This window comes from Arthrobacter dokdonellae (genome assembly GCF_003268655.1).
Taxonomy (GTDB): Bacteria; Actinomycetota; Actinomycetes; order Actinomycetales; family Micrococcaceae; genus Specibacter; species Specibacter dokdonellae.
The window spans coordinates 3438961-3554303 of sequence record NZ_CP029642.1 but is presented as its reverse complement, the minus strand read 5'-3'; the positions used below and the strand labels follow the sequence as shown (position 1 = coordinate 3554303).

Below are 115343 nucleotides of genomic sequence, written 5' to 3'. Positions count from 1 at the left end.
GGATGAAATCCACATCGTGTCCACCCGCTTCCAGTCGATGGTCGTGCAGGTGCCGCAGGTTGTCAGGCTTCTGCCGCTTGAAGTGGTTGAAGAGCAGGCGACGAGCGAGTCCGATCTCCTTCCGCTGTACGAATTCGAGCCCGAACCGGCACAGGTGCTTGACACACTGCTTCCGCGGTACATCGAATCACGTATCTTCAACGCACTCCTCCAGGCCGCCGCAAGTGAACTTGCGGCACGCCAACGGGCCATGAAGTCCGCGGGGGACAACGCCACGGACTTGATCAAGAAGTACACGCGACTGCGCAACACGGCCCGCCAGGCCGAGATCACCCAGGAACTGTCCGAGATCGTGGCCGGCGCCGACGCGCTGAGCGCGTCCTAGGCCACAGCCAAGGCGCCGGCCCCGGCCGGCACCGTTCCTGACACCGATAGACTTAACCCCACGCCATCTACTGATTGAAGTGAGAGAGATGACTGCCACTACTACAGAGCAGGTAGCCGCCAAGGCTGGTGCCGTTGGACGCATTGCCCGCGTCATTGGCCCCGTCGTTGACGTAGAATTCCCCGCGGGCTCCATCCCCGGCATCTACAACGCGCTCGAAGCCGAGCTCACGCTCGCCGGCGAGACGCGCACCATTACGTTTGAAACCGCGTTGCACCTCGGTGACAACCTGGTCCGTGCCATCTCCCTGCAGGCCACCGACGGACTTGTCCGCGGCACGTCAGTGCGGGACACCGGCGCCCCGATCTCCGTCCCTGTTGGCGACGGCGTCAAGGGGCACATCTTCAACGTTCTGGGCCAGCCCCTGGACATTGAAGAGTCGGAGCTGACCACCACGGAACGCTGGCCGATCCACCGCAAGGCCCCCGCCTTCGCCACCCTCGAGGGCTCCACGCAAATGCTCGAGACCGGCATCAAGGTCATCGACCTTCTCACCCCTTACATCCAGGGTGGAAAGATCGGCCTGTTCGGCGGCGCCGGCGTTGGCAAGACCGTGCTGATCCAGGAAATGATCACCCGCGTTGCCCGCAACTTCGGCGGCACCTCCGTGTTCGCCGGTGTTGGCGAGCGCACCCGTGAAGGCAACGACCTCTGGGTTGAAATGGAAGAAGCCGGTGTCCTGAAGGACACTGCCTTGGTGTTCGGCCAGATGGACGAGCCGCCGGGAACGCGCCTTCGCGTAGCACTGTCCGCGCTGACCATGGCGGAGTACTTCCGCGATGTCCAGAACCAGGACGTGCTGCTCTTCATCGACAACATCTTCCGCTTCACCCAGGCCGGTTCCGAAGTTTCCACGCTGCTGGGCCGCATGCCCTCCGCCGTGGGCTACCAGCCCAACCTTGCCGACGAGATGGGCCTCCTGCAGGAGCGCATCACCTCGACCAAGGGCCACTCGATCACGTCCATGCAGGCCATCTACGTCCCTGCTGACGACTACACCGACCCGGCCCCGGCAACGACGTTCGCCCACCTGGATGCCACCACCGAGCTGTCCCGTGAAATTGCCTCCCGTGGCCTGTACCCGGCCGTCGATCCGCTGTCGTCCACGTCGCGCATCCTCGACCCGCAGTACATCGGCCAGGCGCACTATGACACCGCAGTGCGCGTGAAGCAGATCCTGCAGAAGAACAAGGAACTCCAGGACATCATCGCCATCCTTGGTGTTGACGAGCTCTCCGAAGAGGACAAGATCGTGGTGGCACGCGCCCGCCGCATCCAGCAGTTCCTCTCGCAGAACACCTACACCGCCAAGCAGTTCACCGGCGTCGAAGGCTCCACGGTTTCCATCAAGGACACCATTGAGGGCTTCACGGCGATCTGCGACGGGGACGTCGACCACATTGCCGAGCAGGCGTTCTTCAACGTCGGTGACATGACCGACGTCGAACGCCAGTGGGCCAGCATCCAGGCGTCCACCGGATCGACCAAGTAACCATGGCCGAACTGGAAGTTGAAATCGTCGCGGCGGACCACCACGTGTGGGCCGGCGCGGCGAAGATGGTCAAGGCGCGCACGTCCGACGGCGAGATCGGCATCCTTCCGGGCCATTCGCCCCTGCTGGCAATTTTGGCAGAGGGCGAGCTGGCCATTGAGCCCGTCAACGGCGCCCGCCTGGCGGTATCCGTGGACGGCGGCTTCTTCTCGGTTGACAAGGACCGGGTGGTGATCGTTGCAGACAACGCGCAGTTGCAAGACGGCGCGGCGTCAGACGCAGGGATCCGATAGCAAGCAATTGATGAACGAACCCGGCATCCCGTTCATCGTCCTGGCAGCGATATTCCTGCTGGTCGTTATTACACTGTGCCTGTTTGGGGTGCGCCGCTTTCAACTGCGGCGCGCCCTGGGCACGGTGGACGCCTCCATCTGCGTCAGCGGGAACCGCTGGCAGATGGGGGTTTGCCGTTATCAGGAGTCGGACCTTGAGTGGTTCCGGCTCCTTTCGTTAAGCCCGCTTCCGCACCGGAAGATGGTGCGCAGCTCGATCGAGTTGGTGGGCCGCCGCCAGCCCACCGAGGCCGAACGGACCCGGGTGCCGCCCGACGTCGTCATTGTCAAGCTGTCCTACAAGGGCGAGGAAGTGCTGCTGGCGATGAAGTTCGGCGCCTACGCCGGGTTGTCCTCGTGGCTTGAAGCCGGGCCCGTGGTGGGCATCGGAACGTGGAGATAAGCTTCAGCACACTCCCAGCATTTGACGCTAACATCACCATTGTTGCCCGAACGAATAGGCGGGACTGGCGGAAGAGGGCAAGCGGTGCATGTTTCGGCGTGGTTTTACGGGTTGAGCCTGGCTTCGGGGTTCCTTCCCGCGGCGGCCCTGGGGCTGGGCGCGGCGGCACTGACGTTCCTCCTGATCCGGCGTTCCCGCCGCTGGTGGGTGTTCTGCGCGTCAGCCGGGGCGGCCTCGGCGGCCTTGGCCATGCTGGCCGGCTGGGCCGTCATCCACGTCTGGTACTGGTGGCCTGAGGACCTTCCCCCCACCGTCATTGCCTGCGTCGGCTTCGGCATTTGGGGACTTGTCCTGGGACTGGCGACGGCGTTCCTTGGCTTGGGCGGCCTCCTTCGCCGCGGCTCCGCGCGGGGGCAGCGGCGCCACGGGGTGCGCCCGGGGACGGGGCGCACTAGTGTCCCCCGGGCGATGCTCGCGGTGGCCGCCGCCGTCGTCGTCGTGGCCGTCAGCGCGCTGCAGGTCAATGTCTATTTTGGCGAATACCCGACGGTCGGCAGCCTCATCCACGGTGACCCGGCCCTAGCCCAGGGCATTCCGCACTTCCTGCAAAAGAAGGCCACGGACCGTTTCCGGCTCCTGCCCGTCAAGGACGGTTGGGTCGCGCCGAAGCGGATGCCGGGCGCCGGCGAATTCCGCCAGGTCAGCATCCCCGGCAAGGTGTCGGGCTTCCACGCGAGGCCTGCCGTGGTGTACCTCCCGCCGGCCTACTTCACCCCGCACCCCCCGGTCCTGCCGGTGGTGGTGCTGGTCACCGGCCAGCCCGGATCCCCGCAAAACTGGCTCGTGTCCGGCCACCTCGGCCAGACCATGGCGGCCTACGCCAAGGCCCACCACGGTTTGGCGCCGGTGGTGGTCATGCCGGATGCCAACGGCAGCCAGGAAGCCAACACCATGTGCATGAACTCCGCGCTGGGCCGGGTGGACACCTACATGGCCGTCGACGTGCCGCGGTGGATCACCGGGACCCTTAACGTGGACATCAACCACGAACACTGGGCAGTGGCAGGGTTCTCCTATGGCGGGACCTGCGCCATGCAGATGGTCACCCGGCACCCGAACGTTTACAGGACCTTTGCGTCCATCTCCGCCGAAGAGGAGCCTGCGCTGACGGCCAGCCGCACAGTGACCATCCAACGTGCCTTTCACGGCAATGCGGCCGCATTTGACGCCGTGCTGCCGATGACCCTGCTGGCGCGGCGCAGCTACCCGGACATTCACGGGTGGTTTGCCTCGGGCGCCCAGGACGCTGTCTACACGCACAATGCGAAGATGCTGGAGGCCGCCGGCCGCAAGGCAGGCATGAAAGTGGTGCGCACCACGTTTCCGGGCGGCCACTCCTGGATCATGGTGACAGAGGCCCTGCCGTCAGCCTTCAGCTTCATGGGTGCCCGGCTGGGCCTGCAATGACCTCAGCGCTCACGGACTGGGTGCGGCGCACGCCGTTCACCCTGGCCGTCATGGTGGTGACCGTGGTGGTGATGTTTGCCACGCGGGACTTCCGGCACCCGCTCCCGCGAGGTGCGGCGGGATCGGCCGGGCTGCAGTCAACGGACCTGGTTACCGGTCAATGGTGGTCCTTTGCCACGACCGTGTTTCTGACGCCCGGCGTGCTGGGACTCCTGGCCGCCCTTGCCGTGCTGGCAGGTGTCCTGGGGCTGGCGGAGATAACAGTCGGCACGGCGCGGACGGCCGCATTGTTCGTCTCCTGCCAGCTGGCCGCGGCCGTGGTGTTCACCGGTGTCGTGCAGTTCGGTGGGGCTCTCGGCGTCGAGTGGCTGGCCGGAATGCGCGAGGCGACGCTCATGGGGCCGTTCGCGGCGGCGGCCGGGACTTTGATGGCCGCCAGCCGGCTGGTCAGCGTGATGTGGCGGCGCCGGATGCGCTCCCTCACGCTGGCCATTGCCCTGATGCTCACCCTCTATGTGGGGCATGCCCAAAACCTGTTCATCCTGATCGGCGCGGTGGTTGGACTGCTGCTGGGCGCCGCCGTCTTCCCGGCGCGGGTCCCGTCCTACGTGGCACGCCCCACCAGCCGTGAAACTCGGACCATCCTCGCCATCGTGGTGGCCGTCTTTGCCGTGGGGCCCCTGATGGCCGCCATTGCCCACATCCCGGTCGGGCCGCTGTCCGGGCTGCGGAACCTGGTGGTCAACCCCGTGCCCAGCATCGGCCAGCTGCAGGCGGCCTGCCCTCCGCTGGAGGAGGCCTGCCGGGGGCTGGGCCGCGGCATGGGCCTGTGGGGTCCCGGCGGGCACCTTCTGGCGCTGGCGCCGATGCTGCTGCTCCTGGCATGTGCCGAGGGGTTGCGCCGGGGCAACCGGCTGGCGCTTTGGATGGCCGTCTACCTGCATTTGGTGATCGGCGTCATGAGCGGCTTCTACCTTCAGGTGTTTGCCGGCTTCGGGCTGCCGCTGCTGCGCGGGCGGCGCGTCCTGAGCATCAATGGCTCCATGTGGGAGATCCTTCCGGTGGTATTGGTGCCGTTTGTCATTGCCGCCGTGCTGGTCTCGCGGCGCCGCCATTTCCACATCGACCCCAACCCCGTGCTGCGGCGGAGGGCGATTGTGCTGCTGCCGCTGATGCTGGGCGTCTTTGTGGTGCTGTATTCGGCGGCCTGGTACGCCGAGGGCAACGAATACGGGGAGTACGGGGTCATCGGGCTGCTTGCCAGCCTGCCGCGCGTGCTGCTGCCCTATCCTTTCCCGTTTAGCTACGGGGCCGCGGTTTATCCGCACGGGTTCTTTACGACGCTGCTGTTCAGCATGGGCGGGGCCGTGCTGTGGACTGCCAGCGTGGTTTTGGTGCTGGGATTGTTCCTGAGCCGGCGCGTGACTTCCGGTCCTGCCGGCGCCGGCAGGGCTGCCGCGGCGGCACTGGTGCGCCGGGGCGGGGACTCGTTGTCCTGGATGGCCCTGTGGCCCGGAAACGAGTACTGGTTCACCCCCTCCGGGACGGCGGGGGTCGCCTATCAAGTGCACTTTGGCGTGGCGGTGACGGTGGGCGGGCCCCTGGGGGAGCCGGACGACCATGCGGCCGCCGTCGACGGCTTCATCGACTATTGCGCCGAGCAGTCCTTGACGCCGTGCTTTTATTCGCTCACGAATGAATGCTGGGAAACGTTGCGGCGCCGCGGCTTCCGCCGTGCCGCGGTGGCCACTGAAACCCTGCTGGACGTCCGCGTCATGGAATTCAAGGGCAAGGAATGGCAAAACGTGCGCACGGCCCTGAACAAGGCTGCCAAGCTTCAGGTGACCGCCACATGGCACAGGTACTCCACGCTGAGCAACGGGCTGCGGACCCAAATCCATGAAATTTCCGAGGACTGGGTGTCCGGCCAGGCGCTGCCGGAACTGGGTTTCACGCTGGGCGGGGTGGAGGAGCTCAAGGACGACAACGTCCAGATCTGCCTGGCCGTCGACGCCACCGGCCGCGTCCACGGCGTCACCAGCTGGCTGCCGGTCTTCGCGCACGGCGAGGTGGTCAGTTGGACGCTGGACTTCATGCGCCGCAATGACGATGCCTTCAAGGGCGTGATGGAGTTCCTGATCGCGGAGGCCGTGCTGCACTTCCGTGACCAGGTGGAATACATCTCCCTGTCCGGTTCACCCCTTTCCATCAGCGCGCCGGAGGTTCCGGCGGCCGCGGCCGTCCGCGAGGCCGGATCCTCCCGCGAGGGCGGGGGGGCGCAGGGCGGCGCGGCGGTGCGCGGTGCCGCGGACGGTGCGGCTTATGGTGGGCCGCTGGACGGTGCCAAAGCCGCGGACGGTGCGGCGCGGGAAGACGGGGCCGCGCTGGACGCTGCGGGAGCCGCGGGCGGGGCCGCGCGGGAACGCGGGGCGGCGGCGGGCGGCCCAGCGGAAGCGGAAGCGGCGTTCGTGCATCCCCTGGTGGCGCTGGAAGGGACGTCCATGGAGAGGATTCTGGCGCTGCTGGCCCGCACGCTGGAGCCGGTGTACGGCTTCGCGTCTCTGGCAAACTTCAAGAAGCGCTTCCAGCCGCGGCACCGCACGCTCTACATGGCCTATCAGGATCCGCTGTCCCTGCCGGCCATCGGCCGGGCCGTGGGGGAGGCCTACATGCCCAATGTGTCGGTCCGCGGGCTGGCCCGGCTGCTGCGGAGGACGTAGGGGCCGATGACGGCGTGCGGGACCCGTGGAGGGTCCAGCGGATCGGAAAGCGCCCATGGAGCGCCCGGGCGGGCCCTTCGATCGTGCGGCACGTGGGGCGGGCATGGAAAGGGCCCCGGCAACCTTGCCGGGGCCCTTTCGACGCAGCGGGCTGCTACAGCGTGTTCACGCCGGTGGCTTGCGGCCCCTTGGTGCCTTGTCCGATTTCAAATTCGACGCGTGCATTTTCTTCGAGCGTTTTGAATCCGCCGCCTTGGATTTCCGAATAGTGGACGAACACGTCCCCTTCGGCATTGTCCGGGGTGATAAAGCCGAAGCCCTTTTCAGCGTTGAACCACTTGACGGTTCCCTGTGCCATTGTTTCTCCTCATAAATGAATTGCTCCATGCAAGACAGCACTTAGCATGGCATGCATCACAATTGAGGTCAACGGAATGCGGCATTCATGACCCGAAAAGTAATTAGTTGAGCCACACGCCGGCCCGCATGACGCGCTGCAGTTCCAGGCCGCCGTCCACCACCAGTGCATCGGCGCGCAGGCCCCGGCGCAGCGATCCGACCTCATCCGTCAGTCCCAGCACCTCGGCTGGGACCGCCGTGGCCGAGCGCAGCGCGTCGGTGAGCTTGACGCCGGCGGCCACCGTGCGCCGCACTACGTCGAGGAGGGTTGCCGTGCCCCCGGCAATCGATCCGGTGGTGTCCAGGGTGGCCACGCCGTCCGTCACCGTGACGGGCGACGGACCGAGCGTGTACTGCCCGTCCGCCAGGCCGGCGGCCGCCATGGAGTCGGTGACCAGCAGGATGTTGGGGGCGCCCACCAGCGCGAACACCATGCTGACAGTTTCCGGGTCCAGGTGGGTGTTGTCGGCCACGAGCTCGACGGCGGCGTCGCCCGCCTTGGCCGCCTTCAGGCAGGCGGCCACGGGGCCGGGCGACCGGTGATGCATGGGAGGCATCCCGTTGAAAAGGTGGGTGACAGTGGGACGTCCGGAAACGCCGTCGAACCCGGCGGAATCAAGGCCCTCCCGGGCCTGGGCCAGGGACTCGGCGGCCGTGGCGGTGTCGCAGTCGGTGTGGCCCACCGACGGGGTGACGCCATAGGAAGTCAGGAGGTCCACCAGGTCGGCCGCGCCGGGCAGCTCCGGGGCGTAGGTCATGGTCGCGATGGCGCCCAAGCCAGCCTCGATCAGCGCGGCCGCCAGCTCCAGATCCGGGTCGAGCAGGAACTCGGGGTTCTGGGCGCCGCAGCGGGCGTGGGAGAGGAAAGGACCCTCCAAGTGGATGCCTGCCAGCAGCCCTTCGGCGGTCATTTTGGCGTAAACGCCGATCCCCTTCAGGAGGTCCGCCGGTGCCGCGGTGACCATGCTGGCCAGAAGGGTGGTGGTTCCGGCGCGGTGGAGGAACTCCACGGCCGTGCGGGCCGAGGCCTCGTCGCCGCTGGGAAAGTCGCCGCCGTTGCCGCCGTGGTTGTGGAGGTCCACCAGGCCGGGGATGATGCGGTGGCCTGCCGGGAGTGTGATGATGTTGGCCGGGTCCAGCGACCCAAAGCCGGGTTCGTCAAAGTGGTCGGCGCGCCCGGCATAGGCGATGCGTTCCCCGTCAACCGCGAGCAGCCCGTGCTCCACGAGGCCGCGGTCGGTGACGACGGGGCCGTAGATCAAGGTCTTTGCGGGCTCGGGGGCTGCGGTGTCTTGGCTCATGCGTTCCAGTCTATCCAGCCGCGCATTTGCCGGGCACCGTACGTCAGACAATGTCAGGAGGGGTCCAAAGAGTGGCGCGGAAAGGCGGCGCTGAGGAGCGGCGTTTAAAACAGCCTCGAGGCGCTGTCGTCCACGCCGCGCATTGCGTCGTAGTCCAGGGTGAGGCACTCAATGCCCCGGTCGGCGGCGAGGACGCGGGCCTGCGGCTTGATCTGCTGCGCGGCGAAGATGCCGCGCACGGGAGCCAGCAGGGGGTCCCGGTTGAGCAGTTCCAGGTAGCGGGTCAGCTGCTCGACCCCGTCGATGTCCCCGCGGCGCTTGAGCTCAATGGCCACGGCCGCGCCGTCGGCGTCCCGGGCCAGGATGTCCACCGGCCCGATCGCCGTGAAGTATTCCCGCCGGACCAGGGTGAATCCGCTGCCCAGCAGCTCGATCTGGTCCGCCAGAAGCCGCTGCAGGTCCGCCTCCACCCCGTCCTTGATCAGGCCGGGATCGGTGCCGAGGTGATGGTTGGACTCGTGGATGTGCTCGTAGATGTTAATGATGAGCTTGTCGTCCTGCTTGGTGGACTGCACCACCCACTGCTCCACCACGCCCTCCTCCAGCGCGGAGTCCGCGGCCGCCACGGTGCGCAGGGTGGCAGGCGGGCTCATCCAGTTCAGGGGCTTGTAGGAGCCGCCGTCGGAGTGGACCAGCACGGAGCCGTCGGCCTTGACCAGCAGCAGCCGCACGGCCAGGGGAAGATGGGCTTTGAGGCGTCCGACGTAGTCGACGGAGCACTTGGCAATCACTAAACGCACGCCCTCCACAATAGCCGCATCCGTGTGGGGCGGCCTCCCGGGCGCCTGCCGGTGGCGGCCAAACCGGCCGCCCGGGCGCCTGCCGGTTTGGCCGCCACCGGGACTGGTGCGGCACAATGGTGGCATGCCCCGTTCAAACCATCCGCGCCGCCGTCGTCCGTCCTTTTCAGGCGGAACGGCGGGCGGCAGGGACGGTGCAGGCGGCGGGGAGGACGGCCTGGACCGGGCCCGGCTGGGCATCCCGGAGCGGGAATCGGCCCCGGACGGGGAATGGGCCGTGCGCACCATCACGGCGCGGAACGCACAAAAGGTGTACACCTGCCCGGGCTGCAACCACCCTGTCCAGCCCGGCGTGGCCCACCTGGTGGTGTGGCAGGAGGACGCCCTGTTCGGCTCCGAGGCTGGCCTGCGGGAACGCCGCCACTGGCACACCAACTGCTGGCGCGGGCGCAGCTACCGCTACAGATAAGCTGGTGGGCATGGCAATCGACCCGGCAACCCTTGAATTTTCCGATCCTGGCGTCCGTTTTACGGTCCGCGCCGCCACCGTGCTGCCCGCCCTGCGCGAGAACATTGAGCTGACGACGGCGGACGGGCTGACTTTGGTGGGCGAGCTGGCGCTTCCGGCCGACGGCGTGGTCCGGGCCACGCTCATCACCCTCCACCCGCTGCCCACCCACGGCGGCTTCATGGATTCGCACGTGTACAGGAAGGCGTCTTACCGCCTGCCCGCGCTGGCGGGAATTGCCGTGCTGCGGTTCAACACGCGCGGCACTTCCTCGCCGCGGGGCACCAGCGGCGGGGCCTTCGACGACGGCGTGGGGGAGCGCCTTGACCTTGAGGCGGCCGTCCGGTTCGCCGTGGAGCGCGGGCTGCCGAACCGGTGGCTGGTGGGCTGGTCCTTCGGCACGGAGCTGGTGCTTAAGTACGGGGCACTGGAGCCGACGGCTTCCCAATTGGAGGGTGCCGTGCTGCTCTCGCCGCCGCTGCACCGTGCCGGCGACGTCGACCTCGCCGCATGGGCCGCGGACGGCAAGCCGCTGGCCGTGCTGGTGCCGGAGTTTGACGACTATCTTCGGCCGGAGGCCGCCCGCGAACGCTTTTCGCTGGTCCCTCAGGCACGGCTGGTGTCCGTTTCCGGGGCGAAGCACCTGTGGGTCGGAGAGAAATACGTCATGCGGGCCCTGAGCGAGATCGCCTCGACGGTGTTGGGGCAGCCGGTCCGGCTGCCCGACGAGTGGCAGGGCCCGGTGGCCGCCGCGCCCGTGGCATAGCCGCCGCGCCTCCCGGTCGTGCCGGCCGACGGCCCGACCGTTGCACCGCCTCCCCGGTGGGCGAGACCGCCGAGACCCGGGACGGCGGGACGGAGATGTGTGGCTGGTATATCGGGATTCACCCTCCGTTGCGACCCCAGTGGGCCGTGCAAATCGCCGAGAGTACAGCTCTGGTGGCCCGGGGCCGCCCGACAGGGGCGCCGAGAGTACAGCTCTGGTGGCCCGGCGGCCGCCCCACCCGCCGTTGCTGTGCTTTCGGCGCGGGGCGGGCATGGACGCCTCGCCAGACCTGTACGTTCGGTCCCTCAGGACGCTACATCTTGTCCTGGCGCGCAATGAACACTTCCTTGACCAGCAGCATCACGGCCGCGGCGGTCGGAATGGCGATGAGCGCGCCGAGAACGCCGAGCAGGCTGCCGCCGGCAATGACGGAAATGACGGCAATGGCGCCCGGGACGGCTACGGCCTTCTGCATGATGCGGGGGGAGATGAAGTAGGCCTCAAACTGCAGGTAGGCAAAGTGGCAGATGGCGTAGATGATGGCCGTCTGCCACCCCAGTGTCAGGCTGACGGCCGTGACCACCACGGCCGCCAGCATGCCGCCCACCAGCGGGATGAAGGCAAGGAGGGCCACCACAAAGGCCAGCAGAACACTGAACGGCACGTGCAGGATGCTCATCACGATGAACGCAAAGGCGGCATTGAGGATCGCCACACAGGCCTGGCCGATCACGTAGTTGCCCACGCCGCGGGTGATTTCCTCGCTCAGCTCTTCCACGCGCGCGCGCCGGGATCGCGGCGCCAGGCGATAGCCCCACTTCTTGATGGACGGCATCGACGCCAGGAAGTACAGGCTCAGGACCAGCACAATCAACGTGCCGAACAGGCCGTTCGCGATGGTGGTGCCCACCCCCACCACGCCGCCGAACACGCCCCCGACCGTCTGGGCGTTTTGGAAGAATTTGGCCACCTGTTGGTTGATGGTGTCCACCACGTGGTACTGCACGTCCAGCTGATGGAACAGGTCGGAGCTGAGGAAGTCGTTGATCCAACCGGGCGCCTTCTGGACAAGCTGCGTGGTCTGGTCGACGATCGTGGGGATGAGGGTGGCGAAGAAGATGGCCACTGCGCCCAACAGGACCACAAGGGTCAGCACAATGCCCAGCGGCCGCGGCACCTTCCGTGTCTCCAGCCACCGCACGACGGGGTCCAGGCCGAGCGCGATGAACAGGGCCGTGACTATCCACAGCAGCAGCTGGGACGTGTTCGCCACGATGTAATTCAGGAAAATGGCGATGCCGACGCCAACGGTGCCCATGAAACCGAAATAGATCGGGTGGCGGAACATGCCGCCGGACGCCGGAATGTTGCCAGCAGGTGTTGCGACGGCATCCTCGAGCGATTCGGACGGCAAAGCGAAGCGCACGCGAGGCTGGGCGCCCGGCAGCGGCTGGCGGACCTTTTGCGCCAGCCAGGAGCGCCACCCCGCCGCGGTCTGCCGCCCCGCAGGGAAGGTCGACGCCGGACGTGGCGCGGCTGCCCCGCCATGCCCTCCCGCCGGGGTTTCGTCCGCAGCCGTTGGCGGCCCGGTTTGTCCCGACCCTTCACTTTCAGACGCGGCCGCGCCGGGCGCCGGGGGCGGCACCCGGGTGCCGGGCACGTGGGGTCCGGCGCCGGCGTGGTCCTTTGTTTCCGGGTTGTGGTCCGCGGGATCCGGCTCGGGTGCGTCAGTGTCACGGGTAGAACTCAAGGAAGGCTGCCTTAATGTTCGGGAGCGGGAGACCTGCCCACACCCCAGTTGTTCATGGTGAGTCGACATTATCAGCGGAGCCCGCCCGCCAGCGCTCATTTCGGGCTTGCCCAGAGGCCGCGCCCGGACGTTCCGGGTCCGGACCGCACCGCTTTCCCGGGTGAGAGTTTCCTCGCAAAACGGGGCCAAAGGTAACGTTTCGGTTACCCTTGAAGGATCGACCAAAGTAGTTTTCCGCCGATGATAGGTATGTTGTTGCGTTCCAAGATTGCAATTGTCCTGGCCATTTTGGGCCTGGTGGTCCTCGGGCTGGGGATTGGCCAGCGCACCATCTGGCTTCCGCCCGCCACCGTCACAGCTGGCGTCCAGGGCAGTGTCACGCCGTCTCCCTTGACAGTCATTGGGCCCGACGTACTAAAGGCCAAGGATGGAAACTTCACCATGACCATCAAGGCCAAGGGACCCATCCAGCTTGCCGTTGCGCAGCAGCGTGACATCACCGGCTGGGTGGGCGATGCCGCGCACACCGACATTACGGGCGTGAACAGTGACTTCACCGCCCTGACCGCCAAGAGCATTGCCGGTGCGGCGAAGGTACCCAACCCTGCAGGCTCGGACATGTGGGTCAGCGAGGAAAAGGGCACGGGCGAACTCAGCTACACGTGGCAGGCCCCCGGCCATGGCGACTGGGCGCTTCTGGTGTCCTCGGACGGCACGGCGCCTGCCCCCACCGACATTACGCTGACCACTGACAACGCCGCGGGAACCCCGTGGGCTGTTCCGTTGATGGTCATCGGCTCGGCACTGCTGGCACTCGCCGCGCTGCTGCTCTTCATTGCACCGCGCAAGCCCCAGGCGGCCGTGGCCGGCCGTCGCGCCGCGGGTCGGGCGCCTTCGGATCCCGCCATGGGAGCGGTGGAAGTGGAAAAGCTCGTGGCCGACAGGGAAAGGGCGGCCCGGGACCGAATTCCCAAACCGGCCACGATCGCGGATGCGCGCCGCGCCGCACGCAGGACCGAGGCCGCGGCGGTGGCCCGCACAGGTGGTGCAGCTTCAGGTGGTGTGGGTGCGGGCATTGCCGGTGGCCACGGCAACGGGCCGGACCACGCCTCAGCCCTTCCCGGGACGCTGGGTTCCAGCGGGCCCGGCGCGGCTGAAACCTCGGCGATGCCGGTTCCCGGTACGGGCGCAGACGCAGACGCAGCCACTGGGGCGGGCATGGGCTCAGACGCAGACACAGATGCAGGCGGGGGCGCGCGCTCCTCGGAGGATGTGCCAGGCTCCGGCAGGACCGAGGACGGCCAGGACTTGGGTCAGGTCGCGGGTACGGAGGCCGCCGGGCGCCAGGGCAGTGGCAATGACACGACGGCGTCGAAAGGCTCCGCCAGCACCTTGGGCAACGACGCAGGGGCCGCGGGTATCTCCAGCGCCGCCGGCATCTCCGGTGCCGCGGGCACCGCGGGCGCAAAAAACTCCACCGGCACCGATACCGGCACCGCGGGCACTGCTGGCACCGATGCTGGCGCCTCCGGCACCTCCGACGCCGGCAAGTGGCATGTCGGCAGGGACGACCCCTCAGGGCAGGGTGACTCTGCAAAGCGCGGAGGCGAATCCGGGAGCGGCCGCGAGAGCGATGGCGACGGTGGCGGCTCCGGTACGTCCGGTGAGGGCTCCGGTACGTCCGTTGGCGGGCAGTCGCCGGCCGTTGCCGGGGAAACCCCGGGGGGCAAAGGCAGGATGAAACCCAAGCGCTCTTTCAAGAGGGGTGCCAAAAACAAGCCGGCAGAGGGGAAGAGCGACCGTACCGTCAGGCCCCCCGCCGACGCTTGGGCCCGGCTCGTCCGCGGCGTGCCGCGGAAGGCCCGTTGGGCGGCCGCCCTCGTGGCGGTCCTGGTCGCGGGGACGATGGGGCCGGCCGTGGCCGCAGACCCCACGACGCCGGCTTCCGGTCCCACGGCGTCGTCCACGCCGAGCCCGTCCGCGGGCAGCACCGCCGGAGCAACTGCTGCGCCCACTGCGGGCCTGCCGGTGCTTCTGGACAGCCAGGTGCAAAAGATTGCAGCGGCCGTTTCCACGGTGGTCGCCTCGGGCGACAACGCCAAAAACGCCAAGGAGCTTGAGCCACGGGTAGCCGGCTTGGCATTGCAAATTCGCGCGGCAAACTACAAGATCCGCTCCAAGGTCTCCAAGCAGGCGGCGGTGGACCCGGTCAACAGCACCAAGCTGCTCGCCCGGGTGGTCACCACCGACTCCACGTGGCCGCGCTCGGCCATGATCGTCACGCAGGGAGAAGGCAACGCCCTTCCCCAGCTGCTGACGCTCGTCCAGGCCAGCGCCCGCGAGAACTACAAGCTCATCAATGCCACCCCGCTGCTGCCGGGCCAGACGTTCCCCACGGTCGACAAGGAAGGCGCTGCGAGCGTTCCGCTGAATTCCGCCACGGGGCTCCAGATGAGCCCGAAGGACGCGATCGCGGCCTTGAGTGACAGGCTGACCAAGGCCGACAGCAAGTGGAAGTCGACGTTCAAGGACAGCGTGTATATCCCCAGCGTCCTCAACACGCAGGCCCAGGTGCTCAAGGAGGCCAAGGACGCCACGTACGTGTTCAGCCACACGCCGGACATGAAGACGGCCCTGGCCATGCGCACCGCCGATGGCGGCGCCATGGTGGTGGCCGGCTACACCTTCGGCATCGACGCCACGTCGAAGGCTGAGGCAACCTTGACCATCGGCGCCGACGCCGCCGTGTTCGCGGGCGGGACGGAAACCACCAAGGGCTTCGTGCTCAGCTACGCCGAACCGATAGTCATGTATATCCCGCCGGCCTCGGCCAAAGGCCAGATCAGCATCGTCTCGGCCAACCGCAACTTGATCGGGGCGAAGTTCAAGTAGCCGGCCCCCACCGTCAGTTTCGCCCGCGGCGTGATTCCCCAACGCGGCGGGCACGGCACAGTTAGAGTGAATCCATGAGCCAAAACAGTTCCATGCCCGCCGTCCCGCCGTCCGGACCCAACCTGCGCGGCGCCGTCGACCTTTCAGCATTAAAGAGCCGTGCCACGGCACCGGCGGCCGCTGCCGGTGGCGGATCGCCCTACGCCGTGGACGTCAACGAGCAAAGTTTCCAGGAGTTCGTGGGCCTGTCCCAGAAGGTGCCCGTGGTGGTTTCGCTGGGTTCTGGCCGCTCCAATCAATCGGCCGTCCTCAACGGCGTGCTCGAAAAGCTCATGAACGATTACGCCGGCAGGATTGCCCTGGGCCGTGTCGATGCCGACACGAGTCCGGGGATCGCGCAGGCATTCGGCGTCGCCGCCATTCCCACCGTGGTGGCACTGGTCAACGGCCAGCCCGTGCCCCTTTTTGAGGGTGACCTGCCGGAAGAGCAGATCAAGTCCTTCCTCGACGAACTTCTCAAGGTGGCCGCCACCAACGGGGTCACCGGAAACCTCGGCGGCGCCCCGGACACTGCGGCGGCCGAGGCGCCCCCGCTGCCGCCCCTGCACCAGGCCGCCTTTGACGCCATCGAAGCCGGCGACTTTGCCACCGCGCAGGCCTCCTACGAAAAGGCCCTCGCCGAGAAGCCGAACGACGTCGATGCAAAGGTCGGGCTGGCACAGGTCCACCTCATGCGCCGGACAGCCGAGCTGGATTCGACACAGGCCGCAGCCGTGCGCACGCGTGCCGCCGGGGACCCGGACGATGCCGAGGCCCAGCTGGCGGTGGCCGACCTGGATGTCACGGGCGGCCATGTCGAGGATGCCTTCGCCCGGCTGGTGAAGTTCATCTCCCTGCACTTTGGTCCCGAACGGGAAACAGCCCGGCTGCGCCTGCTGGAACTGTACGAGGTTGTCGGCACCTCCGACCCCCGCGTCTCGGCGTCACGACAGGCTCTGGCCCGCGCCCTGTTCTAGCGGCAGCACGGCGGGGTTCGAGCGCCTTTCCCAGCGGGTCCCGGCGGCCGCTCCCGCCTGCAGCAGCCCGGCGGAAGTCATCCTTTCGGATGGTGAACTCCCTCCCGGCGGATTGTTAGGGTGGCGCTATGACTGAGAACTCGCCACCAATGACCGGGCCGCCGGCGGCCGGGCTGCGGCCCCCGGCCCTGGCCATCCGGGGCCTCGCCAAACGTTTCGTCCCAAAGATCGCCGTCAACTCCATCAATCTGGACGTTCCCGCGGGCTCGTTTTACGGTCTGGTCGGGCCCAACGGTGCAGGCAAGACCACCTCCCTGTCCATGGCCACCGGCCTCCTGCGCCCGGACGCCGGCAGCGTGTGGGTCGACGGCGTCGACGTTTGGGGGAGTCCGCTGGAGGCGAAGCGGCTCATGGGCCTGCTGCCGGACGGCGTCCGGCGTCTTGGGCGCGGTGCTGGTGGGCCTGGTGGCGCTGGGAACCCAGGGCCCCGAGGCGGTCGGCACGGTCATCGTCCCTGGGCTGGCTGGTCATCCCGGTAGTGGCCTCCGGGCTGGACATGACTTTGGATCCGGCCCGGTTCACCACCTATGCGATTCCCCTGAAGTCGCTGCTGGTCGGGCTGGCATTGTCCAGCTTCATCGGCATTCCGGGGGCCATCACCCTGCTGGCGCGCGTCGGCACGGCCGCGGCCTGGTGGCTGCATCCGCTGGCGGCGGTGGCAGCCGTCCTGTGCGGCGCGCTTGCGGCCCTGACCTGCATCGCCGCATCCCGTGCCATGACCGCAGCCAGCGCAAGCTTGGCCTCCTCCCGGCGGTTCAGGGACCTCAGCGGCGTGATCCTGCTGGTCCCGCTGTTGTTTGTGGGTCCCATCATCACGGGCGTCACGGCCGGCGTCCGGGACCTCCAGGACTACCTGCCCTCGCTCGCCGCCGCCCTGTCCTGGACGCCGCTTGGCGCCATTTGGGCCGTGCCCGCAGACGTGGCCCGCGGCCACTGGGGACCGGCCGGCGCCAAGCTGGTCATCGCCGTGGCCGCCCTTGCGGCCCTGGCCTGGATCTGGAAGGCCTGCCTGTCCAAGGCCCTGGTCACGCCGCCTACTCGGGTGGCTCCAGCCGCAGCGCCGGAAACATGGGTTTCTTCAGGATCCTTCCGGCAACCCCGACGGGCGCCGTGGCCGCGCGTAGCATGACGTACTGGCTTCGGGACCCGCGCTACAGCGCCGGATTGATCATCGCCCCGCTCCTGCCCCTGGTGCTCGTCTTTGCCGGCTCCCAGGCCATGGGCATTGGCGCGCTGGGCACCACCCTCGGGCTGGGAGGAGTGCTGGCCGCCTTCCTGGTGGTGTGGAGCATCTCCTCCGACATCTCCTACGACAACACCGCCCTCGCGCTCCACCTTGCCTCTGGCGTAGCCGGCGCGGCCGATCGAGCCGGCCGCGCCCTTGCCGCCGGCAGCCTGGCCCTGCTGCTCGGCGTCGTGTACGCCGTGGTTGGCAGCGGCATCTCCGGGGCGTGGGATCTCCTCCCGGCCGTCCTGGGACTCACCGTCGGGGTGGTCGGCAGTGCGCTGGGACTGGCAAGCGTCTTTTCGGCCCGATTCACCATCAATGCACCGCTCCCGGGGGACAGCCCGCTGAAGTCCAAGGCCGGTAACAACCTCTCCACGAGGCTGGTTCAATTGGCGGGATTTGCCGGCGCCGGGCCCCTGATCGTACCGGAAATTGTGCTGTCCACCATGGCGATGGCCACGAACCAGCCGGTGTTTGGCTGGATATCGCTGACCGCTGGCCTCGTCCTGGGCTCCGGATTCCTGCTCGCCGGTGTCCGCCTGGGCGCGTGGCTTTTCGACAGCCGGGCGCCGGAACTGTTGCTGGCCGTTTCGGCAGACCGCTGACACTCGATAGGGTTGGGTTCAGCGAACAGTTTTGTCCGGCAATGACGCCCTGTCCGTCCTGCGCCACAGCGGAGGACGGACGGGGCGTCCCTGCTGGGCAAAGGTGCATCCCCCACCCACCCCCGCAGCACCGGCACGCCATCTGCCGTGAAAGGATCGTGTTTCATGGAGGTCATCATCCTCCCCAGCAGCAAGGAAGTCGGCGCGCTCGCCGCAGACGCCATCGAGGCCCTGGTCCACGAACTGCCCCATGCCGTCCTTGGCCTGGCCACGGGATCCTCCCCGCTGCCCATCTACGACGAACTGGCCCGCCGCCACGACGAAGCCGGCCTGAGCTTCACCCGTGCCCAGGGCTTTGCCCTGGACGAATACGTGGGGCTGCCCGCGGGCCATCCTGAGTCGTACCGCGAGGTCATCCGGCGGGAGTTCACCAACCGCGTCGACATTGCGCCGGAAAACGTGCACGGGCCGGACGGCAGCGCCGCGGACATCGCCGCGGCCTGCCTCGCCTACGAGCAAGCCATCAAGGCAGCCGGCGGGGTGGACCTGCAGATCCTCGGCGTCGGGACCAACGGGCACATTGGCTTCAACGAGCCGGGGTCCTCGCTGGCCTCCCGCACGCGCATCAAGACGCTCGCGGACCAGACGCGCCAGGACAATGCCCGCTTCTTTGACAACATCGACCAGGTTCCCCACCACGTGGTGACCCAAGGCCTGGGCACCATCATGGATGCCCGCCACGTTGTCCTGGTGGCCTGCGGCGCCGGCAAGGCGCAGGCCGTCCGCGACTTCGTTGAGGGCCCTGTTTCCGCCGCCTGCCCGGCGTCCGTGCTGCAGTTCCACCCGCACGCCACCATCCTCGTGGACGAGGCGGCAGCCGCCAAGCTGGCCCGCGCCGCGTCCTATCGCCATGCTTACGACAACAAGCCCGCCTGGCAGGGGCTTTAGTCCAGAAAGGCCAGTTCCGCGAGTCGCGTGCCTGGAGCGGTTGGATGGGCCCACAACCGCGAGGGACCCGCTGCGGGGGCGCGGGCCCGGGTGAGTCGGGCGGGCGGAGAGGCTAGAATGGTTTCCATGAGCTTGCCACCAGATCCCTTCGAAAACGATCCCATGCACAGCCCCGGCCACACCGGCGGGTCAACGGCTGTCATTGAACGCGAGGAACTGCGCCAGCAGGTCGAGCCCGGCGACAGCGAACGGTTCTCGCACTACGTGCGCAAGGAAAAGATCATGGAATCTGCCATGTCCGGCGAGCCCGTGGTGGCGCTCTGCGGCAAGGTGTGGACGCCGGGCCGCGACCCCCACAAGTTCCCTGTCTGCCCTGAATGCAAGGCCATCTACGAGGGCATGAACCCCTCCGGCGGCAAGGGCAAGGGCCCGAAGAATCCCAAGCAGTAAACGCAGCAACGGCAGTTTCAAGGGTGCGGTTCCGTGCCGTTATTTGGCGTGCCCGGAAGACGGCGGCGCCCAGGGAAGAAGTGATTTGATGGCGGGGAATTCGTGACGGAAACATTGTTTGGTGGCCCGTCGCTGCCTCCCGCCTACCCGGAGCGGGCGGCCTGGGGCACGGCCCAAAAGCTGCGCGCCTGGCAGACCGAGGCGATGGAAAAATACTTCGCCGAAGCGCCCCGGGACTTTTTGGCCGTGGCCACGCCGGGTGCCGGCAAGACCACCTTCGCCCTGCACGTCGCCACCGAGCTGATCGCGCGCGGCACCATCAACAGGGTCACGATCGTCACGCCCACCGACCACCTTAAGCGCCAGTGGGCGGACGCGGCGGCACGGGTCGGCATCTCGATCGACCCGAATTTCAAGAATGCGGACGGGCGCCACGGCAGGGGCTTCATCGGCGTCGCCGTCACGTACGCTCAGGTGGCCAGCAAGCCGCTGCTCCACCGGGCCAAGACGGAAGCGGCCCGCACCCTGGTCATCATGGACGAGATCCACCACGGCGGAGACGCGCTGTCCTGGGGCGACGGCATCCGGGAGGCCTTTGACCCGGCGGCCCGCCGCCTGGCGCTGACCGGCACACCGTTCCGCTCCGACACGGCCGCCATCCCGTTTGTGGAATATGCGGAGGACCGCGACGGCATCCGCCGCTCCAAGGCCGACTACACGTACGGCTACGGCGAGGCCCTGAAGGACCACGTGGTCCGCCCCGTAATGTTCATGGCCTACTCCGGCCAGATGCGCTGGCGCACCAGCGCGGGCGAGGAAATGGCCGCGACCCTGGGCGCGCCGGTGACAAAGGACATCACCTCGCAGGCCTGGCGCACCGCGCTGAACCCGGCCGGAGAATGGATTCCGGCCGTCCTGGCGGCCGCGGACAAGCGCCTCACCGAGGTCCGCCGTGCCGTGCCCGACGCCGGGGGCCTGGTCATCGCCACGGACCATGACGACGCGCGGGCCTACGCCGGGCAGCTGAAGAAGATCACGGGGGAGTCGCCCACGGTGATCCTCTCCGACGATGCCAAGGCCTCGGACAAGATCGATTCGTTTTCCGCCAGTGAAAAGCGCTGGATGGTGGCTGTGCGCATGGTGTCCGAGGGCGTGGACGTGCCGCGCCTTGCCGTGGGCGTGTATGCCACCTCCACCGCGACGCCGCTGTTCTTCGCGCAGGCAATCGGCCGCTTCGTGCGCGCCCGGAAGCGGGGGGAGACGGCGTCGGTGTTCCTGCCGTCGGTGCCGAACCTGATGGAACTGGCCAACCAGCTGGAACTGGAGCGCGACCACGCCCTGGACCGGCCGGACAAGGACCCGGACGGCTTCATTGATGATTCCGAGATGGAGGAGGCCAACCGCGAGGAGAAGGCCTCCGACACGCTGGAGAAATTCAAGTTTGAGGCCCTGGAGTCCCAGGCGTCCTTCGACAAGGTGTTGTTCGACGGCGGCGAATTCGGCGCGGGTGGCGAGATCGGCTCGGACGACGAGCTTGACTTCCTCGGCATCCCCGGACTGCTCGACGCCGACCAGGTGGGGGTGCTGCTGCGCCAGCGCCAGGCCGATCAGCAGACGCGCCGCCGCGGCAGGGCCTCCGCGGCCCCGGAACCTGAGGCTCCCGCCGTGGTGGACCACCGCATGCTGATGGACTTGCGCCACGAACTGGCTAAAAACGTCTCTGCCTGGAGTGCCCGCTCCGGCATGCCGCACGGCATGGTGCACAGCGAGCTGCGGCGGATCTGCGGCGGTCCCGCCGTCGCGCAGGCCAACGAGCCGCAGCTGCAGCAGCGCCTGAAAAAGCTTCAGGACTGGTTCCTCGGCCGCAAATAGCAGCCGGTGGTCGAGCAGCGAGCTCTGGTGTCCGGTGGTCGAGCAGCGAGCTCTGCGAGCGCGTCGAGACCTAGGAGCGTCGGGTCCTATGGCTCACCTGTCCTTCGGCAGCATGGCAATTCGGGCCTGTTATCCACAATTATGATTTTGGCCCCGAAGATGCGCCGTCCGGCGACGACAATGTGTCCATGCCACATGGGGATTTGGAACGCCGTCTTGCCCGACACAACGCTGGCGAGGGGGCGGCGTACACACGGCGCCGGAGGCCCGTTGCCCTTGTCTGGGCACAGGAACATGAGCGGGTCGCCTCAGCCTTTGCGTTGGAAAAGCAGATACAAGGCTGGAGCCGGGCCAAGAGAGAGGCCCTCATCGAGGCACGGTTGAAGGCCCTGCCGGGCCTATCCGAGGCCAAGTCTCGGCAGATGGGTCCATGACTGCTTCGGCTTGAAGGACTAGGTCTCGACGCGCTCGCGGGGCTCGCTGCTCGACCACCGGGTCTCGGCCACCGGCGCTATTTGACCTCCACGCCCGCGTCCGCGAGTTCGTCGAGGGCTTCTTCGCTGGCGTCGTCGTCCACGCCGGCGACGTAGTCGCGCAGCACGGTCGTGTTGTAGCCGGCGTTGACGGCGTCCAGGGCGGTGGCACGGACGCAGAAGTCCGTGGCAATGCCCACCACCACCACGTCGTCCACGTCGTTCTCGCGCAGCCAGTCGTCGAGACTCACGGCCGCCGTCGTGTCGTCCGGGTCGGCGTCCTCGTGGGCCTCCCGCTCACCGACCATGACCTCGTCCTCCGGGGCCAGCAGGCCGTCAAAGCCGGAATAGGCGGCGTCGTACTTGCCCTTGCGGAAGTAGGCGTCAATGTCCTCGGTGTCGAGGTTGCGGTGGAGCGCGGCACCCCGGGAGCCGGCAACGCAGTGCACGGGCCAGCTGGTGGCGAAGTCCGGGGTCTCGGAGAAGTGGCTGCCCGGGTCGATGTGCCAGTCCTGCGTGGCCACGATGAAGTCATAGCCGGGTGTCTCGGAGATGAGCTCGCTGATCTCGGAGGCCAGGGCGGCCCCGCCCTCCACGGCGAGGGAGCCGCCTTCGCAGAAATCGTTCTGCACGTCCACAATGATGAGTGCCTTGGCCATGCGTCTCTCCTTTAGTTCCGTACGGTTGACGGCTGGATGTATTCGGTCGGGATGACGGGGTCCCCGCGCTGCAGCCGGCGGGCCGCACCGGGCAGTTCCGCCATGGAGGCGGCGTGGCGCTCGGTGGCCCGGCGCACACCCTCCGGTCCGGTCCACCCCGGCGCCAGCACGCCGTCGTGCATGAACTCCTGGACCAGAGGGCGGTCGTTGCCGTCGTTCTCCGGCATGGTGCCGATGCCCACCACCTCGGCAGTGGCCAGCCCGCGGTCGTTCAGGCGGCGCAGGGCGAACTTCTTCCCGCCCACGCTGGCCTTGTTCTTCGCCGTCTTGGCCACCGGGACGAACTCGCCGGCATTGCCTTCGCGGGAGACCAGCTTGTAGACCATGGAGGCGGTGGGCGCCCCGGAGCCGGTGACGAGGGAGGTCCCCACGCCGTAGGAATCCACGGGTGCCGCGGCCAGTGCGGCGATGGCAAACTCGTCAAGGTCGGAGGTGACGGTGATCCGGGTGTTGACGTTGCCCAGCGAATCCAGCAAGGCGCGGACGTCGTGCGCCTGGGCCAGGAGGTCGCCGGAGTCCAGCCGCACGCCGCCCAGGGCCGGCCCCGCAATGGCGACGGCCCTGCGGACTGCGGCCTCGACGTCGTACGTGTCCACGAGGAGGGTGGTGCCGGCCCCCATCGACTGGACCTGGGCGCGGAACGCCTCCTCCTCGGAATCGTGGAGCAGCGTGAAGGAATGGGCAGCGGTGCCCTGGGTCAGGACGCCGTAGCGCAGCCCGCATTCGAGGTTGGAGGTGCTGTGGAAACCGGCGAGCACGGCCGCGCGGGAGGCTGCCACGGCGGATTCCTCGTGCGTGCGCCGCGATCCCATTTCGATGCAGGGGCGCGAGCCGGCCGCCGTGATCATGCGGGACGCGGCGGATGCGATGGCGGAATCGTGGTTGAGCACGGAAAGCACGTACGTCTCCAGGATGCAGGCCTCGGCGAAGGTGGATTCGATGGTCAGGATCGGGGAATTCGGGAAGTACAGTTCGCCCTCTGCGTAACCGTAAATGTTCCCGGAGAACTTGAAATCGGCCAGCCAGGCGAGGGTTTCACCATTCACCACGGTGTTTGCGGCCAAATAGTCCAGCTCCCGGGCGCCAAAACGGAACTCCGCAAGCCCTTCCAGCAGCCGGCCCGTGCCGCCCACCACGCCGTAGCGGCGCCCGTCCGGGAGCCGGCGCGCGAACGCCTCGAACACGCTGCGCCGGTGCGCGGCCCCGGAATGCAGGGCCGCCTGGAGCATGGTCAGCTCGTAGTGGTCCGTGAAAAGGGAGGTGCGGGGTGGTCCCCAGCCCGATGCAGTAGTCACGGAATTCACTTTAGTGGGGCAACACTAGAATGGACACATGAGTGTCAGCACAGCCCCGGAAACCGACCGGGACCAATCCACGCACGAACTCTCATCGCCGGACATCCCCTGGGAGCTGATTGTCTGGAACGACCCCGTGAATTTGATGAGCTATGTCAGCTACGTTTTTCAAAGCTATTTTGGTTATTCCGAAGCGAAGGCCGCCGAATTGATGATGCAGGTGCACGTCGAGGGAAAATCGGCCGTGGCGCACGGTGCCAAGGAAAAGATGGAGGCACACGCGGTGGCCATGCACGGATTCGGCCTGTGGGCCACGGTCCAGAAAGGCGGCGGACGTGGCTAAGGCCTTCAACCCGGGCCGCCGCGGCATCACCGGCTTCCTTGAACCGGCCGAACGCGACCTCCTGCGCAAGCTCTTCGCCGACATCATCACCATGCTCGAACCCTCCCGGCCCGCCCATGAGGACCCGCTCGCGGCGCTGATCGGGCTGGACATGGACGTCGCCGTCCCCACCGACCCCGCACTCCTGCGCCTGCTGCCGGACGCCGTGAAGGACGACGGCGCGGCAGCCCTGGAGTTCCGACAGCTCACCGAACGCTCCCTGCGGGAATCGAAGATTGGCGCCCTGCGCGCGGCCACCCTGGACCTGGACAAGGACAAGCTGGTCCTGGACGCCGAGGCCTCCGGGTTGTGGGCCCGGGCCCTGAACGACGTCCGGCTGGTCCTGGCCCAGCGGCTCGAGATTCAGGACGAGGACGACGCCGAGCGGGTCCACCGGGTGCAGGACTGGGGTGAGGCGGACGACGTCGACAGCTACCTGTCCTTGGTCTACAACTTTGTCTCGTGGCTGCAGGAAAGCCTGGTCCAGGCCATGCTGGCCGGCCTGAAGGGCAGCAAATAGGCATTGGAGCCCGGGGCGGTCCGGGGCCCTGTGATAAAACAGACGCGGCCAAATGTACCCGGCGCTGCGGCTTTGCATCTATTCTGAAACGATCATGAGCACACTGCCCGGGGGATCCCCAGCCACAGCCCAGCCTGATGCCGCGCACCCCATGGCAGACCGCGCCATCGGCATCTTTGACTCGGGTGTGGGCGGGCTGACCGTGGCGCGCGCCGTCATCGACCAGCTGCCCAACGAGTCCATCCTGTACGTGGGCGACACCGCCAACGGGCCCTACGGACCGCTGCCCATCGCCGAGGTCCGTGCCAACGCCTTGGGCGTCATGGACGAGCTGGTGGACGCCGGCGTGAAGCTGCTGGTCATCGCCTGCAACTCCGCCTCCGCGGCCGTGCTGCGCGACGCGCGGGAACGCTACACCGCCCGGTACGGCATCCCCGTCATTGAGGTCATCCAGCCGGCGGTCCGCCGCGCGGTCGCCGCCACGCGAACCGGCAGGGTGGGGGTCATCGGCACCGTCGCCACGGTGGGCTCGCGCGCCTACGAGGACACCTTTGCCGCCGCACCGGACCTGCACATCACGTCCGTGGCCTGCCCTGACTTTGTGCGCTTTGTGGAATCCGGGGTCACTGCCGGGCCGGAGCTGCTCTCCACCGCGGAGGCCTATTTGGCCCCGCTGCGGCGGGCCCAGGTGGACACGCTGGTGCTGGGATGCACGCACTACCCGCTGCTCACAGGGGTGATCTCCTACGTCATGGGCGACGCCGTGACCCTCGTCTCCAGCGCCGAGGAAACGGCCAAGGACGTCTACAAGGCGCTGGTGGGCCACGACCTGGAACGGCTTTCCGAGGAGCCCCCGACGCACACCTTCCTGTCCACGGGCGACGCCGGACAGTTCGGCGTGTTGGCCCGGCGCTTCCTGGGCCCGGAGGTCCGGGGCGTGGAGCAGGCAAGCCACGTGTCCGCGCACTATCCGACCGGGTCCATGGCCCGCATCACCCCGGACATGATCGCCGCCGCGCGCGCCGCGGGATCCGGCGCTTCCGCGGGCTCCAGGATCTCGAATTTCGTCTTGCAGGAGGCGGCCGGCAGGCCGGGCGCTTCGTGGCCCGCGGGGGAGCGGGCATGAAACTGACGATCGTGGGGTGCAGCGGGTCCTTCCCGGGGCCGTCGTCGTCCGCGTCCTGCTACCTGCTGACCGCCCACGACGGCACCCGGCCGTGGCGGGTGCTGCTGGACCTGGGCAGCGGCGCGCTCGGAGACGTCCAAAAGTACATGGACCTGGAGGACATCGACGCGATCTTCCTCTCGCACCTGCACCCGGACCACTGCATGGACCTGTGCGGGCTGCACGTGGCGGTGCGCTGGAACCCGCACGGCTGGAACCGCGGGCGCATCCGCGTCTGGGGGCCGGAGGCGACGGCGGACCGGCTCGCCACGGCCTATGGCCTCGAACTCGACCCGGGCATGCGCGAGGAGTTCGACTTCCAGCCGTGGCAGGCAATGGAACCCGTCACGGTGGGGCCGTTCAAGGTCACGCCCTACCCGGTGAACCACCCCGTGCCCGAGGCCTACGCACTGCGCGTGGAAACCACGGAATTTGACGGCACCGGCGTGGACCGCACCGTCGCCCTGACGTACTCCGGGGACACGGACGCCTGCCCCGAGTTGGAGGACGCCGCCCGCGATTCACACTTGTTCCTGTGCGAGGCCGCATTCGAGGAAGGCCGCGACGACCACATCAAGGACGTCCACCTGACGGGCAAGCGGGCCGGCGAAGCCGCCGAACGGGCCGGCGCACGCAGGCTCCTGCTGACCCACATCCCCGTGTGGACGGACCCCAACACCGTCGTGGACGAGGCCCGCGCCGTTTATTCGGGCGACGTGGCCGCCGCCGTCGCCGGCGTCCACTACTCGATCTAGCCCTCCTTCCATGGCGCGCGCCGGGAGGTCAGCTCCGGCTGCGCGCTTTCGAGGCAGAATCATCCGAAATGATCATGAATCCTCGCGTGGGGTCGGATAGGGTCGGAACTACCGATGCACAAGACTTGGGGGTGTCTGGCGGTTGCTTGTGAGGACCGGCGGGGCCGCCGAGCCGTTCCCAGTAAAGGACAAGACCATGAGCAACATGCCGATGCCCAGCTACAATCCGGAGTGGTCGCAGCAGCCAAGCGTTGCCGCACCCGTGAAACCCAAGCAGGTGGGCTGGGCATTCCAGCTGATCTTGGCCGCGGCGGTGCTGCAGGTCATAGCCGCCATCTTCGGCGTGGTGTACGCCTCCTCCGACAAGTTCCGCCAGACGGCCGCCGAGGCGATCGCGAAGCAGAACCTTCCCGCCAACACCAACGCCCAGGACCTGGTCCAGGTCACGGTCACCACGGCCATCGGCTTCACCGTGGTCTCGGCCGTCGTGGCGGTGGCCCTGTACATCGTCATCGGCATGTTCATCAACAAGGGAGCCAACTGGGCGCGCATCACCGGCCTGGTCCTGGCGGTCATCTCGCTGTCCCGGTTCGTCGGCCTCACCTTTCCCGCGGGAATCTTTACCATCCTGCAGGTGCTGGCCGGCGTCGCGGCGATCATCCTGTGCTTCATCCAGCCGGGTGCGCAGTACTTCACCGACACGAAGAACTTCAAGCGCGCCAATAAGTTCCGCTGACGTGGCGCATGACGGGACGCCACCCCGCGGCCAGTAGCGCCTCCTGCCCTCCCCAACCTCGCTGCGCTCGGCCGGGGCCCCGCGGCCAGTAGCGCCTCCTGCCCTCCCCAACCTCGCTGCGCTCGGCCGGGGCCCCGCGGCCAGTAGCGCCTCCTGCCCTCCCCAACCTCGCTGCGCTCGGCCGGGGCCCCGCGGCCAGTAGGCTGGTCCCATGACGAATAGCGAGACTTCACAGCTGCGCGCCGACGGCCGCACCCCCGACCAGCTCCGCGACATCTCCATCACCCGCGGCTGGTCCAAGCAGGCCGAAGGGTCGGCCCTGATCGAGTTTGGCAACACCCGCGTGCTCTGCACCGCCTCGCTGACCGCGGGCGTGCCGCGTTGGCTCAAGGGCGAAGGGACCGGCTGGGTCACGGCCGAATATGCCATGCTGCCGCGCGCCACGAACACCCGCAACTCGCGCGAGTCCGTCAAGGGCAGGATCGGTGGCCGGACGCACGAGATTTCCCGCCTGATCGGCCGCTCGCTGCGCTCCATCATCGACACGAAGGCCCTCGGCGAGAACACGATCGTCCTCGACTGTGACGTCCTGCAGGCCGACGGCGGCACCCGCACCGCGGCCATCACCGGCGCCTACGTGGCCCTCGCCGATGCCGTGGCGTACGCCAAGGAAAACAAGCTGATCGCCAAGGCCGCGCAGCCGCTCATCGACACCGTTTCGGCCATCTCCGTGGGCATCATCGACGGCGTACCCATGCTGGACCTGCCCTACGTGGAGGACGTGCGCGCCGAAACCGACATGAACGTGGTGGTCACCGGCTCCGGCAAGTTCGTGGAGGTCCAGGGCACCGCCGAAGGCGCGCCGTTCGACCGCGACGAGCTCAACCAGCTCCTTGACCTGGCCCTGATCGGCACCACCCAGCTGGCCCAGATCCAGCGCGAGACGCTCGGCGCGAAGTGACCGGTACCAGGCTGGTCCTGGCCACCCACAACCAGGGCAAGCTGCGCGAACTGCGCGAACTGCTGCGCGGCCAGGTGCCCGGTCTCGACGTCGATGTGGACGTGGTCGACGCCGGAGCCCTGCACGCGCCCGACGTCAAGGAAACCGGGGTCACGTTCGCCGAGAATTCGCGGCTGAAGGCCTCGGCGGTGGCTGCCTTCACCGGCGTCCTTGCCATTGCCGACGATTCCGGCCTGGCCGTAGACGTGCTGGGCGGGGCGCCCGGGATCTTTTCCGCCCGGTGGGCCGGCGCGCATGGCGACGACGCCGCGAACCTGGACCTGCTCCTGGCCCAGCTGGCCGACATTGACGGTAAGCACCGCGGCGCGCGCTTTGTCTGCGCCGCGGCCCTGGCAAGCCCGGACGGGACCCTGGACGTCGTGGAGGAGGGGACCCTGGAAGGCACCCTGCTCACCGCGCCGCGCGGCGACGGCGGGTTCGGCTATGATCCCATCCTCCAACCGCTGGGCCTGGAGAAGTCCTGCGCCGAGCTGACGGCGGGGGAAAAGAACGCCATCAGCCACCGCGGCCAGGCCTTCCGCGCCCTGCTCCCGCACATCGTCAAGGCGCTCCGGCGCGGATGAGGGTGTAGCGGCCGGCGGCGAGTTCGGGGGCGGCACGGCAACCGGCACGATGCCGGTTGCCCACCGCGTCGCCGGCGTGATATTTTTGCGGTGATCGTGATCAATCGGCAGGAGGTGAGACCCATGAACGCACCATCCATAATGGGCGCTCCCCTGCAGTCCACGATCGCGCGACTGACGTAGTCGCCACCGGGAGCGCCCAACAAGGCACATCGCGAAGGGCGACTCCCATGAACACAACACCTTTTTCCACCCTGCACGTAACTCCGGCGACGGCCTCCGGCCCGCAGAGGTCCGGCCGGGATCAGCCGCAAGACGACGCCACGAAGCCGGTGCGCGCCCCGGGCGGACGGGCGCTTGTCCTCGGGGGCGGCGGATCGACAGGCAATGCGTGGCTGGTCGGCCTCCTGGCCGGCCTCTTGGAGGCCGGGCTGGATGTGACGACAGCCGACCTGACTGTCGGGACGTCGGCCGGCTCGACGGCCGCGGCCCAGATCGCTGGCGCGACCCCGACCGAACTCCTTGCCGCCATCCTTGCCACGGCCCCCCAGCGAGGGACCGGTCCGGCCGGATCCGACCGGGGCCGCGCTCCGGCCAGGCGGGTGACGGACCACATGGACAGGACGAGCAAAATCATCGCCGCCGCTCACGATCCGGCCGACATGCGCCGCAGAATGGGCGCGGCGGCACTCGACCTGGACGCCGCGTCGGACGGCTCCTGGCAAACACAGTGGCGCGCGACCGTCGCCTCCCGGCTGCCCAGCCAGCACTGGCCGCAACGAACGGTGCTCATCACGGCGGTCGATGCCCGTGCCGGTGAACCGGTCGTGTTCGATCGCCACAGCGGCGTCGACCTGGCTGACGCCGTCGCCGCCAGCTGCGCCGGTGGACTTCCCTACCGGATCGGGGAAAACTCATACATTGACGGCGGCTACCGACGGTCCAGCGAGAATGCCGACCTGGCCGCCGGATACGGGCGGGTCCTGGTGCTGTCGCCCCTCGGCGGCAGAACACGGCACCCGCTGGACTGGGGCATGCAGCTCGCCGCGCAGGTCGACGAACTCCGTGCACGCGGGAGCAGGGTCGAGGCGATCTTCCCGGACCGCCACTCCGAGCACATGTTCGGCGCCAACGCGATGGATCTGTCGCTGCGCCCGCCGGCAGCCCGGGCCGGCTACGAGCAGGGCCGGGCCCTTGCCGGGCCGCTCACCGACTTCTGGCGCTGACGCACTCGACATCGGTCCACTGGCGACGGCGATGAAACCAGAAGGGTGCACGACGTGACGGCGGTCCGGCGTGTACGCCGGGCCGCCGTCGTGCCCTGCTGGCAGGCACGGCACGCCACAGGGACCTTCGCCTCCGCCGTCCCCGCACAGCGCCACGAACACGTCAAGATCAACGGCCACATCATCGGCAGCCCCTCGGACATCGTTGAGTCGATTCCCAGCACGGTCCTGGTGGTGCTGGCGCCGCAAGCGCCGGTTCGAGGATGTGACCGGCGAGCCGATCGCCGTGGCCAGCACGCACTGAGCCAACCCAAAGGCTGCCGCGCACGACGGCGGCCCCCGGGCTGGGTGCCGGGGGCCGCCGTCGTACGTGGCAGGTGGGTTTCGGGAAGGGCGGGTTGCGGGGGAGGGCTAGGCCTTGTTCGCCTTGCGGTTGGCCAGGAAGGCCTTGGTGAACTCGACGATGATGGGGATCACCGAGAGCAGGACGATGACTATGAAAATGATGTCCAGGTTCTGCTGGACCCAGGGGAAGCGGTCGCCCAGGATGAAGCCGAGCAGCGTCACGCCGCCGGCCCACAGCACGGCACCGATGGCATTGAAAATCACGAAGTGGCGCATGTTCATCCGTGCCACGCCCACGATGACCGGCACAAAGGTGCGCACGATCGGCACGAAGCGGGCCAGGACCAGAGCCTTGCCGCCGTGCTTTTCAAAGAAGGCGTGCGCGTGCTCCACGTGTTCCTTCCTAAACAGGCGGGAATCGGGCTTGTTGAAGATGGCGGGGCCGGCCTTGGCGCCGATCACGTAGCCCACCTGGTTGCCGATGAACGCGCACACGATCAGCAGGATGAGCAGGACGCCGATGTTCACCGGCAGCTTGCCCGTGCTGGTCAGCAGGCCCGCGGTGAAGAGCAGGGAGTCGCCGGGCAGGAAGAACCCGACCAGCAGGCCCGTCTCGGCAAAGATGATGGCGCAGGCAATGACCACCACCCAGAAGCCGAGGGCCGGGTTGTCGAGGATGTGGACGGGGTCAAGCCACGGCGGCAGGAAGCCCATCGGGGCAGGGCCATGGCCCACCAGGGCGGGCAGGGCGAAGTCACTGAGGGCTGAAATCATCACCACCCTAGATTACGGCACCCTGTGCGTCCGGGCCCCGGCCGCAGGCCGAACGCATCTGGGCGTAGGCAGGCGGGCAGCTCCTGAGCCGGCAGGTCCCGGAAAACTCCTTGACACGGCAGCCGCCACGGCCTAGGTTGCCTGCCCTGCTCGGTCTCGGCTCCTACCTCACGCTGCGCCGGGCCACGCCGTAAGGAGCACCGCCGCCGGGACACATGAAAAGACGTCCGGGGCCGTGCGCTGGGAGCGGTAGCCTTGAAGGGTGCCTGTGGACTTTACTGCAATTGACTTCGAAACCGCCAACGGATTCAGGGGATCGCCCTGTTCAGTGGGCCTGACGAAGGTCCGCGACGGCGTGGTGGTCGACGAAGGGTACTGGCTGATGCGCCCGCCCGCCGGCCACGACCACTTCGACTCGCGCAACATCTCCATCCACGGCATCACGCCCGACGACGTCCAGTCCGCCCCGCGCTTCAAAGACGTCTTCGGCGAGGTGCGCGGCTTCATTGGCGGGGACCCCCTGGTGGCGCACAACGCCGCCTTCGACCTCGGCGTCATCCGCTCGGCGGCCGAGGTCTCGGGGATGCCCGCCCCCGCGTTCGACTATGCCTGCACCGTGGTGCTCTCGCGGAAGAACTACTCGCTGCCGTCGTATTCGCTGCCGTTCGTGGCGGAAGCTGCCGGCGTCCCGCTCATGAACCACCACGACGCCGTCGAGGACGCCCGCGCCTGCGCCGGGATCATGGTGGACATCGCGGGCAGGCATGCCGCATCCTCCGTGGCCGGGGTCTTCGCCGCCATGAAGCTGTCCATGCCGCGTGCCGCTGCCTGGGACCCCGCCACCGACGACGTCTCCAAGGCGACGCGGTCGGCCCTGGAGAAGCTGGCGGACGGCGCCCCGGCGGCAGGCTCCGGTGGCAGGTCCGGCCGGAACGGCTGGTCCACCGAGGGCCCGAACCCGCTGCCGAACGTTGGAGCGGATCCGGCGCACCCGCTGTACGGGCAGACGGTGGTGTTCACAGGGAACCTTGGCCTGCCGCGGCCGGATGCGAAGGTGCGGGCGGCGCACTGCGGGGCACAGTGTGCCAGCAGCGTGACCCGGAAGACCACCGTCCTGGTGGTGGGAAGCGGCTTCACCGCGGCCGATCTGCGCAGCGGCCGCGTGACATCCAAGGCTGCACGGGTGCTGGAACTGCAGCGCCGCGGACAGGGCATCGAGGTGCTCTCCGAGGGCGAATTCATGCAGATGGTGGGCTGACGCCGGCGCACGCGCCCGGTACGCTGGCTTATTCTGGCGACAGCTTATTGTGGCGACAGCACATCGTTGGCATTGTGAGCATGGCTGCCGAAGTCCGTAAAAAGGAGCGAAACCATGGGCGCACAGCCAACGTTCGTGATCGTTGGGGCCGGTCTCGCCGGTGCAAAGGCGGCGGAATCGTTGCGGTCCGACGGGTTCAAGGGCCGCATCCTGCTGTTAGGTGAGGAACCCGAGCGGCCCGCTGTGGGATCCGGCATCGGGCAGCTCACGCGGTGAGGCGCCCGTGGCCGGCAACAGCTTGTCGTACGTGAACCGTTCTCCGCCGGCCAACTGTACTTGCCGCTCGGGGCGGTCGATGGCCGCGACCCCGGTGTTGGTGCGAAGTTCAATGTCGCGGTCCGCGTACTACTGCCTCGAATGGACGTAGATCTTGGCCCTAAGACGACGCCCAGCCCATTGAACAGATGAGCTACAAGTTGGCCATGCTTGCCTACGACATGAACGACAAACCGCTCTCGTTCGGCCACGGCGCACCACTTCGTCTGCGCAACGAGACCCAGCTTGGATTCAAACTCGTCAAATGGATCAAGGGCATCGAATTCGTCGAGGACTTCGCCGACGTCGGCGGCGGTCTGGGCGGCTACAACAACGATCACGAATTTTTCGGGTACCGCCAATCCATCTAGTTCGACGTCGGGGGCCGGGCCCGGTGCGAGGACCGGTGGAGGCGGGTCAGGCACCGGTGGTGAGCTTGACCAGCTCCCCACCGAGGTGGCGGATGAGCTGGGGCGCCTCGGCCAGTTGCAGCCAGGCGCCGGGAAGCGCAGCCTCGCCGTACAGCGCGCCCAGGATGTTCCCGGCGATGGACCCGGTGGAGTCGCTGTCGCCGTCGTGGTTGACGGCCAGGCGCATGGCCGCCAGGAAGTGCTCCACCGGGGAAACGGCGCCGGGGGCCGTCGCGAGCACCGCGTAAAGCCCCACGGCGAGTGCCTCCTCCGCCACCCAACCCAGCCCCAGCGCGTCGGTGAGCAGCCCTCCGGAGAGGGCTCCGCCGTCGTGCGCGGCAAGGGCTTCCGGGCTGGAAAGCGTGAGGGCGGCGTCCAGGCGGGCCAGCAGGTCCGGGTCGGCGGACGGTTCGGCATGGGCGCGGAGGCGCGCCGATTCAACGGCCGCGCGCAGCTCCATCCCGCCCACCGCCAGTGCGTGGATCAGCCAGCTGAACGCGCCGGAACTTTGCCGGGCGGACGGGTGCCCGTGAGTCAGCGACGCGGCGTCCGAGCTCATCTTGTAGACGGCCTCCGAGGGAACGTTGGGGATCAGGCCGTACGGCGCGGACCGCATCACGGTCCCGCAGCCCTTGGAATCCGGGTTCACCGGGCGGAAGACGGTGCCCATGTGGCCGCCCGCCAGTCCGGAGACGCAGGCGTTGCCCGGGTGGCGCTGGTGGTGGAGCACGCTCTGGGCGTCGATCCAGCGCGGCTGCGGCTCAGGTGCGGAACCGGTGGGGCGGATGCCCTGGGTTTTCAGCCACCGAAGGCAGGCGAGCCATTGGCACGCGTTGATGTCGGCGCCCACCCCGTCGTTGGCCCACTCCAGCACCTCCAGGAGCCCGTCCAGGGTGTAGAGGGTCATCTGGGTGTCGTCGGAAAAATGGACGGGCCCGTCGGCCTGGGAGAGGTCGACCAGTCCGGCCGGACCATAGGTGGCCCTGATGTCCGCCAGCGAATCAAACTCCACCAGGTATCCCAGCGCGTCGCCCAGCGACCCGCCCAGCAGCGTGCCGTGGACACGGCTGGCAAAATCGGCGGGCGGGGCGTTGACGGTTTCCGGCTGGCTGCTCATGGTTCCAATTTACCGCTGCGGGGACTCGCCGCCCTGCGGCCCAGCGTGTCAACGTGCGCCGGTAGAATCGCAGCACACCGCAAAAACAAGGAGACACATGCGCGAGCCCGCTTGGCGACGGACTGGAAAGACCCCCGACTACAGGTTTTCACTGGCCAATGAGCGCACCTTTCTGGCGTGGGTCCGCACGGCGCTGGCACTGCTGGCCGGTGCCGTTGGCATCGACCAGCTGGCACCCGAGATCGCGCCCACGGCCGTGCGGATTGTCCTGTGCATGGTGCTGGCCCTGATCGGCGCCTCGCTGGCCGTTGTCAGCTACAAGCGCTGGGCCCACCAGGAACAGGCCATGCGGAACAACCAGGAACTGCCCCATTCCTGGCTCATGCTCGGGATGACGGTGGTGGTGGCCGCGGCCGCCCTGGTGTTCGCCGTCTTGATCCTGACCCGGCCCTGAGCGCGGTGGAGCCCCCGCAACGTGACGGCCGCGACCCCGGGCTGCAGCCCGAGCGCACCGCCCTGTCCTGGCGTCGGACCATCCTGAGCGCCATCGCCGCGGACATCTTCATCTGGCGCGGCTGGCTGCACGCGCTCAACCACGAAAACAGCCGGCCCGGCGCGCTGTTCGCCTCCGGTCCTTCGGTCCACGTCATCGGGCTGGGCGTGTGCGCCATGGTGGCCTGCCTGACCACGCTGGTGGTGGTGGGCCTGGCGGTGTGCCGGATCAAGGTGCTGCATGCCGGCGTCGAAGACCTGGACCATGCAGCGGGCATTGCCGCGTCGGCACTTACTGTACGCACAGCATCGGCCGCTATAGTGGCTCTGGCGGTCGCGGCAGTCTGCGCCATTGCCCTGGGGATGTGATTGCGGGCGAGCAGTCATCGGCGCGGGGCTGCGCAGCCGCAACCGTTGTTTCCCACCGATTTCCCCCACCGAAGGATTTTCTTCACCATGAGCACTTCCGGAACGGCCCCCGCACCCGTGCAGCGACACCCGCTGGGCACCCACATTTTCATTGAGGCTCTGGGCAGCTTCTTCATTGTCTTTGTGGGTCTGGCCACTGCGCTGTTCAGCGCCTCGACGTCGGCGGTGGCGTTCGGCTACGGGCTGGCCATGGTGGCGGCCCTGATTTCCTTCGGCAACGTCTCCAACGGCTATTTCAACCCGGCCTTCTCCCTCGCCATGGCGGTGGCCGGCCGGATCAAGTGGCTGTCCATGGTCCTTTACGTGGTGGCGCAGACCATCGGCGCCATGCTGGCGGCGGGCGTGATTTACGGGCTCGTGACGGTCATTCCCGCCTCGGGCGGCATTTCGAAGGTCTTTGGCACCCTGGCCAGCGGCTTTGACACGCACTCCCCGCTGAAGGTGCCCATGGTGGGTGTCATGATCGTGGAAATTGTTACCGCCGCCGTCCTCGTCGCCGTTGTCCTGGGCGCAACCCACGCCCGGAACACGAAAACCTTTGCGCCCTTCGGCATCGGCCTGGCGATGGCCGTCTCCATCACCATCGCCCTGCCCGTGGGCAACAGCTCGCTGAACCCGGCCGCGTCCACCGCCGTGGTCTTCTTCACCGACTCCTGGGCAGCCGGCCAGCTGTGGCTGTTCTGGCTCGCGCCGCTCTTCGGCGCGGCGCTGGCGGCCGCGATTTTCCGCACCTTTGTCCCACCGGCCGCCCTTGACTCGGACGACGACGGCGCCGGCGCGCGTGCCGCGGACGTCGCGCCGTCTCCTGCCGAGACGTTGGCGGCCGATGCCTTGGACGCGCTGCCGACGCCGGTTTCCGCCGCCGATGCCAGCGCCGGGTCGAACCCTGTGAAAGCTCCTGCCCCAGCAGCAGCGGCAGCGATGCGCAGCGACGCCCAGGACTTCTTCGACGCCACGGGCAAGTAGCCCGGCCTGGGCCGGCTAAAACTGACCCGCAGTACATGTCGAAAATTCGTCCCGAGCGGCGACTTTTCGACATGTACTGCGGGTCAGTTGCCGCATGGGGGGATGGGCGGACGGGAATGTCAGTGGCGTCGGATAGCTTTGAACCATGAAGCTCCTGCACACCTCAGACTGGCATTTGGGCCGCTCGTTCCACGGCGTCGGCACGCTGGCCGCCCAGCGCCGCTTCGCCGACCAGCTCCTGGCCACCGTCGCGGAAGAGGAAGTGGATGTGGTCCTGCTGGCCGGCGACGTCTATGACCGCGCGTTGCCCAATGTGGACGTGGTTAACCTCTTCGACGACATCCTGGCCCGGCTGAACGCCGCCGGCGTGCCCATCGTCATCACCAGCGGCAACCACGACTCCGCCACACGCCTGGGCTTCGGCGGACGCATCATGGAGCGGGCGGGCGTGCACCTGCGCACCCGCATCGCCGACCTGGACACCCCTGTGCTCTTCCCGCTCGACGCCGACCGCCCCGACGGACCGCAGCTGGCCGTCTACGGCATTCCGTATCTGGAGCCGCGACTCGTTGCCGGTTCGCTGGACGCCGAACCCGCCTCCCATTTCAGTGTCACCGAGGCCGCCGTGAAACTGATCCGTGCCGACCTGGCCGGACGGGCGGAAGGGACGGCCGCCGTCGTGCTGGCCCACACCTTCGCCAGTGGCGGGATCACATCCGCCAGCGAACGGGACCTGGCCATCGGCGGCGTGGGTGCGGTGCCGCTGGACCTCTTTGACGGGTTCACCTACACCGCGCTTGGCCACCTGCACGGCCGCCAAAGGCTGGGTGAAGCCGTCCGCTACTCCGGGTCCCCGCTGCCCTATTCATTCTCCGAGGCCGCCCACACCAAGGGTGCGTGGCTCGTGGAGATCACGGAGGACGGCCTGAAGGAGGTCCGCCGGGTCGACTGGCCGGTGGAGCGTCCGCTGTCCGTGCTGCGCGGCAAGCTCCCGGAACTGCTGGCGGACCCGCAATGGGCGGCCAAGGAGGCGCACTACTGCCAGGTGACGCTGACGGACGACGACCGGCCCGCCAACGCCATGGAACAGCTGCGCACGCGCTTCCCCCACACGCTGGTGCTCATGTTTGAGCCGGAAAACGCGCGCGATGCGGACGCGAAGACCTACAGCCAGCGCGTGTCCGCGGCCGTGGACGAGCTCGACCTGTGCTGCGGATTCCTGGACCACGTACGGCACCGGCCCGCGGACGACGGCGAACAAGGGGTCCTGCGCGAGGCGCTGGCGTCCGTCCGGGCCGGGGAGGCGGCGCTGTGAGGATCCACCGCTTGGAAATGCAGGCGTTCGGCCCCTTTGCCGGGAACGAAACAGTCGACTTTGACGCCCTGGGCGCCCAGGGGCTGTTTCTCCTCAACGGCCCCACCGGGGCGGGCAAGACCAGCGTGCTGGACGCGGTCGCCTATGCCCTGTACGGCAGGATCCCCGGCGCCCGGAACGAAGCGATCAAGAGCCTGCGCAGCCATCATGCCGCCGACGGCGTGGGCCCGGAAGTGCTGTGCGAATTCAGCGCCGGCGGCCGCCGGCTGGAGGTGCGGCGGAGCCCGGAGTGGATGCGTCCTGCCAAGCGCGGCACCGGCACCACCCGCGAGCAGGCCAGCACCCAGCTGCGTGAAATGGTCGACGGCGAATGGGTCCCGCTCTCCCAGCGCAACGACGAGGCCGCGACCGAGATCCAACGCCTCCTAGGCATGAACATGGAGCAGTTCACCAAGGTGATCCTGCTGGCCCAGGGTGAATTTGCCGCGTTCCTGCGCGCCAACGCCAAGGACCGCGAGGAACTGCTGGAGAAGCTGTTCGGCACCGAGCTCTACCAGAACCTTGAAACACGGCTCGCCGCCGAGGCCCGGGAAGCCGCCGCCCAGGTGGCGTCCGGGCTGGCACAGCTGGAAGGGCTGGAGCGGCTGGCCCGCAGCCAGGCCTCTGCTGCGCTCGAACAAGCCGGTCCGCCGGCGCAGCCGGCCGGCGACGTCGACGGAAGTGGTTCCGGCGCGGGCGGCTCGGACGGCGACGCCGAGGTGGAGAGCTGGTGCGGTGCGGAGGACACGGACGCTGGGTCTGTTGGCGGCGTGGCGGAAAATCCGGACGGGGTGGATGCCGGCGACGGCGGGGCGGAGGAACCGGGGGAGGGAGGCGGCCTGGAATCCTCCGGAGCCGAGCTTTTCGCCTGGCTGACCACGTCGCTGGACGAAGCCGTCCGGCAGGCATCCTGCGAAGCCGCCGCCACTGCCGATGCGGCACGGGACGCCGCGGAGGCGGTCGTGGAGGAGGAGGGACGCCGGTCCCGGCACGCGCTGCGTGACGCCGCGGTGGCCGAACAGGCGCGCCTGGCCGGGCTGGCCGCCGACGCCGGCCGGTGGCGCGAGTCGCTGACGCGCCACCATGAGGCAGAGGTTCTTGCCGCCGTGGTTGCGGCCGCCGCCAACGCGGCCCGCGGCCGCGCGGAGGCGGAGGCCGCCGCGGAGCAGGCACACCGCGCTTTTGCGGCCAACGCGCTGGCAACCGGCGTGGCCGAATCATTGGGCGGCACCGGCACGGGCGACAACGGGACCGCCACGGCGCCGGGCCTGCCGCTGCTGGCACGCGTGGACAAGGCGCTCGCGGAACAGCTCGGTTCCCTCACGGCCGCCCTGCCGGGGGAAAAGCGACTGGTCCGCGCAGCCGGGGAACTTGCCGCCGGAGAAAGGGCGCTGGTTGCCGTGACGGCGGAGGTCGCCGAACAGCGCGACACCGAAGCCACGGGAAGGGCGCGGCTGGCGGACGTGAAGGCCGAACTTGCCCGGCTGCGCCTGACCGCGGTCTCCGTCGAGCAGGCCACGGAGCGGCACCAGGCCGCTGAACGGCTGGTGGCCGGCATCGCCCAGCATGCGGGGCAGCTGGCCGGGGTGGAACGCCTCGCCGCGCGCGATCTGCTGGTGCGCGAGGAGGCCGTGGACGCCAAGCAGGCGTGGCTGGAAGCCGTCGAACGCCGGCATTCCCTGGCCGCAGGGGAGCTGGCCGCGCTCCTGGTGGACGGGGACCCCTGCCAGGTGTGCGGCAGCACCGTGCATCCCGCACCGTCGGAACTGGCCGGCTCGGGGACGGGGGCGGTGCAGGCGGAGAAGGCTGCCAAACTTGCCAGTGACAAGGCGGAGAAGCGGGCTGCGGAGTCCCAGGCCGAACTGGTGCAGGCCCGGCAGGCGCTCGCCGTCCTGGCAGGACGCGGCGGCGACGCCGAGGCAGGGGAGGCGGATGCCGCCGTCGTTCGTGCCAAGGACGAGTTGGAGGCGGCCGTGGCGGAAGCGGCCCGACACACCGCACTCGCCAAGGAGGCGGACACGCTGGAGGCCGCCGTGGCCCGGGCCCAGGCGGCGCTGCTGTCCGGCAGCCAGCAGATGGCCTCGCTCACCGCCGGCAACGCCGCGCTGGCCCAGGAAGTGGAGCAGCTGAAGGCCGGGCTGGCCGCGGCCAGGGAAGGATACGAATCGCTCGCGGCACGGCAACGGGCCATCGTTGGCGCGCAGGGGGCCACAGGAGCGCTGGTGGAAGCGCTTCGGCGGCGGAATTCCACGGTGGAGGCGGCCGCGGAGGCGGCTGGCGCGCTGGAGGATGCGCTCGCTGACAGCACCTTTGCCGACGCGGCGCAGGTTCGCGGGGCGCTGCTGGCGAAGGCGGAGGCGGCTGCCAGGCAGGAACAGCTGGCAGCCCATGAACGCGACGTGACCCTCAACATGGCGCAGCTGGAGCGGGCGGAGGTGGCCGAGGCCGCACTGGAGGCCGCGAAGGGCGTTGGGGCCGCGTCTGCCGGGGAACTGGCGCTGCGTCAGGAGGAGGCGCGGCGCCGGGCCACTGCCGCCGAGCAGTCCGCCGTGCGGTTGGGCCTGGCGCGGCAGGCCAGCGGGCAGGTGGCGGAAACCGCCGCCGCCTTCCAAGCCCGGGAAGCGCTCGTTGCGCCCCTGCGGGAGCGGGCCGCGCTGGTGGCCGGGCTGGCGGACGCCGTCCGCGGCGCGGGGGACAACCAGCTGAAGATGACGTTGACCAGCTACGTCCTGGCGGCCCGGCTGGAGCAGGTGGCCATGGCGGCGTCGGTGCGGCTGTCCACCATGAGCGGGCAGCGCTACACCCTCAGCCACACGGACGCGAAGGCCGGGGGGAACAGGAAGTCGGGGCTGGGGCTGGCGGTGGTGGACGAATGGACGCAGCGCAGCCGCGACACGTCCACGCTGTCCGGCGGGGAATCGTTCATGGCTTCGTTGTCACTGGCGCTGGGGCTGGCGGATGTGGTGCAGCAGGAATCCGGCGGCCTGGACATCGAAACGTTGTTCGTGGACGAGGGCTTTGGCAGCTTGGACGAGGAGTCCCTGGACCAGGTCATGGATGCGCTCGAAGGGCTGCGCGACGGCGGCCGGGTGGTGGGGCTGGTCAGCCACGTGGCGGAAATGAAGACCCGCATTCCGGTTCATCTGCAGGTCACCAAGGGCCGCAACGGATCAACACTGGCGCTGGACATGGTGTGAGCCGGCGCGGGAGCGGGGGATCGTTGCCAGCCCGGTAGACTGGGAGGCGTATTTGGGTCGGGTGCACCGGGTGGCGGGGACGGTGCACGCCCTTTTGTTGACCGGATAAATGATGACCACCCCCCATTCCACGTCCGCCGGATCCACCGCCGAACCGTTCGCGGGACAGGCCCCCGGGCAGCCGCCGGCGAAAAAAGTCGGCCGCTACGGCATGCTGCCGCGGCTGGCCGGAAACTCCTACATCCCGCTGGGCCTCTTTGCCCGCGTACCCCTCGCCATGCTCACCATCGGCGTGCTTACCCTGGTCACGGCCATCAGCGAGTCTTATGCCATCGGCGGTTTTGCGGCCGGATCCGTGGGGGTGGGCGCCGCCATCGGCGCCCCGCTGGTCGGCTACCTGGCGGACAGGCTCGGCCAGAAGCCGGTCCTGATTGTCGCGGCGGTGGCCAATGCCCTGATCGTGGGCGCCGTCGTCGTGCTGGTGTACGCCACGGACACGTTCACGCCCGCCGCCACGTGGGCCGTCCTGGGAACCACGCTGCTGGCCGGGGCCACCTCGCCGCAGGTGGGGCCGCTGTCCCGCGTGCGGTGGATGGCGCTGAGCCGGAAGCTGCCCAAGGAGCAGCGCGCGGCCGTGGTCGACACGGCGCTGTCGCTGGAAGGCACGGCGGACGAGGTCACGTTCGTCCTGGGGCCGGCCCTCGTCGGCCTGCTGGCCTCGCTCGTCGCGCCGTGGCTGCCGCTGATCCTGGCCGCCGCCATGACACTGACCCTCGTGACGCTCTTTGCCATCCACCCCACCCACGCCGCCGCCGGCACCCGCAGGTCCGCCTCGGGCAACGCCGGATACGTCCCACAGGAGTCGGTCAACTGGTTCAAGGTCGCCGTCCCGGTGGCGGGCATGCTGTGCATGGGAACATTTTTCGGCTCCTCCCAAACCGCGCTGACGGCGTTTACCGGTGTCTACGGTTCGGTGGACCAGGCCGGGCTCATGTACGCCGTCATGGGCGCCAGCTCCGCCGTCGCCGCGCTGTCCGTGGCCTACTGGCCCGCCGCTTTCACGCACGCCTGGCGGTGGGTGCTGGCCGCGGCGCTCATGAGCGCCGGCGCGGCGGCATTCTTCCTGCCTGGCAGCCTGGGAACCATGATCGTGGTCCTGCTGCTGGTGGGCATCCCGGTGGGGCCCACCATGGTCACCATCTTCAGCGTGGGAAGCGTCATCGCCCCGCCCCAGTGGATGGGCACGGTCATGACGGCCCTGGCCAGCGGCATTGTCGCCGGGACCGCGGTGGGCTCCTCCATTGCCGGCGCGCTGGCGCAGTCCTCGGGCTACCAGGCGGCGTTCGTTGTGCCGGTCGCCGCGGCCGGGACGCTGCTGCTGCTGGGCCTGGTGACCGCGGTGGTGTTGCGCCGGACCACGGACTAGCAAATGGGCGGCTTCGCCGCGCCAGTGGGTGCCGAAAATGTGTGCGCTTCCGTGGCGCCGTGTGTGCGCTTCCGTGGCGCCGTGTGCCCTTGCCCGGCGGTGTTGCCGGGGTGATGATGGTGGTGTCTGTGATCGTCGACGCCGGTGCGACTATGATGCCTTGAGCTTGTGGACTAGCTTGGCGCGGAGGGCTTCCATGGGCACCGTGGATTGTTGCTTCGAGCACGCGTATCAGTTTCCTTAGTTTTATCCCGCCCTCCCCTTCACGGGCACGCACCCCGTGCCGGGGCGCAGCATGTCTGTACCGTTGGAGGGATTGTGATGGGAACCAAGGATCCGAATGATGTGGTGTACCGCCGTGTGGCGGGCATGGATGTGTCCAAGAGTGATGTGAAGGTTTGCGTGAGGGTGCCCTCGACCCAGCGCAACCGGTACCATTCCGAGGTCACGACCTGGGGTGCGACGGTGCCGGAGATCATGAAGCTGAAGGCGTTCCTGGAAGAAGCGCAGCTGGAGTTGGTCGTGATGGAGTCCACCAGCGATTATTGGAAGCCGTACTTCTACCTGCTCGAGGACACCGTCCCGGTGCAGCTGGTCAACGCCCGCCAGGCACGGAACCTGCCAGGGCGCAAGACGGACGTTTCCGATGCCCACTGGCTGGCGAAGACCGCCTCGTGGGGGATGCTCGCACCTTCGTTCGTGCCACCCCCGCCAATCCGGGTGTTGCGGGATTTGACCCGGGCCCGCAGCACGATCACCTTCGGGCGCGCCAGTGAACTGCAGCGGCTGGAGAAGTACCTGGAAAGCACCGGAAGCAAGCTCTCCTCCGTGGTCTCGGACCTGGACGGGGTGACCTCCACGCTGATCCTGCGCGCCCTGGCCGGCGGTGAACGCGACCCGAAGGCGCTGGCCGCCCTGGCCAAGGGCCGGCTGAAGAACAAGACCGACGAGCTGGAGCAGGCCCTCACCGGGATCCGCTTCACCGCACACGACGCGTTCATGGTCGCCTTCCACCTGGACGAGCTGAACGCCCAGCAGGCACGCCTGGCCGCCCTCGATGCGCAGATCACCGAGGCGTTTGCGCCCTTTCGCACCGACATCGAACTGCTCTCCACGATCCCGGGCGTGAAGACCACCATCGCCCAAGTCATCATCGCCGAAACAGGCGGGAACATGGCCGCGTTTCCCACCTCGGCCCAACTCGCTTCCTGGGCCGGCGTCGCGCCCGGCAACAACGAATCCGCCGGCCGCCACAAGCCCGCCGCGACCAGCAAGGGCGACAAGTACCTCAAGGCCGCCCTCGGGCAGGCCGCGCTGAACATCGCCAAGCAAAAGGGCGGCTTCCTGCCCACACGCTACAAAAGAATCGCCAACCGCCGCGGCAAGCCCCGCGCCATCGTCGCCACCGGACACACACTCATCACGGACATCTGGAACATGCTCGCCAACGGCGTCGCCTACGAAGAACCACACCCGCGCCGATACGACCAGGCCAACAACGACAGGACCCGCCAACACGCCCTCAGGGCACTCAAGCAGCTTGGATACGAGGTGACACTCACCCAGGCGGCCTAACCCACCCTATTTTCGTATCAGTAGTGCCTGCTGCGGTGTCTGATGGCATTCTGCCGGTGGGGGAGCCGCCCGGGCGGCGCGGTTCAGGACGCCCGGTCGTAGTCGGCGCGGTTCAGGACGCCCGGTCGTAGTCGGCGCGGTTCAGGACGCCCGGTCGTAGTCGGCGCGGTTCAGGACGCCCGGTCGTAGTCGGCGCGGTCGGCGATGGCGTGCGGACGGACGGCCACGGCAATGGCGGCCATGAATTCGGCCTTGATGTCCCACTCCTTGACCAGATGGCCGTAGCAGGCGTTGCAGGCTGAGCAGAAATACGTGACATCCAGGTGTTCCGGCGGGGCCCAGTGTCGGCGGCGGGCGGACTCGATGAAGATGAACGCGTCCGTGCCACAGTGGTCGCACCAAATGGGGTACGCCGTGGGGTCCTGGATCATGGCGTCAAGCGTCGGACGGTCATTGTTTCCGTGTTTTCCTGGCATTGTTTATCACCGGTCCCTGGCACGCGTAGGCATTTTTTGTGCTGCCTATTTTAGTCTTCGTCGCGTGCCGCGTCCATCGGACGACGAGACTTAGATCTTTGATTGTGGACCCTGACGGCAGCCTGGCTGCTCGAGCGCACGTACGGCCCCGATGAAGTCGCGGATGAGCCGTGCGTCCTTGACGCCGCGGCTGGATTCAACGCCGCTGGAGACGTCCACGCCCGACGGCCGCGCCGCGCTGGCCAGCTGTCCCACGTTCTCCGCGGTGAGCCCGCCGGCCAACAGCCAAAAGCCCGGCGGCGTCCCAGCCTCCAGCGTCCCCGGGTCAAAGGCCACGCCGGCGCCGGGTTCGACGGCGTCCAGCAGGATCCGCTCCGACTCCCACGCCAGCCTTGCCTCTACGTCCAAGGCGCTGTACGCGGCCGCGGAGAACGCCCGCAGGGTGCGGAATCCTTCCAGGCGGAGCCGCGCGATGTCCGCGAAAGACTCGTCCCCGTGCAGCTGGACGGTGGTCAGCCGCGCGCGGTGTGCCGTCGCCAGGACTTCTCCGATGGGCTGGTTGCGGAACACGCCCACGGTCTCCACGCCTGGTGGCACCCCGCGCCCCAACGCTGCGGCGGCGTCGGCGGTGATGGTCCGCGGGCTTCCCGGCGCGAACACGAACCCAACGGCATCGGCCCCGGCCTCGGCGGCCGCCGCAATTGTCTCAACGGTCCGCAACCCGCAAATCTTGACATACATTCCAGCCATGGGCCCGGTGCTCTCCGATGATGTAGGTGGGGGGTGTCCGGAGGATCCGGCCGTCATGCCATGTTAGCGCTTCGGGGTCCCGGACCTGTCGGACGGCGGCTCGTAACCGTCCAGCCGTGCCAGGACCTCGGCGTCGCCCACCTGCCCGAAGTTCAGGTACGCTTCGCTGACGGCGCGGAGGTTGGGCCACGGCTGCAGGCAGACCACGCGGTCCGCGACGGCGGCGAGCTCGGCGCAGATGGGCTGGGGTCCGGCCGGCACGCAGGCCAGCACGGTGGCCGCACCGGCCTCCCGCACGACGGACACCGCGGCGTGCATCGTGGCGCCGGTGGCGAGTCCGTCGTCGCACAACAGCACGGTCCGGCCGGCAACTGCCTGTTGTGGCGTGCGGACGTACAGCGCCTGGCGCCGCGCCAGTTCGGCCCGTTCCTCGCGTTCCACCCCGTCCAGCTCCTCAACGCCATAGCCGTGCCGGCGCAGCTCCTGCACGGTCCGCTCCAGGTGGACGGCCGCGGTCCTGCCCGCGTAGCTCGCCACGGCGCCGAAGGCCACCTCCGGTGAGCCGGGGACGCCCAGTTTCCGGACCACCAGCACGCCAAGCGGCAGACCCAGCGCCCGCGCCGCCCCGGCGGCCACAGGGACGCCGCCGCGGGCCAGTCCCAGCACCAGGGCAGTCGCGGTCGGGGCGAAGCGCTGCCCGGCGACGTCGTCGTGGACATGGTCCTGGCTGCGGCTCCCGTGGCGGCCGATGCCCGGGCCGCGACCGTTCCACGGCCGGCGGTCCCGCGGCATGGCCGCGTCGAGCGGGCGGCGCAGCGCCAGCCCCAGCCGGGACCCGGCGTCGTCCCTGTCCAGGAACGGCTGCCAGGGCCGCGGTTCCGCGGTGTACGCCATGGCTTCGGTTGCTTCCGCTAGCTCAAGAAGGCGATGGCCGCGTCCTTGAATTCCCGCGACGTCACGGTGTTTTCGTGGGTCCGTCCGGCAATGACGCGTTGTTCGGCGCGCCCGCTGAGTTCGGCCAGCCGGGTCATCGACCTGGCGCGTTCGTCCTGGTCGCCGGCCACCAGCAGGATCGGCATTTTGGGGACGGCGTCGGTGGGGTCGAATGGCTCCAGCTTGATGGCCTGGACCATTGCCAGCAGGGCAAAGATGTCGTTCGACGGGACCAGCTGGGCCATGTTCAGCAGCCAGGCGGTGGATGCGTCGGCGATGGGTGTGCCGTCGTTGAGGAAATTCTGGGCGGCGGCCAGGTCGAAGTCGGCCAGGGGATCGTGCGGGTTTGGACCGCCGAGCACCATCCGGCGCACCAGCTCCGGCTGCGTGGCGCCAAACTCCCAGGCCAGACGGGAACCCAGCGAATAGCCGATCAGGTCCACACCGGACGTCGGGTCCCCGTCGCGCAGCGGTCGCACCCCCTCATCGATGAGCACCTGCAGCAGGTCGGCGCGGATCTTTCCCGGCGTGTAGGAATCCAGGTCGACAGGAGCGGCGCTCTGCCCGTGCCCGGGCAGGTCCACCGAGAGCACGCGGCGCCCGGCGCGGTTAAGGGCCGCCACCCAGCCGCTCTTGACCCAGTTCAGGTCAATGGAGGAGGCAAAGCCGTGGATCAGGAAGATCGGGGGCAGCGCTGCGGGGGAGTCCGGGTTGAACGCGGCGACATTGAGGCCGGCGCTGGCACCTTCAATGGTGTGCACGGGCGCGGCGGCCTGGTGCTTGCCAAGGGCGGACATGGTGACCTTTCCCGCGGTGGCGCGTGCCGCCGTCGTACATCCACAGTAGCGAAATCATGGGCCAACGTGGAACGGCATGCGCGCCGTTGAGCACACCGTCCACCTGAGACGCTAGTCACATTCCAGGGCGGAAGCAATTCGCTACGCCTTCTGGCGCGCCTTGCCTTCCTGGCGGCGCTGGGCCAGCCAGCAGACGACGGCGATTCCCGCCACCAGCGCGAACGTTCCGATGAGCTGCGCGCGGCTTTGCTCGCCGAAGAACCCGACGGCGAAGATTGCGGCGAGCAGGGCCAGGCCGATCCCGGTCAGGGCCGGGAAGCCCGCCATGCGGAGCGGGAGCCGGGTGCCGTCGCGGTCGGCCCGGCGGCGCAGGACCAGCTGGGACACCAGGGCGGTGCCCCACACCATCAGGCAGGTGGAGCCAACCAGGTTGAGCAACGCGTCCAGGACCCTGCCGGGGAAGAGCAGTTCCAGGACCACCGCCACGAACCCAAACGTCACCGAGACGGCGACGGCGGCCCGCGGCACCTGGCGCGGGCTGGTGCGCCCAAAGATGGCCGGAGCCTCGCCACGCTCCGCCAGGGAATACACCATGCGGGAGGCGCCATACAGGTTAGCGTTCAGGGCGGAGAGCAGGGCCGCGACGGCGACCAGCGTGATGGCGGTCCCGGCCCAGGCGATGCCGGCGGAATTCAGCACGCCCGCAAACGGGGAGTCGAGGTCCGGGGAGTTCCAGGGCAATATGGCCGCGATGACAAAGATCGATCCGACGTAAAACACCAGTATCCGCCAGACCACGGTGCGCACGGCGATGGCCACGCTGCGGGCGGGGTTGGCCGTCTCCGCAGCGGCGACCGCCACGATTTCCGTGCCGCCAAAGGCAAAAACCACCACGAACAGTCCCGTGGCAATGCCGGTGAGGCCGTTCGGCGCAAAGCCGCCGTGGTTGGTGAAGTTGCCCAGGCCCGGCGACGCGGCGCCCGGGATCCAGCCGAGCAGCAGAGCGGCGCCGAACGCCAGGAACAGCACAATGACCGCAACCTTCAGCAGCGCGAACCAGAACTCAAATTCGCCGTAGTTTTTCACGCTGGTCAGGTTGACTGCCGTAAACACCACCATGAAGACCAGCGTCAACACCCAGACCGGCAGGACGGGCCAAATGCCCACCAGCAGCGAGGCCGCCCCCAGGGCCTCGGCAGCGATCACCACCACCAGCTGCAGCCACCACAGCCAGCCCACCGTGGACCCGGCCACGCTGCCCAGTGCCTTTTGAGCGTAGACCGAAAATGCCCCGGAGTTGGGATTGGCCGCAGCCATTTCCCCCAGCGCCCACATGACCAGGATGATGAGGGTGCCGGCGGCCAGATAGGAGACCAGCACGGCCGGGCCGGCTGCCTCGATGCCCTTGCCCGAGCCCAGGAACAACCCGGCGCCGATGGCGCTGCCCAGCCCCATCATGGTCAGCTGCCGCTGTTTCAGGGAGTGTCCCAGGCCCGAGGTGGCAGGCGCGGTCCGGTTGTCGACGGTCGGCTCGGTGCTCATGGAGGAGATGGCCTTCTTCGGTGGTACGGGTGCGGGACGGCATCGGGGGCGCCGGTCCTGGTTCGGAGGGCGGCGCGGTGCCGGGGCTTCGGGTGGCGGTGCCGGGGCGTGGCCGCAATGTGGCCCGCCCCACGGGAGATTATTCCCCACGGCGCCTGTGTGCCCAAGTCCGCAGGCTCCTGCCCCTGCGGCAGTCGTTGCCGGCGATGCCGATACAGGGCACTGGGGCCATGGACTATGACCGCAGCATGGATCCAGCGACCGGCCCGGACCTCCCACGCCGGGCGAGGTGGCGGCCGCCTTTCCCGTATCCCTGCTGACGTTCGCTGACCGGCCCGCTGCCGGGCTGGCTCGTGCAGTGGCGGTCCCGGATGGGCTACCGCTGCTGTGGGATGCCGTGCGGACCACGTGGACAAGCGGCGCCGGGCCCCGGCGCGCGGCGTCGCGTTCATGGTCGACGGCGATTCCGTCCCGGGCGCGCGCCGTGACTCCAACCTGCACGTGCTGGGACTGGGCGTCGACCTGGGGGACAGGTCCTCACCGCCGCCGTTCCCCGGGAGTGGCTGCCGCTGCTGCGGTTGGAATTCGCCACCCGGAAGCCGGGCAGGAACTGACGGCAGCACCCCGGGCGGCGTGATTAACCGGCGGGTTCCCCGACGGGTGTCCGCGACTTTTTCCTCAAAAGATTTGTTTCAGCCGCGCCGTCGCCGTAGAATCAGTTCTAGTCAAAATTACCTTAACTAGTGAATCGGGGTGGGAGTCATGGACCGGGAGCCTTTTGCCAGCGCGGCCAATGTCAGCGAGCGCCTGGCGCAGCCGCCGGCATTGGCCATATCCACCGTCATTTTCGCCCTGCGCCCCAGCGAGGCGAGCGGACGGCCCACCCTGTGGCTGCCGCTGGTGCGCCGCATCCGCGAGCCGTTCAAGAACCTGTGGGCGCTGCCCGGCGGGCCGCTGACCCAGGCGGACTCGCTGCAGGACGCGGCGGCCCGCAACCTGGCGGACACCACGGGGCTGGCGCCGAGCTACCTTGAGCAGCTGTATGCCTTTGGCGGCCTGCACCGCTCCCCGAGCCAGCGCGTCGTTTCGATCGTGTACTGGGCCATGGTGCAGCCCACCGAGGCGGACATGGCGCAGGAATCGGAAAACGTGAAGTGGTTCCGCGCCGACCGCCTGGGCACGCTCGCCTTCGACCACAACCAGATTGTGGACTATGCCCTCTGGCGGCTCCGGAACAAGATGGCCTACGGCTCCATCGCGTACCACCTGCTCGGGGAGACGTTCACCCTGGCCCAGGTGCGCGAGGTGTACGAGGCCGTCCTGGACCGCACCGTCGATCCGGCCAACTTCCGGCGCCAGCTCAAGCAGACGGCGCACATTGAAGCCACCGACGAATACCTGCAGGGCGGCAAGCACCGCCCGCCCCGTCTGTACCGCTACACCGGGACCACCTCGGAACGTTCCCCGGCCACCGACCCTCCTGCAGATCATGGGTAATTTTCACAAGCCCTCCCGCAGATAATGGGTAATTTTCCCAAGCCCTCCCGCAGCCCTGTCACCGTCACACCCCCTGGAGCACACCATGTCATCCGTGAACACCACCATCCAGCTCATCACCCGCGAGCAGGCCGAACAGCGGGACGCGACGCTGATCGGCACACCGGGCCGGCCACAGGAAAGCTGCGACGACGCACTGGCCAAGGGTCCCTGGGAGTTTGATCTGGCCGAGGCACTTGCCGAAACGCCCGGCTACGGCCCCGGCGCCTCCAACGCGGACGTCGCCCCGGCCGCCACGCCGCGCCAAGGCCAGCTGCCCCAGGAATACAAGGACGCGTCCGACGACGACCTCACCGCCCGCATCCTCGCCGCCAAGGAGGAACTTGGCGACCGCGTCGTCGTTCTCGGCCACTTCTATCAGCGCGACGAGGTGGTCAGGTTTGCCGACTTCCTGGGCGACTCCTTCCAGCTGGCCAATGCGGCCAAGGCACGGGCCGACGCCGAGGCCATCGTGTTTTGCGGTGTCCACTTCATGGCCGAAACGGCCGACATGCTCTCCGGCGCGCACCAGTCGGTGATCCTGCCGAACCTGGCCGCCGGCTGTTCCATGGCCGACATGGCCGATGTGCCGTCCGTGGAAGCCTGCTGGGCCGAACTCGAGGCGTACTACGGCACCGAGCCGGACGCCGACGGGCGCGTGCCCGTCATCCCCGTGACCTATATGAATTCCTCCGCGGCCCTGAAGGCGTTCTGCGGCGAGCGCGGCGGGATCGTGTGCACGTCCTCGAATGCCGCCACGGTGCTGGAATGGGCCTACGAGCGCGGCCAGCGGGTGCTGTTCTTCCCCGACCAGCACCTGGGCCGCAACACGGCCAAGGCCATGGGCATCCCCCTGGAGCAGATGCCGCTCTGGAACCCGCGCCAACCTCTGGGCGGCAACAGCCCTGAGGTCATGGACCAGGCGAAGGTGGTCCTGTGGCAGGGATTCTGCTCGGTCCACAAACGCTTCACCACGGCGCAGATCGACCAGGCCCGGGCGGACTTCCCCGGAGTGCGCGTGATCGTCCACCCCGAATGCCCCATGGAGGTGGTGGACGCCGCGGACGAGTCCGGCTCCACCGACTACATCCTCAAGGCCGTCCAAGCCGCCCCGGACGGCAGCACCTTCGCCATCGGCACGGAGATCAACATGGTGAACCGGCTGGCCGGGCAGTACCCGCAGCACACCATCTTCTGCCTGGACCCGGTGATCTGCCCGTGTTCCACCATGTACCGCATCCACCCCGGCTACCTGGCCTGGGTGCTTGAGGGCCTGGTGCGCGGGGAAGTCCTGAACCAGATCACCGTTCCGGAGGCAACGGCCGTCCACGCACGGGTGGCACTTGAGCGCATGCTGGCCGCGAAGCCGCGAGCCGTGCAGGAACGCTCCGCACGCCAGGCCGCGGCCACGTCACGGACGCAGCCTGCACGGACGCAGCCTGGCAGTGCTCCGGCGCCGGCCTCCGTCGGCGCTCCGGAGCAGGCCTCCGCCGGCGCCCGGGACGGAGCCGCCCAGGGGACTCCGGTCGCATGACTGCGCGCAACTCGCACCTCATTGTGGTCGGCAGTGGAATCGCCGGGCTGTTCAGCAGCCTGCTGGCCGCCGAGGCAGGGCTGCGCGTCACGCTCGTGACCAAGGGGGCGCTGGCGCAGAGCAACACCCGCTTCGCCCAGGGCGGCATCTGCGCCGTGCTGGGGCCGGACGACGCCGCCCCAGGCGACACGGTGGAGGCGCATGTTGCCGATACGCTGGCGGCCGGTGCCGGCCAGTGCAACCCCGAGGCCGTGCGCATCCTGTGCAGGGAGGCGTGCGGCGACATCACCGCCCTGGAACGCTTCGGGGTCGCCTTCGACCGTGACGGCGCCACGGGCCGGCGCCTGCTCGGGCTCGAGGGCGCACATTCGGCCGCCCGCATCCTCCATGCCGGCGGCGACGCCACCGGCGCGGCGATTGCCGATGGCCTGATCCGCGCCGTGCGCGCAGCCGTGGACCTGGGCACCGTCCGGCTCATGGAGCACGCGTTTGTGAGAGACCTGGTGGTCGACGCCGGACGCGTCACCGGCGTTTCCCTGCTCACCCCCAGCGGTGCCCACCTGACCATGAGTGCCGACGCCGTCCTGCTCGCCACCGGGGGAGCCGGGCAGCTGTTCGACTTCACCACCAACCCGGCGGTTGCCACGGCCGACGGGCTAGCCGCCGCGTGGCGGGCCGGGGCAACCGTCACGGACCTCGAATACTTCCAGTTTCATCCCACGGCGCTTGCCGTAGGCGAGAACTTCCTGGTGTCCGAGGCAGTCCGCGGGGCCGGGGCCGTCCTCCGCGACAGCACCGGAACCGCCTTCATGGGGCGGTACCACCCCGACGCCGACCTCGCCCCGCGCGACGTCGTGTCCCGCAGCATCGTCGCGCACCTCGCCCGGGCCGGGTCCACCGCAGGCGAAACCGTCGTCCTGGACGCCACCGGCGTGGAGGCGGCCCACGGCGCCGGCTATCTGGCGCGGCGTTTCCCCACGATCGATGCCCGGACGCGCGAGCTGGGCTTCGACTGGACGCGCGAATGGCTGCCCGTCACGCCGGCCGCGCACTACTGGATGGGCGGGGTGGCCACCAACCTGCGGGGGCAGACGTCGCTTCCGGGCCTGTACGCCGCCGGCGAGGTGGCCTGCACCGGCGTCCACGGCGCCAACCGCCTTGCTTCCAACTCCCTTCTCGAGGGCCTCGTGTTCGGCCGCCGCGCCGTGGAGTCTTTTCTGGAATCCACAACTACCCGCCCCGGGGCCCCACGCGGCGGTGCCGGCCACGAAGCCGCGGGCGGCTGGCCAGCCGGGGACGAGCAGGTGGGCGCGGGGCCTGCCGCCGGATGGCCAGCCCACCTGCTGGCGCTGTCCTCCGCCCGCTCAATCGACGCCCGCTCAATCGACGCGGTACCGGATCTGGACGGACCGGCCGTGCAGGACTACGCCGGTGTCGCTTTTATAGGCCCATCCGGTGGCGCCGCATTGACGCGGCACCAACTCCAGCGCCTCATGGGGGCCCATGCCGGTGTGGTCCGAACAGCGGACGGGCTCAGGGCGGCGGCCCAGCAGCTGGCCGCCTGGCGGCAGGAGCCACGTACTGTCGCGCCGCCCGCCGCTCAGGCCGCCTGGCGGAAGGAGCCAGGGACGGTCGCGCCGCCCGCCGCCCGCACTGCCGTGACTCCAACGCAGGCTCCAGTGGCACCCGCGGTGGGATCAGCCCCGCCGCCCGCCGCCCAAGCGGAGGCGGAGCTGGAAAACCTCCGGCTCGTGGCCGAACTGCTGGTCCACGCGGCCCTGGCCCGCGAGAATTCCGCGGGCGCGCACTTCCGCGGCGACTTCCCCGAAGAACCGGCACCCGGGCGGAGCCCGCACACCTGGGTACATGCCACGGCCGGCCGATCCGCCCACCTTCCCACCAGCCTTCCCGTTCTTGAAAGCGAAACAGTATGAACGCCGTCGAACTTGCCAGCGCCAGCCAAAACAGCGCCACCCAAAACAGCGCCAGCCAAAACAGCGCCACCCAAAACACCGCCACCCAAAACAGCGCCGAATCCCCCGCCGTCCAACTGCCCCCAGTCCACGCCATGGCGGCCCCGCTGCCAACCCTCCCCGCCGCGATTGTTGACAACATCCTGCGGGCAGCATTTGTGGAGGACGCACCGTACGGCGACATCACCTCGGCCACGCTGCTGCCCGCACGGGCGAAGGCCACAGCCTGGCTCGTGGCCCGGGAACCGGGAATCTTTTCCGGCGGGGACGTCTTCACCGCCGCCATGAAGATGCAGGACCAGGCCGCCGAGGTGGAGCAGTTCGTCGCCGACGGCCAGCCCTTTGCCGCAGGGGAACGGATCATGGGCGTCACGGGCCTGGCGCGCAGCGTGCTGACCGCCGAGCGCGTGGCGCTGAATCTCACGCAGCGCATGAGCGCGATCGCCACCCAGACCGCCGAGTACGCAAGGCTCATCGAGGGCACCGCGGCCCGCGTCACGGACACCCGCAAGACCACCCCGGGCCTGCGCGCCCTGGAACGCTACGCGGTGCGCTGCGGCGGCGGGCACAACCACCGCTTTTCGCTCTCGGATGCCGTGCTGGCCAAGGACAACCACCTGGCCGTGCTCACCGGCGGAGACCCCGCCAAGCTGACAGCCGCGCTCGCAGGGGTCCGCGCCCAGCTCCCGCACACCGTCCACTTCGAGGTCGAGGTGGATCACATCGGGCAGATCGAACCCGTGCTCGCGGCGGGCGTGGACACCATCATGCTGGACAACTTCACCAACGAAGAACTCGTCGAGGGGGTGGCGCTGGTCAACGGCCGAGCCCTGGTCGAAGCCAGCGGCAACGTCAACCTGGCCACCATCGCAGGCATTGCCCTCACGGGGGTGGACATCATCTCCGTCGGTGCGCTGACCCACAGCGTGCGTGCGCTGGACCTGGGCCTGGACATCGCCATTGAGGCCTGACCATGATCTTCCTGGACGCCGCCGCCACCACCCCGGTCCGCCGCGAGGTGATCGAGGCCATGTTCCCGTTTTTGACCAACCAGTTCGGCAACCCGTCCAGCCACCACGAGCTGGGCGGCACCGCGACTAACGCCCTGGCGGTCGCCCGGGAGCAGGCGGCCGCCGCACTCGGCTGCCACGCGGAGGAGCTCACGTTCACCTCCGGCGGCACCGAGGCGGACAACTTGGCGCTGAAGGGCATTGCGCTGGCCCGCCGTGCCGCCGACCCCCGCCGCAACCGGGTGGTCATCAGCGCCGTGGAGCATCCCGCCGTCGCCGAGTCCGCCGACTACCTCCGGCGCGTCCACGGCTTCACGGTGGACGTGGTGCCCGTGGGGCCCGACGCCGTGGTGGATCCGGCGGAGTTTGCGCGAGTGCTGGCAGGCGGCGCCTTCCGTCAGGACGCGCACGACGCCGGACCCCGGGTTGGCGCCGCGGCCGCCGGCTGGGTGCCGGGCCACGACGTCGCGGTGGCCTCCGTCCTGTACGCCAACAACGAGGTGGGCACGGTGCAGGACATCCGGACCCTGGCTGCCGAGGCCCGGGACCTTGGCGTGCCCTTTCATACGGACGCCGTGCAGGCGGCCGGCTGGCTCAACTTGGACGTGCAGGGACTCGGCGTGGACGCGCTGAGCCTCTCCGGGCACAAGATTGGCGCGCCGAAGGGCGTAGGCCTGCTGTTCCTGCGCGGCGGCGTGCCGTGCGAGCCGCTGGTCCACGGCGGCGGGCAGGAGCGCGGCACCCGCTCGGGCACGGAAAATGTGGCGTTTGCCGTGGCGCTGGGCACGGCGCTGCGGCTCTCGGAGGCAGGCCGGGAGGCCGCCGTCGAACAGGTGGCGGCCTTGCGGGACCGCTTCATCGACCAGGTCCTGGAGAGGGTCCCGTCGGCACGGTTGACGGGGCACCGCACGCGGCGGCTGCCTTCCGTGGCGTCGTTCTGCTTCCCGGGGACCAGCGGGGAATCCGTGCTGCTGGAGCTCGAACGGCACTCGGTCATCTGTTCCTCGGGCTCGGCGTGCGCGGCGGGCTCGGACGAGCCCTCCGAGGTGCTGACGGCCATGGGCGTGGAACGCGAAGTGGCCCAGACGGCGCTGCGCTTCAGTTTCGGCGCCGTCGTCACCTCCGGGCAGCTGGACACGGCGGCCGATGAACTGGTGGCCGCCGTCGAACGCCTGGGAAACTATGCGGGCGCCGGCACCGGCCTGCGCAGCCTGCGGAAGATCCAATAGCGCAGCAGCACGAAGCGCATCACGGCCGAGGCCACGTTGCCCAGCGTGATGACAACGAGCTCGGAGACGATGGACGCCTTCGGGGATACCTCGTGGAGCAGCCACAGGCTGCCGCTGGTCATGGCCAGTGCCAGCAGCATGACCCACAGGCCGCGACGCTGGTCGCGCCACCACAGGTGCATACCGTGCACGCCAAAGCTGATGCGGCGGTTCAGCTCCGTGTTGAGCACCGAACACAGGACCAGCGAAATGGCGTTGGCCCACTGTGTCCCCATGGGGTGGCGCAGCGCGGCGAAGATCAGCATGGAGACCGCGGTGCAAATGACCGCCACCACGCCAAAGCCCCGCAGCTGCGAGTACAAAAGGGGATGGCGCTGCCAGAAGCGCGACAAGGCCGCGCGCATTGTCCCGCCGTTCGCTGTGGCGGGCACTGGTTCAAGGGCCGCAGGTTCAGCCGGAGTTGTAGTTGCCATCGGTAACCAATACTGCCACCCGCAGTTGTGGCCAGCCAAAACGTTGGTTGTGTGTTTTCTGTGAGTGAGCGGTCGCTACTCGCCCTCTTCGACGGGGTTTGCCAGTTCACCAATGCCGCCAATCCGGCACGCCACCGTATCCCCTGGGTTGATCCTGCGGCATTCGCCGGGAGCGCCGGTCAGGATGACGTCCCCGGGCTGCAGCGTCATGAAGCTGCTGAGGTAGACGAGGATCTCGTCCACGCCCCAGCCGAGGTCGTCGCTTGAGGCGGGGGACAGCTCGGTGCCGTTGTGCACAATGCTGATGGGAGCGCCGCGGTCCTTCAGGCCCGCCACAATCCAGGGGCCAAGCGGCGTGAACGTGTCGGGGCTTTTGGCACTGAGCCACAGTTCGTCGCTCTTTTGGGCGTCGCGGTCCGAGACGTCGTTGCCGATGGTGAAGCCCAGGACGGCGTCGCGTGCGGTCTCCAGTGTCAGGTTCCTGGCCGGCTTCCCGACGACGACGGTCAGCTCGGCTTCAGGGTCCACGTACCCCGCGCCGCGGCTGAGCTTGATGGCGTCGCCTGGCCCCACTACGGAGCTGGCGGCCTTGTGGAACGCCTGGGGTGGCAGCGCCCGGCCTGGCGCGCCGGTGTTGTGGGCCATGCCGAAGACGTTGGCGGGAGCGCACGGTGCCAGAAACGTGAACAGGTCCTCGTTGACCGTCGCGCCCGGGCTCCAGCCGGCGCGCGCGGCGCTGTTTTGATTGGCGGGGGAGGTGGGGAACGGGGAGTCGACGACGGTCCACACGGCGCCCGCCGGGCTGGCGAAGTCCGCCGCGTCGTTGCGGACAAAAAACTGCTCCGGCAGCGGTCCGGCAACGGAGTCGAGCGGACGGACACGGGCAAGGCGGTATGGGGCAGCTGTCATGAGGACATCCTACCTCCGAAGTGGGCGGGGCGGGGGTCCGGTCCCGCCCGTGCCAGAGCCGGAGGCAGTGGCCTAGACTTTGGCCATGAAACGCGCGAGCGCAAAGTTCCTCAACCGTGCCGTGGCGGCCGCGCTGGCGGCGGGCGCCGCTGGTACGGCCGCCGTCATGGGCGCACGCGCCCTCCGCGCCGGGGCCGACGGCGCGGGACAGGCACGTGGGGACGGGGACCCGGCGGGCCGAGCGCCGGGCCACGCGCCGGAAGGAGCGCCGGGCCACGCGCCGGTCGGAGCGCCGGGCCATGCGGTGTGCCCCGCGCCGGCCGGCCAGGCGGCGGCTCAAGCCCCGTCCGGGGGCCGAGACTCCGCCACCCGCCCGGCACCTACCGGCGCCGAATTCGCCCAGCCGGCCGCCGACCGCCTCACCGAGCTGGTCCGCTTCCGCACTGTCTTTTCGCCGCGGCGCGATGAAATTGAGCTCGAGGAATTCACCGGATTCATTGCGGCGCTGGAACGGTTGTATCCCGCGGTCCACGAAGCCCTGGAACGTGAGTTTGTCAATGGACACGCACTCCTGTTCAAGTGGCAGGGCACCGCGCCCGATGCCGCAGCCCGGCCGGTGGTGCTGATGGCGCACTACGACGTGGTGCCCGTGGACCCGCGTGACAATTGGACGTGGCCGGGCTTCTCCGGCCGCCAGGAAGGCGGGTACGTATGGGGGAGGGGAACGCTGGATGACAAGGGCGCGGTCGTCGTCATGCTGGGCGCCGTGGAATTCCTGCTGGACAGGGGATGGACGCCTGCCCAAGACATCTACCTCTCCTTTGGCAACAACGAGGAGACGGCCGGGGACAGCGCTGCGGCGGCGGCCGCCCTGCTCCACGAACGGGGCGTGGAGCCATGGATGGTCCTGGACGAGGGCGGCGCCGTGGCCGAAAACGCCTTCCCCGGCCTGCGCCCGCCGGCGGCCGTCATTGGCGTGGCCGAGAAGGGGATCCTGAACCTTGAACTGCTGACCCGCAGTCCCGGCGGCCACGCGTCGACGCCGCCCAAAATGGGGGCCACGGCACGGCTCGCGAGGGCCATCATGGCGCTGGAGGCGCAGCCCTTTCCGCAATCGATGCCGGGTCCGGTCGTGGAAATGCTGCGCCGCATCGGGGAGCGCAGCGGTTTCGGCCTGCGCCTGGTGACGTCCAACATGTGGGCCTTCAGGGGGCTGCTGACGCGCTTGTTTGACCTGCTGGGAGATGAAACCCGGGCCATGATCCGCACCACCGTGGCCGTCACCGAACTCGAGGGCAGCAAGGGTGCCAACGTCCTGGCCTCCACAGCGCGCGCCAATGCCAACATCCGCATCGCCGTCGGCGAGGACGTGGAGGGAACGCTGCGCCGGGTGCGGCGCATCATAGACGACCGGTCCATCGAGCTGCGCGTGCTCGAAGCACACGGGCCGTCGCCGATTTCAGCGTTCGACAACGAGCAGTTTGACCTGCTCTCGCGGTGCGTGGGTGTTTCCCATCCCGGCGCGGTGGTGACCCCCTACGTACAGACCGGCGCCACCGATTCGCGCCACTTCACCGGCACCTGCCCCGCCGTGTACCGGTTCTCGCCCCTGCTCATGGACGCGGAGGATCGTGCCAGCATCCACGCCGTCAACGAGAAGGTCCGCATATCCGCACTGGGCGCGGGCGTGGTGTTTTATCGCGAGCTGCTGCAGGGGCTCGGGTAGGGTGTGATTGTCGAGATTCGACCCAAGGAGTCGCCATGCACGCACCGCGCAGAACCGGCCGCCCGGTCGTTCGCAAGACAGCACTGGTGGCCACCGCGGCAGCCGTCGCGGCACTGTCCCTGACGGCCTGCGGGGTTTCGATCAGCCCGGCCTCCCCCTCCGCCCAGTCCGGAACCGCCCAGGTGAGCACCACCCAGGCCGGCCCGGCGCCGTCGTCCATGGGAACGGCAGGCGCCACAGGCACGGCATCGGCGGGCCCCACCGCCGAGCCCACCGCGGCACAGTGGAAGACGTACACGGACCCGGACCGGAATATCAGCTTCGAACTGCCCGCGGACTGGATCACGCAGCTGGTCCCGGGCAAGGCCGGCAAAAGCCTGCGCGTGGACGTGCGTGACACCTCCGGCGACGTCGTGGCCACCCTGCAAACGCACATCTCGGGGCTCGGCGGGGCCTGCCGGCCCAAGACGGCGCGCCCGTACACCGTCCTCGCCAGCATCCCGCTGCAGATCCCATCGAACAACAAGAGCGCGGCCGCCGTGGCCCCGCGCTTCGTCTACCGCGTGATCCAAGGCGGCACGCAGTTCTACGCCTCGTACGGCATCACCGACCAGGCGGCCGGCGCGGACGGCAAGGCGTGCCTGGTCTACAACACGGTCCAGTCGGACAAGCTGGGCATCTACATGTTTGGCGACGTCCTACAGTTCACCAGCGCACTGGACGGGTCGGCGGGGCTGCGTGCCTTTGCCACCATCGCCGACGCGCAGGCCTACATGCGGACCAGCGGCTACCTGAACATCCAGCATATGGTCACTTCGCTCAGGGCGCTGGGCTGACCGTTCCGCTGCCGGGCGCCACGTTGCCGGGTGCGGCGTTGCCCGGTGCCACGTTGCCGGGCGCCGGCGCGTGCATCGGGCGGCCGCTCCGGGCCGCCACGGCGGTCCGCAACTTGCCCGTCAGCTCCAGCAGCGTCTGCATCTCGGCCTCGTTCAGCCCCTCGTCCATGACCTGCATGATGTTCTGCACATGCGCCCGGCCTACTTCTTTCTGCAGGGCCACGCCCGCCTCGGTGAGCCCGATCAACACGCCCCGCCGGTCGTCGTCGGGTGTCCGGCGTTGCACCAGGCCGCGCGCCTCCAGCCGCTCCACCAGGCGAGAGATGCTCGGCTGGGTCAGCAGGACGTTGTCGTTGAGCTCGTTCAGGCGCAGCCAGCCGGTGGGGCAGCGCGACAGGTTGAACAGGACGTCGTACTCCCGGCTGCCGACCTTCTTGAAAATGGGCTCCTTGTGGAGTTCGCGCATCACGGCCACCTGCGAACGCAGCAGTGATTCCCAGGCTTCCGTGGCCAGGCGGCGGTGTGCCGCGGCGGGCATCATGCGCCAGTCCCGCCGGTCATGTCGGCGGTCTGTGCGACGCCGGCCGCCGCCTTGGCTTCCTTGGCCGCCTTGCGCGCGGCAAAGGTGGGGGCATCCGGAATGGTGGACGGGCGGTTGGCCGCAAACTCCTTGCGCAGCGTGGGCAGCACGTCCGAGCCGAACAGGTCCAGCTGCTCCAGCACGGTCTTCAGCGGCAGCCCGGCATGGTCCACGAGGAACAGCTGGCGCTGGTAGTCGCCGAAATAGTCGCGGAAGGCCAGGGTCTTTTCGATCATTTCCGCGGGGCTGCCCACCGTCAACGGGGTCTGGGCGGTGAAGTCCTCCATGGACGGGCCGTGGCCGTAGACCGGGGCGTTGTCGAAGTACGGGCGGAATTCGTTGACGGCGTCCTGCGAGTTCTTCCGGATGAAGAACTGCCCGCCCAGGCCCACGATGGCCTGCTCCGGGGTGCCGTGGCCGTAGTGGGCGTAGCGTTGGCGGTACAGGTTGATCAGCTGGATGTAGTGTTCCTTGGGCCAGAAGATGTTGTTGGCAAAGAACCCGTCGCCGTAGTAGGCCGCGATCTCGGCGACCTGGGGCGTGCGGATGGCGCCGTGCCACACGAAGGGGGCCACGCCGTCGAGCGGGCGGGGTGTGGCGGTGAAGCCGCGCAGCGGAGTGCGGAACTTGCCTTCCCAGTTCACCACGTCCTCGTCCCAGAGGCGGCGCAGCAGGGCGTAGTTCTCCACGGTCAGCTCCACGGAATCCTGGTTGTTCTTCCCGAACCAGGGGTAGACGGCGCCCATGTTCCCCCGGCCCAGGACGATGTCCGTACGGCCTTCGGCCAGGTGCTGCAGGGTGGCGAAGTCCTCGGCGATTTTTACGGGGTCGTTGGTGGTGATCAGCGTCGTGCTCGTGCAGAGGATGATGTTTTCCGTCTGTGCCGCGATGTAGCCCAGGATGGTGGTGGGCGAACTCGGGTAGAACGGCGGGTTGTGGTGCTCGCCCGTGGCAAACACGTCCATGCCGACGTCCTCGGCGTGCTTGGCGATGGTGGTGATTGCCTTGAGCCGTTCATGCTCGGTGGGGGTGCGGCCCGTGGTGGGGTCCATGGTGATGTCGCCAACACTGAATATTCCGAACTGCATGGTGTGTTCCTCCATCTCCCGGCGACGGCCGGAGATATATACGTTTGCATCTATTATACTGTCCAACCAGCGCGGGTGCCACTATGTTCCCAGCCGCCGCCGACGCGGATTACCGGCGGATACTAGGATGCTCATCAAGCGACATCGTCAGTGCCACCACCAGGCCGGGAGGCTCCCCGTGGAACCAGGTCAAGTCCGTCCGGCCCCGCCGGGGCTGCAGGCGGGGCCGACGGCGGCCGCCGTCGTCGGATTCCTGGTGCTGGTGGAGCTGACCAGCGGCGTCCTGCAAGGCTATTACACGCCGCTGCTGACGGACATTGCCCGTTTTCTGGGCATCCACGACGCCGACGTCAACTGGTTTGAGGCCGCGCAGCTGATGGTCAGCGCCCTGGTGGTCCCGGTGCTCGCCAAGCTGGGCGACATGGTCGGCCACCGCCGGGTGCTGCTGGCTTCCACCGCGGTGACGGCCGCCGCCTCCTGGGGCGTGGCGTTCGCGCCGAACTTTTGGCTGTTCCTCGCGGCCTGGGCGCTGCAGGGCGTCTATGTGGTGTGGCTGCCGCTGGAAATCGCCCTGATCTACAGCCGCTCGCACGCCCGGCCGGACGGCGCCGCCCTGACGCGCAAGGCTGCCGGGATCCTCGTGGCGGGGCTGGAATTTGGCGTCATCGCCGGTGCCCTGGCCGGCGGCTTCATCGGCGCAGCGCTGCCGGGCCGGCTGTGGCTGACGCTCATGGTGCCGGCCATCGCCGTGACGCTCTGCTTCTTCGTCATCCTCCTGGGGGTGCCCGAATCCGCCAACCGCACGGGCGGGCGGATCGACACCCTGGGGCTGGTCCTGCTCTCGCTGGCCCTGCTGCTCATCACCGCCGGGCTGACCTTCATGCGCATCAACGGCCCGGGCACCTGGTGGGCGTGGGCCGCCGTCGTCCTCGGAATTGCCGCCCTGGTGCCCTACACGCGGCACGAACTCGGCCACCACGACCCCATGGTGGACATCCGCCTTCTGCGGCAGGCCAGCATGTGGCCCGTCCAGCTGACGGCGTTCCTGTTCGGCGTCTCCGTGCTCGGGGCGCAGGCCCCGCTGTCCACGTTTGCGCGGACCGATCCCGCCACGGTGGGCTACGGCCTCGGTGCCAGTTCCGGGCTGGTCTCGATCCTGATCGGCGTGTACGTCCTGGGGCTGCTGGTGGGAGCGCTGCTGTATCCGGTGGTCACGAGATGGACCACCCCGCGCCTCACGCTGATGGCCGCAGCGCTGCTCGTGGCGGTGGGCTACCTGCTGTTCCTGCCCTTCCACGGCTCCATGGCCGAGGTGCTCGTCAACATGGTCATTGCGGGGATTGGCAGCGGCGCCCTGGTGGCAGCACTGCCGTCGGCAGCGGCCGCAGCGGCGCCGCTGACCCAGACCGGCATGGCAACGGGCCTGACCAACGCAACGAAGACCGTCGGCGGCGCCTTCGCCTCCTGCATTTTCGGGATCGCACTGGCCGGCTCGGCGCTGGGATCCCTGACGGCCGGCACGGGCGGCGCGGCGGCTCCCCTGGCCGGCTACATGGCGGTGTGGGCCATCTGTGGCGTCACGGCCCTCGTGGCCGCCGTGTCGCTGTGGTTCGTCCCCAAGCTGGCCTTCGGCGCCGCCCTCCCCGCCTGACTGCCGCCAGCCCACGCGTCCAATCGAGTGCGCAGTTGTTGGACCGGCCCGTCGATAACGCAGAAATTGGACCAAATTCAGCCTTTTGGGGCGTTTTCGGTCGAAGTGCTGTGTTATTGATCGCCGCTCGGTCGCCAGCCGCGATCATAAAGGGCGTTGCGGATCTTGCTAACGGCTTCCTCGGCGTCATTGGCCATGTGGCTCTTCATGATGCGCACCTCTTTCCAGCCGCCTCTCGCAAAATCCTCCTCCCGGGTGACATCCTTGACCACTTGGGCGGGATCGGCATGCGTTGCGCCGTCGTATTCGACGGCGACCTTGTAGTCCGGATAGGACTGGTCGGGTGTTCGCTCCAACCCGGGGGCCAGCTGGACAGCAACATTGAATCGCGGTTCAGGAAGACCTGCACGCACGACGGCCAGGCGGAGGCGTGTCTCCGGAGGGGAATCGCAACCGACCCTCGCCAGCCGGAGTGCCTGGCGGGCTTTTACAAGTCCACGCATTCCGTGGTGGCTGTCAAGAAGCGCGGTTAGAGCCGGGACGGTGGCGTACGGGGTGTCGCGGCCCTCGTACTGCGGCCGCGGAATCCGCAACAGGTGGTCTGCTGCGATGACAAGTTCGTCCAAGGACATGGCGTGGGCACAATCCAGCCACGTTCGGCTTCGGGTGGTGATCCAAAGGCCATTGAGGCTTGTCACCTCATCACTGAATAGGCGGGTGCGGTGTCCACTGACGCCCTCGCGGCGCATGGAAGCGTGTGGGAACTGACGGGATATGTGGATCGTGGGAGCCGTTGCACCGGGGAGAAAGCCCGGGAATTGCCAAATCGTGAATGCGGTCGCATGGGATGCCGCGGCATAGCCGGTGACCTGCGTGTAGGGGCGCGTCAGCAGTGCGAGCGGCACATCGGCGCAATTCTTTAGCGACTTGATGCCGCGGCTGAGTGTCACTACGTCACGGTGGCAAAGCTGGCCGTAACTGCTGCCGGCCGCTCGTGCCTCATCGAGGGTGAAGGGTGCGGTTCGGAAGAATTCGGGAAGACGGTCAAGCGCTGCCATGCCCCCAGCATGGCAACTTTTGGGATGCCGGGTTTAAGTTATCCACACCCAGCTCATGGCCCGGAATCCATAACGCAGTCGTTGCACCGAAAAGCGACTTTGCGGCGGTTTTTCGTCCAACTACTGCGATATCGAACGGATCAATCGATGTGCTGCGATATCGATTGCTGACAGCGCGGGGCAGGTCAGTCGGCAGCGCGGCGGCCGCGGACCTTGGGGATGGCGCCCGTGGTCCAGTCCTGGAACTCAGGCCCCGCCGGTGAACCGGCGCCGCCCGATGCCGGCCGGTGCACCACCTTGAGCGCCTTCATGAGCTCGCGCCGTTCCTTGCGGCCCTCCACCAGCCGGTACAGCACGGGCACCAGGACCAGCGTCAGCAGGGTGGAGGAGACCAGCCCGCCCACCACCACGATGGCCAGCGGCTGCGAGATGAACCCGCCGCCGCCCGTCACGCCCAGCGCCATCGGCGTCAGGGCGAAAATGGTAGCCAGCGCCGTCATCAGGATCGGGCGAAGGCGCTGCCGGGCGCCGTGTTCAATGGCGTCCGCCACGTTCATGGCGGGCCGGTCGCCGGAGGGGCGCCGGTACTGGTTGATCAGGTCAATGAGCACAATGGCGTTCGTGACCACGATGCCCACCAGCATCAACATGCCAATCAGCGACGCCAGCCCCAGCGGCACGCGCGTGATGAGCAGCAGCGCGATGGCGCCCGTCGCCGCAAACGGGATGGAGACCAGCAGGATCAGCGGCTGGATGAGCGACTTGAACGTGGCCACCATGATCACGTACACAATGGCGATGGCCGCCAGCATGGCCAGGCCCAGCTGCCGGAACGAATCCGACTGCTGCGTTGCCGCCCCGCCGATCGTGGCAACGGCGCCGGGCGGGAGCTTCACGGAATCGATCTTCTTTTGCACCTCGGCGCTCAGCGAGCCCAGCGAGTTGGCATCCGGCGTGACGGACACGGTGGCCGTCCGCTGCCCGTTGGAGGAGGTGATGGTCAAGGGCGTGTCCACCTGCTTCACCGTGGCGAAGGCGCTCAGCGGCACGGGCCCGGCCGGGGTGGGAACCTGGGCCGCGGCGAGGGCGGCGACCGAGTCGAACGTCCGCCCGACACCCACCTGGACCTTGTAGTCGGTGGTGTCGATGCGCACGGTCCCGCCCGGCAGGGGGCTGACGGTGGCCGCGAGCAGGCCGGTGACCTGCGATTCGTCGAGCCCCGCCGCGACGGCCTTGGCCCGGTCCACACTGACCTGCACCACGGGCTGCGCCCCGGAGAGGTTGCTCGCCACCGACTGCGCCCCGGGCAGGCCGGTCAGGGCCTTCACCAGGGCGTCGGACGCATCCTGAAGCGCGACGCCGGTGCCCGCCTTCACCGTGACGTCCACGGAGTTTGAGGTGCCAAAGCCGCCGCCGGATGACCCCAGGGCAATGGTTCCGGCGTTCTTGACCTGGACCACCGCGTCGCGGACGGTGTCCTGCAGCGCCACCTGGTCTGCGTTGGGATCGGTGATGACCTGGAACGTGGCGCTGGACGCGCCGGAGGACAGCAGCGCGGAGAAGCCGCCGGAGCTGTTTCCCACGGTGACCTGCACGTCTTGGATCCCGTCAATGCGGGCCAGCACGGCCTCCACCTTTTTTGCTGCCGCATCCGTGGCGTCCAGGCTGGTGCCCGCGGGCATCTTCTGGGTGACGGTCAGGCTGTTTTGTCCGGTGTCGCCCAGCAGGTTGGTGGGCAGCAGCGGCGTCATGGCCAGCGTGGCGCCAAGGATGATGACGCCCGCCACCAGCGTGTACACGGGGTGCTTTTGCGTCTTGGCCAGGACGGGCAGATAACCGCGCTGCAACCAGGAGCCGCGCTCTTTCTCTTCCACGGCGCGCAGGAGCGCCTTGCCGCTCAAGGCCGTGCCGGCGTCGTCCGCGGCGCCTGACGGAGTGCCGGCAAGGGCGGGGGACTTCAGGAACCAATACGCGAGCACCGGCACAATGGTCAGTGACACCAGCAGCGAGGCCAGCAGCGCAAAGGTCACGGTGAGGGCGAACGGCCGGAACAGCTCCCCGGCCAGGCTGCCCACGAAGGCGATCGGCAGGAACACGGCCACCGTGGTCAGCGTGGACGCGGTCACGGCCCCGGCCACCTCGCGGATGGCGGAGAGGATGGCGGCCTTTTTGTCCTCGCCGTAGCTCATGTGCCGCTTGATGTTTTCAATGACGACAATGGAGTCGTCCACCACCCGCCCGATGGCGATGGTCAGCGCGCCCAACGTCAGGATGTTCAGCGAATACCCCGTGGCCCACAGCCCGATGAAAGTCACCAGCAGGGACAGCGGGATGGAGATGGCCGTGACCAGGGTGGAGCGGACCGAAAGCAGGAAGACCAGGATCACGACGACGGCGAAGCCAAGTCCTAGCAGGCCCTCCTGCGTGAGGTCGTGGATGGACTTTTCAATGAACGGGGCCTGGTCCAGGACGGTGGTGAACCGGGTGTTGTGGCCCAGGGAGGCCTGGATCTGCGGCAGCGCGGCGCTGATCGCGTGGGACAGCGTCACCGTGTCCGCGGCGGGTGTCTTGGTGATGGAGAGCGCCAACGTGGGTTTGCCGTCGGTGCGCGTGATGGACGTGGTGGGATCGTCCGCCAGGGCAACGCTGGCGACCGAGCCGATGGTCGGCGCGGGATGGTCCTTGCTGCCGGACAGCGGCAGGCCCTTGATCGCGTCAAGCGAGTCAACTGGGCTGCCGGCCTGGATGGGCAGCGTCAGCCCGTTGTCGCTGAGCGAGCCCACGGGCACCAGCGAGCCGTTGTTCTTGAGCGCATTTGTGATGGCGCCGGCATTGACGCCGGCGGCAGCCATCTTCGCCGCGTCCGGCAAAATGGCGATGTGCTGGGAGTTGGCGCCCGTGACGTCGGCGCTGCGGACGCCGTCGATCTTCAGCAGCGCCGGCACCGCGGTCCCCTGCAGGCTGGTGTGCAGCGCGGACAGGCCCTGGTCAGAAGAAACAGCCAGGAAGACGATGGGGAAATCGGCGATGCTGCCGGCAATGGGCTGCGGCTGGACACCGTCGGGCAGGCTCGGGGCGACGTTGGAAATGGCCCGGTCAATCTGGTTCCGGGCGCGGTCAAGGTTGGTGCCGTAGGCGAAGGACAGGTTGATCGTGGAGACGCCGCTGCGCGAGGTGGACGTGCTCGTCTCAAGGCCTTCGACGCCGTTGAGCGCGGCTTCCAGCGGGGCGCCGACCTGTTTGTCCACCACCTCCGGCGAGGCGCCGGGCATGGAGGAGACCACCGTGATCTGCGGGAACTCGATGGAGGGGATCAGCTCCTGCTTGAGCGAGCCGAGCGTGATGACGCCGAACACCACCCCGAAGATGGTGATCAACGCGATCAACGCCCGGTTGCCCAGGGACATCCGTGCCAAACGAAACATCAATACACTCCCACTGCGTCACGCCGGTTCCGTCTGGCCCTGCTGGTCGTGCCCGTCCTGCCCGTCCTGCCCGAGGGGAACCCTAGGCCGGATCGGTCTGCAACTGCAGCGACGCCGCCGTCGAGGCCAGGCTCTTGTCAAACAGTTCCGGGTTCTCGTTGAGCTTGGTGCCGTAGGTGGGCATCATGCCGCGCAGCGAATCCTGCCATTCCAGCTTGAACTTGCGCGGGAAGCAGCGCTGGAGCAGCTGCAGCATGATCGGCACGGCCGTGGACGCGCCGGGGGAGGCGCCGAGCAGGGCGGAGATGGTGCCGTCGGCCGAGGTGATGACCTCGGTGCCGAACTGCAGGATGCCGCCCTTTTTGGCGTCCTTCTTAATGATCTGGACCCGCTGCCCGGCCGTGATCAGTTCCCAGTCCTTGCCGTCGGCGCCGGGGAAGTACTCGTGGAGCGCCTCCACCTTGCCCGCGTGGGACTTGGTGACCTCGCTGACCAGGTACTTCACCAGGTCGAGGTTGTCCTTGCCGACCGCGAGCATCGGGATGATATTTCCGGGCCGGATGGAGCCGGGCAGGTCAAGGTAGCTGCCGGTCTTCAGGTACTTCGTGGAGAAGCCGCCGTACGGGCCGAAGAGGAGGGACCGCTTGCCGCCCACGTAGCGGGTGTCCAGGTGCGGGACGGACATGGGGGGTGCGCCCACGGATGCCTGGCCGTAGACCTTGGCGCTGTGCCGGGACGCGATTTTTTCATCCGTGCAGCGGAAGAACTGGCCGGAAACGGGGAAGCCGCCAAAACCGTTGCCCTCGGGAATGCCCGACTTTTGGAGCAGGTGCAGGGCGCCGCCGCCGCTGCCAATGAAGACGAACTTCGCCTTGATCCGCCCGTGTTCGCCGGAGGACCGGTACTTGGTCGAAACGTCCCACCGGCCGTCGGCGGTGCGTTCGACGTCGGTGACGGAGGTGTTGTAGTTGACCTCGACGCCGTGGCTGTCCATGTACCCGATGAGCTCGCGGGTCAGGGCGCCAAAGTCGACGTCGGTGCCCTCGGCGGCGCGCGTGGCGGTCACCTTTTCCTGGGGGTCGCGTCCCTTCATGACCAGGGGCGCCCACTTGGCAATCTGGGCGGGGTCCTCGGAGTACTCCATGGAGGCGAACAGCGGGTTGCTGCTCAGCGCGGCGTGCCGGGCCTTGAGGAACTTGCGGTGCGCTTCGCCAATCACAAAGCTCATGTGCGGGACGGTGTTGATGAAACCCTTGGGGGAGCCGACCAGGCCGTTGTCCACCATGTGTGCCCAGAACTGGCGGGAGAGCTGGAACTGTTCGTTGATGTTCAGCGCCTTTGCCGGATCAACGGTGCCGTCCTTGGCCTGTGGCGAATAGTTGAGTTCGCAGAGCGCGGAGTGGCCGGTGCCGGCGTTGTTCCACGGGCTGGAGGATTCAAGGCCCGGCTGCCCCAGCTGTTCAAACAGCACAATGTTCCAGGTCGGTTCGAGTTGCTTGAGCATTGCACCCAAAGTGGCGCTCATGATGCCGCCTCCGATGAGAACGACGTCAGCGTCTTTGGTGGTCGAGATGAAGGTCACAGTCAACTCCGAATAGAGGCTCTTCCTAGCTGTAGAAGCGTATCGCGGCAGGTGCTTGTAGCGTAAATCAGGGGAGCTGGGTCACACGCCCGCGGGGCACCCGGGACGACGGCGCGGCGGGTCACCCGGGCCGGGCACCCGGCGTCGTCCGTCACCGCGTGGCACGCACGTCCCCGCGCCGCCTAGTTTCCGGCGGCCAGCGTGACGTGGTTGAAGACCTCGTTGAGGACCGGGCTGAGCGGGTAGCTGGCCACTTTGTCGGAGAGGGCGATCGCGGAGATGGGGAACGCGATGGGCACCGCCGGGACACTGGTGGCGATCAGCTTGTTGATGGCGTCGTAGGCGGCGGTCCGCGCGGGGCCGTTGGGGATGCTGCGCGCCCGCGTGATCTTGGAGACGAGCTGGGGGTCCTGCAGGCCAAGTTCGCCGTTGGGGGCGCCGAAGAGCGGGCCCACGAAGTTGTCCGGGTCGGCGTAGCCGCCGTTCCAGCCCATGAGGCTCAGTGCGTGGTCGCCGGGGCTCGTGACGGCCTGGACGTAGCCGTCGTTCCAGGCGATCGGCACGGGCTTGATGTTGAAGCCGACGGCCGTCAGCTCGCGTGCAATCTCGGCATACACCTTCTCGGGCGTGGGCAGGTAGGTGCGGGTCACGTTGGTGGGGTAGTAGAACTTGATTTCCTGGCCCTTGTAGCCGGAGGACTTCAGCAGCTCCTTGGCCTTGACGGGGTCGTAGGCGATGCCGGGCACGGCGTTGTTGAAGCCGCTGAGCTTGGGCGGAATGAACTGCGCCGTGGTGGCCGTGCCGGCGATGAAGAAGTCGTTGACGAGCGTGGTCTTGTCGATGCCGGCGGCGATGGCCTCGCGGACCTTCGCGTCCTTCATGACGGGGACGGCCTGGTTGATTCCGACGTACACGACGGAGAACGGGTCGCGCTGGAGCACCTGCCTGCCTGCCTTGACCAGCTTGTCAAAGTTGGACGGCGTCACCGGGTCAAAGCCGTCCAAGGTGCCGTCCGCCAGGGCGGCCAGCCGCGTTTCGGGCTCGTCGTAGGTGGTGAAGATGAGCGTGTGGATCTGGCCCTTTGGTCCCCAATACTTCGGGTACGCGGTCATGGTCACCGTTCCGGGGGCGGACGAGGTGAACATGAACGGGCCCGTGCCCACCGGATGGAGCGCGTATTTGGAGACCTTGTTGCCGTGGAACGTCTGGTTGAGGGTGTTGGCGGTTCCCTTTTCCAGCGCGGCGGGGGAGGAGATGGCAAAGGCCGGCAGGGTCAGGGCCTGCAGGAAGCCGGTCAGCCGCATCTTCAGGTGCAGGGTCACCTCCAGCGGTCCGTCCACGGTGCAGCCGCCGTAGAGCGAATCCTTGGGATGGTCCGAAAATTCGCCGAACACCTGCTTGAACATGGTCCCGGCGCCGTCCCCGCGCGTGGCCTTGGGCAGCTTGTACCAGCGCTCGAAGTTGGTGCACACGGCCTGCGCGTCAAAGGCCGTGCCGTCCTGGAACGTGACGCCGCGGCGCAGCTTGAACTGGTACGCCAGCCCGTCGCCGAGCTCCTTCCAGGACGTCGCCAGGCTCGGGGCCGGCGCGCCGGTGACGGGATCGATCGTGACAAGCCCCTCCAGGACCTGCCGCGTCACCCGGTACGACTCCGTGTCCGCCACCAGCGCCGGATCAAGGCCCGCCGGGTCCGCTCCGGTGCCAAAGTTAAAGGTGACCGGCGCGGCCTGCCGGGTGGCCGGCGTCGTGCTTGACGGGTCGGGTCCCGGCGCCCCGGTGCAGGCGGTGGCCCCCAGAAGGACGACGGCGGCCATCGCGGCCGCGCGCAGCCGCGCCTTGCGCCGTGGGCGGGCCAGTGTGGGCACGGGGGTTTCTCCTTACGGCTGCGGATTCCATCAGCCATTCATCCTAACGGCTGTTGCTTGGCGCCGGCCGTCCGCGGTCCGGCACCGCCGCTGCGGTGAACTGTGCCGGTCACTGCGGAGGTCGGATGCCGGGTAGTATGGTGGACGTCTTTTGTTGTTGCCGGCGCGAGTGGTGGAATTGGTAGACACGCAGGTTTTAGGTACCTGTGCCTTCGGGCGTAGGGGTTCAAGTCCCCTCTTGCGCACATATTGCTGATCCGGTGGTCGGGCAGCCCGGTGGTCGGGCCGCGAGTTCTTCGAGCGCGTCGAGACCCAGGGGATCGGGACAGGCTACTGGTCGATCTTCAAATCCCGGCGCAGCTTGGCCACATGCCCGGTGGCGCGGACGTTGTACTGGGCCACGGCCACCTTTCCGTCGCGGTCCACCACGATCGTGGAGCGGATCAGGCCTTGATAGGTCTTGCCGTAGTTCTTCTTTTCGCCCCAGGCTGCGTAGGCGTCGGCGACGGCGTGGTCCTCGTCGGACAGCAGCGGGAACGTCAGCTCTTCCTGGGCAGCGAACTTGGCAAGCTTCGCCACGGGGTCGGGGGAGATGCCCACCACCTGGTAGCCGGCCGACGTCAGCGAGGCCAGGCTGTCCCGAAAGTCGCAGGCTTGCTTGGTGCAGCCGGGCGTCGACGCTGCCGGGTAAAAGTAGACCACCACGTCGTGGCCCGCGAAGTCCTCCAATGCCGTGGTTCCGCCGTCGGCATTGGGCAGGCTGAAGGGCGGGGCGGTGTCGCCGGGGACGAGGCGTTCGGACATGGAGTCTCCTTCTTGGGTGGTGCTGTGCGTCTGATGGCGCTGTTGACGGGTGTCGCTGTAGGAGGGCGACGCCGGGCAGTCGGCGGCTGGGCGTTCACATCAGCCTAGGCCAGTTGCTGGGGGCCGCTAAATTGACGATTCGTCGGGATGGGTGGCGGCGGCACCGGTGGCGCGCTCCCGGCGGCAGGGGTGGCCATCCCACCCAGTCATGTGGCGGAAAGCAAAACGGCCTCCGGTCCGCCTAAGCGGACCGGAGGCCGTTCTTCAACTGTGCACCCCTCGGGACTTGAACCCGAAACCCATTGATTAAGAGTCAATTGCTCTGCCAATTGAGCTAGAGGTGCATCTTTGCGCTGCAGTGGATCACTTCGGCTTGTGTCCGTTGTGTTCCCCGCAACGACATGAAACACTACATGGTTTTTGGGCGCGTGTGAAATCTGAAATGTGGTTTGCGGTGCAGATCACACGTCGGCAGTCCGACGGGCCTGTCCTGTCGCGGTTTTTCGGTGCCGGAGGGGTGAAGCATGGGGCCCGCACGCCGCCCTCGGCACGCCTGCAGCGATTCCCCCTCGAGACGATAAATCCCGCCATGTGACCGGAACCAGAAATACGCTGGCCGGGCCGGACGAGCCGTCATAGACTGCGCACATGAGCGTGGAGACCAATTCAGCAGATGACGTTGTCCGGACCGCAGACGGCAAGCCGGACATCAAGCCCCGCAGCCGCGTTGTCACCGACGGGATCCACGCCTCCCCGGCGCGCGGCATGTTCCGCGCCGTGGGCATGGGCGACGACGACTTCCGCAAGCCGCAGATCGGCATCGCCAGTTCCTGGAATGAAATCACGCCCTGCAACCTGTCCCTGAACCGGCTGGCCCAGGGAGCCAAGGAAGGCGTGTTCGCCGCGGACGGCTTCCCCATGCAGTTTGGCACCATCTCCGTTTCCGACGGCATCTCCATGGGCCATGAAGGCATGCACTTTTCCCTAGTCTCCCGCGAAGTCATCGCCGATTCCGTGGAAACCGTCATGATGGCCGAGCGCCTGGACGGTTCCGTGCTGCTGGCCGGCTGCGACAAGTCCCTGCCCGGCATGCTCATGGCCGCTGCCCGCCTGAACCTGGCCAGCGTCTTCCTGTATGCCGGCTCCATCATGCCCGGCTTCGCGAAGTTGGAAGACGGCACGGAGAAGGAAGTCACCCTGATCGACGCCTTCGAGGCCGTGGGGGCCTGTGCCGCCGGGAAGATGAGCATGAAGGACCTGGACAGCATTGAGCGCGCCATCTGTCCCGGGGAGGGCGCCTGCGGCGGCATGTACACGGCCAACACCATGGCGTGCATCGGCGAGGCCCTCGGCATGTCACTGCCCGGCTCAGCCGCCCCGCCCAGCGCCGACCGCCGTCGCGACATGTACGCCCGCAAGTCAGGCGCGGCCGTGGTCCACCTGCTCGAAAAAGGCATCCGCGCCCGCGACATCATGACCAAGAAGGCCTTTGAAAACGCCATCGCCGTCACCATGGCGTTCGGCGGCTCCACGAACGCCGTCCTCCATCTCCTGGCCATTGCCCGCGAGGCACACGTGGACCTGACGCTCAAGGACTTCAACCGCATTGGCGACAGGATCCCTCACCTGGGCGACCTGAAGCCCTTCGGCCGCTACGTGATGTTCGACGTCGACAAGATCGGCGGCGTGCCCGTCATCATGAAGGCCCTGCTCGACGCCGGACTCATCCACGGCGACTGCCTCACCGTCACCGGCCGGACGGTTGCGGAGAACCTCGCCGAGATCAACCCCCCGGACCCCGACGGCAAGGTGCTGCGCGCATTGGACAACCCGATTCACAAGACCGGCGGCATCACCATCCTGCACGGCTCGCTGGCGCCGGAGGGCGCCGTCGTCAAGAGCGCAGGCTTCGACCTGGACGTCTTTGAAGGCACAGCCCGCGTGTTTGAGCGCGAGCAGGGCGCGCTCGACGCCCTGGACAAGGGGCAGATCCACGCCGGCGACGTCGTCGTCATCCGCTACGAAGGCCCCAAGGGCGGCCCCGGCATGCGCGAAATGCTCGCCATCACCGGCGCCATCAAGGGCGCCGGGCTCGGCAGGGACGTGCTGCTGCTGACGGACGGCCGCTTTTCCGGCGGCACCACCGGCCTGTGCATCGGCCACGTGGCCCCGGAAGCGGTCGACGGCGGGCCCATCGCCTTTGTGCGCGACGGCGACAGGATCCGCGTGGACATCGCCGCCCGGTCCTTCGATCTCCTGGTGGACGCCGCCGAGCTGGAGGCCCGCAAGGCCGGATGGGAGCCGCTGCCGGCGAAGTTCACCTCCGGCGTGCTGGCCAAGTATGCGAAATTGGTCAACAGCGCCTCGACGGGAGCCTTCTGCGGATAGGCAATAGCGTTCCAACCCGCAGTTGATGGGGTAGCTGGGCTCGAGGAGACCGAAACACACCGAGGGGGAATGGTTTGCGGGCGAAATCTGCAAGGGTGAGACGCCATATGAGATGGGCCGTGCCGCTCGTCGCAGCACCCGCGATTTACGTTGTCGCCACGCTCGGAATCTGGTGGATCCATCAGGGTTTGGAGAACCAAAGCCTGCGGCCATGGTGGTCCCTGCTGGCGATCGTGCTTCTGCTGCTCGCCCTCGTTGGTCCCTTGGCTGCACTGGTTTATGCCGCCGTCGGTGGGTTCAGGGCCTTTCGTCACTGGCGGCGTGCCCAGGGTCATTCCACAAAGATGGACGCCGGCGTTGCGCAACGGGAGAGCAGCTCGGCCAGGGCATGGGAACAAGCTCGCAGCCTGCAATCAAGCCTTTTGCGGCGCGAAGTCCCGGGGACCATCCACATTTGGGATGTCGTGCCCAACGCCAACGAGGTTTTCTTCATGGATGTTCCCGCGGACTATGCGCGCCATTACGGCATGGATGTGACCTACTCGCAAAGCTCGGGCTTCTATTTTGGCAGGCCCGCCTTCGTGTTGGCGGGCTTGGGCATCAACGCCATATCAAATGCTGCCCGGCGAAACGCTGCTGCTAACCAGGCCGCCGCCCAATGGCGCGAGCGTCAGCCATGCCGCTTGGTGGTGAGCAATCAGCGGCTCCTGTGCCAGGTGGGCGGCCGGTGGCTGAGCTTTTACTTCTCAGCGGTCTCGGCTGTCTATCCAGAAATTGAGGACTGGTCGCTCATCACCCAGTACGACTCAGCCCATCCCTTGCTGTTGAGCGGTGTGCACGTACCGGCTGCGGCACTGTTTACGGTGTTGGCCACCCACGGTTCCGAATCGGTTGGCGCGCACCCGAGCCTGCAGAAGTTGCGCAGCTCAAATGTTGTGGGACGGGCCTGAGGGGGCCCCGGAGCCGCCGACCGCCCGGTCCGAGCGCTGTACCGGGCCGCCCGGGCGGACCATGCCCACAGTGTGGACTCCGCATCCACATAATGAGATGGGCGTCCATGGCGTTTGACACCTCCGGCGGCGAAAGGAAAGACTACAGACATGCACATAAAGCTCGTAGTCGTCATTAGCTAGCGCGTGACGCAAAGTGGCCACACCACCGGCCATGACCCTCTGACAAACCAGTGAAGAGAACGTCGCAACACGTGCAAACCCCTCTATGAGAGCCTCGCGGCCGAGGGGTTTTTTTGTTACCACCGTAAGGCGGGCCGTTACACCGAATGGCCCGCCGCACACTGCGCACCCATGGAAGTATCAAAAGCAAGAGTTCCGCAAAGGAAGAACCGATGAGTAAAGGAAAGCCCGCCAGCCCTGCGCTGATGGCCGCCAAGTCCCATGGGCACGGCGGCACCGCAGTCAGCAGCCCCGGTGCAGTCAGCCCCGCAGGCCCGGCCACCGCCGTCGTAGGCCCCAACCGCATTGTGGCGCCTGTACAAATGACCGGCTCCGAGGCACTTGTCCGTTCACTGGAAGAGCTGGGCGTCAAGGACGTCTTCGGGCTTCCCGGCGGGGCGATCCTGCCCACCTACGATCCCCTCATGGCCTCCTCCCTCAACCACGTGCTGGTCCGCCACGAGCAGGGTGCCGGGCATGCCGCGCAGGGCTATGCCATGGTCACGGGTGAGGTCGGCGTGTGCATCGCGACCTCCGGACCCGGCGCCACCAACCTGGTCACGCCCATCATGGACGCCCACATGGACTCCGTGCCGATGGTTGCCATCACCGGCCAGGTCTCCAGCGCGGTCATCGGCACCGACGCGTTCCAGGAAGCGGACATCGTGGGTATCACGATGCCCGTGACCAAGCACTCCTACCTCGTCACCGACCCCCAGGACGTCCCCCGCGTCATGGCGGAGGCCTTCCACCTCGCCTCCACCGGCCGCCCCGGTCCCGTGCTGGTTGACGTGTCCAAGGACGCCCAGCAGGGCCAGATGACGTTCTCCTGGCCGCCGGTCATCGACCTCCCCGGCTACCGGCCCGTGTTCCGCGGCCACTCCAAGCAGCTGCGCGAAGCCGCCAAGCTGATCCGCGAGGCCAGGAAGCCGGTCCTGTACGTGGGCGGCGGCGTCATCAAGGCCCACGCCTCCAAGGAGCTCATGGAGCTGGCCGAACTGACGGGCGCGCCCGTCGTCACCACGCTAATGGCCCGCGGCGCGTTCCCGGATTCACACCGGCTGCATGTGGGCATGCCCGGCATGCACGGCACCGTCTCCGCCGTCACGGCCCTGCAGCAGTCGGACCTGCTGATCACCCTGGGAGCGCGCTTCGACGACCGCGTCACCGGCGTGCTCGGCAGCTTCGCCCCGCACGCCAAGGTCATCCACGCGGACATCGACCCGGCGGAAATATCCAAGAACCGCACGGCGGATGTCCCGATCGTGGGCTCCGTCAAGGAGATCATCCCGGACCTGACGGCCGCCGTGAAGGTGGAGTTCGAGGCCCACGGGGCGCCGGACCTCGGCGACTGGTGGGCGTTCCTGGGGAACCTGCGCGACACCTACCCGCTGGGCTGGACCGAGCCGGAGGACGGGCTCATGTCCCCTCAGCGGGTCATCTCCCGCATCGGCGCCCTGACCGGCCCGGAGGGCGTGTACGTGGCGGGCGTGGGGCAGCACCAGATGTGGGCCGCGCAGTTCATCAAGTATGAGCGTCCCCATTCCTGGCTGAACTCCGGCGGCGCCGGCACCATGGGGTACTCGGTGCCCGCGGCCATGGGCGCCAAGGTGGGCGAGCCGGACCGCGTGGTCTGGGCCATCGACGGCGACGGCTGCTTCCAGATGACCAACCAGGAACTGGCCACCTGTCGGATCAACAACATCCCGATCAAGGTCGCGATCATCAACAACTCCTCGCTCGGCATGGTGCGCCAGTGGCAGACGCTGTTCTACAACAGCCGCTATTCCAACACCGACCTGAATACGGGCCACGACACCATGCGGATCCCGGACTTCGTCAAGCTCGCCGACGCCTACGGGTGCGTGGGCCTGCGCTGCGACCGCGTCGAGGACCTTGACGCGACCATCGAAAAGGCGCTTTCCATCAACGACCGCCCCGTAGTCATCGACTTCGTGGTCAGCCCCGACTCCATGGTGTGGCCGATGGTCCCCTCCGGCGTCAGCAACGACCAGATCCAAGTGGCACGGAACCTGACCCCCGTGTGGGAAGAAGAGGACTAGAGATGACACGCCATACCCTTTCCGTCCTGGTCGAGGACAAGCCCGGCGTCCTGACTCGCGTGGCCAGCATGTTTGCCCGCCGCGCCTTCAACATCAACTCCCTGGCGGTGGGCCCCACCGAGGTCTCCGGCGTGTCCCGCATGACCGTGGTGGTCGACGCCGGCGGGGAGCTGATTGAACAAGTCACCAAACAGCTGAATAAACTGGTCAACGTCATCAAGATTGTTGAACTGGTTTCAGAGAACTCCGTGCAGCGGGACCACATCCTGGTCAAGGTACGCGCGGATGCCGCCACGAGGCTGCAGGTCACCCAAGCCGCAGACCTCTTCCGCGCCTCGGTCGTCGACGTGTCCACCGACTCGCTGACCATCGAGGCCACCGGCCACCCGGACAAGCTCACAGCACTGCTCAATGTGCTCGAGCCCTTCGGCATCCGCGAGATCGTGCAGTCGGGCACCCTGGCCATCGGGCGGGGATCCCGCTCCATGAGCGACCGGGCCCTCCGCGCTTCTTAGCGCAGCGCTTCCCAAGGCAGCGGCCGGCGTGCGCGCCGGCGGCAAAAACCGTAACGAAAACACAGCAACACCCCTCAAATATTCAAGGAGCAACACAGTGACCGACATGTTCTACGACGACGACGCAGACCTCTCCATCATCCAGGGTCGCAAGGTTGCCGTCATCGGCTACGGCAGCCAGGGCCACGCACACGCACTGAGCCTGCGCGATTCCGGCGTCGACGTCCGCGTCGGCCTCAAGGAAGGCTCCAAGTCCCGCGCCAAGGCCGAGGCCGAGGGCCTGCGCGTCCTCAGCGTCGCCGACGCCGTCAAGGAAGCCGACCTGATCATGGTCCTCACCCCCGACCAGGTCCAGCGCTTCGTGTACGCGGAAGACATCGCCCCGAACCTGAACGCCGGCGACGCCCTCTTCTTCGGCCACGGCTTCAACATCCGCTACGGCTACATCCAGCCGCCGGCCGACGTCGACGTCGCCCTCGTCGCCCCCAAGGGCCCGGGCCACATCGTGCGGCGCGAGTTCGAAGCCGGCCGCGGCGTGCCGGACCTGATCGCCGTCGAACAGAACCCCTCCGGCAAGGCCCGTGAACTGGCGCTGTCCTACGCCAAGGGCATCGGCGGAACCCGCGCCGGCGTCATCGAGACCACCTTCACCGAGGAGACCGAAACCGACCTGTTCGGCGAGCAGGCAGTGCTGTGCGGCGGCGCCTCCCAGCTGGTGCAATACGGCTTCGAGACCCTGACCGAGGCCGGATACAAGCCAGAGGTCGCCTACTTCGAGGTGCTGCACGAGCTCAAGCTGATCGTCGACCTCATGGTTGAAGGCGGCATCGCCAAGCAGCGCTGGAGCGTCTCCGACACCGCCGAATACGGCGACTATGTCTCCGGCCCGCGCGTCATCACCCCCGACGTGAAGGAGAACATGAAGGCCGTCCTCGCCGACATCCAGGACGGCACCTTCGCCAAGCGCTTCATCGACGACCAGGACGCCGGCGGCCCCGAGTTCGCCGCGCTGCGCAAGAAGGGCGAGGACCACCCGATCGAGGCCACCGGGCGCGAACTGCGCAAGCTGTTCTCCTGGATCAAGTCCGACGACGACTACACCGAAGGCTCCGTCGCCCGGTAGCGTTCCGACGCATGTGACGTGCGTCGCTTGCGTCGCCGCCACCGCTGATTGTTACGGCAAGGAAGCCGGGCTCCCATAAACTGGAGTCCGGCTTTTTTGTCGTCCAAACAACAGCCGAACCCTTCACCAAAATCCCCACAAGAACATCCCCGAGAGCTAAAGAGGTCATAGGTGAGCGCCACCAAGCCAGTCGTACTCCTCGCAGAGGAACTTTCACCCGCCACGGTCGAGGCGCTGGGCCCGGACTTTGAGATCCGCCAGACGGACGGGTCCGACCGCTCCGCGCTGCTCTCCGCCATCGTGGACGTGGACGCGATCCTGGTCCGCTCCGCCACTCAGGTCGATGCCGAGGCCATCGCCGCGGCGAAGAACCTGAAGGTCATCGCCCGTGCCGGCGTGGGGCTGGACAACGTGGACATCAAGGCGGCCACGCAGGCCGGCGTCATGGTGGTGAACGCGCCGACGTCGAACATCGTCTCCGCCGCCGAACTGACCATCGGCCACATCCTCTCCCTGGCCCGCCACATCCCTGCCGCCAGCACCGCGCTGAAGAACGGCGAGTGGAAGCGCTCGAAGTACACCGGCACGGAACTGCTGGAAAAGAAGCTCGGCATCATCGGCCTGGGACGGATCGGCGCCCTCATCACCGAGCGCGCCAAGGCCTTCGGCATGGAAGTCATCGCCTACGACCCCTACGTCACCTCGGCCCGCGCCGCCAGCCTGGGCGTGCAGCTGCTGACGCTGGATGAGCTGCTGGAACAGTCGGACTTCGTCACCATCCACATGCCCCGCACGCCCGAGACCCTGGGCATGATCGGCACCGCGGCATTCAAGAAGATGAAAAAAACCGCCTACGTCATCAACGTTGCCCGCGGCGGCCTGGTGGACGAGGCTGCGCTGAACATTGCCCTGCGCGACGGCGACATCGCCGGCGCCGGCATCGACGTGTTCGTCAAGGAGCCCGCCTCCGACGTCGACTTCCTGGGACTGGACAACGTCATCGTCACCCCGCACCTGGGCGCCTCCACCGACGAAGCCCAGGAAAAGGCCGGTGTCTCGGTGGCCAAGTCGGTCCGCCTGGCCCTGGCCGGCGAGCTGGTCCCGGACGCGGTCAATGTCGCCGGCGGCGTCATCGCCGCCGACGTCCGTCCCGGCATCCCGCTGATTGAGAAGCTGGGCCGGATCTTCACCGCCCTGACGCACGCCTCGGTGACGCAGATCGACGTCGAGGTGGCGGGCGAGATCGCCGCGCTGGACGTCAAGGCATTGGAGCTGTCCGCGCTCAAGGGCGTGTTCAAGGACGTCGTCTCCGAGCAGGTCTCCTACGTCAACGCGCCCGTCCTGGCCGAGCAGCGCGGCATCAACACCCGCCTGATCACCACGCTGGAGTCGGCCGACTACCGCAACGTCCTCACCATCCGCGGCGCGCTCTCCGACGACTCCCAGATCTCCGTGTCCGGCACGCTGACAGGCCCGAAGCAGATCCAGAAGATCGTCGGCGTCAACGGCTACGAGCTGGAAATCCCGATGAGCGACCACCTCCTGGTCATCTCCTACGCGGACCGTCCCGGCGTGGTCGGCACCCTGGGGCGACTGCTGGGCGAGAACGGCGTGAACATCGCCGGCATGCAGGTGGCCCGCCACAGCGAGGGCGGCCAGGCGCTGGCGCTCATCACGGTCGACAGCTCCGTCCCGCAGGGCGTGCTGGAAGCCATCAGGACCGAGATCGGCGCCACCGTGACCCGCGAGGTCGACCTGGAGGACTGAGCGGGAACCCGCACTCCCCTCCCAACTGGCCCGCAGTAGATGTCGAAAAATCGCCAAATCCGCCCGATTTCCGACATCTACTGCGGGCCAGTTGTGGTTGGGAGTGCCCGTGTGTGGATGACGGGCGTGACGAAGCGGTGATTTGGGGCGGTTCACGGTAAATTCGTAGGGTGACATCTACCGAGCCGGCCAAGACGCCCTACTATCTGACCACCGCCATCACGTACCCGAACGGCGTTCCGCACATCGGGCACGCCTACGAGTACATCGCCGCCGACGCCATGGCACGCTTCAAGCGCCTGGACGGGTTCGACGTGATGTTCCTGACGGGCACGGATGAGCATGGAATGAAGATTGCGCAGGCGGCCGAGAAGGAAGGCATCGCGCCCAAGGAGCTGGTGGACCGCAACGCCGCCGTGTACCAGGCTGCCCACGCCGCGCTCGGCATCAGCTACGACCGTTTCATCCGGACCACCGACGCGGACCACTACGCGGCGTCGCAGGCCATCTGGAAGAAGATGGAGGACGCCGGGGACATCTACCTGGGCAAGTACGAGGGCTGGTACTCCGTCCGCGACGAAGCCTACTACGGCGAGGACGAGACCGAACTGCGCGAGGACGGCAAGCGCTACTCCAAGGTCACCGACACCGAACTGACGTGGACCGAGGAGGAAAGCTACTTCTTCCGCCTCTCCAACTACCAGGACCGGCTGCTGGCCCTGTATGCGGACCAGCCGGAATTCGGCGCCCCGCGGACGCGCTTCAACGAGGTCGTCAGCTTCGTCAAGGGCGGCCTGGAGGACCTCTCCGTCAGCCGCACCACCTTCGACTGGGGCGTCCCTGTCCCGGGCAATGACAAGCACGTCATGTACGTGTGGGTCGACGCGCTCACCAACTACCTCACCGGCGTGGGCTACCCGGACGTTTCCTCGGAGGCTTTCCAGAAGTTCTGGCCGGCGGACGTGCACATCATCGGCAAGGACATCTCCCGATTCCACGCCGTGTACTGGCCGGCGTTCCTCATGTCCGCCGGAATCGAACTGCCCAAGCGCGTCATGATCCACGGCTTCCTGCACAACAACGGCGTGAAGATGTCCAAGTCCCTCGGCAACGTGGTGGCTCCGGCGGACTGGGTGGCGCAGTACGGCCTGGACCAGGTCCGCTTCTTCCTGCTCCGCGAGGTGCCGTTCGGCGCGGACGGTTCCTACAACCACGACGCCGTGGCGGGCCGCATGAACCACGACCTCGCCAACAACCTCGGCAACCTGGCACAACGCTCCCTGTCCATGGTGGCGAAGAACTGCTCCGGTGTGGTCCCGGTTCCGGGCGCGTTCACGGCTGCCGACTCGTCGATTCTGGCGGACGCCGGCGCCCTGCTGGAACACGCCCGCTCTGCCTACCAGGTCCAGGACTTCCACGGATCGCTGGAGAAGATCTGGCACGTCCTGGGCGACACCAACGCCTATTTTGCCGACCAGGCCCCGTGGGTGCTGCGCAAGACGGACGTGGCGCGCATGGAAACCGTGCTGTACGTGACCCTCGAGGTGCTGCGGATCGTCTCCATCCTGATCCAGCCGGTCATGCCGGACGCCGCCGCGAAATTGCTCAATGTGCTGGGCCAGGGCGCGTCCCCGGACGACGCCGTCCGCCGGTTCGCCGCCATCGCCTCACCCCTGGTGGCCGGCACGGTCCTGCCCGCCCCGTCTCCGATCTTCCCGAAATATGAGGAGCCCGCGGAGGCGTAGCCGCCGGCCGGGGCGTCATTATTGCGGGAGTCCGGCCTGAACCAGCAGCCGGACAAACCGCTCCCGGCTCATCATGTCCGCCCACGTCCACCGGACAAATCCGACGCCGTGGGCACGGATCTCGTCCTCCCGTGCCTTGTCCGCAACGACCCGGTCTTGAATTGTCTTGCCCTTGTCCCAGTCGGCGCGGAGATATTTCCCTTTGCCGTCGAATTCGCCGACGAGTCGACGTTCCTCAAACCAAAAGTCGACCTTTGCCTCCCGGCCGTCCCGCAGGATAAACGGCTGCTGGAGCGCCGCCGCGTAGGGGAATGCCAATTCGCCGCTCCCGCATTTTGCCGCGAGTAGACCTGCGGCAAAGTGCGGGAGCGGCGGCAATTTTACTGGGGAGCGGCCGCGCGAACGCCCGGACTGGCTCAGTCCACGGCCAGGCCCTCCACGGGGGACAGCCGGGCCGCGCGGCGTGCCGGAACCACCGATGCCAGCAGTCCTGCGGCGGCGGCAATCGCCACCACCAGCAGCACCTGCCCCCACGGGACCACGGCCACCACCGTGGTGAAGCTGCCCAGCGCCGACTGCGCCCCCAGCCAGCCGTACACTACGCCGAGCACCGAGCCGATGACGGCGGCCACCCCGGCGATGAGCACGGCCTCGAGCGCCAGCATCCCGCGGAGCTGGCCACGGGTCAGGCCCAATGCCCGCAGCAGGGAGTTTTCGCGCGTGCGTTCGAGCACCGACAGCGACAGCGTGTTGGCCACGCCGATGAGCGCGATGACGATCGCCACGGCCAGCAGGCCCGTCACCACCAGCAGCAGGGTGTTGATGACCTGGTTGAACATGGCCTTTTCCAGCACGGCGCCGTCCACCTGGTTCTCGTCAACGTGCAAGGCCTCGGCCAGGTCCGTGCGCAGCGACGCCAGGGCGGTGCCGTCCAGCGACGGGTCCACCTTGATCCACACCTGGTCCGCCGCGCCGGCGAGGACCGGGTTGCCTGCCTCAGCTGCGGGGAAGGTGTCGAGTGGGACCAGTGCGGAGGTGCCGCGTGCCGTGGAATCCCGCACTCCCAGCCGCGTGGTCCGGCCGCCATCCACGAGCGACGCCGTTGCCGCCGTGGTGCCCTTGGGCAGCACCACGGTGCCGGCGGTGGGGCGGTTCTGCGGATTGCCGAGCAGCCGTTCCGCGTCCGTTGACGAGATGCCATAGGCGGGGAATTCCTGCCCGCCGGCCGTCACCGTGCCCACCACCTTCAGCCGGGCCACCGCGTCGACGCCGGGCAGCGCGGCCGCCTTGGCCAGTTCGGCGCTGGTGAACGACGGCGTGCCCGGCACCGCCGCCGCGGCCAGATCCACGGGGAAGTGGTCTGCCAGCTGCGACTCGAAGGCCTGCCGGGCCGTCGCTGCGCCGGTCATCATCATGGTCACCAGGGTCACCCCGATCAGCAGCGCCGAGGCGGTGGCGGTGGTCCGCCGGGGATTCCGCACGGCGTTGGCGGAGGCCATGGTGCCGGGGACGCCCGCCGGCCGGGCCAGCCGCCCGGCCAGCGCCACCAGCCGCGGGACGAAGAGCGACGCCGCCAGAATGATCCCGATGAACGACGCCGCGCCTGCCGGCATGGCCAGCAAAAGGTTCGAACCGAGCCCTCCAGCCACCAGCCCGGCGCCGCCGACCAGGATGAGCGTGATACCGATCCCCAGGCGCACCCGGCCGGCGGCGTTGTGGACGGAGGCGTCGTCGGCCGGGCGCAGCGCCGCCAACGGCGCCACCCGGGTCGCCGAGCGTGCCGGAACGAGCGCTGCCACCACCGTCAGCAGCGTGCCCACCGTCAGGCCGGCAAGGATGGACGACGCCGGCACCCCCAGGGTGGCGAACGCGTAGTCGGGGTTGCGGCGCAGCAAGGCGATGACGGCGGCCATGGTTCCCACGGCGGCCAACACCCCGAGCACGGACGCCGCGACGCCCACCACGAGGGCTTCGAGGACCACCGAGGACCTGATCTGTGTGCGGCTGGCGCCGAGGCAGCGCAAGAGGGCCAGTTCACGCGTGCGCTGGGCGACCAGGACGGAGAAGGTGTTGGACACGACCAGGCCCGAGACCAGCAGGGCCACGGCGGCAAAGGCGAGCAGCACGATGGTGAGGTGGTCCGAGCCTCCGGTGAAGGACTTGACGGTGGCCGAGGTCAGCTGCTGCGGTGTCACCACCTGGCCGGCGGGCAGCTTCAGCGCGGATTCCAGCGCGGTGGCGGCAGCGGCCGTGTTGGTACCCGGCGCCAGCTCGACGGCGATGGTGGCGTAGTGGGCGTCCGGGCCGGCCACGGCGTCAAGGGTGGCTTCCGTGCCGGCAAGCTGGGCCAGGCCCGAGAGCTGCGGATCGGCGGAGGCCGCCATGATCCCGGTGACGGTGGCCTTGACGGCAGGCTGCACGGCGACGGCTGCATCGGGAGTGCCCGACGCCGCCGGACCGGATTCTGCCTTGGGCCGGCCGTCGTGGCCGCCTGCCGCGACGCCGCCGCCGAGTGTGACCGTGCTGCCCACAGACAGGTGGCGGGCAGCGGCGGTCTTGGCGTCGACGGTGACCTGGCCGGCCGACGTCGGCCATGAACCGTTCACCAGCGCCAGGGGCTCCAGCTGCGGGGAAGCGGGGAGGTTGCGCAGCACGCCGGCCAGGGTGGCGGTTCCTGCCGCGACGGGGACCATCTCCTGCCGGAGGGGGTAGCTGGCGGCAACGCCCGGGGTGCGTGCGGCGGCGGCGGCCGAGGCGGCGGTCAGCGGCACGGCGGCGGTGGGCGAAGCGACCAAGTCCGCTTTGGCGTACGACTGCCCGAGACTGGCGGTCAACGAGGCCGTGGCGGAGGCGTTGACCATGAGCGTGGCGGAAAGGAAGGCGACGGCGAGCAGCACGGCCAGGGTGATGGCGATGAACCGCCGCGAATGGGTCTTGAGCTGGCTGAAGGCCACCTGCAGCATGGCCTATGCCCCCAGGGATGCCAGCGAGGCCAGCACCGTCTCGGCGGTGGGGTGGTCCAGCTCGCCCACCAGTACGCCGTCGTTCATCAACACGACGCGGTCCGCGTAGGAGGCGGCGACGGGATCGTGCGTGACCATGATGATGCTCTGGCCCATCTCGCGGGAGGAGCGCCGGAGCATGCCCAGCACCTCGGCGCCGGAGCGTGAATCCAGGTTGCCGGTGGGCTCGTCGCCAAAGATGACGTCGGGCCGGGTGAGGAGGGCGCGGGCGACGGCGACACGCTGCTGTTGGCCGCCGGAAAGCTCGTGCGGCTTGTGCTTGAGCCGGTCGGTCAGGCCCAGCGTTGTGGTGACGGACGCGAACCATTCCGCGTCGACCTTGCCGCCGGCCAAGGCCACGGGCAGCGTGATGTTGGCTTCCGCGGTGAGCGTGGGAACAAGGTTGAACGCCTGGAACACGAAGCCGATCCGGTCACGGCGCAGCTGCGTAAGCGCCTTGTCGTTGAGCGCGGTCAGCTCCGTCTCGCCGAGGTGGATGGTGCCGGCCGTGACGGAATCCAGCCCGGCCAGGCAGTGCATCAACGTGGATTTTCCGGAGCCCGAGGGGCCCATGATGGCCGTGAACCGGCCTGCCGGGAAGTCCAGGTCCACGCCCCTCAGCGCCGCCACCTCCGTCTCGCCCCTGCCGTACGTCTTGCGCAGGCCGCGGGCCTGGACCGCGACGGTGCGCTTGTTTTGCTCAGTAATGGTCGTCATGGCTTGAGCCTATTGCCGGGTCCGCGCCGGGCGGATCGGAGCGCGGGTGGATATCGCCGCACTGTGCGACGCCGTCCCCTCCTACCAGGGGATGACGCACCGGCGCTCATCGTGGGGGCGGCAGTGGTGGAGTGGTTGTGAGTGTGGTTGTGTCTGGATCAGTTGGGGGAGACGATTCCGGTCTCGTAGGCGATGACCACCACCTGGACGCGATCGCGGGCATTAAGCTTCGCCAGGATGTGGCCCACATGGGTCTTGACAGTGGCCTCGGAGACGAAAAGCTGCCCGGCGATCTCCGGGTTGGACAGGCCGGTGGCGATCAGCACAAACACCTCGTGCTCCCGCGCAGTCAGCCCCGCCACGGCGGCGGAGCGGGCGTCGTTGGCCGGGCTCGGTGCCGCCAGCAGAGGCGCCACGTGGTCCAGCAGCCGCCGGGTGGTGGACGGGGCGATCACGGCGTCGCCGCGGTAGACGGTGCGGATGGCGCCGAGCAGTTCCTCTGGCGGGGCGTCCTTGAGCAGGAAGCCGCTGGCCCCGGCCTGGATGGCGGCCAGCGCGTATTCGTCCAGGTCAAAGGTGGTCAGCACCACGATCTTCAGCGCGGAAAGCCACGATCCGGCCGGCGCGGCCCTGACCCGCTCCATGAGGCGGCGCGTGGTCTCGATCCCGTCCATGCCGGGCATCCGCACGTCCATGAGGACCACGTCGGCGGCCGTCGCGGACAGGGCGGCAAGGGCCTCGATCCCGTTGCCGGCCTCCACCACGGCGGAGAGGTCGGGCTGGGAGTTGATCAGCATGCCGAAACCGGAACGGACCAGCAGCTGGTCGTCAACCAGGGCAACGCGGATGGACGGGTTGGTCATTTAGGTCTCCGAATAGGGGATGAAGGCGGCAATGCCGAAGCCGCCGCCGGCCAGCGGTTTTGCATGGAGGGTGCCGTCGTACAGTTTCACGCGTTCGCCCATGCCGCGAAGTCCGTTGCCGGCCAGGGGCGGCTGGGAGCCGCGCGGCGGGGAAAGGGAAGGCCCGGCGTCGTGCGCGGGGAGGGGAGCGGTGTCCGCGAACGACGCCGAGGCCCCCCTCCCGTCGTCCCGCACCGACACTTCCAGGCCACGGGCGGTCCAGTGCAGGTGCACGGCGGCGGTGACGTTGGGACCGGCATGCTTCATGACATTGGTCAGGCCCTCCTGGACGACCCGGTAAGCGGTGAGTTCGGCGCCGGGAGGGAGCGTGCGGCGGGCGGAGCCGGTGGTTTCGCAGGAAACGGGGAGCCCGGCGGCGCGGATGCCGAGCAGGAGCCCGTCGAGATCGGCCAGTCCTGGAAGGGGCCGCATGGAGGCGTCGGCGCCGCCGCGCAGCACGCCCAGCAGCCGGCGCATCTCCTGCAGCGAGGAGCGGCCGGTCTCGGCAATGGTGGCCAGCGTGGCGGGGGCGACGTCGGGATCGGCCGCGGCGGCGTACCGGGCGCCGTCGGCCTGGGTGATGATGACGGAGAGGGAATGGGCCACGATGTCGTGCATTTCGCGGGCGATGTGGGCGCGTTCGTCGCTGGCGGCGAGCTCGCGTTCGTGCTGGGCCTCGATCTCCAGCCGGTGCGCGCGGTCCTCCAGGGCCTGTTCGCGCAGCCGCTTGGTCCGGGTCAGGTCCCCGGCCGTCCAGCTGAACAGGACCAGCACCCAGATGGTCAGGATCAGGACGGCGCCGTAGGGCATCGAGGCCAGGGACGTGGAGGTGAGATTGAAAAAGAAGCGGGTCACCAGCATGACGGCGCCCAGCATCGCCAGGGCCAGCCCGCACAGGCTGGCCCAGCGTGGGGCAAACGCCGCCAGGGCGTACAACACCAGCGGCACCGCAACGTCCGCCGGCATGGGCTGCACGGCCAGCGCCCATTGCAGGACGGCCGCGGCGGCGATGATGGCGCCGGCCATGACCGTACGGGTGCGCCGCCAGGCCAGGGGGATCACCAGCGCCGTCGCGAAGACGAAGGTGCCCACCAGGTGGCCGGAACCGGAGCCTGCATTGACCAGGCCCAGCGGCACGGCCACGAACCACAGCACCGCCATGACTACGAGGTCCACGGCGAACCGGTGCCGGCGGAACCAGTCGTAGAGGGAATGCATGATCACGCCTTCAACTCTAGGCGGGCCGCGCCGCCGGGGCGTCGTGCCACGGGTGGAGCCGGGCAGGGAGTTGGCCGGTCGCCGGAGCCGGTCGCCGGAGCCGGTCGCCGGGGCCGTCCGTCCGTGCCGCCGGTCAGGGTCGGGCGGCGGCCGCCGTGATGCGGTTGGCCATGCCCTTGAAGATGATCCCGTGGAAGGGCAGCACGGCCAGCCAGTACAGGCGGCCGGACAGGCCCCGCGGGAAGAAGATGGCGCGCTGGCGAAAGACGCTGCCGCCTTCCGGGGAGCCGCCGTCGGCCGGCTCCACCGGGGAAACCTCAAATTCCAGCCAGGCCCGGCCCGGGACGATCATTTCCGCCCGCAGCCGCAGCAGCCGCCCCGGTTCCAGGGTCTCCACCCGCCACCAGTCCACGGCGTCGTTGAGCTGGAGGTGCTGGTTGCTCCGCCGTCCCCGCGAGAGCCCCACCCCGCCGGCCGCCTTGTCCATCCACCCGCGCACGGCCCAGGCGAAGGGCAGCGAGTAGTAGCCGTTGTCGCCGCCGATGCCTTCCACGACGGCCCACACCCGGGCCGCGGGGGCATCCGTGGTCTTGCTGCGCTCGTCGGTGAAGACGGTGAGCCCGGCCCACTCGGGGTCGCTGGGCAGCGGCTCTGCGGGGGCGCTGAGCGCGTGCGCGGTGGCCCAGGTGGTCTCCACGGTGTCGGCTTCGATCTTGTGCAGCGCCAGTTGCACGGCCCGCCCGTAGGGGGTCAGGCCGCCGTCGGGTTCCGGAATGTGGGCGGCAATGTCCTGCTCTCGCGCCACGCAGTCGTGCTGCAGGGATTCCACGAGCGGCACCGCAAGGCTCCGGGGGACCGGCGTCACCAGGTTCACCCATTGCGCGGCCAGCCACGGCGTGAGGACGGGCAGGGGGACGACGAGCGGACGGCGGAGCCCGGCGGCGTCGGCATAGCGGCGCATCATCTCCGCGTAGCTGAGCACCTCCGGGCCTCCGATGTCGAAGGTCCGGTTGGTCTCCGGTGGCAGCCCCGCTGCCCCGAGGAGGTAGTGCAGCGCGTCGCGGATGGCAATCGGCTGGACCTTGTTCAGGACCCACCGCGGCGCCGGCATGACGGGCAGGACGTCGGTGAGGTGCCTGACCATCTCAAAGCTGGCCGATCCGGAGCCGATCACCAGCCCTGCCTGCAGCACGGCCGTGGGCGTGCCGGACGCCAGGAGGATTTCCCCCACCTCGGTGCGGGAGGCCAGGTGCCGGCTCAGTTCGCCCTGGGGGTGCAGGCCCGAGAGGTAGATGAGGCGCTTGACGCCAGCGTGACGGGAGGCGCGGCTCAGGTTGAGCGCGCACCGGCGTTCCACCTTCTCAAAGGCACCCGCGGACTGCCGGTCCCCGGACATGGAATGGACCAGGTAGTAAACCGTCTCGGCGCCCTCACAGAGCGCCCGGGCCGTGTCGGCATCCTCCATCGACCCCTCAACGATCTCCACCTGGCCCCGCCACGGCACGTCGCGCAGCTTGTCCCGGTGGCGGGTCAGCACGCGAACCTCCGCGCCGGCGTCGAGCAGCAGGGGGACCAGCCGCCCACCGATGTATCCGGTGGCACCTGCTACGGCGATGATGGCCACGGCGTCCAACTTCCCACTCGACAAAACTATCTTTCTCCATCATTATGTAGTTAGATTTTCTTATTATCAATAGAACAGGCACACATGATGGATGATGGCGGCACGTGGCGTCCCCCGGGGCCGATGCACAGGGCCTCGGTGCTCATTCGCGAGATCCTTGTGCTGAACGAGGTCATGGAGTTCATCATGCGGCGCCAGATGGACCTCAACGAGACCGACTTCCAGGCCATGCAGCACCTGCTCAAGCAGCGGAGCATGTCGCCGGGGGAGCTGGCCCAGGCGCTGCACCTGACGCCCGCCGCCGCGACCACTGTCATCGACCGGCTGGTGGCCAAGGGGCACGCCAGGCGCACGCCGCACCCCACCGACAGGCGCCGCTGGCTGATCAGTCCCAGCGAGGACTCGATCCGCCGGACCATGGAAAAGATCATGCCCATGATCCTGGAGGTCGACTCCAAGGTGCGCAGCTACGACGACGACGGCCAACGGGTGATCGTCGATTTCCTGGACAGCGTGGTCAACTCCATGAACCTGCGGGTTGCCGCGCTGGAACAGGAAAGCAGACAACCGCCAACCCACACGAGCGACAGCTGAGGGAGCACAGCCATGCCAGTCACTGATCACAGCCAGACCGCCCGCCGCGGTGCCACGCTGTACGCGCCCAGGGACGGGAGCCCGGACGACGCCGCCGGGGTCACCCGCACGCCCCTGGCCTGGGACAATTTCCAAGGGCAGGTCAAGGCCCTGCTGGCCCAGGACTTTGCCGCGCAGGGCCGCCGGGCCGCCGCGTATTCCCCCGCCTTCAGCGTCCTCTGGGAACGCATGGCCGGCACCGTCGCGGGCGGGAAGTTCATGCGCCCCAGGCTGGTCTACACCAGCTACGAGTCCTTCGGCGGGCGGGACTGGACGGCCTGCGCCGAACTGGCTGCGGCCTTCGAGATGCTCCACGCGGCGCTGCTGGTGCACGACGACGTCATCGACCGCGACTTCGTGCGCCGCGGTTCCGACAACCTGGGAGCCGTCTACCGCGACGCGGCCCTGGCCCAGGGACACGCCGCCTCCGACGCCGACCATGCCGGCTACTCGGCCGCGATCATCGCCGGGGACCTGCTGCTGACCGGCGCGGTGCGCCTGGCCACGCGGGCCGGCGCGGGCCGCCCGCACGCCGACGCCATCCTGGCGACCATCCACGAGGCCTTCTTTGCCGCCGCCGCCGGCGAGCTCGACGACCTGCTGTTCTCCCTGCGCAGCGCCTCGCCCGGGCTGCCGCAGGTGCTGAACATGGAACGCCTGAAGACCGCCGTCTACTCCTTTGAAATGCCCCTGCGGGCCGGGGCCCTGCTGGCGGGGCAGCCGCCCGGCACGGCCGACGCCCTCGCCGACGTCGGACGCGGCATCGGGGTGGCCTACCAACTCATCGACGACGTGCTGGGCACCTTCGGCCAGCCGGAGGTGACCGGCAAGTCGGTCGAGTCGGACCTGAGGGAAGGCAAGCGGACCATCCTGACCACGTTCGCGGAAGGATCGGACGCGTTCGCGGCGGTGCTGGCGGACTTCCGCGGCGGGGTCAGGGACATCACGGAGGTCCGGGACGTGCTGCGGGACCTCGGCGCGGAGAGCTACGCCGTCGACCTCGCGGAGTCGCTCGTGGCCCGGTCGCTGGGGAGGGCCGAGGAACTGCGGCTGCCGGCGTCCCTGAGGAAGGAACTGCGGCGGATTTGCGACTACGTGCTGACCAGAAGGAGCTGACCATGGGAATCGACCCCCTCACCCGCTACTCCGAAACCGCCTCGCGCAGCGCCGGGGTGGTGATCGGAAGCTATTCGACGTCGTTTGGACTGGCCTGCAGGCTGCTCGGCCCGCGGCCCCGCCGGGACATCGAGAACATCTACGCGCTGGTCCGGGTTGCCGATGAACTGGTCGACGGCGCCGCCCGCGCGGCGGGCCTTGACCCGGCCGCCGTCTGTGCGCAGCTTGACCGGCTGGAGCGCGAAACCGAGCAGGCGATGGCCACCGGCTACAGCACCAACATGGTGGTGCACGCCTTTGCCGCGACGGCCCGGCGGGCCGCCATCGACACCTCGCTGACCAGGCCGTTCTTCGCGTCCATGCGCACAGACCTGGACGTGGGCTCCCATTCCCCCGACACCCTGGCCGAGTACATCTACGGCTCCGCCGAAGTGGTGGGGCTGATGTGCCTGCAGGTCTTCCGGGCCATGGACGGCGCCTCCGCCGGCCACGACGAGGAACTGGTGCGCGCGGCCCGCAGCCTGGGCGCCGCCTTCCAGAAGGTCAACTTCCTGCGGGACCTGGGGGCGGACAGCGCGGACCTGGGACGCAGCTACCTTCCCGGCGTGGGCCCGGAGGGGCTCACCGAGCCGGACAAGCGGGAGCTGCTGGCGGACATCCGCCGCGACCTGGCCGTCGCCAAGGCGGGCATGGGCTACCTGGCGCCGCCGGCCCGGCGGGCCGTGCGCCTGGCCCACGACCTCTTCCTGGCCCTCGCGGCGAGACTGGAACACGTTCCGGCCGCCGAACTCTCCCGCCGGCGCGTCAGGGTCCCGGCCGTCCAGAAGGCCTGCATCGCGCTGGCCGTGTGGGCCGGCGGCCGCCGCACCCGCGTGCACGGCGGCGTGCAGGGGGGCGCCCCGGGCGCCCGTCCGGCCGGCGCGGCGGTGTCCCGATGAACCGGCGCCTGCGACTGCTCCGGCGCGCTCTGCCCTACGCCGGCCTGACGGCCCGCAAGGCGGCGAAGGCCAGGCCGTGGCATCAGCCGGACGCCACCGCGTGCGTGGTCATCGGGGGCGGCATCTCCGGGCTGGCCACCGCCGGCCTGCTTGCCCGGGACGGCCACGACGTGACGGTGCTGGAGAAGCAGGCCGGCCTGGGCGGGAGGGCCGGCCGCTGGGAACACGGCGGCTTCACGTTCGACACCGGCCCGTCCTGGTACCTCATGCCGGAGGTGATCGACCACTGGTTCGCGATGATGGGCACCAGCGCCGCCGCCGAGCTCGAGCTGACCCGCCTGGACCCCGCCTACCGGCTCTGGGGCCAGGGGGAGGCGCCCCCGGTCGACGTACGCACGGGACGCGCGGCGGCCCGGGACCTGTTCGACTCCCTGGAACCGGGATCGGGGGAGCGGCTGGACGGCTACCTCGACTCCGCCAAACTGGCCTACACGCTGGCCAAAAGGCATTTCCTGTACGACCCGTTCGGGACGCTGCGCGGACTGGCCGCGCCGGCGGTCCTGCGCCATGCGCCCCGCCTGGCGCAGCTGCTGACCCGGTCCCTGCATGCCTTCGTGGCCGCCCGGTTCAAGAACCCGCTGCAGCAAAAGATCCTGGGCTACCCCGCCGTATTCCTGGGGACCAGCCCCTACAAGGCGCCGGCGCTCTACCACCTGATGAGCCACCTGGACCTCCAGGACGGCGTGCTGTACCCGCAGGGCGGTTTTGCCGCCGTCGTCGATGCCATGGAACGGGTGGTCCGCAGGGCGGGGGCCAGCATCACCACCGGGGCCGCCGCCACGCGCATCGTGACCGGCCCGGCCGGCAAGCGCGCCCGCTGCGAGGCCGTCGCCTGGGTGGACGCGGCGGGGGTTGAACAGCGCACGCCGGCCCGCATCGTGGTGGGGGCGGCGGACCTCCACCACGTGGAAACGGCCCTGCTGCCGGAGGCCCTCCGCACGCAGCCGGCGAAGACGTGGCGGCGGGCGGACCCCGGCATCAGCGCGGTCCTGCTTTGCCTGGGCGTCCGGGGCGGGCTGCCGCGGCTGGCCCACCACAACCTGCTGTTCACCGAGGACTGGCAGGACAATTTCGCCCGGATCGTGAACGGCGGGGACCTGGCGGAGAGCACCTCGATCTACGTCTGCCGCCCCAGCGCCACGGACGCCACGGTGGCCCCGGCCGGCAGCGAGAACCTGTTCCTGCTGATCCCCGCCCCCGCGCTCCCGCCCTGGGGCAAGGGCGGGCCCGACGGCGGCGGCTCGCCCATGGTGGAAAGGGTCGCCGACGCGGCCATCGCCCAGCTGGCTGCCTGGACCGGCACGCCGGACCTTCCCGACCGCATCACCGTGCGGCGCAGCTACGGCCCGGCCGATTTCCAGGACGACGTCAACGCGTGGCGCGGCAGCGCACTGGGCCTGGCGCACACGCTGCGGCAGAGCGCCTTCCTGCGCCCGGGCAACAGCAATGCCAAGGTGGAGGGGCTGTTTTATGCGGGCAGTTCAGTGCGGCCCGGCATCGGCGTGCCGCTGTGCATGATCAGTGCCGAAATCGTGCTCAAGGCGGTACGCGGCGACCGCTCGGCGGGGCCGCTGCCCGAGCCCGGCGTGACCGCGTCCACGGCCGCCGCCGCGGCAGGGGCGTCATGAGCTATCTGCTGATCCTGCTGATCCTTCTCGTGTGCATGGCCCTATTGGATGCCCGCTGGAAGCTGTTCCTGTTTGCCCGGCCCGGGCCGGCGGTGGCCGTGCTGCTCCTTGGCACCGCGTTCTTTCTGTCCTGGGACGTCTCCGCCCTGGCGGCCGGCATCTTCCTGCACCGTGAGACGCCGCTCATGACCGGCGTCATGCTGGCCCCGGGGCTGCCCCTGGAGGAGGGCTTCTTCCTGCTGTTCCTGTGCTACCAGACCATGGTCCTGTTCACCGGCGCGCTGCGACTGCTCCAGCTCCGGCAACGGCTGCCCGCAGGGCGGAGCCGGCAATGAACTACGCCCATCTCAACGCCCTGTTCCTGATCCCGGCGCTCGCCGTGCTGGTGGCGGCACTGGCCCGGGCCGGCGGCAAGCCTTGGCGCGGCAGCTCGCGGCCGGTGGCCGCCGTCGCCGCCACCCTGGTGGTGCTGGTGGTCCTGACGGGCGTTTTCGACAACCTCATGATCGGCTCGGGGCTCTTCGGCTACGCCGGGGACGCGCTTGCCGGCGCCCATGTGGGTCTGGCGCCCGTCGAGGACTTCGCGTACCCGGCCGCGGCTGCCCTGCTGCTTCCGGGCCTATGGCTGCTGTTCACCCGCGAAAGGCCCAAATGAAGAACCTGCTGGCGACCTCCCGGCCTGTCTCCTGGGTCAACACGGCCTACCCGTTCGCGGCGGCCTACTTTCTGGCGACGGGTCGGATCGACTGGCTGTGGGCCCTGGGAACGTTCTTCTTCCTGGTCCCCTACAACCTGGCCATGTACGGCATCAACGATGTCTTTGACTACGAGTCCGACCTGCTCAATGCGCGCAAGGGCGGGGTGGAGGGCGCGGTGCTGGACCGCCGGCACCACCGCACCATCCTGTGGGCCGCCGCGATCTCCACCATCCCCTTCATCGTGGTGCTCGCCACGCAGGGCGGCGCCGTGGCGAACCTGGTCCTGGCGGTCTCGCTTCTGGCCGTGGTCGCCTACAGCGCGCCGCGGCTGCGGTTCAAGGAGCGCCCGTTCCTGGACTCGCTGACCTCCAGCACGCACTTCGTCTCGCCCGCCGTCTACGGCCTGGCGCTCGCCCACGCCCCGTTCACGGCGGGCATCTGGGCGTTCCTGGGCGCCTTCTTCCTCTGGGGGATGGCCAGCCACGCTTTTGGCGCGGTGCAGGACATCGTGCCGGACCGCGACGGCGGGCTGGCCTCCATCGGGACGGTGCTGGGCGCCCGGTTCACGGCCTGGTTTGCGTTCACCGCCTATGCCGGCGCGGGGGTGCTGATGCTCGGGACGGCGGCGCCGTTCGCGGCCGTCCTGGCCGTGCCCTACCTGGCCAACGTCGCCCCGTGCCTTGGGGTCACCGACGCGACGTCGGCCGGGGCCAACGCCGCCTGGAAACGCTTCCTGTGGCTGAACTACCTGACCGGCTTCCTCGCCACCCTGACGCTGATCTGGCTCGCCACCCGCCCCTGACCGCCCCGCGCCTGACCGCCCCGCGCCTGACCGCCCCGCCCCTGAGGGCCCAGCATGAAACCACCGGCGCCACCCCACTGTTCCCACCGAAAGGCCCACCCATGAAAGCTTCCCTCGTCTGGTTTCGGGACGACCTGCGCACGGCGGACAACCCCGCACTGCTGGCCGCCGCAGGGGACGGCGCCGCGGCGGCGCTGTACGTGCTGGATGAGGAATCCGCCGGCATCCGGCCGCTGGGCGGTGCGGCGAAATGGTGGCTGCACCGCGCCCTGGAGGACCTGCGGGACGAACTGGCGGCCCTGGGCATTCCGCTGATCCTGCGCCGCGGCGCAGGCGCCGGAGTGGTCGCCGCGGTGGCGGGGGAGCTGGGGGCCGGTGCCGTCTATTGGAACCGGCGCTATGGCGGGCCGGAACGCGCCGTGGACTCGGCCGTGAAGGAGTGGGCCGCCGCTGCCGGACTCCATGCGGAAAGCTTCCAGGCCTCCCTCCTGCACGAACCCTGGACCGTCCGCACCGGTGCCGGAAAGCCGTACCAGGTGTTCACGCCGTTTTGGCGTGCCCTGGCGGACCGTGACTTTCGGGCTCCACTGGGCGGGCCCGACGCCGGCAACGGCTTCGGCGGATCCCCGGCCGACAGCGACCGGCTGGACGCATGGTCCCTGCGTCCCGCCGCGCCGGACTGGGCCGGGGGCCTGCGGCGGGCGTGGGTCCCCACGGCGGCCGCCGGCCACGGCATCCTGGCGGAATTCCTTGACGGCCCGGTCGCCGACTACTCCGAGGCACGTGACCGGCCGGACAGGCCCGGCACCAGCCGTCTGTCCCCCTACCTGAGGTGGGGCCAGCTCAGCCCGTTCCAGGTCTGGGCGGCGCTTGCGGCGCGGCGCGGCCAGCTGCCGGGATCCCCGGGCCCGGCAGTGTTCGGCACGGAACTGGGATGGCGCGAGTTTTGCTGGCACCAGCTCTTCCACCGCCCGGACCTGGCCACCGCCAACCTGCGGCCGCAGTTTGACGGCTTTCCGTGGCGGTGGCCCGGCGCCACGGCCGGCGCGAAGCCCGAAACCGGCGCGAAGCCCGAAACCGGCGCGAAGCCGGAAACCGGCGCCGGGCACCTGGAGGCGTGGCGGCGGGGGCGGACGGGCATCCCGCTGGTGGACGCGGGACAGCGCGAATTGTGGCACACCGGATTCATGCACAACCGGGTTCGCATGGTGGCGGCCAGCTTCCTGGTCAAGAACCTGGGGTTCCACTGGCGCGTGGGGGAGCAGTGGTTCTGGGACACTCTCGTGGATGCCGACGCCGCGTCCAACCCTGCCAATTGGCAGTGGGTGGCGGGCTCGGGCGCTGACGCCTCGCCGTTCTTCCGAATCTTCAACCCCGAGACCCAGGCAAAGAAATTTGACCCGGAGGGCCAATATGTCCGGCGGTGGGTTCCTGAGCTGGCGACGCCGGACTACCCCGAGCCGCTGGTGGACCTGCAGGAGTCCCGCCGGGCCGCGCTGGACGCGTATGCCTCCATCCGGTGACATCTCAAAATGTGGGATCACTTGCCCATCATGTGGATGGTTTCGCTAGGGTGGACGCATGAGCGCATCGATTGACATTGCAGTTATTGGCGGCGACGGGATCGGCCCCGAGGTCACCGCGGAGGCCGTCAAGGTCCTCAAAAAGGCCACGGCCGCAGCAGGCGTCGGACTGAAAATCACCGATTACGAGCTCGGCGCCGAACACTGGCTCGCCACGGGGGAGACCCTGCCGGAATCCACCATCGAGGCCCTCCGCGGCCACGACGCCATCCTCTTCGGCGCGGTCGGCGCGGCCCCCGGGGACACGTCCATCCCCTCCGGCCTGATCGAGCGCGAGATGCTGCTCAAGCTGCGTTTCAGCCTGGACCACTACGTCAACCTGCGTCCCTCCCGCCTGTACGACGGCGTGGCCTCGCCCCTGGCCGACCCCGGCACCATTGATTTCGTGGTGGTCCGCGAGGGGACCGAGGGGCCCTACGTCGGCAACGGCGGCGCGCTGCGCAAGGGCACGCCGCACGAGATCGCCACCGAGGTCTCCGTCAACACCGCCTACGGCGTGGAGCGCGTGGTCCGAGACGGCTTCCGACGCGCCAACGAGCGCCCGCGCAAGAAGCTGACCTACGTGCACAAGCACAACGTGCTGGTCCACGCCGGCCACCTGTGGAAGCGCACCGTGGAGGCCGTCGCCAAGGAGTTCCCCGAGGTCACCGTCGACTACCTGCACGTGGACGCCGCGATGATCTTCCTGGTCACCGACCCGGCCCGCTTTGACGTGATCGTCACCGACAACCTGTTTGGCGACATCATCACCGACCTCGCCGCGGCCGTCACCGGCGGCATCGGCCTGGCCGCGTCCGGCAACATCAACATGGACCGCACGGCGCCGTCGATGTTCGAGCCGGTCCACGGCTCGGCACCGGACATCGCCGGGCTGCAAAAGGCGGATCCGACGGCGGCCATCCTCTCGGCCGCGCTGCTGCTGGACCACCTCGGCCACCCGGGCGCGGCGGCACGGATCGAGGCGGCCGTCGCCGCTGACATCGCCTCCCGCGATGCGGCGTCCCCGCGGGCCACCAGCGCCGTCGGCGACGCCATCGCCGCAGCCCTCTGACGCCGTCGAGCGGGCCGGCGTGCAGGAGTAGGCTTTACCCCATAGAGTGAGTGCACCGTAACTGAAATCCCCGGTGCATGAACACCATTCAACGCACGGATTTTCGGCACCGAACTCCGCCCAGGCTGGTACATCCATTGACGGGCGCAACCATGTGGAGGAAGCATGACCCAGACAGCACGTGAACTGGCATTCTCGCAGCAGCTCACCACCACCCCGAAGAGCGACACCGAGCGTGCGGCCATCCTGGCCGACCCCGGGTTTGGCGACTACTTCACCGACCACACCGCTGTCGTGGACTTCAAGGTTGACGAAAACGGCGTCGGCGGCTGGACCAATGCACGCATTGAGCCCTACGGCCCCATCGCCATGGACCCCGCCGCGGCCGTGCTGCACTACGGGCAGGAAATCTTCGAGGGACTGAAGGCCTACCGCCACGCCGACGGCTCCGTGTGGTCCTTCCGCCCGGAGGCCAACGCGGCCCGCTTCAACACCTCCGCCCGCCGGCTGGCCCTGCCCGAGCTGCCCGAAGAGGTCTTCATCGAGTCGCTGCGCCAGCTCGTCGCGGCCGATGAGTCCTGGGTCCCCTCCGGTGACGGCGAGGCCCTGTACCTGCGCCCGTTCATGATCGCCACGGAGCCTTTCCTCGGTGTCCGCCCGGCGCGCGAGGTCTCCTACCGGGTCATCGCCTCCCCGGCCGGGAACTACTTTGGCGGCGAGCTCAAGCCGGTCTCCATCTGGCTCTCCACCTCCTACGCCCGCGCCGGCGAGGGCGGCACGGGCGAGGCCAAGTGCGGCGGCAACTACGCCGCGTCGCTGGCCGCGCAGATGGAGGCGGAGGCGCAGGGCTGCAAGCAGGTCCTCTTCCTTGACCCGTTCAACGACAACGCCATCGAGGAACTTGGCGGCATGAACATCTTCTTCGTGTTCAAGGACGGGCGCCTGGTCACGCCGGCGCTCAACGGCCACATCCTGCACGGCATCACCCGCTCCTCCGTCATGCAGCTCGCCGCCGACCGCGGCCTGAAGGTCGAGGAACGCAAGATCACCATTGACGAGTGGCGCGACGGCGTCGCCAACGGCGAGATCACCGAGGCGTTCGCGTGCGGCACGGCCGCCGTCATCACCCCGATCGGCGAGCTGAAGACGGCCGAGGGCACCATCGCCTCGCCCGGTTCCGGTGCCGGCGAGGTCACCATGGCCATCCGCGAGCAGCTGCTGGGCATCCAGACCGGCGTCGTGGAAGACCTGCACGGCTGGCTCACCCGCCTCGCCTGACCCGCCCTCCCAACTGGGCCGCAGAAGATGTCGAAAATCACCCGTTTTTTCGGGTTTTACGACATCTTCTGCGGCCCAGTTGTGGATTAAGGCGCGACGGCGGGACGTTGCCTTGCGCGGTCACCGTGCCGCGGCGTTCCCGCCGGCTGCGCTTCCCCGAAGGGCGCCTATTTCCCCGTGTCGATCATCTCCCAGCGCTGGCGGGGGATGGAGACTGACTGGGACTGCTGGACATGGGAGAGCAGGGCTTCACGCACCAGGCACCTGAGGTCCCACAGCGCGCCGCTGTCCTGGGCGCTGACCACCACACGGATGCGGACCACCCCGTTGACGGCGTCGGTAACCGCAAGGTTTCCGGTGCGCCCGTCCCACAGCGGCGTGCCCGCCAGCACGGCGTCCAGGTGCCCGCGGAGCTCGGCCACCGGCGTTTGCCAGTCCACGTCCAGCTCCACGCTGCCCATGATCTTGGGGCTGTTGCGGGTCCAGTTTTCAAAGGGCGTGGTGGTGAAATAGGTGGAGGGCAGGATGAGCATCCGTTCGTCCCAGACCCTCACCACCACGTAGGTCATGGTGATCTCCTCGATCCGGCCCCACAAGCCCTCCACCACCACGACGTCGTCGATCCTGATGGCGTCGGTGAAGGCAAGCTGGACGCCGGCAAAGACGTTCGAGAGGGAGCTTTGGACCGCCAGGCCGGCAACGATGGAGATGAGCCCGGCGGAGGCCAGCAGCCCCGTCCCCAGGGCCCGCACCTCCGGGATGGTCAGCAGCAGCCCGGCCACGGCCAGGGTGATCAGCAGGGCCGCGATGAAGCGGCGCCCCAGCGTGACCTGCGTTGTGAGCCTGCGCAGCCTGCGGTTGTCCTTGCTCCGTGCCGTGAAGTGGCGCAGCACCAGCCGCTCGGCGATGCCCAGGGAGACCAGGGCCAGCCAGCACAGGGCGGCGATGAGTGCCGTCATCGTGACAAAGTCGACGGCGGGGAACCAGCCCCTGCCCGATGCCGTGGCCGAGAGCGCAACCCGGGTGCCGATCAACGCCAGCACCCCGAAGACGGGGAGCCTGGCCTTTGCCGAGCGGCCGGCGAACCCGGGCACCTTGCGGAATGCGTAGTTCGCGACGACCCGTGCCGCCAGGGTCAGGAGCACCGCCGCGGCCACGGCGGCGAGGATGGCCAGGACAGGTGTGATTGCACTTTCAAGGTCTGCCATCCGTCAATCCTGTCAGGGGACCCCGGGGGTCTGTCCAACCGGACCCGGCCCATTGACGTGCCGGGTGCGGGCTGCCGGGTGCCGGTGTTACGCTGCGACGGCGGGCCGTCGGGCGGGCGAGGGCATACGATGCACTGACACGCGCCGTTTGCGGCGCCCGCACCCGAGGGGCGGACACGGCCGGTGAGGAGACACCATGGACGATGAGCAACGCAGGCGCGAGCTGGGCGACAATGAGGCGCCGGTCGAGGAAGAACTGGAGACCACCTTTGACCGCATTGTCGAGGAGGGCGCCCAGCGGCTGCACAGGACGTGGTCCTCGGTCCTGGTGACGGGCCTGTTTGGCGGCATTGAGGTGGGGCTGGGCGTGATGGCCTACCTGGCGGTGAAGCATGAGACAGGCAGCAACCTGCTGGCCGGCCTGGCGTTCGGCATCGGCTTCATCGCGCTCCTTTTGGCCAAGAGCGAACTTTTCACCGAGGGGTTCCTGGTCCCCGTCGCCGCGGTCGCCGCCAAGGAGGCACGCCCGGGCCAGCTGTTCAAACTCTGGGGCGGCACGTTGGGGGCAAACCTCGCCGGCGGCTGGATCTTCATGTGGCTGGTCATGCTGGCCTTCCCCGAATGGCGCGACACGGTCGCCGAATCCGCTGCCCACTACGCCCTGGCGCCCCTGTCCTGGCAGACCGCTGCGCTGGCCGTGCTGGGCGGAAGCACCATCACGCTCATGACCCGGATGCAGCACGGAACCGACTCGATCCCGGCCAAGATCGCCGCCGCGGTCGGGGGCGGATTCCTGCTCGCTGGGCTGCCGCTCTTTCACTCCGTGCTGGATTCGCTGTTGATCTTCGGTGCCATCCAGTCCGGCGCCCCCTTTGGCTACGTGCAGTGGCTCGGCTGGTTCTGGTACACGGCGCTGCTCAACGTGGCCGGCGGGCTGTTGCTCGTGACGGTGTTGCGGCTGGTGCGCACCAAAGAGCTCGTCAAGGAGCGGCGTTCGGAATCCGAGGGCGCGGCGCAGTAGTCCACCGGCTCGCCAGGCCTGGCAGGCCCGGGCCGCGACGGTAACAGGCCGCGTCACATCCCGACGGGGACTTGCCCCGGCGGCGGCCGGGTGATGGACTCGGACTGACCAATGTTTGCGTCACTCATAGGGGGAAAATTGAAGGCACTCTTTGACCTGTCATTTACCAGGTTTATCTCACCCAGCATCGCCAAGATCGTTTATGTCTTGATCATGGTGGTCATCGGCCTGGCCTACCTGGCCGCCGTGATCGTCTCCTTCCGGGCCAATGTCGTGTTCGGGCTGTTTGTGCTGATCATCGTGGGCCCGATCGTGGCGCTGCTCTACCTGGTCCTGGCAAGGGTGGGGCTGGAATCGCTGATTGCGGCCATCCGTACGGCGGAGAACACGGCGGAGCTCGTCCGGCTCAACGGGGGAGGCCAGCCGTTCGCGCCGCCCGCGGCGTCCGGCAACTACCCCAACGATCCCCAGTATCCGCCGGTTCCGCCCGCCCCGCGGTTCTAGGACGGCGCTGACAGTTCGGACGCCGGACCGAGCGCAGGAGTTGGACGGAAATGGGGCTCTTCCGTCCAACTTCTGCGTTCGCGTTCTTTATGGACGACGCCGGTCCCTGGCTGTCGCCGATGGCGCACCGTCCCACGGGCCGCCGCGCCGCACACCGCCACCTGCACGAAACGGCTAGACTCTCTGCCATGCGTATCGCCCGATTTGTAGTAGACAATGACCCGATGTACGGCGTGGTGGAAGGGGAGCCCGGCGGTGAAGTTGTCACCGTCATCAAGGGTGATCCGTTCTTCAACGGCGTCGAACGGACCACCATCAAGTACCCGCTGGAGGACGTGCGCCTGGTGGCCCCGATCATCCCGCGCAGCAAGGTGGTCGGTGTGGGCCGCAACTTTGCCGAGCATGCCCGCGAACTGGGCAACGAGGTCCCCGTCCACCCGCTGCTGTTCCTCAAGCCGAACACGTCGGTGGTGGGCCCTGGCGAACCCATCGTGATGCCGGAATTTTCCGAAGAGATTTCCTACGAGGCGGAGCTGTGCATCGTGATTGGGCGCATCTGCAAGGATGTGCCGGAGGAGCGCGCGGACGAGGTCATCTTCGGCTACACCTGCGGCAACGACCTCACCGCCCGCGACGTCCAGCAGAGCGACGGCCAGTGGGCCCGCGCCAAGGGCTTTGACACCTCGGCCCCGCTGGGCCCGTGGATCGAGACCGAGCTGGACCCCGAAGACCTCCGCATCCAGGGCTGGCTGAACGGCGAGCTCCGCCAGGACGGCAACACCAACCAGATGGTCCGCAGCGTCCGCGAGCTGGTCTCCATCGTCTCGCGCGCGTTCACCCTCCTGCCGGGCGACGTCATCATGACCGGCACCCCCGCCGGCGTCGGCCTGGTCAAGGACGGCGACCGCTACGAGATTGAAATTGAGGGCATCGGCCGCCTCTCCAACCCGGTGGTGCGCCGCTAGGCCGTGGAGGCCGCGACGGTGCCGATTCCGGCGCGGGCCGGTGTCACGATCCGGGGCTACGCCCTCATGGCGGTCCGCGAGGGCCGCTGAACCGTAGGTGCTGTGGCACATGCCACGGAAACGGGTCCGGCGTCGTAGTACCATTGACAAGTCCTTTGCGCCCCCACCCGCCGCCACGCGTGATCTGGGGGCTTTTTGCAGGGCACCAGCCGATTTTAAGGACTTTCGCGTGTCACACAACGCCACCGACACTGCCGCCCCCGCGGCCGGATCCATCACCGGGGAGGGCTATCAGCGGACGCTTTCCCGGCGCCACGTGACCATGATCGCCATGGGCGGGGCCATCGGCGTCGGCCTGTTTATGGGTGCCGGCGGGCGGCTCGCGTCGACCGGCCCGGCGCTGATCTTCTCTTATGCGATTGCCGGCGCCATTGCCTACCTGCTCATGCGGGCGCTCGGCGAGCTGGTCATGTACCGGCAGACGTCGGGATCCTTCGTGTCCTACGCGGGGGAGCTGTTTGGCAAGAAGGGCGCGTACCTTTCCGGCTGGATGTATTTCATCAACTGGGCCATGACGGGCGTGGCCGAGCTGATCGCCATAGGCCTGTACTTCCAATATTTCTTCCCCGGCGTCCCGGTCGAGGTCAGTGCCCTGTGCGCCCTGGTGCTGCTGGTGGCGGTGAACCTGCTGAGCGTGAAGGCCTTTGGCGAGTTTGAGTTTTGGGCGTCGTGCCTGAAGGTTGCCGCGATTGTGATGTTCCTGGTCGTGGGCACGGTCATGGTGATCACGAACGCGCAGGTGGGCGGCCAGCATGCCACGGTCAGCAACCTTTTCCACGCCGACGGCGGAATGTTCCCCAAGGGCGGGCTCGTCATGATCCTGGTGCTGAATGCCGTCATCTTTGCCTACAACGCCATTGAACTGGTGGGCATCACGGCCGGTGAGATGCAGAACCCCGAACGCGAGGTGCCCCGCGCCATCCGCGCAGTGGTGGTCCGCATCGTTGTCTTCTATGTCGGCTCGGTGACGCTGCTGGCCATGATCATGCCGTCCGACCACTACAAGAACGGCGAGAGCCCGTTCGTGACCGTCTTCGCCTCCATGGGGCTGGACTGGGTGGGCTCGGTGATGAACTTTGTGGTCATCACCGCCGCGCTGTCCTCCTGCAACTCCGGCCTGTACTCGATTGGCCGGATCTTCCGCACCATGGCGAACAACGGTCACGCGCCGCAGTGGCTGACCAGGATGTCCTCCCGCCACGTGCCGTACGCCGCGATCCTGGCCATCGCCGCCGTCTACGTGGTGGGTGTGGGGGCCAACGTGCTGCTGGGCGGATCGCACGCCTTCGACCTCGCGCTCAACACCGCCTCCATCGGCGTGATCTTCACCTGGGGCTCCATCTTCGCCAGCCAGATCATGCTGCGTCGCAAGAAGGGCAAGGTGTCCTCGCTGCCGATGCCCGGCTCCCCGTGGACCAGCTGGGTTGGCCTCGCAGCGCTGCTGGCCATCACGGTGCTGATCGGCTTTGACACCATGACCGGGCCCGACGGCGCCGTCTTCCACCTGGGCCTGTGGACGCTTTGCGCCATCCCGGTCTTCGCCGTGGTTTTGTGGTTCGGCTGGCGGTTCGTCAAGGACAACGAGCCCGCGAACGAGCTGTTCAGCTGAGCCTTGAGGTCGCTGTCCCCGGCGCATACCGTGGCCAGTGAAAAATGCCGCCGCTCCCGCATTTTGCCGCAGGTATGGCGGCGGCATTTTGTGGGAGCGGCGGCATTGTTGGTTCAGGTGGCCGGCTGGCCGGCCAGGATCGCGTCGATCTGGCCCATCGCCAGGCCCATGCCCTCCTCCATGCCCATCTGGATCATCTTCTCCATCTGTTCCGGGCTTTCGAAGGTGGACGCAATGGTCATACGGGTGCGCCCGCCGATGTCCTCGAGCGTGGCGGCCATGCGGGCGGTGCCCATGTCTTCGACGGGGGCACCGTTGTCGTCGGCGAACCCGTCATCGAGCTCCAGGCGCTCCGGCGCCGCGATGGCGGTGAAGCGCCACCAGCCGCGGGCCGTGGTTCCGTCCGGTCCGGTCATGTAGTAGCTGGCCCTGCCGCCGGGCTGGAAGTCGAATTCCTCAAACGTGGCGGGCCAGGTGGGCGGCCCCCACCAGCGTTCCAGCTGGCGCGGATCCTCCCAGATCTGCCACACGCGCTCGACGCCGGCGTCGAACTCCGCGACGATGGTGAGGCTGAGCGCCTCGGGGCTCTTGGTGGAACTGATGACTGTCATGGTGTCTCCCTTCCCTGCGCCGTTCCTTCGGCCAGGATGTCCGCAATCCGCCCGGCACGCTGCCGCCAGATCGCCTCGTACTCGTCGAGCAGTTGCCGGGCCCGTTCCAGGCCGTCGCGGTTTGCGCGCACCAGCTGCTCCCTTCCGCGCCGTTCCTTGGTGACCAGGGAGGCACGTTCCAGCACGGCCACATGTTTCTGCACGGCCGCGAAACTCATGGCGTAGTGCCGCGCCAGGGCCGAAACGTTCAATCCGTCGCCGGTGACCCTCCTGACGATGTCCCGGCGGGTGGAATCGGCGAACGCCTGGAACACGCGGTCCAGCTCGGCCTCACGAAGCTCATCTACAACCATTTGGTTGTACGTTACGCCGGGGCCGGCGGCCTGTCAAGGGCCCGCCCAGAGGGAGCATGACGCCGGTGACCCGCCTCGGGAAGGCGGGTCACCGGCGTCGTGCCTCACCCGGGCAACGGGACGGGTGGTGCGCCATAGGCCGTGGACCGGCGGGCGGGACGGGCGTCCGGGCACGCACCGGGTGCGCCGCGGGGGTTTGGTCTAGGTCTAAACTTGAACCATCATGACTACTGCAGCTCAGATCCCCCCTGTCACCGCTGAAACCTCCGTTCGTGTGCGGTTTTGCCCCTCTCCCACCGGAACGCCGCACGTCGGGCTGATCCGCACGGCGCTGTTCAACTGGGCCTACGCGCGCCACACCGGCGGCAGGCTCATTTTCCGCATCGAGGACACGGATGCCAAGCGGGACAGCGAGGAGAGCTACCTCCAGCTGCTGGACGGTCTGAACTGGCTGGGCATCGACTGGGACGAGGGCGTGGAGACCGGAGGCCCGCACGCGCCGTACCGGCAGTCGCAACGTGGCGACATCTACCGGGACGTCATTGAAAAGTTGGTGGCCGGCGGGCACGTCTACGAGTCATTCTCCACGCCGGAGGAGGTCGAGGCGCGGCACAAGGCGGCCGGCCGGGACGTCAAGCTGGGCTACGACAACTTTGACCGCGACCTCACCGAGGGGCAGATTGCCGCGTTCAGGGCCGAGGGCCGCCAGCCCGCGCTGCGTTTGCGGATGCCGGACACGGACATCACCTTCACGGACCTCGTCCGGGGCGAGATCACCTTCAAGGCAGGATCAGTCCCGGACTACGCCCTGGTCCGCCCCAACGGCGCGCCGCTCTACACGCTGGTCAACCCCGTGGACGACGCCCTCATGGGTGTCACCCACGTGCTGCGCGGCGAGGACCTGCTCTCCTCCACGCCCCGCCAGATCGCCCTGTACCAGGCGCTGTTCGAGGTCGGCGTGGCCAGGTACCTGCCACTTTTCGGCCACCTGCCCTACGTCATGGGCGCCGGCAACAAGAAGCTCTCCAAGCGCGATCCCGAGGCCAGCCTGTTCCTGCACCGGGACCACGGCTTCATCCCGGAGGGCCTGCTGAACTACCTGTCCCTGCTTGGCTGGTCGCTCTCCGCGGACGAGGACATCTTCACGGTGGAGCAGCTCGTGGCCAACTTCGACATCCACGACGTCCTGGGCAACCCGGCGCGCTTCGACATCAAGAAGGCCGAGGCCATCAACGGCACGCACGTGCGCATGTTGGAGGCCGCCGACTTCCGCAACCGCCTGGTCCCGTACCTGCAGGCCGCCGGCACGGTGGGGCAGGCCCTCACGGCCCGCGAGGAGGAGATCCTCACCGAGGCCGCCCCGCTGGTCCAGGAGCGCATCACCCTGCTGGGGGAGGCGCCGGAGATGCTGTCCTTCCTTTTCAAGAAGGACGACGCCGTTGACGTCGCCGACGACGCCCGCAAGGGCCTGCCCGCGAACCTCACCGAGGTCCTCGACGCCGCGCTGGCAGCGCTGGAGCCCCTGGCGGACTGGACGGCGGAGAACATCCAGGCCGCCCTGAAGGAGGCGCTCGTGGAGGGACTGGGCGTCAAGCCCCGCCTGGCGTTCGGCCCGGTCCGCACCGCACTGTCCGGCCGCCGAATCTCCCCGCCGCTGTTCGAGTCCATGGTCATCCTGGGCAAGGACTCCTCGCTGGCCCGCCTGACGGCCTTCAGGGGCTAGGGCTTGGAACCCAACGCTTCACAAGACACCCCTGTCACGGGCGCCCCCGCGGGTCCGGTCAGGGGTGTCTTGTTTGACATCGACGACACCCTGGTGGACCTGCACGCCGCCATGAAGGACGCCATGATCGCCGCGAGCCGGCGCCTGCTGCCGGACTTCGACGCGGCGGACTGGGACGGCTTCGCGGCGCTGTACATGGCGGATGCGGGGCGGTACTACGACCGCTACGTGGCCGGCGAATTCTCCTTCACGGAGCAGCGCGGGCTGCGCGCCCGGGCCGTGTTCGCCCACTTTGGCACGCCGGGCTTCGACGCCGTGGCCGAGCGGGAGTGGATCGAGGACTTTGAACGCGCCCAGCCGGGCTCCATCAAGGCCTATCCGGACGTGGTCCCGGCCCTGGACGCGCTGGACGCGGCCGGCATCCCATACGGCGCCGTCAGCAACAACGTCCACGACTACCAGCGCGCCAAGCTGGACCACGCCGGCCTCCAGCGCATCTCCGTCCTGGTGGGCATTGACACGGTCAACGCGGCCAAGCCCGAACCCCGGGTGTTCTGGGAGGGGTGCCGGCTGCTCGGCACCGCCCCGGCGGACACGCTGTACGTGGGGGACAACTACCTGCTCGACGCCGAGGGTTCCGCCGCGGCGGGGCTGCAGGCGGTCTGGCTGGACAGGAAAGGCACGGGCACGCCGTCGGACGCTTCCCTGAACCGCAGTGGCTTGGGCAGCGGCCGCCGGGACGCCGTCCGCGTGGTGGCCGGCCTGGGGGAACTGGGCGCACTCACGGCGGCGCCAGGGCGGTGACGCACCCCCGGTCCGGCGGCGGCGTCCGGTTTTGGCGTCTGGCCAAGTCTCGGGTATAGTTTTATCCCGGCGCGAGGGCCGATGAAGGACCGGGGAAACCCGGTGATTTCACGGCAGAACGTGGCCTTTGGGATATGGTGTAATTGGCAACACATCGGTTTCTGGTACCGACATTCTAGGTTCGAGTCCTGGTATCCCAGCGCTTGCAAAAGCTGCCTTTTCGATTGGCATGCAAAGCAAAATTCCGGTAATATTTCCGGAGTTCGTGGAGCAAAAAATCGAATGTATTAGGGCCCCATCGTATAGCGGCCTAGTACGCTGCCCTCTCACGGCGGTAACGCGGGTTCGAATCCCGCTGGGGTCACCAGCAAGGCCGGGAACTTGAAAAGGTTCCCGGCCTTTTGCATTCTCGCCCTGCCCCCTTCCATGCCGGGTGGCCGATTTTGGACAGCAATGCCGGGCAGCCGTCGTGGCGACTGGCATGATGAAGCTGTGAGCCCCACTTATTCAGGCAATACCCCCGGCAACGGCGCCGCCGCCCGGGCGCAGGACGCCGCGGTGGCGCTGCTGGAGGCGGTCCGCGGCGAACTTGCGTCACTTCGCCTTCCCCTCGAACTGCCCGCGGCGCCCGGGGCCCGCCGGACCGCCGCCAAGGCAGTGGGCCAGCTGGACGACTACATCCTGCCGAGGTACCGCAGCCTGGACGCGCCGCTGCTCGCCGTCGTCGGCGGATCCACCGGCGCGGGAAAGTCGACGCTGGTGAACGCGCTGGCCGGCCACCCCGTCACGCGCGCCGGCGCCATCCGGCCCACCACGCGCCAGCCCATCCTCCTGCACCACCCCGCCGACGCGGCGTGGTTCACGTCCGCCCGCGTCCTGCCCACCCTGGCCCGCGTCCGCGGCGAACTGGACGGAGCCGGCACGCCCGCCACCCGCGCCGGTGCCACCCCGGACGCCGCGGCCATGCGGTCCCTGGTGCTGGTGTCGGACGCGGCAATCCCCGAAGGCGTGGCCCTGCTCGACGCCCCGGACGTGGACTCCGTCTCCGACGACAACCGCCAGCTGGCCTCGCAGTTGCTGGCGGCCGCTGACCTGTGGCTGTTCGTCACCACGGCCAACCGCTACGCCGACGCCGTGCCGTGGAAGCTGCTCGTGGACGCCGCCTCGCGCGACATCCTGGTGGCGGTGGTCCTGGACCGCGTGCCGCGCGGCGCCGAAGAGGAGGTCCGCGCGGACCTGCGCTCCATGCTCACGCGCGAGGGCCTCGCCGGCTCCCGGCTGTTCGTGGTCCCGGAGCTGGACCTCGACGCGATGGGCATGCTCCCGGCCGCCGCCACCGCGCCGATCGCCGGCTGGCTGCGGGACCTCGCGGAGGACGCCACGGTCCGCTCCGAGATTGCCCGCCGCACGCTCAACGGCACCGTGCGCTCCCTGTCCGGGAAGGTGGCCGGGTTGGCGGAGGCCGCCAGGGACCAGGACGACGCCGGGCGGCAGCTCGCGGATGACGTCACCGCCGCCTTCACTGACGCCGGGGCCCGCATCCACCGGGCCACCAGCGACGGCTCCCTGCTGCGGGGGGAGGTGCTGGCCCGCTGGCAGGACTTTGTGGGCACCGGGGATTTCTTCCGGGCACTGGAGAGCGGGATCGGCCGCGTCCGGGACCGGCTCGGCGCGTTCTTCAAGGGGCAGCCGCCGCCCGCCGTGAAGGTGGAGACGGCCATCGAAACGGGGCTTCAGGCCGTCATAGTCGCCCAGGCCTCCCGTGCCGCCGAGGACGCGGACCAGCGCTGGCGCGCCGACCCCGCGGGACGCGCGCTGCTGGGCACCGACGACCTCTCCGGGACCACGCCGGACTTCCCGGCGCAGGTCGCCGAGGAGATCCGCGCCTGGCAGGGCGACGTGCTGGACCTGATCCGCGCCGGAGGGGCCGCCAAGCGGTCCCAGGCCCGCTGGCTCTCCTTGGGGGTGAACGGCCTGGGCGTGGTCCTGATGGTCGTCGTCTTCTCGCTGACCGGGGGACTGACGGGAGCCGAGATCGGCATCGCAGGGGGCACCGCCGTCGTCGGCCAAAAGCTGCTGGAAGCCGTGTTCGGCGAGGACGCCGTGCGGCGCCTGGCCAGCCAGGCCCGGCGGTCGCTGGAAAAACGGTGCGCCGGCCTGCTCGAGCGCCAGCAGCGGCGCTTCCTCGACCGGATCGGGCCGCTGCATGACGGCGCGGCGGACACGCTTGAGGGGCTCGCCGGGGAGCTGGCGAAACTGGGGGAGGGCGCATGAGCCGGCACCGCGACGCACGCACGGAATCGGCCCTGGCACGCAGGCTCGCAGCGCTCAACGATGCCCGGGAGCTCGGCGAGGGGCGGCTGGATGACGCCGCGCTGCAGCAGGCATACGACGTCCTGGACCGGGCCGCCTCGCGCCGCTCCCTGAGCGCGGACCACACCGTGGTGGGCTTCTTCGGGGCCACCGGCAGTGGAAAGTCGTCCCTGTTCAACGCCGTCGCCGCGACGGACGCCGCCCGCGTGGCCGTCCGGCGGCCCACCACGGCCGAGCCGCTGGCCATGGTGTGGCAGCCGGAGGGCAGCGGGCCGCTGCTGGACTGGCTGGAGGTGGCCGAGCGCCGCGAGGGCGGACCGGTGCCCGGGCTGACGGACGGGGGCGGCCTGGTCCTGCTCGACCTGCCCGACTTCGACTCGGTGCAGCGCGCCCACCGCGAAACCGCCGAGCGGCTTGCCGGGCAGGTGGACGTGCTGGTGTGGGTGGTGGATCCGCAAAAATACGCCGACGCCGCCATCCACAACGAGTTCATCCGGCCGTTTTCCGCCCACGCCGCGGTCACCCTGGTGGTCCTCAACCAGGTGGACCGGCTGGCCGGCGCCGAGGTCAAGCCGGTGCTGGCATCGCTGTCCTCCATCCTGGACCGGGACGGGCTCGGCAAGGTGTCCGTGCTGGGCGTCTCGGCCGTGACCGGGGAGGGCGTGGACGAGCTGCGCCGGCGCGTGGCCGGCGTCGTCAAGGCCAAGCAGGCACAATCCGCGCGGCTGGCCGCGGACGTGGCCGTGGCGGCGGGCCGTCTGGGGGCGGCGGCCGGCGCCGGGGAGGCCGCGGGCGCCGGTGAGCCCGCGGGCGTCCACCAGCAGGACCGCAAGGCGCTCGCGGCCGGGCTGGCGGACGCCGTGCACGTGGAGACGGTGGTCTCTGCCGTGCGCACGTCCTACCGGCTGGAGGCCACCAGGCGCACGGGCTGGCCGGTGACCCGGTGGATGTCCCGGTTCCGCAAGGACCCGCTGCGCCGGCTGAGCCTGAGACGGGAGGGATCGTCCGCGGTCAACCGGACGTCGCTGCCGCCGGCCGGGGCGGCCGAGCAGGCTCAGCTGGATTCGGCGGTGCGCGACTTCGCCGACGCCATAAGCGTGGGCGCCCCGGGGCCGTGGCGGGCGTCGATCCGGGCGGCCGCGCGCACCAGCCGGGCCGCACTGCCGGACGCGCTGGACCAGGCGGTGGCTTCGGCGGACCTGAAGGCGAACACGCGTGCCTGGTGGTGGCCGGTGTTTTCAGTGGTCCAGTGGCTCGCGTTGCTCGTGGCCGTGGGCGGCCTGGCATGGCTGGGCGTGCTGGCGGTGCTGGGCTACTTCCAAATGCCTGTGCCGGACGTGCCTCGCGAGCTGGGCTGGCCGCTGCCCACGCTCATGGTTGCCGCCGGCGTGGTGGTGGGGATCGTCCTTGCCGTGGCCAGCAAATTCATTGCCGCGGCGGGTGCGCGGGGACGGGCCGCGTCGGCGCGCCGGAGGCTGCGGGAGGGTGTGTCCGGTGCCGCTGAATTGCTGGTGGTGGCTCCCGCGGAGGCGGAAATTGCCCGTTGCCGCGCGTTTCAGGAAGCCCTCGCCGCCGCCGGTGGCTGATCCGGACCCCGCCGTTGAGGTTGGAGATCACCACGTCTCCGCCTGTTGAGGTTGGAGATCACCACCGATCCAACCTTTGAGGTTCGAGATCACCACCTTCAACGTCCCCGGCGGGAGGTCGTTATCTCGAACCTCACGGGAAGGGTGGCGCGTTTTCGACGACGTTTCTAAGCCAGCGCGTCGCGGCACTTGAGGAGCGTACGCAGGTTGCGGGTCGTCGTCGCGCTTTTGTATTTGGGCTTCGTGGAGATCTTGCTGAACGGAGAGTCCAGCGTGCCTCCCGCCGGGGCCAGCCAGGCGAGCGCCTCGGGGGAGAGCCTGGTCTGTTCGACGCCGGCCAGCGCGCCCCCCAGCGTTTCCAGCTCGTCGAGGATGGCGGGGTCGGAGGAGAGCGTCACGTAGCTGTGCTGTTCCTTGTTGTCGGACGGGTAGGGGCAGGCGTCGATGATGGCGTTGAGCCGCGCCTGGTCCAGGACCACCACCCAGGCGTCATAGCCGAAGTTTTCACGCAGGCAGGCCTCCACCAGCGCCTTCAGTTCCGCGGCCGTGGCCTCCGCGGTGCACACAAAGTTGCCGGAGGCGAGCAGCGTCTTGACACCGGTGACGGGCAGCGCCTCGAGGGCCACGCGGAGATCGGCCATCTTGATGTTGATGCCGCCCACGTTGATGCCGCGCAGGAACACCGCAAAATTTGTCATGGCAAGACCCTACCTGCCCCATCCCAACCGGCACGGACGTTGCTGCGAAAATCGGGCCGGAATTCGCAACTACTGCGTCGCAGTTGGGGTGTTGCCCAGCGTCACGCCGAGCGTCTTGGTGGCGCTGCCCCTCCGGACGGTGATGTGGATCAGTTGGCCGGGGGAGTCGGCGCGGACGGCCGCGATGAGGTCTGTCACGTCCGTGATGGCGGTGGTGCCAACGCGGGTGATGACATCCCCCGGTTCCAGGCCCGCCGCTGCGGCGGGACCGCCGGTGGCGACGCTGATGACCAGGGCCCCGGCCGTCGTCGGCAGGTTAAATTCCTGGGCAGTTTGCGCTGAGATGTCGCTGAGGCTGACGCCCAGGTACGCGTGCTTGACTGTTCCGTTTTTCAACAGCTGGTCCGCCACTTCAGTCACGGTTGACGCCGGTGTGACAAAGCCGATGGCAACGGCCCCCGAACTGGGCGGCAGGTACGCCTCGGAGAGTCCGATGATCTGGGCGTCACCATTGCTGACGGCGCCGCCGGAGTTCCCTGGCGAGATGGGTGCGTCGGTCTGGACGAGGTTGATCATGCCCTGGGGCGCGTCGCTTGACGGAGGGATGTCGCGGTGGAGGCCGGAGATGATCCCGGCCGTCACGGTGTTGTCGAGTCCAAGCGGGCTGCCGATGACCACGCACAGCGAGCCCACCACGGGCTGCTGTGATGCGAAGGTGGGCACAGGCAGCCCCGTCCGGTCGGCGCGGATGACGGCGACGTCGTCGACGTTGTCAACGCCGAGCACGCGGGCGGAGGTCTGCTTGCCATCGGCAAACTGCACCTGGACGGTCGTGAACGGCTGCTTTTGCGCGTTCTCCACCACGTGGGCGTCGGTGACGATGGTGCCGTCGCTGCGGTAGACCACGCCGCTGCCAAGGCCGGTCTGGGTCTGGATTGTCACCACCGCCGGTTCGATCTTCTGGACAATTCCGGGCACGGCCCGCAGCCCCTGCCCCGTCGCCCCGCCACTCCCGCCGGATGGCGATGGCGACGCCGACGGGGCGGGTGCAGTTGCCTGGGAGGCCGCTGCCTGGGAGGGCGGGGGAGATGCCGTTTGCGTGCCGACGGCGGTGCATCCGGCGGTGCCTGCCATCAGGCCGGCAGCCAGGATTGCGGTGGCGACGGTTCGGACAGATTTCTGCATGGTCATCTCCTGGTCAGGCCGGGTGTGCCGGGACCGGCCGGCCTGGTGGTCCGTCCCCGCCTGTCCATGAACCGGGGGCGGAAATGGCTCAGTGGCCACAACCGTCCCTGAATCCGATCATTCGCCTCTCGCATTTCCTTCAGCCCGGGCGTTCCCCGTTACGCCCCGGAGGGAGTGTGATGGTGCGTGTGCTGGTGTGCCACAACGCTCAGCGGTGCGGCCCACAATGCGGCGGCCAGCGAGATAATTCCCAGGGTCCAGGCCGTGGTTGCGGCCCCGGATACAGTCGCGAAGCCGAACACCCATGGTGAAACAATCATGAGCAGCCCCACGGCCACCTTGACGTACTCCATCACCACCAGGTCGGGCATTGCCAAACTGATCAGTGCGGCAACGATCATCGCCGCTCCCAGGATCATCAATGCACTGGCGCCTGCTGCCGACGACAGGCTGGAATATGCGACAAACGCGGCCACAACACCCGCGCCCAGGGTTACCCAGTCTTGCCAACGAGTCCAAGCCTTCATGGATCTCATCCTCCTACTATTCAGGTTGGCCTTTGTTATGACTTCAAGATTCAACCTTTCCTACATTTCCGTTCTACGCTTGTTCGCCGGAAGCTTCAATGGGCCGGTGTCCTGGGACACTCTCGCAGCCGTTAGATGAACAAACCTGGAGCATGGCCTGCCAACCGTCAAGCGTCTGCAACACGGATCTTAGGCGGGGCAGGGCATGCCGACGGGAACGTGGATGGTCCTGCTTGAGCGTTCCTGTGTCACGGTAAGGGGCACGCAGCCGGGCGCCTTCAGCCAGAAGCCGCCGGGGTAGGCCAGCCAGTCGGCATCGGGCTGACTTGAAGGGCAGCCGGGGATGGTCAGCGAGTGGGCGAGGGTGTAGCCGGAATTGGACCAGCCGATCAACATGGTGCCGTGCATC

General features: G+C 68.5%; 102 protein-coding genes, 4 tRNA genes and 1 pseudogene (2 of these 107 only partly in view). 71 read left to right on the top strand and 36 right to left on the bottom strand.

Annotated features, from left to right (window positions below; genetic code table 11):
• The 6 genes from DMB86_RS15830 to DMB86_RS15805 form a co-directional block, all read left to right on the top strand.
• Nucleotides 1–385: the 3' end of a F0F1 ATP synthase subunit gamma gene (locus DMB86_RS15830; RefSeq protein ID WP_113718641.1), read on the top strand. It extends 509 nt beyond the left edge of the window; the window shows 385 of its 894 coding nt (coding positions 510–894); the start codon falls outside the window, past its left edge; it ends in the stop codon at nt 383–385.
• Nucleotides 386–473: 88 nt separating this feature from the next.
• Nucleotides 474–1937 carry a F0F1 ATP synthase subunit beta gene (atpD, locus tag DMB86_RS15825; protein WP_113718640.1) on the top strand — a complete coding sequence of 488 codons (1464 nt, stop codon included), beginning with the start codon at nt 474–476 and terminating at the stop codon, nt 1935–1937.
• Nucleotides 1938–1939: 2 nt separating this feature from the next.
• Nucleotides 1940–2230: a F0F1 ATP synthase subunit epsilon gene (locus DMB86_RS15820; protein WP_113718639.1), complete on the top strand. Its 291-nt coding sequence runs from the start codon at nt 1940–1942 to the stop codon at nt 2228–2230.
• Nucleotides 2231–2240: 10 nt separating this feature from the next.
• A complete protein-coding gene (locus DMB86_RS15815) occupies nt 2241–2672 on the top strand; it encodes a DUF2550 domain-containing protein (RefSeq protein ID WP_113718638.1) in 432 nt (143 codons plus the stop codon).
• Nucleotides 2673–2756: 84 nt separating this feature from the next.
• Complete coding sequence (locus DMB86_RS15810; protein WP_113718637.1) at nt 2757–4139, top strand: alpha/beta hydrolase; 1383 nt, start codon at nt 2757–2759, stop codon at nt 4137–4139.
• Nucleotides 4136–6859 (top strand): bifunctional lysylphosphatidylglycerol flippase/synthetase MprF, encoded by a 2724-nt coding sequence (locus DMB86_RS15805; RefSeq protein WP_113718636.1) that lies wholly within the window; start codon nt 4136–4138, stop codon nt 6857–6859. Before DMB86_RS15810 ends, DMB86_RS15805 begins: the two co-directional genes overlap by 4 nt.
• Nucleotides 6860–7013: 154 nt before the next feature.
• Here the strand turns inward: DMB86_RS15805 and DMB86_RS15800 are convergent, their stop codons facing one another.
• From DMB86_RS15800 to nucS, 3 genes are all read right to left on the bottom strand, one after another.
• Nucleotides 7014–7217 (bottom strand): cold-shock protein, encoded by a 204-nt coding sequence (locus DMB86_RS15800; RefSeq protein WP_113718635.1) that lies wholly within the window; start codon nt 7215–7217, stop codon nt 7014–7016.
• 103 nt (nt 7218–7320) lie between these two features.
• Nucleotides 7321–8559 carry an N-acetylglucosamine-6-phosphate deacetylase gene (locus tag DMB86_RS15795; RefSeq protein ID WP_113718634.1) on the bottom strand — a complete coding sequence of 413 codons (1239 nt, stop codon included), beginning with the start codon at nt 8557–8559 and terminating at the stop codon, nt 7321–7323.
• 104 nt (nt 8560–8663) lie between these two features.
• Entirely contained in the window at nt 8664–9359 is a 696-nt protein-coding gene (nucS, locus tag DMB86_RS15790) for an endonuclease NucS (protein WP_113719625.1), read from the bottom strand.
• 124 nt (nt 9360–9483) lie between these two features.
• Here nucS and DMB86_RS15785 point away from each other — a divergent pair, with 124 nt between their 5' ends.
• Nucleotides 9484–9828, top strand: coding sequence for an ATP/GTP-binding protein (locus tag DMB86_RS15785; protein ID WP_113718633.1), 345 nt, complete (start codon nt 9484–9486; stop codon nt 9826–9828).
• Nucleotides 9829–9838: 10 nt separating this feature from the next.
• On the top strand, nt 9839–10633 hold the full coding sequence (locus DMB86_RS15780) for an alpha/beta hydrolase (RefSeq protein WP_113719624.1): 795 nt from the start codon (nt 9839–9841) through the stop codon (nt 10631–10633).
• Nucleotides 10634–10946: 313 nt separating this feature from the next.
• Here the strand turns inward: DMB86_RS15780 and DMB86_RS15775 are convergent, their stop codons facing one another.
• The gene (locus DMB86_RS15775; RefSeq protein WP_418202283.1) at nt 10947–12383 is read right to left on the bottom strand and encodes an AI-2E family transporter; all 1437 of its coding nucleotides are present in this window, start codon (nt 12381–12383) and stop codon (nt 10947–10949) included.
• A 255-nt stretch (nt 12384–12638) separates the two neighbouring features.
• On the opposite strand from DMB86_RS15775, the gene DMB86_RS15770 reads away from it, so the two are divergent.
• From DMB86_RS15770 to DMB86_RS15730, 9 genes and pseudogenes are all read left to right on the top strand, one after another.
• Complete coding sequence (locus DMB86_RS15770; protein ID WP_129545567.1) at nt 12639–15275, top strand: hypothetical protein; 2637 nt, start codon at nt 12639–12641, stop codon at nt 15273–15275.
• Between the two features lie 74 nt (nt 15276–15349).
• Nucleotides 15350–16291 carry a co-chaperone YbbN gene (locus DMB86_RS15765; RefSeq protein WP_113718630.1) on the top strand — a complete coding sequence of 314 codons (942 nt, stop codon included), beginning with the start codon at nt 15350–15352 and terminating at the stop codon, nt 16289–16291.
• A 128-nt stretch (nt 16292–16419) separates the two neighbouring features.
• A pseudogene (locus tag DMB86_RS15760) lies at nt 16420–16749 on the top strand (ATP-binding cassette domain-containing protein); the annotation flags it as partial.
• A 98-nt stretch (nt 16750–16847) separates the two neighbouring features.
• A complete protein-coding gene (locus tag DMB86_RS15755; RefSeq protein ID WP_129545566.1) occupies nt 16848–17480 on the top strand; it encodes a hypothetical protein in 633 nt (210 codons plus the stop codon).
• Nucleotides 17477–18184, top strand: coding sequence for a hypothetical protein (locus tag DMB86_RS15750; RefSeq protein WP_129545565.1), 708 nt, complete (start codon nt 17477–17479; stop codon nt 18182–18184). Before DMB86_RS15755 ends, DMB86_RS15750 begins: the two co-directional genes overlap by 4 nt.
• Before the next feature lie 165 nt (nt 18185–18349).
• Nucleotides 18350–19132, top strand: coding sequence for a glucosamine-6-phosphate deaminase (nagB, locus tag DMB86_RS15745; protein ID WP_113718627.1), 783 nt, complete (start codon nt 18350–18352; stop codon nt 19130–19132).
• A gap of 117 nt (nt 19133–19249) precedes the next feature.
• Entirely contained in the window at nt 19250–19582 is a 333-nt protein-coding gene (locus tag DMB86_RS15740) for a DUF3039 domain-containing protein (RefSeq protein WP_113718626.1), read from the top strand.
• Nucleotides 19583–19684: 102 nt separating this feature from the next.
• Nucleotides 19685–21454, top strand: a complete 1770-nt coding sequence (locus tag DMB86_RS15735; protein ID WP_113718625.1) for a DEAD/DEAH box helicase — start codon at nt 19685–19687, stop codon at nt 21452–21454.
• Nucleotides 21455–21642: 188 nt separating this feature from the next.
• The gene (locus DMB86_RS15730; RefSeq protein ID WP_113718624.1) at nt 21643–21888 is read left to right on the top strand and encodes a GIY-YIG nuclease family protein; all 246 of its coding nucleotides are present in this window, start codon (nt 21643–21645) and stop codon (nt 21886–21888) included.
• Nucleotides 21889–21965: 77 nt separating this feature from the next.
• On the opposite strand, the gene DMB86_RS15725 is transcribed toward DMB86_RS15730, so the two are convergent.
• Both DMB86_RS15725 and DMB86_RS15720 read right to left on the bottom strand, forming a co-directional pair.
• A complete protein-coding gene (locus DMB86_RS15725) occupies nt 21966–22586 on the bottom strand; it encodes an isochorismatase family protein (protein WP_113718623.1) in 621 nt (206 codons plus the stop codon).
• Nucleotides 22587–22597: 11 nt separating this feature from the next.
• Entirely contained in the window at nt 22598–23941 is a 1344-nt protein-coding gene (locus tag DMB86_RS15720; RefSeq protein ID WP_113718622.1) for a nicotinate phosphoribosyltransferase, read from the bottom strand.
• A 37-nt stretch (nt 23942–23978) separates the two neighbouring features.
• Between DMB86_RS15720 and clpS the strand changes: the two genes are divergently transcribed.
• The 8 genes from clpS to DMB86_RS15680 all read left to right on the top strand — a co-directional run bounded on the left by clpS (nt 23979) and on the right by DMB86_RS15680 (nt 30309).
• Nucleotides 23979–24284 (top strand): ATP-dependent Clp protease adapter ClpS, encoded by a 306-nt coding sequence (gene clpS, locus DMB86_RS15715; protein WP_113718621.1) that lies wholly within the window; start codon nt 23979–23981, stop codon nt 24282–24284.
• Nucleotides 24277–24843, top strand: coding sequence for a DUF2017 domain-containing protein (locus tag DMB86_RS15710; protein ID WP_113718620.1), 567 nt, complete (start codon nt 24277–24279; stop codon nt 24841–24843). Before clpS ends, DMB86_RS15710 begins: the two co-directional genes overlap by 8 nt.
• Before the next feature lie 94 nt (nt 24844–24937).
• Nucleotides 24938–25969: a glutamate racemase gene (murI, locus tag DMB86_RS15705; RefSeq protein WP_113719623.1), complete on the top strand. Its 1032-nt coding sequence runs from the start codon at nt 24938–24940 to the stop codon at nt 25967–25969.
• A complete protein-coding gene (locus DMB86_RS15700) occupies nt 25966–26763 on the top strand; it encodes an MBL fold metallo-hydrolase (protein WP_113719622.1) in 798 nt (265 codons plus the stop codon). Before murI ends, DMB86_RS15700 begins: the two co-directional genes overlap by 4 nt.
• Before the next feature lie 196 nt (nt 26764–26959).
• Nucleotides 26960–27499 carry a hypothetical protein gene (locus tag DMB86_RS15695; protein WP_113718619.1) on the top strand — a complete coding sequence of 180 codons (540 nt, stop codon included), beginning with the start codon at nt 26960–26962 and terminating at the stop codon, nt 27497–27499.
• Between the two features lie 211 nt (nt 27500–27710).
• Nucleotides 27711–28460, top strand: coding sequence for a ribonuclease PH (gene rph, locus DMB86_RS15690; protein ID WP_113718618.1), 750 nt, complete (start codon nt 27711–27713; stop codon nt 28458–28460).
• Nucleotides 28457–29083 carry an RdgB/HAM1 family non-canonical purine NTP pyrophosphatase gene (gene rdgB, locus DMB86_RS15685; protein ID WP_113718617.1) on the top strand — a complete coding sequence of 209 codons (627 nt, stop codon included), beginning with the start codon at nt 28457–28459 and terminating at the stop codon, nt 29081–29083. The genes rph and rdgB overlap by 4 nt, the downstream gene beginning before the upstream one ends.
• Nucleotides 29084–29313: 230 nt before the next feature.
• A complete protein-coding gene (locus DMB86_RS15680; protein ID WP_171814522.1) occupies nt 29314–30309 on the top strand; it encodes a patatin-like phospholipase family protein in 996 nt (331 codons plus the stop codon).
• Nucleotides 30310–30720: 411 nt separating this feature from the next.
• Here the strand turns inward: DMB86_RS15680 and DMB86_RS15675 are convergent, their stop codons facing one another.
• Nucleotides 30721–31428, bottom strand: a complete 708-nt coding sequence (locus tag DMB86_RS15675; RefSeq protein WP_113718616.1) for a VTT domain-containing protein — start codon at nt 31426–31428, stop codon at nt 30721–30723.
• 262 nt (nt 31429–31690) lie between these two features.
• On the opposite strand from DMB86_RS15675, the gene DMB86_RS15670 reads away from it, so the two are divergent.
• From DMB86_RS15670 to DMB86_RS15660, 3 genes are all read left to right on the top strand, one after another.
• Entirely contained in the window at nt 31691–32686 is a 996-nt protein-coding gene (locus DMB86_RS15670) for a 3'-5' exonuclease (RefSeq protein WP_113718615.1), read from the top strand.
• Between the two features lie 114 nt (nt 32687–32800).
• Nucleotides 32801–32962 carry a hypothetical protein gene (locus DMB86_RS15665; protein WP_227878426.1) on the top strand — a complete coding sequence of 54 codons (162 nt, stop codon included), beginning with the start codon at nt 32801–32803 and terminating at the stop codon, nt 32960–32962.
• 188 nt (nt 32963–33150) lie between these two features.
• A complete protein-coding gene (locus DMB86_RS15660) occupies nt 33151–33372 on the top strand; it encodes a molybdopterin-dependent oxidoreductase (RefSeq protein WP_227878425.1) in 222 nt (73 codons plus the stop codon).
• Nucleotides 33373–33418: 46 nt separating this feature from the next.
• On the opposite strand, the gene DMB86_RS15655 is transcribed toward DMB86_RS15660, so the two are convergent.
• Complete coding sequence (locus DMB86_RS15655; RefSeq protein WP_113718614.1) at nt 33419–34528, bottom strand: ADP-ribosylglycohydrolase family protein; 1110 nt, start codon at nt 34526–34528, stop codon at nt 33419–33421.
• A gap of 97 nt (nt 34529–34625) precedes the next feature.
• Here DMB86_RS15655 and DMB86_RS15650 point away from each other — a divergent pair, with 97 nt between their 5' ends.
• From DMB86_RS15650 to DMB86_RS15620, 7 genes are all read left to right on the top strand, one after another.
• Nucleotides 34626–34982, top strand: a complete 357-nt coding sequence (locus DMB86_RS15650; RefSeq protein ID WP_113718613.1) for a YidH family protein — start codon at nt 34626–34628, stop codon at nt 34980–34982.
• Nucleotides 34983–34987: 5 nt separating this feature from the next.
• A complete protein-coding gene (locus DMB86_RS15645) occupies nt 34988–35389 on the top strand; it encodes a DUF202 domain-containing protein (protein WP_113718612.1) in 402 nt (133 codons plus the stop codon).
• An 87-nt stretch (nt 35390–35476) separates the two neighbouring features.
• The gene (locus DMB86_RS15640) at nt 35477–36415 is read left to right on the top strand and encodes an aquaporin (RefSeq protein ID WP_113718611.1); all 939 of its coding nucleotides are present in this window, start codon (nt 35477–35479) and stop codon (nt 36413–36415) included.
• Between the two features lie 145 nt (nt 36416–36560).
• Nucleotides 36561–37730 (top strand): exonuclease SbcCD subunit D, encoded by a 1170-nt coding sequence (locus DMB86_RS15635; protein WP_113718610.1) that lies wholly within the window; start codon nt 36561–36563, stop codon nt 37728–37730.
• Nucleotides 37731–37747: 17 nt separating this feature from the next.
• Entirely contained in the window at nt 37748–40966 is a 3219-nt protein-coding gene (locus DMB86_RS15630; RefSeq protein ID WP_227878774.1) for an AAA family ATPase, read from the top strand.
• A gap of 112 nt (nt 40967–41078) precedes the next feature.
• On the top strand, nt 41079–42392 hold the full coding sequence (locus DMB86_RS15625) for an MFS transporter (protein ID WP_113718608.1): 1314 nt from the start codon (nt 41079–41081) through the stop codon (nt 42390–42392).
• Nucleotides 42393–42713: 321 nt separating this feature from the next.
• Entirely contained in the window at nt 42714–43967 is a 1254-nt protein-coding gene (locus DMB86_RS15620) for an IS110 family RNA-guided transposase (protein WP_113717488.1), read from the top strand.
• 170 nt (nt 43968–44137) lie between these two features.
• On the opposite strand, the gene DMB86_RS15615 is transcribed toward DMB86_RS15620, so the two are convergent.
• The 5 genes from DMB86_RS15615 to DMB86_RS15595 all read right to left on the bottom strand — a co-directional run bounded on the left by DMB86_RS15615 (nt 44138) and on the right by DMB86_RS15595 (nt 48465).
• Nucleotides 44138–44398 carry a hypothetical protein gene (locus tag DMB86_RS15615; protein ID WP_113718607.1) on the bottom strand — a complete coding sequence of 87 codons (261 nt, stop codon included), beginning with the start codon at nt 44396–44398 and terminating at the stop codon, nt 44138–44140.
• A gap of 135 nt (nt 44399–44533) precedes the next feature.
• A complete protein-coding gene (locus tag DMB86_RS15610; protein ID WP_113718606.1) occupies nt 44534–45193 on the bottom strand; it encodes a phosphoribosylanthranilate isomerase in 660 nt (219 codons plus the stop codon).
• Between the two features lie 63 nt (nt 45194–45256).
• On the bottom strand, nt 45257–46087 hold the full coding sequence (locus tag DMB86_RS15605; protein WP_113718605.1) for a phosphoribosyltransferase: 831 nt from the start codon (nt 46085–46087) through the stop codon (nt 45257–45259).
• A 17-nt stretch (nt 46088–46104) separates the two neighbouring features.
• On the bottom strand, nt 46105–46923 hold the full coding sequence (locus DMB86_RS15600) for an alpha/beta fold hydrolase (RefSeq protein ID WP_113718604.1): 819 nt from the start codon (nt 46921–46923) through the stop codon (nt 46105–46107).
• A 141-nt stretch (nt 46924–47064) separates the two neighbouring features.
• A complete protein-coding gene (locus tag DMB86_RS15595) occupies nt 47065–48465 on the bottom strand; it encodes an amino acid permease (protein WP_113718603.1) in 1401 nt (466 codons plus the stop codon).
• A 762-nt stretch (nt 48466–49227) separates the two neighbouring features.
• Between DMB86_RS15595 and DMB86_RS15590 the strand changes: the two genes are divergently transcribed.
• From DMB86_RS15590 to DMB86_RS15570, 5 genes are all read left to right on the top strand, one after another.
• On the top strand, nt 49228–49962 hold the full coding sequence (locus tag DMB86_RS15590) for an NUDIX hydrolase (RefSeq protein WP_113718602.1): 735 nt from the start codon (nt 49228–49230) through the stop codon (nt 49960–49962).
• Between the two features lie 85 nt (nt 49963–50047).
• Nucleotides 50048–51535, top strand: coding sequence for a quinolinate synthase NadA (gene nadA, locus DMB86_RS15585; protein WP_113718601.1), 1488 nt, complete (start codon nt 50048–50050; stop codon nt 51533–51535).
• Nucleotides 51532–53469, top strand: a complete 1938-nt coding sequence (locus tag DMB86_RS15580) for an L-aspartate oxidase (RefSeq protein WP_113718600.1) — start codon at nt 51532–51534, stop codon at nt 53467–53469. Before nadA ends, DMB86_RS15580 begins: the two co-directional genes overlap by 4 nt.
• Nucleotides 53470–53603: 134 nt before the next feature.
• Nucleotides 53604–54479 (top strand): carboxylating nicotinate-nucleotide diphosphorylase, encoded by an 876-nt coding sequence (gene nadC / locus DMB86_RS15575; RefSeq protein WP_113719620.1) that lies wholly within the window; start codon nt 53604–53606, stop codon nt 54477–54479.
• Between the two features lie 2 nt (nt 54480–54481).
• Nucleotides 54482–55747 (top strand): cysteine desulfurase family protein, encoded by a 1266-nt coding sequence (locus DMB86_RS15570; protein ID WP_113718599.1) that lies wholly within the window; start codon nt 54482–54484, stop codon nt 55745–55747.
• On the opposite strand, the gene DMB86_RS15565 is transcribed toward DMB86_RS15570, so the two are convergent.
• On the bottom strand, nt 55699–56220 hold the full coding sequence (locus DMB86_RS15565) for a GtrA family protein (protein ID WP_113718598.1): 522 nt from the start codon (nt 56218–56220) through the stop codon (nt 55699–55701). The two genes, DMB86_RS15570 and DMB86_RS15565, sit on opposite strands and share 49 nt — an antisense overlap.
• A gap of 75 nt (nt 56221–56295) precedes the next feature.
• A complete protein-coding gene (locus DMB86_RS15560; protein ID WP_113718597.1) occupies nt 56296–57129 on the bottom strand; it encodes a fumarylacetoacetate hydrolase family protein in 834 nt (277 codons plus the stop codon).
• A gap of 85 nt (nt 57130–57214) precedes the next feature.
• Between DMB86_RS15560 and DMB86_RS15555 the strand changes: the two genes are divergently transcribed.
• Nucleotides 57215–58855, top strand: coding sequence for a M20/M25/M40 family metallo-hydrolase (locus DMB86_RS15555; RefSeq protein ID WP_227878424.1), 1641 nt, complete (start codon nt 57215–57217; stop codon nt 58853–58855).
• Nucleotides 58856–58890: 35 nt separating this feature from the next.
• Nucleotides 58891–59691, top strand: a complete 801-nt coding sequence (locus DMB86_RS15550) for a hypothetical protein (protein ID WP_113718596.1) — start codon at nt 58891–58893, stop codon at nt 59689–59691.
• On the opposite strand, the gene DMB86_RS15545 is transcribed toward DMB86_RS15550, so the two are convergent.
• Nucleotides 59675–60232, bottom strand: coding sequence for a MarR family winged helix-turn-helix transcriptional regulator (locus DMB86_RS15545; protein ID WP_335645011.1), 558 nt, complete (start codon nt 60230–60232; stop codon nt 59675–59677). The two genes, DMB86_RS15550 and DMB86_RS15545, sit on opposite strands and share 17 nt — an antisense overlap.
• A complete protein-coding gene (locus DMB86_RS15540; protein WP_113718595.1) occupies nt 60229–61359 on the bottom strand; it encodes an LLM class flavin-dependent oxidoreductase in 1131 nt (376 codons plus the stop codon). The genes DMB86_RS15545 and DMB86_RS15540 overlap by 4 nt, the downstream gene beginning before the upstream one ends.
• Nucleotides 61360–61537: 178 nt before the next feature.
• Between DMB86_RS15540 and DMB86_RS15535 the strand changes: the two genes are divergently transcribed.
• Nucleotides 61538–63010: an MFS transporter gene (locus DMB86_RS15535; RefSeq protein ID WP_227878423.1), complete on the top strand. Its 1473-nt coding sequence runs from the start codon at nt 61538–61540 to the stop codon at nt 63008–63010.
• A gap of 113 nt (nt 63011–63123) precedes the next feature.
• Here DMB86_RS15535 and DMB86_RS15530 read toward each other — a convergent pair whose 3' ends face one another.
• The 4 genes from DMB86_RS15530 to DMB86_RS15515 all read right to left on the bottom strand — a co-directional run bounded on the left by DMB86_RS15530 (nt 63124) and on the right by DMB86_RS15515 (nt 70889).
• Nucleotides 63124–64068 (bottom strand): endonuclease domain-containing protein, encoded by a 945-nt coding sequence (locus tag DMB86_RS15530; RefSeq protein ID WP_113718593.1) that lies wholly within the window; start codon nt 64066–64068, stop codon nt 63124–63126.
• Nucleotides 64069–64253: 185 nt separating this feature from the next.
• A complete protein-coding gene (locus tag DMB86_RS15525) occupies nt 64254–67493 on the bottom strand; it encodes an efflux RND transporter permease subunit (protein ID WP_113718592.1) in 3240 nt (1079 codons plus the stop codon).
• An 82-nt stretch (nt 67494–67575) separates the two neighbouring features.
• Nucleotides 67576–69075, bottom strand: coding sequence for a malate:quinone oxidoreductase (locus DMB86_RS15520; RefSeq protein WP_113718591.1), 1500 nt, complete (start codon nt 69073–69075; stop codon nt 67576–67578).
• A gap of 182 nt (nt 69076–69257) precedes the next feature.
• Nucleotides 69258–70889: an ABC transporter substrate-binding protein gene (locus DMB86_RS15515; RefSeq protein WP_113719617.1), complete on the bottom strand. Its 1632-nt coding sequence runs from the start codon at nt 70887–70889 to the stop codon at nt 69258–69260.
• 214 nt (nt 70890–71103) lie between these two features.
• Here DMB86_RS15515 and DMB86_RS15510 point away from each other — a divergent pair.
• Nucleotides 71104–71185, top strand: a tRNA-Leu gene (locus tag DMB86_RS15510).
• A gap of 85 nt (nt 71186–71270) precedes the next feature.
• Here DMB86_RS15510 and bcp read toward each other — a convergent pair.
• Entirely contained in the window at nt 71271–71744 is a 474-nt protein-coding gene (gene bcp / locus DMB86_RS15505; RefSeq protein WP_113718590.1) for a thioredoxin-dependent thiol peroxidase, read from the bottom strand.
• Between the two features lie 271 nt (nt 71745–72015).
• Nucleotides 72016–72088, bottom strand: a tRNA-Lys gene (locus tag DMB86_RS15500).
• A gap of 304 nt (nt 72089–72392) precedes the next feature.
• On the opposite strand from DMB86_RS15500, the gene ilvD reads away from it, so the two are divergent.
• The 7 genes from ilvD to metG all read left to right on the top strand — a co-directional run bounded on the left by ilvD (nt 72393) and on the right by metG (nt 82517).
• Entirely contained in the window at nt 72393–74132 is a 1740-nt protein-coding gene (gene ilvD, locus DMB86_RS15495; protein ID WP_113718589.1) for a dihydroxy-acid dehydratase, read from the top strand.
• A 119-nt stretch (nt 74133–74251) separates the two neighbouring features.
• Nucleotides 74252–75082: a hypothetical protein gene (locus DMB86_RS15490; RefSeq protein ID WP_129545562.1), complete on the top strand. Its 831-nt coding sequence runs from the start codon at nt 74252–74254 to the stop codon at nt 75080–75082.
• Nucleotides 75083–75477: 395 nt separating this feature from the next.
• On the top strand, nt 75478–77367 hold the full coding sequence (locus DMB86_RS15485) for an acetolactate synthase large subunit (protein ID WP_113718587.1): 1890 nt from the start codon (nt 75478–75480) through the stop codon (nt 77365–77367).
• A gap of 2 nt (nt 77368–77369) precedes the next feature.
• Complete coding sequence (gene ilvN / locus DMB86_RS15480) at nt 77370–77882, top strand: acetolactate synthase small subunit (RefSeq protein WP_113718586.1); 513 nt, start codon at nt 77370–77372, stop codon at nt 77880–77882.
• Between the two features lie 97 nt (nt 77883–77979).
• Nucleotides 77980–79005: a ketol-acid reductoisomerase gene (ilvC, locus tag DMB86_RS15475; protein ID WP_113718585.1), complete on the top strand. Its 1026-nt coding sequence runs from the start codon at nt 77980–77982 to the stop codon at nt 79003–79005.
• Between the two features lie 171 nt (nt 79006–79176).
• Nucleotides 79177–80772 (top strand): phosphoglycerate dehydrogenase, encoded by a 1596-nt coding sequence (gene serA / locus DMB86_RS15470; protein ID WP_113718584.1) that lies wholly within the window; start codon nt 79177–79179, stop codon nt 80770–80772.
• Nucleotides 80773–80942: 170 nt separating this feature from the next.
• Entirely contained in the window at nt 80943–82517 is a 1575-nt protein-coding gene (gene metG / locus DMB86_RS15465; protein ID WP_113718583.1) for a methionine--tRNA ligase, read from the top strand.
• An 18-nt stretch (nt 82518–82535) separates the two neighbouring features.
• On the opposite strand, the gene DMB86_RS15460 is transcribed toward metG, so the two are convergent.
• From DMB86_RS15460 to DMB86_RS15435, 6 genes are all read right to left on the bottom strand, one after another.
• Nucleotides 82536–82835 (bottom strand): hypothetical protein, encoded by a 300-nt coding sequence (locus DMB86_RS15460; RefSeq protein WP_113718582.1) that lies wholly within the window; start codon nt 82833–82835, stop codon nt 82536–82538.
• A 98-nt stretch (nt 82836–82933) separates the two neighbouring features.
• Complete coding sequence (locus DMB86_RS15455; protein WP_113718581.1) at nt 82934–85480, bottom strand: ABC transporter permease; 2547 nt, start codon at nt 85478–85480, stop codon at nt 82934–82936.
• Between the two features lie 3 nt (nt 85481–85483).
• The gene (locus tag DMB86_RS15450) at nt 85484–86236 is read right to left on the bottom strand and encodes an ABC transporter ATP-binding protein (protein ID WP_113718580.1); all 753 of its coding nucleotides are present in this window, start codon (nt 86234–86236) and stop codon (nt 85484–85486) included.
• A 158-nt stretch (nt 86237–86394) separates the two neighbouring features.
• Nucleotides 86395–87099 (bottom strand): response regulator, encoded by a 705-nt coding sequence (locus DMB86_RS15445; RefSeq protein WP_113718579.1) that lies wholly within the window; start codon nt 87097–87099, stop codon nt 86395–86397.
• Complete coding sequence (locus DMB86_RS15440; RefSeq protein ID WP_113719616.1) at nt 87100–88356, bottom strand: sensor histidine kinase; 1257 nt, start codon at nt 88354–88356, stop codon at nt 87100–87102.
• Between the two features lie 133 nt (nt 88357–88489).
• Entirely contained in the window at nt 88490–90004 is a 1515-nt protein-coding gene (locus DMB86_RS15435) for an SDR family oxidoreductase (RefSeq protein ID WP_227878422.1), read from the bottom strand.
• 60 nt (nt 90005–90064) lie between these two features.
• Between DMB86_RS15435 and DMB86_RS15430 the strand changes: the two genes are divergently transcribed.
• The 10 genes from DMB86_RS15430 to DMB86_RS15385 all read left to right on the top strand — a co-directional run bounded on the left by DMB86_RS15430 (nt 90065) and on the right by DMB86_RS15385 (nt 99767).
• Nucleotides 90065–90574: a MarR family winged helix-turn-helix transcriptional regulator gene (locus DMB86_RS15430; RefSeq protein WP_113718578.1), complete on the top strand. Its 510-nt coding sequence runs from the start codon at nt 90065–90067 to the stop codon at nt 90572–90574.
• A gap of 12 nt (nt 90575–90586) precedes the next feature.
• Entirely contained in the window at nt 90587–91729 is a 1143-nt protein-coding gene (locus tag DMB86_RS15425; RefSeq protein ID WP_113718577.1) for a polyprenyl synthetase family protein, read from the top strand.
• A gap of 2 nt (nt 91730–91731) precedes the next feature.
• The gene (locus tag DMB86_RS15420) at nt 91732–92667 is read left to right on the top strand and encodes a phytoene/squalene synthase family protein (protein WP_113718576.1); all 936 of its coding nucleotides are present in this window, start codon (nt 91732–91734) and stop codon (nt 92665–92667) included.
• Nucleotides 92664–94355, top strand: coding sequence for a phytoene desaturase family protein (gene crtI / locus DMB86_RS15415; protein ID WP_113719614.1), 1692 nt, complete (start codon nt 92664–92666; stop codon nt 94353–94355). The genes DMB86_RS15420 and crtI overlap by 4 nt, the downstream gene beginning before the upstream one ends.
• Nucleotides 94352–94690 (top strand): lycopene cyclase domain-containing protein, encoded by a 339-nt coding sequence (locus tag DMB86_RS15410; RefSeq protein ID WP_113718575.1) that lies wholly within the window; start codon nt 94352–94354, stop codon nt 94688–94690. Before crtI ends, DMB86_RS15410 begins: the two co-directional genes overlap by 4 nt.
• Nucleotides 94687–95010 (top strand): lycopene cyclase domain-containing protein, encoded by a 324-nt coding sequence (locus DMB86_RS15405; RefSeq protein ID WP_113718574.1) that lies wholly within the window; start codon nt 94687–94689, stop codon nt 95008–95010. The genes DMB86_RS15410 and DMB86_RS15405 overlap by 4 nt, the downstream gene beginning before the upstream one ends.
• A complete protein-coding gene (locus DMB86_RS15400; RefSeq protein WP_171814521.1) occupies nt 95007–95855 on the top strand; it encodes a prenyltransferase in 849 nt (282 codons plus the stop codon). Before DMB86_RS15405 ends, DMB86_RS15400 begins: the two co-directional genes overlap by 4 nt.
• A gap of 101 nt (nt 95856–95956) precedes the next feature.
• Nucleotides 95957–97378, top strand: coding sequence for a cryptochrome/photolyase family protein (locus tag DMB86_RS15395; RefSeq protein WP_113718572.1), 1422 nt, complete (start codon nt 95957–95959; stop codon nt 97376–97378).
• A gap of 58 nt (nt 97379–97436) precedes the next feature.
• A complete protein-coding gene (locus DMB86_RS15390) occupies nt 97437–98489 on the top strand; it encodes a 3-isopropylmalate dehydrogenase (protein ID WP_113718571.1) in 1053 nt (350 codons plus the stop codon).
• Between the two features lie 165 nt (nt 98490–98654).
• The gene (locus tag DMB86_RS15385) at nt 98655–99767 is read left to right on the top strand and encodes a branched-chain amino acid aminotransferase (protein ID WP_113718570.1); all 1113 of its coding nucleotides are present in this window, start codon (nt 98655–98657) and stop codon (nt 99765–99767) included.
• Nucleotides 99768–99934: 167 nt separating this feature from the next.
• On the opposite strand, the gene DMB86_RS15380 is transcribed toward DMB86_RS15385, so the two are convergent.
• The gene (locus tag DMB86_RS15380; RefSeq protein WP_113718569.1) at nt 99935–100975 is read right to left on the bottom strand and encodes a mechanosensitive ion channel family protein; all 1041 of its coding nucleotides are present in this window, start codon (nt 100973–100975) and stop codon (nt 99935–99937) included.
• Nucleotides 100976–101171: 196 nt separating this feature from the next.
• Between DMB86_RS15380 and DMB86_RS15375 the strand changes: the two genes are divergently transcribed.
• From DMB86_RS15375 to DMB86_RS15360, 4 genes are all read left to right on the top strand, one after another.
• The gene (locus DMB86_RS15375; RefSeq protein WP_113718568.1) at nt 101172–101996 is read left to right on the top strand and encodes a formate/nitrite transporter family protein; all 825 of its coding nucleotides are present in this window, start codon (nt 101172–101174) and stop codon (nt 101994–101996) included.
• Between the two features lie 138 nt (nt 101997–102134).
• Nucleotides 102135–102500, top strand: a complete 366-nt coding sequence (locus DMB86_RS15370; protein ID WP_113719613.1) for a DUF4282 domain-containing protein — start codon at nt 102135–102137, stop codon at nt 102498–102500.
• Nucleotides 102501–102688: 188 nt separating this feature from the next.
• Nucleotides 102689–103465 (top strand): fumarylacetoacetate hydrolase family protein, encoded by a 777-nt coding sequence (locus tag DMB86_RS15365; RefSeq protein ID WP_113719612.1) that lies wholly within the window; start codon nt 102689–102691, stop codon nt 103463–103465.
• 229 nt (nt 103466–103694) lie between these two features.
• A complete protein-coding gene (locus tag DMB86_RS15360; protein ID WP_227878421.1) occupies nt 103695–105134 on the top strand; it encodes an amino acid permease in 1440 nt (479 codons plus the stop codon).
• 113 nt (nt 105135–105247) lie between these two features.
• Here DMB86_RS15360 and DMB86_RS15355 read toward each other — a convergent pair whose 3' ends face one another.
• A complete protein-coding gene (locus tag DMB86_RS15355; protein ID WP_113718567.1) occupies nt 105248–105745 on the bottom strand; it encodes an SRPBCC family protein in 498 nt (165 codons plus the stop codon).
• A complete protein-coding gene (locus DMB86_RS15350; protein WP_113718566.1) occupies nt 105742–106098 on the bottom strand; it encodes an ArsR/SmtB family transcription factor in 357 nt (118 codons plus the stop codon). Before DMB86_RS15350 ends, DMB86_RS15355 begins: the two co-directional genes overlap by 4 nt.
• A gap of 223 nt (nt 106099–106321) precedes the next feature.
• Between DMB86_RS15350 and gltX the strand changes: the two genes are divergently transcribed.
• The 6 genes from gltX (at nt 106322) to DMB86_RS15320 (ending at nt 112524) form a co-directional block, all read left to right on the top strand.
• Entirely contained in the window at nt 106322–107821 is a 1500-nt protein-coding gene (gltX, locus tag DMB86_RS15345; RefSeq protein ID WP_113718565.1) for a glutamate--tRNA ligase, read from the top strand.
• A 3-nt stretch (nt 107822–107824) separates the two neighbouring features.
• Nucleotides 107825–108625, top strand: coding sequence for an HAD family hydrolase (locus DMB86_RS15340; protein ID WP_113718564.1), 801 nt, complete (start codon nt 107825–107827; stop codon nt 108623–108625).
• A 128-nt stretch (nt 108626–108753) separates the two neighbouring features.
• Nucleotides 108754–108825, top strand: a tRNA-Gln gene (locus DMB86_RS15335).
• A 91-nt stretch (nt 108826–108916) separates the two neighbouring features.
• Nucleotides 108917–108992 (top strand) — tRNA-Glu (locus DMB86_RS15330).
• An 86-nt stretch (nt 108993–109078) separates the two neighbouring features.
• Nucleotides 109079–110899, top strand: a complete 1821-nt coding sequence (locus DMB86_RS15325; RefSeq protein ID WP_113718563.1) for a dynamin family protein — start codon at nt 109079–109081, stop codon at nt 110897–110899.
• Nucleotides 110896–112524, top strand: a complete 1629-nt coding sequence (locus DMB86_RS15320) for a GTPase (RefSeq protein ID WP_113718562.1) — start codon at nt 110896–110898, stop codon at nt 112522–112524. The genes DMB86_RS15325 and DMB86_RS15320 overlap by 4 nt, the downstream gene beginning before the upstream one ends.
• Before the next feature lie 167 nt (nt 112525–112691).
• Here the strand turns inward: DMB86_RS15320 and DMB86_RS15315 are convergent, their stop codons facing one another.
• The 4 genes from DMB86_RS15315 to DMB86_RS15300 all read right to left on the bottom strand — a co-directional run.
• Nucleotides 112692–113222, bottom strand: a complete 531-nt coding sequence (locus tag DMB86_RS15315; protein WP_113718561.1) for a DUF1697 domain-containing protein — start codon at nt 113220–113222, stop codon at nt 112692–112694.
• A gap of 69 nt (nt 113223–113291) precedes the next feature.
• Nucleotides 113292–114407 carry a S1C family serine protease gene (locus tag DMB86_RS15310; RefSeq protein WP_227878419.1) on the bottom strand — a complete coding sequence of 372 codons (1116 nt, stop codon included), beginning with the start codon at nt 114405–114407 and terminating at the stop codon, nt 113292–113294.
• Nucleotides 114408–114565: 158 nt separating this feature from the next.
• The gene (locus tag DMB86_RS15305; RefSeq protein ID WP_171814520.1) at nt 114566–114934 is read right to left on the bottom strand and encodes an SPW repeat domain-containing protein; all 369 of its coding nucleotides are present in this window, start codon (nt 114932–114934) and stop codon (nt 114566–114568) included.
• 189 nt (nt 114935–115123) lie between these two features.
• Nucleotides 115124–115343, bottom strand: partial view of a hypothetical protein gene (locus tag DMB86_RS15300; protein ID WP_113718559.1) — the 3' portion only. Its footprint extends 137 nt past the window's final position; 220 of the gene's 357 nt are visible here — the last part of the coding sequence; the start codon falls outside the window, past its right edge; the stop codon is at nt 115124–115126.

Bases quoted from the DNA above. Each gene is read 5' to 3' on its own strand.
- atpD (WP_113718640.1), top strand. From the start codon at position 474: ATGACTGCCACTACTACAGAGCAGGTAGCCGCCAAGGCTGGTGCCGTT.
- DMB86_RS15820 (WP_113718639.1), top strand. From the start codon at position 1,940: ATGGCCGAACTGGAAGTTGAAATCGTCGCGGCGGACCACCACGTGTGG.
- DMB86_RS15815 (WP_113718638.1), top strand. From the start codon at position 2,241: ATGAACGAACCCGGCATCCCGTTCATCGTCCTGGCAGCGATATTCCTG.
- DMB86_RS15805 (WP_113718636.1), top strand. From the start codon at position 4,136: ATGACCTCAGCGCTCACGGACTGGGTGCGGCGCACGCCGTTCACCCTG.
- DMB86_RS15800 (WP_113718635.1), bottom strand. From the start codon at position 7,217: ATGGCACAGGGAACCGTCAAGTGGTTCAACGCTGAAAAGGGCTTCGGC.
- DMB86_RS15795 (WP_113718634.1), bottom strand. From the start codon at position 8,559: ATGAGCCAAGACACCGCAGCCCCCGAGCCCGCAAAGACCTTGATCTAC.
- DMB86_RS15785 (WP_113718633.1), top strand. From the start codon at position 9,484: ATGCCCCGTTCAAACCATCCGCGCCGCCGTCGTCCGTCCTTTTCAGGC.
- DMB86_RS15780 (WP_113719624.1), top strand. From the start codon at position 9,839: ATGGCAATCGACCCGGCAACCCTTGAATTTTCCGATCCTGGCGTCCGT.
- DMB86_RS15765 (WP_113718630.1), top strand. From the start codon at position 15,350: ATGAGCCAAAACAGTTCCATGCCCGCCGTCCCGCCGTCCGGACCCAAC.
- DMB86_RS15755 (WP_129545566.1), top strand. From the start codon at position 16,848: ATGACTTTGGATCCGGCCCGGTTCACCACCTATGCGATTCCCCTGAAG.
- DMB86_RS15750 (WP_129545565.1), top strand. From the start codon at position 17,477: ATGACGTACTGGCTTCGGGACCCGCGCTACAGCGCCGGATTGATCATC.
- nagB (WP_113718627.1), top strand. From the start codon at position 18,350: ATGGAGGTCATCATCCTCCCCAGCAGCAAGGAAGTCGGCGCGCTCGCC.
- DMB86_RS15740 (WP_113718626.1), top strand. From the start codon at position 19,250: ATGGTTTCCATGAGCTTGCCACCAGATCCCTTCGAAAACGATCCCATG.
- DMB86_RS15730 (WP_113718624.1), top strand. From the start codon at position 21,643: ATGCCACATGGGGATTTGGAACGCCGTCTTGCCCGACACAACGCTGGC.
- DMB86_RS15725 (WP_113718623.1), bottom strand. From the start codon at position 22,586: ATGGCCAAGGCACTCATCATTGTGGACGTGCAGAACGATTTCTGCGAA.
- clpS (WP_113718621.1), top strand. From the start codon at position 23,979: ATGAGTGTCAGCACAGCCCCGGAAACCGACCGGGACCAATCCACGCAC.
- murI (WP_113719623.1), top strand. From the start codon at position 24,938: ATGAGCACACTGCCCGGGGGATCCCCAGCCACAGCCCAGCCTGATGCC.
- DMB86_RS15700 (WP_113719622.1), top strand. From the start codon at position 25,966: ATGAAACTGACGATCGTGGGGTGCAGCGGGTCCTTCCCGGGGCCGTCG.
- DMB86_RS15695 (WP_113718619.1), top strand. From the start codon at position 26,960: ATGAGCAACATGCCGATGCCCAGCTACAATCCGGAGTGGTCGCAGCAG.
- rph (WP_113718618.1), top strand. From the start codon at position 27,711: ATGACGAATAGCGAGACTTCACAGCTGCGCGCCGACGGCCGCACCCCC.
- DMB86_RS15680 (WP_171814522.1), top strand. From the start codon at position 29,314: ATGAACACAACACCTTTTTCCACCCTGCACGTAACTCCGGCGACGGCC.
- DMB86_RS15675 (WP_113718616.1), bottom strand. From the start codon at position 31,428: ATGATTTCAGCCCTCAGTGACTTCGCCCTGCCCGCCCTGGTGGGCCAT.
- DMB86_RS15665 (WP_227878426.1), top strand. From the start codon at position 32,801: ATGGGCGCACAGCCAACGTTCGTGATCGTTGGGGCCGGTCTCGCCGGT.
- DMB86_RS15660 (WP_227878425.1), top strand. From the start codon at position 33,151: ATGAGCTACAAGTTGGCCATGCTTGCCTACGACATGAACGACAAACCG.
- DMB86_RS15655 (WP_113718614.1), bottom strand. From the start codon at position 34,528: ATGAGCAGCCAGCCGGAAACCGTCAACGCCCCGCCCGCCGATTTTGCC.
- DMB86_RS15650 (WP_113718613.1), top strand. From the start codon at position 34,626: ATGCGCGAGCCCGCTTGGCGACGGACTGGAAAGACCCCCGACTACAGG.
- DMB86_RS15640 (WP_113718611.1), top strand. From the start codon at position 35,477: ATGAGCACTTCCGGAACGGCCCCCGCACCCGTGCAGCGACACCCGCTG.
- DMB86_RS15635 (WP_113718610.1), top strand. From the start codon at position 36,561: ATGAAGCTCCTGCACACCTCAGACTGGCATTTGGGCCGCTCGTTCCAC.
- DMB86_RS15630 (WP_227878774.1), top strand. From the start codon at position 37,748: ATGCAGGCGTTCGGCCCCTTTGCCGGGAACGAAACAGTCGACTTTGAC.
- DMB86_RS15625 (WP_113718608.1), top strand. From the start codon at position 41,079: ATGACCACCCCCCATTCCACGTCCGCCGGATCCACCGCCGAACCGTTC.
- DMB86_RS15620 (WP_113717488.1), top strand. From the start codon at position 42,714: ATGGGAACCAAGGATCCGAATGATGTGGTGTACCGCCGTGTGGCGGGC.
- DMB86_RS15615 (WP_113718607.1), bottom strand. From the start codon at position 44,398: ATGATCCAGGACCCCACGGCGTACCCCATTTGGTGCGACCACTGTGGC.
- DMB86_RS15610 (WP_113718606.1), bottom strand. From the start codon at position 45,193: ATGGCTGGAATGTATGTCAAGATTTGCGGGTTGCGGACCGTTGAGACA.
- DMB86_RS15605 (WP_113718605.1), bottom strand. From the start codon at position 46,087: ATGGCGTACACCGCGGAACCGCGGCCCTGGCAGCCGTTCCTGGACAGG.
- DMB86_RS15600 (WP_113718604.1), bottom strand. From the start codon at position 46,923: ATGTCCGCCCTTGGCAAGCACCAGGCCGCCGCGCCCGTGCACACCATT.
- DMB86_RS15595 (WP_113718603.1), bottom strand. From the start codon at position 48,465: ATGAGCACCGAGCCGACCGTCGACAACCGGACCGCGCCTGCCACCTCG.
- DMB86_RS15590 (WP_113718602.1), top strand. From the start codon at position 49,228: ATGGACCGGGAGCCTTTTGCCAGCGCGGCCAATGTCAGCGAGCGCCTG.
- nadA (WP_113718601.1), top strand. From the start codon at position 50,048: ATGTCATCCGTGAACACCACCATCCAGCTCATCACCCGCGAGCAGGCC.
- DMB86_RS15580 (WP_113718600.1), top strand. From the start codon at position 51,532: ATGACTGCGCGCAACTCGCACCTCATTGTGGTCGGCAGTGGAATCGCC.
- nadC (WP_113719620.1), top strand. From the start codon at position 53,604: ATGGCGGCCCCGCTGCCAACCCTCCCCGCCGCGATTGTTGACAACATC.
- DMB86_RS15570 (WP_113718599.1), top strand. From the start codon at position 54,482: ATGATCTTCCTGGACGCCGCCGCCACCACCCCGGTCCGCCGCGAGGTG.
- DMB86_RS15565 (WP_113718598.1), bottom strand. From the start codon at position 56,220: ATGGCAACTACAACTCCGGCTGAACCTGCGGCCCTTGAACCAGTGCCC.
- DMB86_RS15560 (WP_113718597.1), bottom strand. From the start codon at position 57,129: ATGACAGCTGCCCCATACCGCCTTGCCCGTGTCCGTCCGCTCGACTCC.
- DMB86_RS15555 (WP_227878424.1), top strand. From the start codon at position 57,215: ATGAAACGCGCGAGCGCAAAGTTCCTCAACCGTGCCGTGGCGGCCGCG.
- DMB86_RS15550 (WP_113718596.1), top strand. From the start codon at position 58,891: ATGCACGCACCGCGCAGAACCGGCCGCCCGGTCGTTCGCAAGACAGCA.
- DMB86_RS15545 (WP_335645011.1), bottom strand. From the start codon at position 60,232: ATGATGCCCGCCGCGGCACACCGCCGCCTGGCCACGGAAGCCTGGGAA.
- DMB86_RS15540 (WP_113718595.1), bottom strand. From the start codon at position 61,359: ATGCAGTTCGGAATATTCAGTGTTGGCGACATCACCATGGACCCCACC.
- DMB86_RS15530 (WP_113718593.1), bottom strand. From the start codon at position 64,068: ATGGCAGCGCTTGACCGTCTTCCCGAATTCTTCCGAACCGCACCCTTC.
- DMB86_RS15525 (WP_113718592.1), bottom strand. From the start codon at position 67,493: ATGTTTCGTTTGGCACGGATGTCCCTGGGCAACCGGGCGTTGATCGCG.
- DMB86_RS15515 (WP_113719617.1), bottom strand. From the start codon at position 70,889: ATGGCCGCCGTCGTCCTTCTGGGGGCCACCGCCTGCACCGGGGCGCCG.
- bcp (WP_113718590.1), bottom strand. From the start codon at position 71,744: ATGTCCGAACGCCTCGTCCCCGGCGACACCGCCCCGCCCTTCAGCCTG.
- ilvD (WP_113718589.1), top strand. From the start codon at position 72,393: ATGAGCGTGGAGACCAATTCAGCAGATGACGTTGTCCGGACCGCAGAC.
- DMB86_RS15485 (WP_113718587.1), top strand. From the start codon at position 75,478: ATGAGTAAAGGAAAGCCCGCCAGCCCTGCGCTGATGGCCGCCAAGTCC.
- ilvN (WP_113718586.1), top strand. From the start codon at position 77,370: ATGACACGCCATACCCTTTCCGTCCTGGTCGAGGACAAGCCCGGCGTC.
- DMB86_RS15455 (WP_113718581.1), bottom strand. From the start codon at position 85,480: ATGCTGCAGGTGGCCTTCAGCCAGCTCAAGACCCATTCGCGGCGGTTC.
- DMB86_RS15450 (WP_113718580.1), bottom strand. From the start codon at position 86,236: ATGACGACCATTACTGAGCAAAACAAGCGCACCGTCGCGGTCCAGGCC.
- DMB86_RS15445 (WP_113718579.1), bottom strand. From the start codon at position 87,099: ATGACCAACCCGTCCATCCGCGTTGCCCTGGTTGACGACCAGCTGCTG.
- DMB86_RS15440 (WP_113719616.1), bottom strand. From the start codon at position 88,356: ATGCATTCCCTCTACGACTGGTTCCGCCGGCACCGGTTCGCCGTGGAC.
- DMB86_RS15430 (WP_113718578.1), top strand. From the start codon at position 90,065: ATGATGGATGATGGCGGCACGTGGCGTCCCCCGGGGCCGATGCACAGG.
- DMB86_RS15425 (WP_113718577.1), top strand. From the start codon at position 90,587: ATGCCAGTCACTGATCACAGCCAGACCGCCCGCCGCGGTGCCACGCTG.
- DMB86_RS15420 (WP_113718576.1), top strand. From the start codon at position 91,732: ATGGGAATCGACCCCCTCACCCGCTACTCCGAAACCGCCTCGCGCAGC.
- crtI (WP_113719614.1), top strand. From the start codon at position 92,664: ATGAACCGGCGCCTGCGACTGCTCCGGCGCGCTCTGCCCTACGCCGGC.
- DMB86_RS15410 (WP_113718575.1), top strand. From the start codon at position 94,352: ATGAGCTATCTGCTGATCCTGCTGATCCTTCTCGTGTGCATGGCCCTA.
- DMB86_RS15405 (WP_113718574.1), top strand. From the start codon at position 94,687: ATGAACTACGCCCATCTCAACGCCCTGTTCCTGATCCCGGCGCTCGCC.
- DMB86_RS15400 (WP_171814521.1), top strand. From the start codon at position 95,007: ATGAAGAACCTGCTGGCGACCTCCCGGCCTGTCTCCTGGGTCAACACG.
- DMB86_RS15395 (WP_113718572.1), top strand. From the start codon at position 95,957: ATGAAAGCTTCCCTCGTCTGGTTTCGGGACGACCTGCGCACGGCGGAC.
- DMB86_RS15390 (WP_113718571.1), top strand. From the start codon at position 97,437: ATGAGCGCATCGATTGACATTGCAGTTATTGGCGGCGACGGGATCGGC.
- DMB86_RS15385 (WP_113718570.1), top strand. From the start codon at position 98,655: ATGACCCAGACAGCACGTGAACTGGCATTCTCGCAGCAGCTCACCACC.
- DMB86_RS15380 (WP_113718569.1), bottom strand. From the start codon at position 100,975: ATGGCAGACCTTGAAAGTGCAATCACACCTGTCCTGGCCATCCTCGCC.
- DMB86_RS15375 (WP_113718568.1), top strand. From the start codon at position 101,172: ATGGACGATGAGCAACGCAGGCGCGAGCTGGGCGACAATGAGGCGCCG.
- DMB86_RS15365 (WP_113719612.1), top strand. From the start codon at position 102,689: ATGCGTATCGCCCGATTTGTAGTAGACAATGACCCGATGTACGGCGTG.
- DMB86_RS15355 (WP_113718567.1), bottom strand. From the start codon at position 105,745: ATGACAGTCATCAGTTCCACCAAGAGCCCCGAGGCGCTCAGCCTCACC.
- DMB86_RS15350 (WP_113718566.1), bottom strand. From the start codon at position 106,098: ATGGTTGTAGATGAGCTTCGTGAGGCCGAGCTGGACCGCGTGTTCCAG.
- gltX (WP_113718565.1), top strand. From the start codon at position 106,322: ATGACTACTGCAGCTCAGATCCCCCCTGTCACCGCTGAAACCTCCGTT.
- DMB86_RS15325 (WP_113718563.1), top strand. From the start codon at position 109,079: ATGCCGGGCAGCCGTCGTGGCGACTGGCATGATGAAGCTGTGAGCCCC.
- DMB86_RS15320 (WP_113718562.1), top strand. From the start codon at position 110,896: ATGAGCCGGCACCGCGACGCACGCACGGAATCGGCCCTGGCACGCAGG.
- DMB86_RS15315 (WP_113718561.1), bottom strand. From the start codon at position 113,222: ATGACAAATTTTGCGGTGTTCCTGCGCGGCATCAACGTGGGCGGCATC.
- DMB86_RS15310 (WP_227878419.1), bottom strand. From the start codon at position 114,407: ATGCAGAAATCTGTCCGAACCGTCGCCACCGCAATCCTGGCTGCCGGC.
- DMB86_RS15305 (WP_171814520.1), bottom strand. From the start codon at position 114,934: ATGAAGGCTTGGACTCGTTGGCAAGACTGGGTAACCCTGGGCGCGGGT.